Origin of the sequence: Streptomyces sp. NRRL B-1347 (assembly GCF_000720325.1) — a bacterium.
Taxonomy (GTDB): domain Bacteria; phylum Actinomycetota; class Actinomycetes; order Streptomycetales; family Streptomycetaceae; genus Streptomyces.
In genome coordinates this window covers 57,672-159,859 of the sequence record NZ_JOJM01000009.1, presented here as the reverse complement: position 1 = coordinate 159,859, position 102,188 = coordinate 57,672, and the positions used below count along the sequence as shown (strand labels likewise).

The following is a 102,188-nucleotide window of genomic DNA, read 5'->3' as shown; positions in this document are numbered from 1 at the left end:
CCCCGCCCCTCTCCTCCCCCTTCGCCCGATTCCCCGTCGGCACCGCCACTGCCGCGACGGGCTCTCTCCCGCCCACCCGCACTGCCCCAGCGACCCGGCCCGGCCCCGGCCCGGCGCCCCGCGTGAGGCCGGGCACATGGGGCGGGGGTTTGTTGACAATCGTTTCCATAATTGTTGAAAATGACTGTCATGAACGTACGACGCCGCCTCATACCCAGCACCGCCCTCGCCGCCACGGCGGTCCTCGGCCTCGCCACCCTCTCGGCCTGCGCCTCCGACGACGCCGCGGCCACGAACAACAAGGGCAAGCTCGACGTGGTGGCGTCGTTCTATCCGATGCAGTACCTCGCCGAGCAGATCGGCGGGAAGCACGTCGAGGTCACCGGCCTGACCGAGCCCGGCCAGGAGCCGCACGACCTGGAGATCAGCGCCAAGCAGCGCGCCCAGCTGGAGGAGTCCGACGCGGCCCTCTACCTGAAGGGCCTCCAGCCGAACGTGGACGAGGCGATCAGCCAGTCCGGCATCAAGACGAAGATCGACGCGGCGGGCCTCACGAGCCTGGAGGAGCACGGCACCGAGGTGGGCGGCCACGCCGAGGAGCACGACGAGCACGACGAGCACGGCAAGGACGAGCACGAGGGCCACGACCACGGCCACGACCACGGCGGCAAGGACCCCCACATCTGGCTGGATCCGGTCAGGTACGGCGAGGTCGCCGAGGGCGTCGGCAAGGCCTTCGCGAAGGCCGACCCGAAGCACAGGGCCACGTACGAGAAGAACACCGAGGCCCTGGTGAAGAAGCTCAAGGGCCTCGACACGGAGTTCAAGAACGGCCTGAAGGACACCAAGTCCAAGGTCTTCATCACCACGCACGCGGCCTTCGGCTACCTCGCGGAGCGCTACGGCCTCACCGAGGAGGCCATCACGGGCCTCGACCCGGAGGGCGAGCCGAGCGCGAACCGCGTCCGGGACCTCCAGAAGATGGCGAAGGCCGACGGCGTGACGACGGTGTTCTACGAGACGCTCGTCAGCGACAAGACCGCGAAGACCCTGGCGGACGACGCGAAGCTGAGGACGGACGTACTCGACCCGATCGAGGGCATCACGGAGAAGTCCCGGGGTGACGACTACGTCCAGGTGATGCGGTCGAACCTGAAGTCCCTGCGCACGGCGCTCGGCGCCAAGTGACCACCGGCCGAGGCCGGACGCCCTCAGGAAAGGGGCCCGACATGAGCGACGCCAGGAACGGCACGGGCAAGCCCGTCATATCCCTGCGCCGGGTGACCGCCGAGCTCGGCGCCCGCCCGGTCCTGCGCGGCATCGACCTGACGGTCGGCGCGGGCGAGGTCGTCGCGCTGCTCGGCGCGAACGGCTCGGGCAAGTCCACCGCGGTGCGCGCGGTCATCGGCCAGGTGCCGGTGACGGGCGGCGAGATCGAGATCTTCGGTACGCCGCGCCGCCGCTTCCGCGACTGGGCGCGGGTGGGCTACGTGCCGCAGCGCACCACGGCCGCGGGCGGCGTGCCCGCCACGATCACCGAGGTGGTGTCGTCGGGCCGGCTCTCGCGCGCCCGCTTCGGCGTGCTGCGGAAGGCCGACCGGGACGCCGTACGGGACGCCCTGGAGCAGGTCGGCATGGCGGACCGGGCGAAGGACTCCGTGAACGCCCTGTCGGGCGGCCAGCACCAGCGGGTGCTCATCGCCCGCGCCCTGGTCTCCGAGCCCGATCTGCTGATCATGGACGAGCCGATGGCGGGCGTGGACCTCGCCAGCCAGGAGGTCCTGGCCGCCACCCTGCGCCGCCAGGTGGAGCGCGGCACGTCCGTCCTGCTCGTCCTGCACGAGCTGGGCCCCCTGGAGCCGCTGATCGACCGCGCGGTGGTGCTGCGCGACGGCTGCGTGCTGCACGACGGGCCGCCGCCGAAGGCCGTGGGCCAGCACGCGCTGCCCGGCCACGACCACGTACATCCGCACGACGCCGACGCGGCCCCCGTCCGCACCGGCCTGCTCACCTGAGGACCCGGCGATGGAAATCCTGAACTACGCGTTCATGCAGCGGGCGCTGCTCGCGGCCGTCCTCGTCGGCATCACCGCCCCGGCCGTCGGCATCTATCTGGTGCAGCGCCGCCAGGCCCTGATGGGCGACGGAATCGGCCACGTGGCGATGACGGGCGTCGGCCTCGGCTTCCTGCTCTCCACGTCCCCGGTGTGGATGGCGACGGCCGTCGCCGTCGTCGGCGCCGTGGTCATGGAGCTGATCCGCTGGTACGGGCGCACGCGCGGCGACATCGCCCTCGCGATGCTGTTCTACGGCGGCATGGCGGGCGGCGTCATGTTCATCAACCTGGCGCCCGGCGGTTCGAACGCGAACCTCAGCTCGTATCTGTTCGGCTCGCTCTCCACCGTCTCGCAGGACGACGTGACGGCGATCTGCCTGCTGGCCGCGTTCGTGGTGCTCGTCACCGTCGGCCTGCGCCGCCAGCTGTTCGCGGTGAGCCAGGACGAGGAGTTCGCGCGGGTCACGGGCCTGCCGGTGCGGGTGCTCAACCTCCTCGTCGCGGTCACCGCCGCGGTCACCGTCACCGTCGCCATGCGCGTGGTGGGCCTGCTGCTCGTGTCGGCCCTGATGGTGGTTCCGGTGGCGGCGGCGCAGCAGCTCACCCGGAGCTTCGCGGCGACGTTCGCGATCGCGGTGGCGATCGGCGTCTCCGTGACGATCGGCGGCACCGTCACCTCGTACTACCAGGACGTGCCGCCCGGCGCGACGATCGTGCTCCTGACGATCGGGGTGTTCATCGTCCTGACGATTCTGGCCACGCCGCTCGCAAGGAGAAGGGCGCGGTCCCTGGCCAGGAGCGACGCGGCGTGCACGGCGGACGTGCCGGGCGCGCGAGGCACCGCGGACGGGATCAAGGTCTGAGGCGGCCGTCGTCGGGGCAGTGATCGAAGAGGCATGGTCCAGACCGCGTCGGATCACTGTCCGAGAGCACTCTGGTCACGGCCGAGTATCGACCTGGCACAATGGCGGGGCGAGAGACGACCTGTGACAGCTGTGCGGACGAGCGCTGAGGAGGCATCTGTGACGACGGCGGGACCCCCCGTGCGAGGCCGGGCCACACGGCAACGAGCCGCGGTGGCAGCGGCTCTCGACGAGGTGGACGAGTTCCGCAGCGCGCAGGAGCTCCACGACATGCTCAAGCACCGCGGCGACTCGGTCGGCCTGACCACGGTCTACCGCACGCTCCAGTCCCTCGCCGACGCCGGCGAGGTCGACGTCCTGCGGACGAACGACGGCGAGGCGGTCTACCGCCGCTGCTCGTCCGGCGAGCACCACCACCACCTGGTGTGCCGCGTCTGCGGCAAGGCCGTGGAGGTCGAGGGCCCTGCGGTGGAGAAGTGGGCGGAGGCCATCGCCGCGGAGCACGGATATGTGAACGTGGCGCACACGGTCGAGATCTTCGGCACCTGCGCGGAGTGCGCCAAGAAGTAGCCAAGACGTAGACGTACGCGAAGAGGGCCCGCACCGTCGAGCTGACGGCGCGGGCCCTCTCGCGTACCGCTACTTCTTGAGCTGGTCCTCGTTCGGGATCGCGCCGCCGAAGCGGCGGTCGCGGGAGGCGTACTCCAGGCAGGCCCGCCACAGGTCGCGCCGGTCGAAGTCCGGCCACAGGACGTCCTGGAAGACCATCTCGGCGTACGCGCTCTGCCAGATCAGGTAGTTGGAGGTGCGCTGCTCGCCGCTCGGGCGCAGGAACAGGTCCACGTCCGGCATGTCCGGGTAGTACAGGTACTTCGCGAGGGTCTTCTCGGAGACCTTCGACGGGTCGAGCCGCCCGGCCCGCACGTCCTCCGCGAGGGCCTTCGCGGCGTCGGCGATCTCGGCGCGGCCGCCGTAGTTCATGCAGAAGTACAGCGTCAGCCTGTCGTTGTCCTTGGTCTGCTCCTGGGCGACCAGGAGTTCGTTGGCCACGGACTTCCACAGCTTGGGCATGCGGCCCACCCAGCGCACGCGCACGCCGAGTTCGTCGAGCTGGTCGCGGGACTTGCGGATGAAGTCCCGGTTGAAGTTCATCAGGAAGCGGACCTCGTCGGGCGAGCGCTTCCAGTTCTCGGTGGAGAAGGCGTACAGGGAGATGCTCCCCACGCCCATCTCGATCGCGCCCTGGAGGACGTCCAGGACGCGCTCGGCGCCGACCTTGTGCCCCTCGGTGCGCGGCAGGCCCCGCTCCTTGGCCCACCGGCCGTTGCCGTCCATGACGACGGCGACGTGCCGCGGGACGAGCTCGCCGGGGATCTTCGGCGGCCGCGCGCCCGAGGGGTGGGGCTCGGGCGTCGTGTACTCACGGCGGGACCGTCCGAGGATTCCGCGTCGTGCCATGGGGGACTACTCCAGTTCTTAGCGATCTTCGCGGGCCGCGCGCCGCTTCACCACGCGCCTACTTCTCCACGTACCGAAGCGAGCGCAGCCCGCGCTCCAAGTGCCAGTGCAGATAAGCCGATACGAGTCCGCTGCCCTCGCGCGCGTGCCGGGCCTCGCAGGCGTCCGCCGTCTGCCAGTCCCCGGTCAGGAGCGCCGCGAGGTGCGCCAGGGTCTCCGCCGACGGTACGACGCTGCCCGGCACCCGGCAGTCCGCGCAAATCGAGCCGCCCGCGGCGACCGAGAAGAAGCGGTTGGGTCCCGGCATGCCGCATTTGGCGCAGTCGGTGAAGCTGGGCGCGTAGCCGTTCACGGCGAGCGAGCGCAGCAGGAAGGCGTCGAGGACGAGGTGCGGCTCGTGCTCGCCGCGCGCCAGCGTCCGCAGCCCGCCGACCAGCAGCAGGTACTGCTGCACCGCCGGCTCGCCCTCGTGGTCGGTGAACCGCTCCGCCGTCTCCAGCATGGCCGTGCCCGCGGTGTACCGGGCGTAGTCGGACACGATGCCGCCACCGTACGGAGCGATCAGCTCGCCCTGCGTGCACAGCGGCAGGCCGCGCCCGATCAGCTCGCTGCCCCGCGCGAAGAACTGCACGTCCACGTGGGAGAACGGCTCCAGGCGCGCCCCGAACTTCGACTTCGTCCTGCGCACGCCCCGGGCCACGGCCCGCACGCGCCCGTGCCCGCGCGTGAGCAGCGTGATGATGCGGTCCGCCTCACCCAGCTTCTGGGTGCGCAGCACGACACCGTCGTCACGGAACAGGCTCATGGGCCCATTGTCCCGTACGCCGCCGGGGCGGCGGCCCGGGCCCGTCGCCGCCCGGTTCGCCGCGTACGGCCGTCTGCGACCCGGTAGCGTACGAGAACCAGTTCCGCAGACCGGAGGCTCCATGAGCGCACAGCTCGACGGCCCCTACGGCCCGCTGATCCCGATGCCCGAGCTGACGCCCGACGCGCTGCGTGCCGCCGTGGCCAAGATCGCGCCCAGCCAGGTTCCCGAACTGACCCGGCGCCTCTTCGAGGCCACGACGAACGCACAGCAGACCCAGAGCCTCGCCCCGCTGCGCTCGTTCATCCACTACTGGGCCGTCTTCGTAGCCATCCAACGGCACCCGCAACGCGCCGCCCGGTTCCGAGAGCTGGAGCTCTTCATCGACACCGGCGAAGGCGACCCCATGGACGCCGTGACGGAGATCCGCCAGATCTGGGAGGCCGCGGAAGCCGAGGCCGGGCTTCGGTGAGCGACTGGACCTGGGACTGGAACCCCAGCGAGGAATACCTCACCAAGGGACTACCGCCGGGCGTGGTCGCCGAGATCGAGCGCCTGGCCACCGAGCTCGCCGCCCTCGACCCGGACAGCGTCCGGGCTGGCAGCCCAGCCAATCGCGAAGGTGGGCTGCGCGTATTCGACCTCCTAGGCGGGCGAGGCTTCATCAGCTTTCTCGCCATCCCCCGCCACGAGTGCGTCTACGTCTCCAACATCACCTGGACCGGCTGACGGCGAGCCCCTACGTCAAGGCACCTCCCCCCGGCTGCGTGCGTTCGCGTAGGCCGTTGCCGCGCGCAGGCGCTCCGCCGACGTGGCCGTTCGCAGTTTCTCCGGGGCGCAGTCCCACTCCCGCCCGCCTCCGTACGGGCGCAGCTGGACGTACGGCCCCTCGTGACCCATCACCCTGCCGACCCTGCCGGTCCGGGTGTCCACCGCGTACGTTCCGATGGGGAGCCTCATGGGTGCACCCCCTTGCCTGGCAGACCGGCCGCCAGACGCGCCGCCGCCTCCACCGAGCACCTGCCCAGGTCCACCAGCGGGCACGGCGCCTGCCGCGCGACGGTCACCGGGTCCACCCGCAACGACGGCAACGAAATTCCCGCCCTCTCCAGGGCAGCGCGCAATTCTTTCACCGTGTCCTCCGCCTCTTCCACACATGCCGTCGAGTGTGACTCGCCGGCGGCGCCATTCGCCGTCACGTGGCTCCCCTTAGTCCTCGAATTTCACGCTTCGTGTCTCCACGGTGACGCAGTGCGTCTACTGTTGGCAGGAGTCTGTGCTCTACAACGTCGGCGCAGCAGAGGGGAGTTATCCATGGCCAAAGGTGCCCATGGGTCACGCCAGGCGGCCTGGGAGTTCTTCGGGGCGGAGTTAAAGCGGCGGCGCGAGAACGCGGGCCTCACCCAAGTGGAGTTGGGGGCCCGCGTTTTTGTGTCCGGCGGCTACATCGGCCAATTCGAACAGGCGATTCGCAAGCCGCAGTTGGACGTGGCCCAACGGATCGACGAAGTCCTGCAAACCGAGGGCTTTTTCGAACGGCTGTGGCGCAAGCTCATTCAGGGGCAGCCCTACACGGAGTACTTCGCGCATGCGGCGGAGCTGGAACGCTTGGCGACGAAGATCTACGACTTCGCACCAGCAGTGGTTCCAGGTCTCATCCAAACCCCCGAGTACGCGCGAGCAGTCATCCTGGCGGGCAACCCGCTCGCCACCGATGAGTACGTCGAGGAACTGGTCCGGGCTCGAATGGATCGCGCGCTGCTCCTCAAAGACGCCACACGGCCCGTGTACTGGGCGACCCTGCACGAAACCGCGCTGCGGGTGCCAGTGGGCGGGCCCGCCGTGATGGCCGAGCAGCTGGACCACATCACCACACTGATGCAAGAGCGGAGGGTGCTGGTGCAGGTCGTGCCGTTCAAGGCCGGGGCGTACCCGACGATGGGCAAGATGATGAAGCTCATGGAGTTCGAGGACGCTCCGGCAACTGTCTATACAGAAGCGGTGTTTTCGGGGAATCTGCTGGACGATCCTGCGGTGGTGAGGCGGACACAGGCGTCCTACGATCTGCTCAGGGCCGCCGCGCTGTCGCTGACGGCGTCCCTGGCCCTGATCAAGGCGGCGGCGGAGGACTACAGACGATGCGCGAGTACGACCTGAGCAACGCCCTCTGGCGCAAGAGCAGTTATAGCGGTGGCGACGGTGGCGAGGACTGCGTCGAGGTCGCATACGACTTCGTGGGCGCCGCCCGGTGGCACAAGAGCAGCTACAGCAGCGGCGACGGCGGTGAGAACTGCGTCGAAGTCGCTACCAGCGGTGGCGGGGTCGTCCCCGTTCGGGACAGTAAGGTCCAGGGCGGGCCCGCCCTGGTGATAGGCGCCCGCGCCTGGAGGGCGTTCATCCGCGGCGTGGCTCGCTGAAGTACTGCCTCGGTGTCACGCCCACCACGCGGTGGAACGCCGCCACGAACGAGCTCGCCGACGCGTAGCCCACGCGGTGGGCGACGGCCTCCACCGTCAGGCCTTCGGCCAGGAGCGGCATCGACGCCTGCATGCGCAGCTGTTCGCGCCACTGCCCGAAGGGCAGGCCCGTCTCCGCCACGAAGAGGCGGGCCAGCGTGCGGGCGCTGACACCGGCCTCGGTCGCCCACGCGGCGAGGGGGCGGGTGTCGTGCGGCGCGGCGGCGAGCGCGCGGGCGACCCGGCGGGCCCGGGGGTCGCGGGGCCCGGTCACCGAGAGGCTGGTGGCGGGCACCGGGGACAGCGCGTCCAGGAGGACCGCTTCGGCGCGGGCGCGGGCGTCGGCGGCGAGGCCCCCGTGCGACAGGTGGTCGATGAGGGCGCGCAGGAGCGGCGTCGCGGCGACGACCGTCGGCCCGGCCCAGGCGGCGACCGGCTCGGGGCACTGGGCGGGGTCCACGTACGGGGCGCGCATCAGCGCGTCGCCCGCCGCCTCCGTCGCGTGCGGGACGCCCGCCGGGATCCACAGGGCGAGGGTGGGCGGCAGGAGCCAGGACCCGACCCGGGTGCGGATGCGCAGCAAACCACGCTGCGACCAGGCGAGTTGGTGGAAGGGATGGGTGTGGGTCTCGAACCGCACCCCCTTCGGCATGGCGAAGCTGCCGACGAACACGGCGGTGGACGGATGTCCGTTGCGCGACATGAGTAGGCACAGTAGCCCGTGGTGGTCACCGGGGCGGCGGGCCTAGCGTCCGGTGCATGCCGATGAACCTCGCACACCGAAAGCTGTGCAGCTCCGAGAAGTGGGCCCGTACGACGAGGGAGTTGATCCTGCCGTTCGCGCTCGACGGCGTGGACCTGGGCGACGACGTCCTGGAGATCGGCCCCGGCTACGGGGCGAACCTGCGCGTGCTCGTGGACCGCGTACCGCGGCTCACGGCCGTCGAGGTCGACGGGAAGACGGCGCGGCTCCTTGAGGGGCGGTGGGGCGACCGGGCGCGCGTGCTGCACGCGGACGCCTCCGACCTGCCGCTGCCGGAGGCGTCCTTCGACTCGGTCGTCTGCTTCACGATGCTCCACCACGTGCCGACCCGGGCCTTGCAGGACAGGGTGTTCGCGGAGGCGCACCGGGCGCTGCGGCCCGGCGGCGTGTTCGCGGGCAGCGACAGCCTGTCCAGCTTCGGATTCCGCCTGCTCCACCTCTTCGACACGATGAACGTCCTCGATCCGGAGGAGCTGCCGGGGCGGCTCGCGGCGGCGGGCTTCCAGGACACGAAGGTGGAGCGGCACACGTCGGGGAGCGGCTTCCGCTTCCGGTGCCGGAAGGCGAGGTGAGGGCGAGGACGAGGGCCCTGCCCGGCGCGCGGCCCTGCCCGGCGCGCGGCCGTGGCCGCGCGCCGGGCAGGGCAGTGCCTAGGCGGTCACGACACCCCGCTCTCGCTGAAGCGGCGCAGCTTCGGCGCGCTGTCCTTCGGCGCCGCGGCCACCGTCCGCGCGAGCCCGGCGACGCTGGCGGACTCGAACACGGCCCGGAGGGGCACCCGCACCCCCATCTCCTTGCTGATCCGGCTGGTGAGCTGGGTCGCGTACAAGGAGTCCCCGCCCAGCTCGAAGAAGTTGTCGGCCATGCCCACCCGCTCCACGGAGAGCACCTGCTCGATCAGCTCGCACAGCTTCCGCTCCTGCGCGGTGGACGGCGGGACGTAGGCCTTCACGCCCGCCTCGGGAGCGGGCAGCGCGTCCAGGTCGAACTTGCCGTTGGCGGTCAGCGGCAGCGCGTCGAGCAGCATGACGACGGCCGGGACCAGGTGCTCGGGCAGCCGCTCCGCGGCGAAGGCGCGCAGCTCCTGGGCCGACAGGTCGGTGCCGGAGCCGCCGTCCCGCGCCGGGACCGCGTACGCCACGAGGCGCTTGCCCTGTCCGGACGCGTCCTCCCGCGCCACGACCACCGCCTGGGACACGGCCGCGTGCCGCTCCAGGACGGCCCGCACCTCGCCCGGCTCGACACGGAAGCCGCGGATCTTGACCTGGGCGTCGGCGCGGGCCCGGAAGTCGAGGCGGCCCTCGGGCGTCCAGGCGACCACGTCGCCGGTGCGGTACATGCGCTCACCGGCCGCGCCGAACGGATCGGCCAGGAACCGCGTGGCGGTCAGGGCATGACGGCCCCGGTAGCCCCGGGCCAGGTGGTCACCGGCGACGTACAGCTCGCCGGGCGTCCCGGGCGGCACCGGCCGCAGCGCCCCGTCCAGGACGTACAGCCGGGTGTTGTCCATGGGGCGGCCGATGGGCACCACCGCGCCGATGTCCTCGGGGACCGCCATGCGGTGGGTCGTGACGCCCACGGTGGCCTCGGTGGGACCGTAGAAGTTGACGACCTTGGTGCCGGGGCAGGCGGCGAGGACCCGCGCCACCGTGGCCGGGGGCAGCACGTCCCCGCCCGACGCCACCTCGCGGAAGCCGGCGAAGACCTCGGGCCGCTCGTCGGCGATGACCCGGAACAGGCCCGTCGCGAGGAGCGCACCGGTCGGCCGGTGCTCCTCGACGATCCGGGCGAGGGCGGCGACGTCGAGACGCCCCGGCGGGGCGACGACGATGGCGCCGCCGTTGAGCAGCGGCACCCACAGCTCGTAGGTGGAGGCGTCGAAGGCCTGCGCCGACTGCATCAGGACCCGCTCGTGCGCGCCGCCCTCGAAGCAGCGGTCCGCGGCGAGCGCGGTCACCCCGCGGTGGGACACGCCGACGCCCTTGGGAGTGCCGGTCGAACCGGAGGTGTAGATGACGTAGGCGAGCCGGTCCGGATGCCCGTGCCAGGACGGCGGCAGGGCGCCGTCCCCGGCGGCCGCGAGGGCCGCGACCGTGCCGGGGTCGCCGAGCACCAGGCGGGGGCAGTCGGCCGCGGGCAGCGCCGCCGCCGTCCGCACATCGGTCACCAGGGCGGCGGGCGCGGCGTCGCGCAGCATGAACTCCAGGCGCGCCGCCGGATATCCGGGGTCGAGCGGCACATAGGCGCCGCCCGCCTTGAGCACCGCGAGGACGGAGACCACGTACTCGGCGGAGCGGGGCAGGGCCACGGCGACCACCGCGTCCTGCTCCACGCCGCGCTCGCGCAGCAGCCGGGCGAGGCGGTTGGCGCGCGCGTCGAGCTGCCGGTACGTCAGGGTGGTGCCGTCGGCGCCGGTCAGTGCCGGGGCGTCGGGCGTCGCGGCCACGTGCCGGGCGAAGACCTGCGTGACGGTCTCGTCGGGCCGCTCGCGGGCGGTGTCGTTGAACGTCTGGAGCACCCGCGCGCGTTCCGTGGCGCCGAGCGCCCCGACCTCGCTCACCCGCACGTGCGGGTCCCCGGCGAACCGGCCGAGTACGTACGCGAACCGGGCGGCCAGCTCGTCGGCCGCGGCCCTGTCGAGGACGTGGCGCTGGTAGTGGACGGTGACGCGCAACTGCGGCCCGTCGGGGTAGACGACCACCGTCACCGGGTAGTGGCTGGCGGTGAACGAGCGAAGGCCGGTCACGGTGAACCCGGCCGCCGCGCTCGCCCCGGCGACGGCCTCGCGGTCCAGCGGGAACGACTCGAAGGCCAGGGCCGTGTCGAACAGCACCGGGAGCCCGGTGCCGCGCTGGATGTCGGCGAGGCTGTGGTGATGGTGGTCGAGCAGCCCGGCCTGCCGCTGCTGGAGGTTCCTGAGCAGCTGGGCGATGGTGTCGCCGGGCGCGTACCGGACGCGTACCGGCGGGGAGTTGAGGAAGAGGCCGACGATCGACTCCACCCCGGCGAGGGCCGGCGGCCGCCCCGACGCGGGCGCCGCGAACAGCACGTCCTGGCGACCCGTCAGGCAGCCGACGAGGACGCCCCAGGCGCCCTGCACCAGGGTGTTGAGGGTGACGCCGAGCTCGGTGGCGCGGCGGGCGAGCTCCCGGGCCCGCGCGGCGGGCAGGGGGACGTCGGACAGGCCGATGCCGGTGCTGGCGGCATCGGCCCCGGCGTCGGGGAACAGCAGCGTGGGCTCCTCGACCCCGGCGAGCTCCGCCCGCCACACCCGGGCCGACGCCTCCGTGTCCTGCCGGGCCAGCCAGGCCAGGTAGTCGCGGTAGCCGCGGGTCCTGGGCAGCGCGGCCCCCTCGCCCCCGGCGGCGTACAGGCGCAGCAGGTCCTGCGTGAGCAGCGGCAGGGACCAGCCGTCGAGCAGTACGTGATGGGCCGTCAGGACCAGTTCGTGGCGGTCGGGGGCCAGCGTGAGCAGGGCCACGCGCAGCATGGGCGGGGCCGCCGGGTCGAAGAGCACGGTGAGGTCGTGCGCCAGGAACTCCTCCACGGCGTCCCGCTGCGCCGCCTCGTCGAGTCCGCCGAGGTCCCGCCGGGTCCAGGGCAGGTCGACGCCGCCCACGACGAGCTGGACGAGGTCGCCGCTCGGGCCGGGCACGAACGCGGTGTGCAGGGCGGGGTGGCGGTCCAGGAGGGCCTGCGCGGCGGCGCGCAGCCGCTCGGCGTCCACGGGGCCCGACAGGTGCAGCGCGTACTGGCAGATGTAGGCGTCGAAGTCGGCGCCGGACTCGCGCGCCATCGTCGAGTGGAACAGCAGGCCCTTCTGGAGGGGCGAAAGGGGCCAGACGTCGGTCAGGCCCGGATAGCGCTCCCGCCAGGCGTCGATGTCGGCCTGGCCGACCGTGACCAGGGGCACGTCGGAGGGGGTCGGGCCGCCCGCGTCCGGCTGCTCGGCGTGCCGGGCCAGGCCTTCGAGGGCCCGGCACCACAGGTCGGCGAGCTCCCGTACGTCGGCCGCGGGCAGGACGCCCCGCGGCGCGGTGAACAGGGCGGCGAGGACCGGCCCCGTGGGCGCGTCGGTGACGTGGGCGTTGATGTCCAGCTCGGCCGGGGCGGGCATCGCCGGGTCCTGCCCGGCGTCCAGCTCGGCGAGCTCGGCCACGCCGGGGGCCTGGGTGAAGCCGAGGCCGCGCAGCTCGGCCGGCATGTCGGCGTCCGGGGAGAACCTGCCCAGGTAGTTGAAGCCGATCTGCCCCACTGGGTGCGGCTCCAGGACGGCGGCCGTCTCGGGGTTGAGGTAGCGCAGGAGGCCGTAGCCGATGCCCTTGTCGGGCAGGGCGAGGAGCTGCTCCTTGACCGCCTTGACGAGGGCGCCCGCGGCAGGACCGCCCGCGAACGCCTCCTCCAGATCGGCGCCCGACACGTCCAGGCGGACCGGGAAGAAGCTGGTGAACCAGCCCACGGTCCGGGACAGGTCGGCGCCGGGAGCGGCCGCCTCCTCGCGGCCGTGGCCCTCAAGCCGGACGAGGGCGGACGGTTCGGAAACGCCGCGCGCCGACCGCCACTTGGCCACGGCCATGGCGAGCGCGGTCAGGAGGCCGTCGTTGACGCCGCCGCGGAAGGCGGCGGGCAGCGTCGTCAGGAGGGTCTCGGTGACGTGGACGGGGAGCCGGACGCGGACCTTGGACTGGGTGGCGACCGTGTCCACCGCCGGATCCAGGCGCCGCGCGCCCAGGACCGGGTCGGGCCCGGTCACGATCCCGCGCCACAGCTCCAGCTCGGCGGCCCGCTCCGGGCGCCGGGACTCGGTGACCAGGGCCTGGGCCCAGCGGCGCACCGAGGTGCCCACCGGGTCGAGCGCGGGGGCCTCGCCCCGGCTCAGCCGCTGCCAGGCCCTGGCCAGGTCCGGCAGCAGGATCCGCCACGAGACGCCGTCCACGACGACGTGGTGCAGCACGGCGAGAAGACGACCGGCCCGCCCCGAGCCTGCGTCGATCCACACGAACTGCGCCATCACTCCGCCCGCGGCGTCCAACCGCCCCGCCGCCGCGTCCAGTTCGGCCAGGAGCAGCTCCCGCCAGGCCTCGGCGGGCTCGCCCTCCGTCCCGTCGTCCCAGGGGCCGTCGTAGCCGACCCGGTGGATCAGCGCGTCCGCGTCCACCGTGCCCGCGGGCGCGACCAGCAGGCCGGGCTCGTCGGTGCCCGCCGCGTCGCCCGCCTCGACCAGGCGCGCGCGCAGCAGGTCGTGGTGGTCGAGGACCGCGCCGAGCGTCGCCGCGAGGCCCGCGCGGTCGATGCCCTGCGGCAGCTCCAGGACCATGGCCTGGGAGAAGCGGCCGAAGCCAGGACCCCAGTCCCGCACCCACCGGGTGACGGGCAGGTGCGGCAGGAAGCCGACGCCGCCGCCGTCGGGTTCGTCGAGCACCGGCCCGGTGTCAGCCGTGGTCACGGCCTCGGCGAGGGCCGCGACGGTGCGGTGCACGAACAGGTCGCGGGCGCTGACGGCGAGGCCCCTGGCCCGGGCGCGCGTCGCGACCTGGATGGACTGGATGCTGTCGCCGCCGATGACGAAGAAATCGTCGTGGACGCCCACCCGTTCGGTGCCGAGGACCTCGGCGAAGAGCGCGGCCAGGCACTCCTCGCGGGCGTCGCGCGGGGCCTGGTAGTCCGCGCCGTGGAACTCGGGGTCGGGCAGGCCCGCCCGGTCCACCTTGCCGCTGGACGTCAGCGGCAGCTCGTCGAGCACCACGAACGCGGCGGGGATCATGTGCGCGGGCAGCCGCTGCGCGAGGTACGCCCGCAGCTCCCCGGGCGCGGCCCCGGAGTCGAGGGTGAAGTGCCCCGTGCCGCCGCCCCGCTCGGCCTCGAACGTCTCGTCGGCGGCGCGCACGGTGTACGCCACCAGTTGCCTGCCGCGGCTGCCGGTCAGCTCGCGCGGGACGACCACCGCGTGGGCCACCTGGCGGTGGGACTCCAGGGCGGCCTCGATCTCGCCGGGCTCGATGCGGAAGCCGCGGATCTTCACCTGGTCGTCGGCGCGCTCCCGGAATTCGAGCTCGCCGGCCTCGTTGTAGGCCACGACGTCGCCCGTGCGGTACATGCGCGCGCCGGACCCGGCGAAGGGGCAGGCCACGAAGCGCCCGGAGGTCAGTCCGGGGCGGCCCAGATAGCCGCGGGTCAGGCCCGCCCCGGACACGTACAGCTCGCCGGGGACGCCCGGCGGCACCGGGCGCAGGTCGGCGTCCAGGACGTGGACGCTCATCCCGGCCAGCGGGGTGCCGATGGGCACGGTCCCGGCGAGGCCGTCGGCCGACGTCACCGGGTGACTGCTGATCATGCAGGTGGTCTCGGTGGGCCCGTAGGCGTTGTGGACCGTGAGGCCGGGGCAGACCCGCAGCACGCGGCGCACCGTCTCCGGGGACAGGACGTCGCCGCCGCTCCATATCTCGCGCACACCGGTGAAGGCGTCGGGGCGCTCGTCCGCCAGCACCCGGAACAGGCCCGCGGACAGGAACATGCCCGTGACGCCGTGCCGGGCCACGAGCGCGGCCATCCCCTCCCCGTCCAGGACGCCGGGCGGGGCCACCACGACGGTGCCGCCGTGCAGCAGCGGCAGCCACATCTCGAAGGTGGAGCCGTCGAAGGCCAGCGGGGCGTGCAGGAGGAAGGCGGCGTGCGCGGTGCCCGAGAGGCGCCGGTCGTCGCCGAGCGACAGGATGTCCTGGTGGGTGAGGGCCACGCCCTTGGGGGTGCCGGTGGAGCCGGAGGTGTAGATGACGTGGGCGAGTTGACCGGGCCGCGCACCGGCCCGCGGCAGGGGCCCGGACGGGGCGCCGGCGAGCGCGGCCGCCGTGTCCGGGGCGTCCAGGAGGAGGCGCGGGTGGTCGCTGTCCGGCAGCTTCGCGGCGGTGGCCGCGTCGGTCACCACGGCGACGGGCGCGGCGTCCGCCAGCATGAACGCGAGCCGCTGTACGGGGTATTCGGAGTCGAGCGGCATATAGGCGCCGCCCGCCTTGAGCACCGCGAGGACCGTCACCACGTACTCCACGGAGCGGTCGAGCGCCACGGCGACCACCGACTCCGGGGCCACGCCCCGGGCCCGCAGCACGTGGGCCAGGCGGTCGGCCCGCTCGTCGAGCCGGCCGTACGTCAAGGACGTGCCGTCGGCGCCGACCACGGCGCGCGCGTCCGGGGACGCGGCCGCCCGTGCCTCGAAGGCGGCGGCGACGGTGGTGCCGGAGGCCTTCGCTCCGCCGACGGTCGAACCATGTGTTTGGGTCACAGAAAAACTCCCTAGCTCAGAGTTCCGGAGCTCAAAATTCCGGAATCGTTGCCGAACATGAGGGCAGCCCGGACCCAGACCGGGCGTCAAGCAGGAGAAGAGCCGGCGCGAGGAAGGGGACCCCCGCGAAGGGGGCGCGCGACGGCTGGTCACCGGTAGTGAAAGCGGGGCGCCACCCGTGCGGCGCCACGACCGGGCGGAGAATGCGGCGGTACCTCCATCTCCTCGCGATGCCCGGATCTTTTGCCGGACCTTAACCCGCGATCTCGTACCAGCAAAAGATCAGAGAGCGTTCGTCACGGCGTTGATCGCCGCCCACCACTCCCCCCAACTCCCCTTACAGAAAAGGGGATTGAGAAAGTCCGGATATCCGGAACGTCCGGGCCGACCGGCGCGCCTCCGTGCCGCCGCACATGCTGTCTGGTCGACAAGACAGGAAACAGCGCCGGGAAATCAGGGGCGGCGGCGCACCACCGAAACCAATTCCCCGGCCGCTCAGCCGAGAACCTTCGCCACGTACGCGGCGAGCCGGTCCCGCACCTCCCGCGGCGTCCCGCCCTCCGTCGCGACCAAGTGCTCCACCAGGTCCGCCCGCACCGCCGCGAGCAGCGCGTGCGCCGCGTACCCCGCGTCCGGCACGCCGCCGACGGCCGCGAGGGCGTCCCGCAGGACGCCGTGCCACCAGCCGTAGTACTCGGACCGGTAGGGGCTGCCGCCGCCCGACTCCTCCAGGGCGAGGGCGAGATGGCGGTTGTCGAGCTTGAAGCCGAGGAGCGCGTCCAGGAGCGCGGGGACGCGCTCGCGCGCGGGCGCGCCGGGGCCCAGCGGCGCGGGGCCCGACTCCACCGCCTCCCGCAGTGCCCCACTGCGGGCCTCGAACACGGCGCGGATCAGCCCGTCCCGGTCCCCGAACCGCCGGAACAGCGTGCCCTTGCCGACCCCGGCCGCCGCCGCGACCTGGTCCATGGACACGCCGCGCGGGCTCTCGCTGCGGGCGAAGAGGGCGTCGGCGGCGGCGAGGACGGCCTCGCGGTTGCGGGTCGCGTCGGCACGGGCCTTGCGCGCGGGCGTCTCGGGCATGGGCTCACCTTTACAAAGCGGACTGGCGGTCCGTATCGTCGAAGCGGACCAGCAGTCCGAATCGTAAGGGACGGTACTCCCCCATGCCCACCTCCACGTCTTCTTCCACAAGTCCTTCCGCACATCCCTCCACCGGCCCCTCCGCCGACTCCTCCGCCGACCCCTCCGCCAGTCCTTCCGCCAGCCCCTCCGACCTGTTCCGGCACGGCCTGGGGCTCCTCGCGCGCGGTGACATGGAGGGCTGGATCGCCCTCTTCGCCGAGGACGCCGTCGCCGAGTTCCCCTTCGCGCCCGACGGCTACCCCCGGCGGCTCGAAGGGCTCGCCGCCCTCGCCCCGTACCTGCGCGGCCTCAGCGACCACATCGCGTACGACGCGTTCCCGTACGTGGAGATCCACGAGACCGGCGAGCCGGGCACGATCGTCGCGGAGATGCGCGCCGAGGGCCGCGTGGTCGCGACCGGCGGCCCCTTCGAGATGGCCTACGTCGCCGTCGTCACGGTCGGGGACGGCCTGATCGTCCGCTACCGCGACTACTGGAACCCGCTCGCCATCCCCGCGTCCCTGACGGCGGCCGTCCATGGCTGAGCCGCTGACGGTCCTGGTCACGGGCGCGACCGGCACCACAGGCAGCCGCGTCGCCGCCCGGCTCCGCGCCCTCGGCCACACCGTGCGCGCCGCGAGCCGCCGCGCCGGGGCGGGCGGCGACCTCGTCGGGTTCGACTGGTACGACCCGGACACGCACGCCGCTGCCCTGCGCGGCGCCGACCGCGTCTATCTGGTCCCGCCCGTCGCCGAGCCCGAACCGGCCGCCGTCATGGGGCCCTTCCTGGAGCGGGCCCGCGCGGCGGGCGTCACGCGCGCGGTGCTGCTCGGCTCGTCGGCCATCGAGGCGGGCGGCCCCGGCGTCGGCCAGGTGCACCGGCTCCTCGCCGACGGCGGCCCCTTCGAGGAGTGGGCCGTGCTCCGGCCCTCGTGGTTCATGCAGAACTTCACCGGGGACCATCTGCACGCCGCCGGGATCCGGGGCGACGGCGTGCTCACCACCGCGACCGGCACCGGACGCGTCGGCTTCGTCGACGCCGACGACATCGCCGCCGTGGCCGCCCGCGCCCTCACCGACCCGGTCGCACCGGGGCCCGACCTCGTCGTCACCGGCCCGGAGGCGCTGACGTACACGGAGGTGGCGGCGGTCGTCACCCGCGTCACGGGGCGCGCCGTGCGCCACCGGTCCGTGTCCCCGGGCGCGCTCGTGGCCCAGCTGACCGGACTCGGCATGCCCGCCGCGTTCGCGGAGCTGCTCGCCGCCCTGGACGACGGGATCAGCAGGGGCGCGGAGGACCGGGTCACGGACACCGTCGAGCGCGTCACGGGCACACCGCCGCGGACCTTCGCGGAGATGTACCGGCGGCACCACGCGTCGTCCCGCCCCACGCCCACCGCCCCGCCGCGGTAGCCGGACAGCCGGGGCAGCTCGCACGGCGCCTTCGGGCCGCCCGGGAGCACCGGAAGCACCGGAAGCACCGGAAGCACCGGAAGCACCGGAAGCACCGGCGTCATCGGAGCCATCGGAGCCATCGGAATCATCGGAATCATCGGATGAGAAGGCGTCGCGCGGTGGTGATGCCGCGCGACGCACCGCCGTACGCGTCGCCATGCGCGTCGCCGCCGCGCCCCGGAGCGGTCGGCTCGGGGTGCGGCCGGGCCCGCCGCGGCGGCGAGCCGGTCCAAGGGGTCGCCCAGCCAGGTGAAGTCCTGCCCGCCGGGCGCCGGTTCGGCCCGGGCCCGTGCGAAGATCCCCTGCGTGCCGAGCCCGACCCCCGTGTCCCGCACCAGCTCGACGTCCTCGGCGCGCACGCCCGGGCCCCGCCGCCCGGGGCCGTGGTCCCCGCCGAAGCCCACGGCCCCCAGCCGTCCGCGCCACCACCGGAGCCGCCCGCTCTCCTCGCTCACGTCCCGAAACACCCCCGTCCGACACCTTGACCAGGCCCTGGCCCGCTCCTATGGTCGCTGCGCCAGCACGACGTAGGACGTCGGACCTTTCTGCCGCAACGCACTCCCGCGGGGGCCCGCGCGAGCCCGCAGCCCCGCATCCCCCGACCCGATCCGCACCGGTACGTGGGGAGCCCTCTCTCCCCACTCCTTCAGGGAGGCACTCGTGAGCGACCCCATCCCCGTGACACGTGACGGCGACGGACCCGGTCGGCGGTCCTTCCTCAAGTACACCGGCGCCCTGGGCGCGGCCGCGGGCCTCGGCGGCGGGCTCGTGGCGTGCGGCGGGCCCGAGTCGACCAACGAGACCGGCGGCGGGGGCGGGACCCTGACCGCCGTCATCGGATACGGCAACGACGGCAGTTGGGACCCCACGCAGACGGCGTCCGCGTTCGCCATGGCGGGTATCGAACACATCTACGAGGCGCTGCTCGGCACCGACCCGATCAGCCGCGAGCCGTACCCGCAGCTCGCCACCGCCGTGCCGAGCGACCTGAAGGCGACGACCTGGAAGTTCGAGCTGCGGGCCGGCGCCAAGTGGCACGACGGGAAGCCGGTCACCGCCGACGACGTGGTGTTCGTCTTCGACCGCATCCTGGACCCCGAAACGCAGACCCTGGCCAAGGGCTTCTTCGCGGGCTGGCTCAAGGAGGTGCGGAAGGTCGACGCGCGGAACGTGGAGCTCGTGCTCAAGTTCCCCTTCCCCGACGGCGCATCCCGGCTCACCCTCGCCAAGATCATGCCGAAGCACGTGTACTCCGAGGCGGGCGCGTGGGAGGACGCCACCAAGGGCAAGGCGATCGGCTCGGGCCCGTACCGGCAGGCCTCGCACCACCCGAAGTCCAACACGACCTTCGAGGCGTACGACGACTACAACGGGCCCCGCAGGGCCGCCTTCAAGAAGATGAACTGGCTGACGATCGTGGAGGCCGCCCCGCGCGTCGCCAAGATCTCCGGCGGCAGCGCGGACGCGCAGATCTCCGACAACATCCCGTACGCCAACATCGAGCAGCTCAAGGGCGGCGGCATGACCGTCGAGGGCGGCGCCGGGATGAACAACCTCTTCTTGATGTTCAACACCGACCACAAGCCGTTCGACGACGTGCGCGTGCGCCAGGCGCTGCACTACGCCATCGACCGCGCGAAGATGATCGACGTAGCCCTGAAGGGGCACGGCAAGGCCGCCACGTCCTTCCTCAACGAGGGCAACCCCAGCTACCGCCCCGCCAAGACCGTGTACGGGTACGACCCCAAGAAGGCCGAGGCGCTCCTGAAGGAGGCCGGGGTCTCCGGACTGCGGATCAACCTCATGGCCGTCAACGTCAGCTGGATCACCGACTGCCTGCCCACCATCAAGGCCTCCTGGGACGCCATCGGCGTCAAGACCACCCTCGACCCGCAGGAGACCACGGCCGTCTTCACCAAGCTGGACCAGAAGAAGGACTACCAGGTCGTCGCGGCCGCGTCGAACCCCAACCAGTTCGGCATCGAGGCCGACCTGATCATGCACTACAACTACGGCCCCGAGAACATCTGGATGGGCTACGCCCGCTGGGCGGGCAACGCCCGCGCCAAGGAGCTGTTCCGGCTCATGGACAAGGCGACGCGCGAGTCCGACGCCACCCGCAAGAAGACGATGGTCCAGGACTACATCGACCTCGTCGCCGAGGAGGCCGTGCTCTACCCCGTCGTCCACAACGAGCTGATGACGGCGTGGAACCCCAAGCGGCTCAGCGGCATAAGGCCCCAGCCCTACCCCGGCATCAACCTCCTCCAGGCCCAGTGGGTCTGACGGACGCGAACCGCGAGCTGACCTGAGGAGCCGTACCACGTGACCGCGATCCTGCGCATCCTGCTCCGCCGCATCGCCCTGCTCGTCCCGCTGCTGCTCGGCATCGTCCTGTTCGTCTTCCTCGTCATGCGGTTCTCGGACGTCGACCCGGCGTCCGCGTTCTTCCAGGGCGCCAACCCCACCCCCGAGCAACTGCACCAGTTCCGCGAGGAGAACGGCCTGCTCGACCCGCTGCCGGTGCGCTACGTCGACTTCGTCGGCGACCTGCTCCACGGCGACATGGGCATCAGCGTCCTGACCCGCTCCGAGGTCGTCGACCAGGTCACCACGGCCCTGCCGCTGACGATGCAGCTCACCTTCCTCGGCCTCGGCATCGCCGTCGTCGTCTCGCTGCTGCTCGGCGTGACCGCCGCGATCTACCGCGACCGGCTGCCCGACCAGATCGTCCGCGTCGTCTCCCTGACCGGCGTGGCCGCGCCCGGCTTCTGGCTGGCGCTGCTCATGATCCAGTACCTGGCCGTGGACCTGGGCTGGTTCCCGACCGGCGGCTACATCAACCCCAACGACTCCTTCACCGGCTGGCTCAAGACGATGACGCTGCCCGCGCTCGCCCTGTCCCTGCCGGTGGCCGCGCAGATGACCCGCATCATCCGCACCGCCGTCGTCGAGGAGCTCGACAAGGACTACGTCCGCACCGCCGTCGGCAGCGGCCTGCCGCCCGTCGTGGTCGTCGGCCGCAACGTCCTGCGCAACGCCCTCATCAACCCGCTCACCGTGCTCGGCCTGCGCGTCGGCTACCTCCTCGGCGGCGCCGTCGTCATCGAGACGATCTTCTCCCTGCCCGGCATGGGCAAGCTGATGATCGACGCGGTGAAGAACGGCGACCCCGCCGTCGTGCAGGGCGTCGTCATCACCACCGCCGTCGGCTTCGTCGTGGTGAACCTCGTCATCGACATCCTCTACCTCCTGGTCAACCCGCGCCTGAGGGGAACCTCCTGATGCTGTTCGCCTCGCGCAAGGCGCTGACCGACAGGCTCGCCCGGCCGGGCCTGCGCCTGAAGTCGCTGCGCAAGCTGCCCGTCCTGTCGCGGATCGCGGTCGGCGTCCTCGCCGTCGTCGTCCTCGTCGCCCTGTTCGCGCCGCTGCTCGCCCCGCACGACCCGCTCGAACAGCAGTCCCTGGTGGGCGGCACCGGGGCCCCCTCGGCCGACCACTGGATGGGCCAGGACAGCCTCGGCCGGGACATCCTCAGCCGGCTGATGTACGGCGCCCGCTGGTCCCTTGCCATCGGGCTCGGCGCGACCCTGCTCGCCCTCACCGTCGGCGCCGTCATCGGGGCGGTCGCGGCGACCTCGCGCAAGGCCGTGGACGAAACGCTCATGCGGGTCCTGGACGTCGTCATGGCGTTCCCCGGCATCGCGCTCGCCGCCGTCCTCGTCGCCGTGTTCGGCGGCGGCCTCACCGTCCTCATCTGCGCGATCGCGTTCCTGTTCACCCCGCCCATCGCCCGTGTCGTACGCGCCAACGTCCTGGACCAGTACGGCGAGGACTACGTCACCGCCGAGCGCGTCGTCGGCGCCCGCACCCCGCACATCCTCATCAAGCACGTCGCCATCAACTGCGCCGCGCCCGTCCTCGTCTTCTGCACCGTGCAGGTCGCCGAGGCCATCGTCTTCGAGGCCTCGCTGTCCTTCATCGGCGCGGGCGTCCGGCCCCCCGACCCGTCCTGGGGCAGCGTCATCGCCGACGGCAAGAACATGGTGCTCATCGGCGGCTGGTGGGCGACCGTGTTCCCCGGCCTCCTGATGCTCCTGACCGTCCTGTCGCTGAACGTCCTGTCCGAAGGCGTGTCCGACGCCTGGGCCGCGCCCTCGGGCCGCGAGGTCGACCCCGCCCGCGCCAAGGACAAGGTCGAGGCCCCCGAGCCCGGCAGCGGCGAGGTCCTCGAACTGCCCGGCCTCGCCGACGCCGCCGCCCGCCTGCGCGCCCGCGCCCGGCCGCTGCCCGAGGGCACGCCCGTCCTGAACGTGCGGGACCTGGCCATCGGCTTCGAGGCCCGGCACGAAGGCGTCGACATCGTCGACGGCATCAGCTTCCAGGTGCGGCCCGGCGAAGTCCTCGGCCTCGTCGGCGAGTCCGGCTGCGGCAAGTCCCTCACCGCCCTGACCGTCATGGGGCTCCAGCCCAAGGGCGCCCGCGTCCGCGGCCACGTCACCTTCGACGGGCAGGAGCTGATCGGCCTGCCCATGCGGGCCAGGCGCCGGCTGCTCGGCCACGACATGGCGATGATCTACCAGGACGCCCTGTCCTCCCTGAACCCGGCGATGACCGTGCGCGCCCAGCTCAAACAGGTCGTCCGGCGCGGCGGCCACCGCAGCCCCGCCGAGCTGCTCGCCCTCGTGGGCCTCGACCCGGACCGCACCCTGCGCAGCTATCCGCACGAGCTGTCCGGCGGCCAGCGCCAGCGCGTGCTCATCGCGATGGCCCTGTCCCGCGACCCGAAGCTGATCGTCGCGGACGAGCCCACCACCGCCCTGGACGTCACCGTGCAGGCGCAGGTCATCCAGCTGCTCCTGCGGCTCCGCGCCGAGCTGGGCTTCGCCCTGATCCTGGTCTCCCACGACCTGGCGCTCGTCGCGGACGTGACCGACCGCGTCGCGGTGATGTACGGCGGCCAGATCGTCGAGACCGGGGTCACCGCGGAGCTCGTGGAGTACCCCACCCACCACTACACGCGCGGCCTGCTCGGCTCCGTCCTCTCCCTGGAGTCCGCCGCCGAACGGCTCACCCAGATCAAGGGCGTCGTCCCCTCCCCCGCCGACTTCCCCGCCGGGTGCCGCTTCGCCGACCGCTGCCCGCTCGCGGACGAGCGGTGCCGCACGACGGCCCCGGAACTCCTGGGCGTGCTCTCCCACCGGACGGCCTGCCACCACCCGGCCCTGGCCCCCCACGAGCCCGCGGCACGGGAGCGCCCCGCACGGGAGCGCCCCGAAGGGGCGCGGGGAACTGCGCGACCAGCCACAGACGGCCCGCAGCCACCGGAATCACGGGAAGGGATCGCACATGACGCCCGCTGAGGCGCCCACATCAGAACTCGTGACGCTCCGCGATGCCCACGTCGTTCACAAAGCTCGCACCGGCGGCGTCTTCTCCCGCGACAAGGTGTACGCCCTCACCGGCGCCGACCTGACCATCGCCCCCGGCGAAACCGTCGGCGTCGTCGGCGAGTCGGGCTGCGGCAAGTCGACCCTGGCCAAGGTCCTCGTGGGCATCCAGCGCCCCACGACGGGCACGGTCGCCTACCGCGGCCGCGACCTGTGGCGGATGAAGCCCCCGGAGCGGCGCACCACCATCGGCAGCGACACCGCCATGATCTTCCAGGACCCCTCGACGGCGCTGAACCGGCGGCTGCCCGTCCGTCAGATCCTGCGCGACCCGCTCGACGTCCACCGGCGCGGCAAACCGGCCCAGCGCGAGGAGCGCGTACGGGAGTTGATGAGCCTCGTCGGCCTGCCCACGGCGCTCGCGGACGGCCTGCCCGGCCAGCTCTCGGGCGGCCAGCGCCAACGCGTCGCGATCGCCAGGGCCCTGGCCCTCGAACCCGAGCTCGTCGTCGCCGACGAACCCACCAGCGCCCTGGACGTCTCCGTCCGCGCCCAGATCCTCAACCTCCTCCTCGACCTGAAGGAACGCCTCGGCCTCGCCCTGGTGTTCGTCTCCCACGACATCCAGACCGTCCGCAGGATGAGCGACCGGGTGATCACCATGTATCTGGGCCGGATCGTCGAGGAGGCGCCCGCCGCCGACATCCTCGACCAGGCCCGGCACCCCTACACCCGCGCCCTGTTCTCCGCCACGCCCGGCCTCCTGGACCCCATCGACCCCATCCCGCTCGTCGGCCCCGTCCCCTCCGCGACCCGGCCACCCAGCGGATGTCCCTTCCGGACACGCTGCTGGAAGGCGGACGACGCGTGCGCGGCCGCCATGCCGGACACTACGGATGAGGGGTCCGCGCACCGCTTCCGGTGCCACCACCCCGTACCGGCGGGCGAGACCACGCGCGACCTGGTCAGCCAGTCGGCGCAGGCTTCGCAGCCGGCGTCCACCGCGACGGCCGCCGCCACGGCCACGTCCAAGGAGGCTCCATGACCGCACTCCCCACCCTGTTGACCGGTGTCGTCCCGCCCGTCTGCACCCCACTGACACCGGACAACGAGGTGGACGTCGCCTCGCTCGAACGCCTCGTCGACCACCTGGTCGGCGCGGGCGTGGACGCGCTGTTCGTCCTCGGCTCGTCGTCGGAGGCGGCGTACCTGCCCGACGCCCACCGCAGGACCGTGGTGTCCACGGTCGTGCGCCACGTGGGCGGCCAGCTCCCCGTCCTCGCCGGGGCCATCGACATGACGACGCTGCGCGTCCTCGACCACGTGCGGGCCGCGGCCGCCGGCGGGGCCGACGGCGTCGTCGTGACCGCGCCCTTCTACACCCGCACCCACCCCGCCGAGATCGCCCGCCACTACCGGCTCGTCGCCGACCGCGGCGGCCTGCCCGTCTTCGCCTACGACCTGCCCGTATCGGTGCACACCAAGCTCGAAGCGGACCTCGTCCTCGACCTCGCGGCCGACGGCACCCTTGCCGGGCTCAAGGACTCCAGCGGCGACGACGGCGGCCTGCGCCGCGTGATCCTGGGCGCCCGCGCCCACACCGGCACCCCCTCCTTCAGCGTCCTCACCGGCTCGGAGCTGACGGTCGACTCCGCCCTCGCGATGGGCGCCGACGGCGTGGTCCCGGGGCTCGGCAACGTCGACCCCGACGGCTACGTCCGCCTCTACCGCGCGGCCCGCGCCGCCGACTGGGACCGCGCCCGCGCCGAACAGGACCGCCTCTGCGCCCTGTTCCGCATGACCGAGACCGGCTCTCCCGCCCGCATGGGCCGCAGCTCATCCGGTCTCGGCGCCTTCAAGGCCGCCCTCCACCTCCGCGGCATCATCGCCCACCCCACCACGGCGGCCCCCCAGATCCCCCTCTCCCCTGAGGACGTGGAGCGCGTGGGCAAGCACCTGGCGACGGCGGGGCTGCTGTAGGCGTCCTCAGCCGCCCGGTGTGACGAGGCCCGCCTCGTAGGCGGTGATGACCAGTTGGGCACGGTCGCGGGCGGTGAGCTTGCCCATGATGCGGCTGACGTGGGTCTTGGCCGTGAGCGGGCTGAGGCCCAGGGCCTCCGCCACCTCCGTGTTGTTCAGGCCGCGGGCGACCAGGGTGAGGACCTGGCGTTCGCGGTCGGAGAGGGTGGCCAGGGAGCGTGGGGCGTCGTCCGTGCCGCCGGGGGTCTCCGGCTGGCGCAGCACGCGGGCGATGAGGCGGGCCGTCGGGCCCGGGGACAGCAGGGACTCGCCCGCGGCGACCGTGCGGATCGCCTCCAGGAGCTCCGCCGGCTTCGTGTCCTTGACGAGGAAGCCGGACGCCCCGGCCCGCAGCGCCTCGACGACGTGCTCGTCGGTGTCGTACGTGGTGAGCATGAGGACCTTCACCCCGGCGAGGTCCTCGTCGGCGGCGATGAGGCGCGTCGCCTCGATCCCGTCGAGGTCGGGCATGCGGACGTCCATGACGACGAGGTCCGCGCGCCGGGTGCGGGCCAGCTCGACGGCCTCGCGGCCGGTGCCCGCCTGGGCCACGACGTCCATGTCGGGCGCGGACTCGACGAGCATCGCGAACGCGGCGCGCACGAGGGCCTGGTCGTCGGCGAGGAGCACGCGGATCGCCGGCGTCACCGCTCCGCCGCCCTCTCGGCCGGCGCCGACTCCCGTGCGCCGAGCGGCAGTTCAGCCACCACTTCGAACCCCCGTCCGTCGCGCGGGCCGGCCTCGAGCGTCCCGCCGACGCTGCGTGCCCGCTCCCGCATCCCGATGATGCCGAACCCCGGCGCGGCCCGCGCGGCGGGGGGTGCGGCGGGCCCGGTGCCGTCGTCGGTCACGGACAGGCGCAGGGCGCCGTCGCGCTCCCCTATCGCCACGCGCACGGCGAGTCCGGGGCCGCCGTGCCGGACGGCGTTGGTCAGGGCCTCCTGCACGATGCGGTAGGCCGCGGCCCCGACGACGGGCGGCACGGCGGCCACCTCCGCCATCGCGAGGTCGACCTCGGCGCCCGCGGTACGGGCCGCGCCCGCGAGGTCGCCGATGCCGTCGATGCCGGGCAGCGGGCCGCGGTTCTCGTCGGGCGCGTCCCCTGACTCGGTCCCGGAGCGCAGCACTTCGAGGGTCGCGCGCAGTTCGCCGCGCGCGGCCCGGCAGGTGTCGGCGATGTCGTCGAGGGCACCGGCGATGGCCGCCCGGTCGAGCCGCTCGGGGTCGGCGGCGAGCACGTGCGCGGCCACCGACGTCTGCACGCCGACGAGCGTGATGCTGTGCGCGAGCAGGTCGTGCAGATCGCGGGCGACCCGCAGGCGCTCCTCGGCGACGCGGCGACGCGCCTCCTCCTCGCGGGTGCGCTCGGCCCGCTCGGCGCGCTCGACGACGGAGCTGATGTACTGCCGGTGCACGCGCACGTACGTACCGAAGATCAGCACGGCGACGATCCAGCCGGTGATCCGCACGACCTCCACGGCCGGGTCCCGGTCGACGCACGCGTTGACGACGAACATGACGGCGATGAGGTGCAGGCCGGTGAGCAGCGTGCGGCGGGGGCGGCCGGAGACGGCGACGGAGTACAGGGCGACCATGCCGGCGTGGGTCGCCGCGGCGTGCGTGTAGCCCACCGCGTGGTACGGCCCGACGAAGGCCATGGTGGCGAGCAGCGCGGGCATCGGCCTGCTGCGGCGCCAGACCAGCGGGACGTGGCCGCAGAGCAGGAGCGTCCAGCCGAGCGCGTCCGGCGTACGGCCGTCCTTGACCAGGAGGGCGAGCACGACGGCGAGCCCGGCGAGGTGCGCCGCGAAGACCGCGTCCTGCCGGAGCGCGCGCCGCGAGCCCGGCACCGCTCCGGAGAACGGCCACCAGGGGCGTACGGCGGACGGCGGGTACAGCACGTCGTCGCCTCCCCCTTCCCGTACACGTGTCGCGGCTGCGTCCATGCGTCGGCTCTCATCTTCCTGTACGGCGGCGCCCCTCCGGCAGGGAGGGGCGCCGCGGGGTGCGTACGGGTCAGCGGACGGGGGCCAGTTCGGGCTCCTCCCGCGCGGGCGGGGTGGGGGTGAGGGGGCGCCGCGAGAGCGGCCCCGGCCACCACACCTTGTCGCCGAGGGCGAGGCTCGCGGACGTCACCAGGTAGGTGCGCACCAGGAAGGTGTCCAGGAGCACGCCGACCGCGATCACGAAGCCCAGCTCGACGAGTTGCACCATCGGCATGTTGGTCAGGACCGCGAAGGTCGCGGCGAGCACGAGGCCCGCGGACGCGATCACGCCTCCCGTGGTGCGCAGCGCGGTGAGCGCGGCGGCGCCGGTCTCCGCTCCTTCCAGGCACTCCTCGCGCATGCGGTGCATGAGGAAGATGCCGTAGTCGACGCCGAGGGCGACGAGGAAGACGAAGGAGAGCAGGCCGAGCCCGGGGTCGGTGCCGTCGAAGCCGAAGAGCGGCCCGAAGACGAGGCCTCCGATGCCGAGCGACGCGCCCCACACCGCGACGACCGCGAGGAGCAGCAGCAGCGGCGCGACGAGGCTGCGCAGGAGTGCGACGAGGACGAGGAGCACGGCGGCGAGGACGATCGGCACGACGACGAGGCGGTCGCGGGCGTTGGTGTCCTTGAGGTCGAGCTGCTCGGCGCTCGGCCCGCCGACGTACGCCCCGCTCGGGTCGAGCTCGTCGCGCAGGGCCTCGATCGTCGCGGTCTCGGCGGACGTCTGCGGCGGGGCCTTGGCGACCACCGAGAGCTCCGTCCACTTCTCGGCGGTGCGGCCGCGCTCCACGCTGTCGACGCCGGGTACGGACCGTGCCCGGCCGAGGAGTTCGTCGGTCTTGTCCGTCGGCACGATGACGTTGATGGGCTGCGTGCCGCGTTCCGGATAGGCCTCGGCGAGGGTCTCCATCGCGGCGATGGAGTCGGGCTTGCTGGTGAAGGAGTCCTCCTGCTTGAGGTTGCCGGGCAGGTTGAAGGCGCCGAGGGCGAGGGCGCCGAGCAGCACGGCCCCGGCGCCGAGGACGGCCAGCGGCCTGCGCCCGGCGGACGAGCCCATGGACGCGAACAGGGAGCGGCGCTTCTTGGGCGTGCTGCCGAAGGCGGGCACGATCGGCCAGAACACCCGGCGGCCGAGTACGACGAGCAGCGCGGGCAGCAGCGTCAGCATCGCCACGAGTGCGCTGAGCACGCCCACCGCGCCCAACGGACCCATGCCGCGGCTGGAGTTGAGGTCGGCGGCGAGCAGACAGAACAGGCCCGCGGCGACGGTGCCGGAGGAGGCGAGCACGGCGGGGCCGCAGCCGCGGAGCGCGACGACCATGGCGTCGTACGGCCGCTCGACGCGGCGGAGTTCCTCGCGGTAGCGGGAGACGATCAGGAGGGCGTAGTCGGTGCCCGCGCCGAAGACGAGGATCGTCATGATGCCGGAGCTCTGGCCGCTGACGGAGGTGCCGAAGGCCTGGTTGAGGCCGTAGGCGACGCCCATGGAGAGGAAGTTGGCGACGCCCGCGACGACGAGCGGTACGAGCCACAGGAACGGGCTGCGGTAGATGAGGACCAGCAGGACCGCCACCACGGCGACGGTGGTGTAGAGCAGGGGCCCGTCGAGCGACTCGTAGACCTCGCTCGCGTCGGTGGCGAGCGCGCCGGACCCGCCGACGTCGGCGCTCAGGCCGTTCCCGCCCTTCACGACGTCGCGCACGTCGTTGACGAAGGCGTCCCGCTTCTCCTCGTCCGTGCCCGGCGCGGTGCTCGCGACCGCGTACATCAGCGTCGTGCCGTCCTTCGACGCCACCCCCGTGGGCGTCGCGACCAGCTTCAGCTGCCGGTCCACGGCCGCCGCCTGGCCCGCGGCCGTCTTCCGGTCGGCGGCGGTGAGGCCGCCGTCGCGGTGGTAGACGAGCACCAGCTCGGTGGTCTCGCCGCCGGGCAGCTGCTCCTGGATCTTGGCGACCTGGGTCGAGTCGGCGCTCGCGGGCAGGTAGTCCACGGCCCGGTCCTTCTGGACGTCGCCGAGCTTCCCGGCGAGCGGCCAGGCGAGCGCGAGCACGGCGACCCAGATGCCCAGCAGGACCCAGGGCACGGCACGTGGTCGCCGGCGCTGCCTTGTTGTCGCGGCCCCCATCGGTGGGCCTCCCTCCCGTGACGGTGTCTGACGACTTCCAGAGTTCCGTCGGCGGAGGGCCGATGCGTCGGACGCGGGGGCGAGTTGCGCGTTACGCCCACGGGTGGCACGGGGCGGTGACTACTCCCCGGGGAGTAACCGCGGGGAGTACGGGAGGCCTCCCCGCCGCGAGGCCGGGGTGCTCAGGGAGGCCGGGGTGCTCAGGACGGGGTGCGCTGGGCGGCCGCCATGAGCCGGGCCACGTCGTCGGTGCCGATGGTCAGGGCGCAGCCCGCCGTGGCGAGCACGTCGCGCTCGGCGGGGGTGTACGGCCCGTCGGCGAGGGCGATGCGGGCGCCCTTGAGCAGCAGTGCCTCGCGGCCCGCGGGGGCCAGGTGCGGGGCGAGCGGGCCGAGCGCCTCGTGGAGTTCGATGGCGAGGCCGGGCGCGCAGTCGGGGGCGCCGGGGCGGCCGGTGTCGGCGGCGAGCGCGTTGACGAGGGCGACGACGCGTTCCTCGGTGCAGTCGTCGAACCCGGCGCCGCGCAGGGTGGCGACGGCCGCGTCGAGCGTGCTGCGGGAGGCGGCGCCGCCGGTGGTGAGCACGGCGATGACGACGGTGTGCACGGCCTCGCGGAGCATGGCGGCGAGCCGGATGGTGGTGGGGTGGTCGAGCGCGTCGAGCCCGAAGTGGTCCTGGCAGGCGGCGCATTCGACGACGGGCCCGGTCCGGCCGCGGGAGAGCAGCGGCACGCCGAGGAAGACGAACCTGCGGCGTCCGCTGCGCCGCTGGTAGTTGCGGTCGCCGCCGCAGCCGGGGCAGAAGAACTCGCCGTCGCAGACGGTGGTCCAGGCGGTGCGGGTGCCGATCAGACGGCGCATCCGGTACAGGCCCGCGAGCCGGCCCCGGTCCGGCGGGGTGCCCGGAGCGCGGGAGTCGTGGGAATTCCGGCCGTCTCGTTCCCGGTCTGGCAGCACCACGCACCTCCACGACTCCGCGGCCGCCCTGCCGCGTTGGCGTGATGTTAGCCACATCGATGATGCCGCGTCAGTACCCCGGACGGGAGATGGCCGGTAGCAGGCCCGCGACCAGCCGCCCGGCGCGCCGTGGCCCCGCCCGCCACAAGGGCGGACGGGGCCACGAAAGCACCGGTCGAACTGGGGGTCGAACAGCCTCAGCGGGCCGCGCGGTTGACGGCCGAGACGACGGCCTTCAGCGAGGCACGTGTCGTATTCGCGTCGATGCCGACGCCCCACAGGACCTTGTCGCCGACGACGCACTCGATGTACGAGGCCGCCTGCGCGGAGGCCTCGGCGCTCATCGTGTGCTCCTGGTAGTCCAGCAGGCGGGCGTCGATGCCGACGGACTGCAGGGCCGCGAAGAACGCGGAGATCGGGCCGTTGCCGGTGCCGGTGAGGACCGTGGACTCGCCGTCCACGATCGCCCCGACGGTCAGCGTGTCGGCGCCGTCGTCGCCCATGGTCGTCTGGCTGGCGCGCAGCTGGATGCGGCCCCAGGGGTTATCCGGGTTGGGCAGGTACTCGTCCTGGAAGACGCTCCAGATCGCGTCGGGCGAGACCTCGCCGCCCTCGGCGTCGGTCTTCGCCTGGATGATCTTCGAGAACTCGATCTGCATCCGGCGCGGCAGGTCCAGCTTGTGGTCGTTCTTCAGGACGTACGCGATGCCGCCCTTGCCGGACTGCGAGTTGACGCGGATCACGGCCTCGTACGAGCGGCCGACGTCCTTGGGGTCGATGGGCAGGTACGGCACGGCCCACTCGATGTCGTCGACCGTCTTGCCCGCGGCGGCCGCGCGGGACTCCATGGAGTCGAAGCCCTTCTTGATGGCGTCCTGGTGGGAGCCGGAGAAGGCGGTGTAGACGAGGTCGCCCGCGTACGGGTGGCGGGGGTGGACCTCCATCTGCGTGCAGTACTCGTACACCCGGCGGATCTCGTCGATGTCCGAGAAGTCGATCTGCGGGTCGATGCCCTGGCTGAACAGGTTCATGCCCAGGGCGACCAGGTCCACGTTGCCGGTGCGCTCGCCCTGGCCGAACAGGCAGCCCTCGACGCGGTCGCCGCCCGCCATCACGGCCAGCTCGGCGGCGGCGATGGCGGTGCCGCGGTCGTTGTGCGGATGGATGGACAGGCATACGTACTGTCGCCGGGACAGATGGCGGCTCATCCACTCGAAACGGTCCGCGTGCGTGGAGGGCGTCGAGCGCTCCACGGTCGCGGGCAGGTTCAGGATGATCTCGCGGTCGGCGTCGGGCTGCCAGGTGTCCATGACGCCCTCGCAGACCTCCAGGGCGAAGTCCAGCTCGGTGTCGGTGAAGATCTCCGGGCTGTACTGGTACCCGAAGACCGTCTCGGGGCCCAGCAGCTTCTCGGCGTACTCCATGACCAGGCGCGTGCCGTCGACGGCGATCTGCTTGACCTGGTCGCGCGAGCCGCGGAAGACGACCTCGCGCCACACCGGCGCGGTCGCGTTGTACAGGTGGACGGTGGCGCGGTTGGCGCCCTTCAGGGACGCGACGGTGCGCTCGATCAGCTCTTCGCGGGCCTGGGTGAGCACCGAGATCGTCACGTCGTCGGGGATGGCGCCCTCGTCCTCGATGATCGACCGGACGAAATCGAAGTCGGTCTGCCCGGAGGAGGGGAATCCGACCTCGATCTCCTTGTAGCCCATCTTGACCAGCAGGTCGAACATCGCCCGCTTGCGGGCCGGGGACATCGGGTCGATCAGCGCCTGGTTGCCGTCCCGCAGGTCCGTGGACAGCCACCGGGGCGCCACGGTGATGCGCTGGTCGGGCCAGGTGCGGTCGGGCAGATCCACCTGCTCGTACTGGCCGTACTTGTGGATCGGCATGGCGGAGGGACGTTGAAAATTCGGCATGGGGTGTGCGGGCTCCTCGGTGAGTCCTTCAGGACGGCCGACGGTCTTGCGCAGCACCGAACTCCGCGGGGAGGGGGTCGGCCTCGACTACAGGCCCTCGCCGCGGCGGCTAAGGAGAAGCAGCCCGTAACGCATGATGCTCAGCAGCCTAACCGAGCATCCGCCGATACGGCGTCCCGTATCACTATGCGGGACCTGCGCCGGTGCGCCGCGAACATTCCAACCGCTCCGGCAGCCGGGAGCGAGGGGGCAGGGCGTTAAAGCGCCCCGAAGGGGCGCGGGGAACTGCGCGCCCAGCCACAGACGGCCCGCAGCCAAGGCACGGCAGCTCCAGCCCAGCCTTAGCAGTCCAGGCCGCCTCGCAGGCCCCGTATCCCGGTATTTCACCAATCATGGTGGCAGCTAGTGACAGCGGCATGACCCGGTGCCACATTGCCACGCATGACCGCCAACCCAACGGGGAACCCGGAGAGGTTCGAGCCCGTCTTCTGCACCATCGTGCCGCCGTTCGTCCTGGACACCCTCGCCCAGAACCAGGACCCCGCCCTCGCCGGACCGGCCCGCCGCACCCTCCAGCGGGACGCCTTCGAGCGCACCCAGCGCCGACTGACCACGGTCATCGGCGCCCCGTCCGTCGCCGCGCCCAAGGGCGCCGAGGAGGGCAAGCCGCACCGCACCATCCACGACGCCAAGCACCGCACGGACCTGCCCGGCCGCAAGGTGCGCGGCGAGGGCGAGAAGGCCGGCAAGGACGCCACCGTCAACCGCGCGTACGACGGCCTCGGCGCGACCTTCGAGGTGTTCTTCAAGCACTTCGCGCGCGACTCGATCGACGGCGGCGGACTGCCGCTGAACGCCACCGTCCACTACGGCGAGGACTACGGGAACGCCTTCTGGAACGGCGAGCAGATGGTGTTCGGCGACGGGGACAGGGAGATCTTCCTCGACTTCACCATCCCCGTGGACGTGATCGGCCACGAGCTGACGCACGGCGTGGTCCAGTACACCGCCAACCTCACCTACTTCGGCCAGCCCGGCGCCCTGAACGAGTCCATGGCGGACGTCTTCGGCTCGCTGATCAAGCAGTACACGCTCGGCCAGACCGCCGCCGACGCCGACTGGCTGATCGGCGCGGGCCTGCTCGCCGAGCGCGTCACCGGCACCGCCCTGCGCTCCATGAAGGCCCCGGGCACCGCGTACGACGACGACGTCCTCGGCAAGGACCCGCAGCCCGCCACCATGGACGACTACGTCCGCACCGGCCGCGACAACGGCGGCGTGCACATCAACTCCGGCATCCCGAACCACGCCTTCTACCTGCTCGCCCAGACCCTCGGCGGCCACGCCTGGGAGCGGGCCGGGCAGATCTGGTACGCCGTCCTGACCGGCGGCGAGCTGGCCCAGGACGCGTCGTTCACGGACTTCGCCAAGCTGACGGTCGCGGCCGCCCGCGCCAAGTACGGGGACGGCGAGGAGCTCAAGGCGGTCCTGGACGCATGGGCGCAGGTCAAGGTGGCAGCGACCTGATCCGGCCGGAAGCCGTCGGGCCCTCGGGGGCCGCCTGGCGGGGCGCCGGAGCCTGGAGTAGACAGGACCCATGCGTATCCAGGTGAAGCGCACCGGAGGTTTCGGGGGCATCGAGCGGCACGCGGAGGTGGACACCACCGCGCGCGTCGATGCCCAGGAGTGGCACGCCCTGGCCGAGCGGGCCGTGGCCGACGGCCGGGGCGAGCCGCCGATCGGCGTGCCCGACGGCTTCAGCTACCAGATCACCGTCGACGGGCGCACCGTGTACTGCGCGGACCCGCGCCTGACCGACGACCAGCGACAGCTCATCACCCGGGTCCTGAAGGAGGGCTCGTAGCCGGCGGGAGACCGTCGCAACACCCTTTGTGCGCCCGGGCGTTGACTTCCGTTCCGCCCGGTGCGGATGATCCCGCGCATGGCGACCATCCCTCCGGGCCCCCGCGCCCCGCTGCCCCCGTTCCCGCGCGACTTCCTGTGGGGCGTGGCCACGTCGGCCCACCAGATCGAGGGCGCCGCCGACGAGCGCGGCCCGTCGGTCTGGGACGCCTTCACGGCCCTGCCGGGGAACGTGAAGGACGGCACCACGGCCGCCGTGGCCTGCGACCACGTGCGCCGCTACCGCGAGGACGTGGCCCTCGTCCGTGACCTGGGTGTGGGCGCGTACCGCTTCTCGGTGTCCTGGCCGCGCGTCCTGCCCGCCGGGACGGGCGCCGTCAGCGAGCGGGGCCTGGACTTCTACGACCGGCTCGTCGACGAGCTGTGCGCGGCGGGCGTGCGCCCCGTGCCGACGCTCTTCCACTGGGACACCCCGCTGGCCGTGGAGGAGGCGGGCGGCTGGCTCACGCGCGCGACGGCCGAGCGCTTCGCCGAGTACGTCGCCGTGGTCGCGGCCCGCATCGGCGACCGCGTACCGAAGTGGATCACCCTGAACGAGCCCGCCGAGCACACCCTGCTCGGCCACGCCCTGGGCCAGCACGCGCCCGGGAAGCGGCTGCTCTTCGACGCCCTTCCGGTGGCCCACCACCAGCTCCTCGGCCACGGCCTCGCGGTGCGGGCGCTGCGCGCCGCGGGCGCCCGGGACGTGGGCATCGCGAACTCGCACGGGCCGACCTGGCCCGCGTCCGACGCCCCCGAGGACCTGGCGGCCGCCGACTTCTACGACGTCCTCCTCAACCGGCTGTTCGCCGACCCGCTGCTCACCGGCCGCTACCCCGAGGCCGTCACGGAGCTGCTCGCCGCCGACGTGCCGGACCTGGCGGCGGACCTGAAGGTGATCGCCGAGCCGCTCGACTGGTACGGCGTGAACTTCTACCAGCCCACGCGGGTGGGTGCCCCCGCCGAGCACGCCACGGAGTTCTCCGGCGTGACGCTGCCGCCCCAGCTGCCCTTCGCGCCCCGCGAGATCACCGGGCACCCGCTGACCGGCTTCGGCTGGCCGGTGGTCCCCGAGGCCCTGACCGAGCTGCTCCTGACCCTCCGCGAGCGGTACGGCGACCGGCTTCCGCCCGTGGTCATCACGGAGAACGGCTGCTCCTACGACGGCCTGGACGACCAGGACCGCATCGCGTACCTGGACGGCCATCTGCGGGCCCTGCACCGGGCGGCGACGGCGGGCGTCGACGTCCGGGGCTACTTCGTGTGGTCGCTGCTCGACAACTTCGAGTGGGCGGAGGGCCACCGCCAGCGGTTCGGCCTGGTCCACGTCGACTACGCCACGCAGCAGCGCACCCCGAAGGCGTCCTACCACTGGCTCCGGTCGGCCCTGGCCGGACTAGAAGCCCAGGCGCCGTAGCTGCTTGGGGTCCCGCTGCCAGTCCTTCGCCACCTTCACGTGCAGGTCGAGGAAGACGGGCGTGCCGAGGAGCGCCTCGATCTGCTTGCGGGACTTGATGCCGACGTCCTTGAGCCGCTTGCCCTTGGGGCCGATGATGATGCCCTTCTGGCTGGACCGCTCGATGAACACGTTGGCGTGGATGTCGAGCAGGGGCTTGTCGGCGGGGCGGCCCTCGCGGGGCAGCATCTCCTCGACCACCACGGCGATGGAGTGCGGCAGCTCGTCCCGCACGCCCTCCAGGGCGGCCTCGCGGATCAGCTCGGCGACCATGACCTGCTCGGGCTCGTCCGTGAGGTCGCCCTCGGGGTAGAGCGCGGGGCCCTCCGGCAGCAGCGGCACCAGGAGGTCGGCGAGCAGGTCCACCTGCTTCTCGCCGACGGCGGAGACCGGCACGATCTCCTGCCACTGGAAGCCGAGCTCCTTGGCGAGCTGGTCGATCGCGATGAGCTGCTCGGCGAGCGCCTTGCTGTCGACCAGGTCGGTCTTGGTGACGATGGCGACCTTCGGCGCCTTCTTGATCGACGCCAGCTCCTTGGCGATGAACCGGTCGCCGGGCCCGATCTTCTGGTCCGCCGGCAGGCAGAAGCCGATCACGTCGACCTCGGCCCAGGTGGCGCGCACCACGTCGTTCAGCCGCTCGCCGAGCAGCGTGCGCGGCTTGTGCAGGCCGGGGGTGTCGACCAGGATCAGCTGCGCGTCGGGCCGGTGCACGATGCCGCGCACGGTGTGCCGGGTCGTCTGCGGCCGGTTCGAGGTGATGGCCACCTTCTTGCCGACCAGAGCGTTCGTCAGGGTGGACTTGCCGGCGTTGGGGCGGCCCACGAAGCAGGCGAAGCCCGCACGGTGGTCGCTCCGCTGGGTCGGCTGAGGGGTCTGGGTTCGAACGCTCATGGCGCCATTGTCCCTGATCTTTTCCCCCGGGGTCGCCTCGGGCGGTCCCCCGCACCCTGGTCTCTCCCCACCCGCCCGCCCCTCCGTCGCGCTGACGCGCTCGTCCTCAAACGCCGGACGGGCTGGATTCGTGCCGGTGCGGACCGGATCTCCCCTGCGGACCGCAGACACGATCCGGCCCGCACCGGAGACTTTCAGCCCGTCCGGCGTTTGAGGACGAGGCGCGGAGCGCCGAAAAGCAGGGGCGCGGGGGCGGCAGCCCCCGGATCGGGAAGGGGCGCCCGCGCGCGGAGCGCGCTGATGGACACGGCGGGGCGCCCCGCGAGGGTCAGGCCTCCGTGGTGAGCCGGACCGTGCCGTCGGGGCCCGCCAGGTGCACCGGGGTGCCGGCCCCGCCCAGGTCCCGCACGGCCGCCAGGTCCGCGTCCGCGAGGGACTCCGCGCCGGAGACCACGGCCGCCGCCTCAAGGGACTCCGCCCCCGACGCCACGGCCATCGCCACGGCCGTACGCAGCGCGGAAAGATCCAGGGACGCGAGGCCGACCGTCCCGGCGACGTACGTGCGCCCGGTCTCGTCCCGCACGGCCGCCCCCTCCGGCACCCCGTTGCGGGCCCGCGCCGAACGCGCGAGGGTGACGATCTTCTGGTCCTCTGGGCCGAGGTCGGTGCGCTCAGTCATGGCACGAGCATAAGGAGACGGGTGCGGGCGGCGGGCACGGGCCCGCGGCTCACCCGGCCACCCGGTACATCGACCCGCGCCGCGCCTGCGGCGTGGCCAGCCACTCCAGCTTCGCCGCCGTGTCCGCGAGCGGCAGCGGCGTGTGCATGACGATCGTCAGATCGGGCCGCGCGGGCACCTTCAGGGCGGTCGACTCCACGTGCAGGATGCCCGCGAGCGGATGGTCGATCTCCTTGTGGACCAGGCCCGCGGGCCGGATGTCCTGCCGCTCCCACAGCTCCGTGAACTCCTCGCCCGTGTCGTGCAGCCGGGCGAGCAGCTCCTGGAAGCCCTCGTCGCCCGGGTGCTCGGAGCAGGCCGCGCGGAACTGCGCGACGAGCGTCGCCGCGTTCTGCGCCCAGCTGACGCTGCGCGAGCGGTACATGGGGTCGGTGAAGAAGTCGAGGATGCAGTTCTGCGTGGTCTCGGGGCGCATGCCGAGGACCATGGCGGCCGCGTCGTTGTAGACGACGCAGTTGTAGTAGCGGTCCATGATGTGCGCCGGGTACGGCATCCAGGTGTCGATGAGCCGCCGCAGGCCCTCGCTCATGTGCTCCGCGCCCTGCTCGGCCTCCGGCGCGGGCGGGTTGAGCCCCGCGAGCACGTACAGGTGGCGGCGCTCGGTGCCGGACAGCTTCAGGACGCGCGCCACGGAGTCCAGGACCTGCGGCGACACGGAGATGTCGCGGCCCTGCTCCAGCCACTGGTACCAGGACGCGCCGACGCCCGCGAGCACGGCGACCTCCTCGCGTCTGAGGCCCGGCGTGCGCCGCCGACCGCCCTCCGGGAGCCCGGCATCGGCCGGGCTCACCCGGGCGCGCCTGCTCATCAGGAAGTCCCGCAGCTCCACTCGGCGACGGGCCTTCGCCCCGTCGGTCCGCTCCCCGGCCTGACTGGCCACCTGTCCCCCCGTCATCCGCCCGCCGGTCCGCCTGGTGGTCGTACCACCAGCATAAGTTCCCGCTCCCCACGGCTATTCCGGCCGCCGCAAGCTCGTGACCATGGCGATAGACACCTCCGCTCCCTCCCCCACCGCCCCCGCCGGGCCCGCGCCCGCCGCGGCGCCCCCGAAGCTCTCCCGCCGTGACAAGCTCATCCTGTTCGTGCTGTGCGCCGCGCAGTTCATGGTGGCGCTCGACTTCTCCGTCCTGAACGTGGCGCTGCCCGTGCTCGGCGGGGACCTCGGTATGAGCCACACCGCGCTCCAGTGGGCCGTCACCGCCTTCGCGCTGCCGTCCGGCGGCTTCCTGCTGCTTTTCGGCCGCGTCGGCGACCTGTTCGGGCGGCGCAGGCTGTTCCTCGGCGGGCTCGCGCTGTTCGGCGCGGCCTCGCTGCTCGCCACCTTCGCCTGGGACCCGGCGTCGTTCCTGGCCGGGCGCGCGCTGCAGGGCGTGGGCGCGGCCGCGATCGTGCCGACCGGCATGTCGCTGCTCACCACGACGTTCCCGGAGGGCCCGCAGCGCGACCGGGCGCTCGGCATCTCCGGCACGCTGCTGTCCCTCGGCTTCACCGTCGGCATGGTGCTCGGCGGCGTCCTCACCGACACCCTCGGCTGGCGCTCCACGATGGGGCTGCTCACCCTCTTCGCGCTGCTCGTGCTGCCGCTTGCGCCCGGCCTGCTGCCGGAGTCCCGCACCCCGGAGCGCCCGCGCCTGGACGTCCCCGGCGCGGTCACGGTCACCGGCGGTCTGCTCTCCCTGATCTACGCCCTGTCCACGGCCGCCGAGCGCGGCTTCGGCGGCGCCGACGTGCTCGTCACGCTGATCGCGGGCGTCGCCCTGCTCGCCGCCTTCGGCTACGTCGAGACGCGCGCGGCCGCGCCGCTGGTCTCGCTGCCGATGCTGCGCCGCCGCACGGTGGCGTGGGGCAACCTCGGCGGCCTCGTCACCTTCTCGATGATGTCGACGGTCGTCTTCGTCCTGACGCTCTACTTCCAGGACGTCCTGGACCTGTCCGCCTTCGAGACCGGCCTGGTCTTCGGCGTCCAGGGCGTCGTGTCGGTCTTCGCGGGCATGCGCGCGCCGAAGGTCATCGGCCGCTTCGGGCCGCGCCGCACGCTCGTCGGCTCGCTGCTCGGCCAGGGCCTGTTCGTGGCGGCGCTCCTCGCGATCGGCGAGGGCGCGTGGTCGGTGTGGCTCGCGACCGTGGCCGTGTCGGTGGCCAGCCTGTTCCACCTCGGCGCGATCGTCTCGTACGGCGTCACGGTCACGTCGGGCGTCCCCGACGAGGAGCAGGGTCTGGCGACCGGCCTGGTCACCTCCACCCAGCAGGTGGGCATCACCATCGGCATCCCGATCCTCGGCGTCCTCGCGACGACGGGCGGCGACACCCTGACGGGCACGCGCACGGTCCTGGCCATCGACGCCGCGATCGTCCTCGCCACGGCCGCGCTGGTCGGCAGGGCCCTGCTGCGGCGCCGCTGAACCGGAGCCGGACGGCGAACGCCCCCGCCCTCAGGGCGGGGGCGCTGTCCGCTGCCCGGGGTCAGGGGCGGTCGAGCCGGAGCCGCTCGGATCGCGGCAGGCCCGCCACCACCAGGTCGTACGAGTCCTCGATCAGCTCGCGCACCAGCTGGTCGGGGAGGTCCGCGTCGGCCGTCACCGTGTTCCAGTGCCGCTTGTTCATGTGCCAGCCGGGCACGATGTCCGGGTACTGGGCGCGCAGTTGCAGGGCGATCTCGGGGTCGCACTTCAGATTGACCGTCAGTGGCTCCCGGTCGAGGGCGCTCAGGGCGAACAGCTTGCCCGCCACCTTGAACACCGACGTCTCGGGGCCGAACGGAAAGTCCTCGGCCGCGTCGTTGAACGACAGGCAGAACGTCCGTAGCTCCTGCGGATTCATCGCCCGGTCTCCTCCCCGGAGCCGGACTCCGCGCCCCCCGGCGCGACCGGCTCCACAAGCACGGTCACGATCTTGTTGCGCCGTCCTGCCGCGGCCTCCGCGGTGAGCCGCAGCTTCCGCTCGTCCGGCAGCGTCACCACGGCCTTGGCACCGGCGATCGGCACCCGCCCGAGCTGCTTGGCGAGCAGCCCGCCGACGGTCTCCACGTCCTCGTCGTCGTACGCCTCCAGGCCGTACAGCTCGCCGAGGTCGCCGATGTCGAGGCGGGCGGTGACGCGGTGGGCACCGCCGCCCAGGTCCTCGACGGGCGGCAGCTCCCGGTCGTACTCGTCGGTGATCTCGCCGACGATCTCCTCCAGGATGTCCTCGATGGTGACGATCCCGGCGGTGCCGCCGTACTCGTCGATGACGACGGCGACGTGGTTGCGCTCCTGCTGCATCTCGCGCAGCAGGTCGCCCGCGTTCTTCGTGTCGGGCACGAACGTGGCGGGGCGCATGGCGGTCGACACCAGGTCGTTCTCGGCGTCGCGGTTGATGTGCGTCTTGCGGGCCAGGTCCTTGAGGTAGACGATGCCGACCACGTCGTCCTCGCTCTCGCCGGTGACCGGGATGCGCGAGAAGCCGGAGCGCAGCGCGAGCGTCAGGGCCTGCCGGATGGTCTTGTAGCGCTCGATGGAGATCAAGTCGGTGCGCGGGACCATCACTTCGCGCACGAGCGTGTCGCCCAGCTCGAAGACGGAGTGCACCATGCGGCGCTCCTCGTCCTCGATCAGGGACTCCTTCTCGGCCAGGTCGACCATGGCCCGCAGCTCGGCCTCGGAGGCGAACGGGCCGCGCCGGAAGCCCTTCCCCGGCGTGAGCGCGTTGCCGATGAGGATGAGCAGGGGCGGGATGGGCCCCATGACGCGGGCGAGCGGCAGGAGCACGTACGCGGCGGCCGTCGCCGTGTTCAGCGGGTGCTGGCGGCCGATGGTGCGCGGGGACACGCCGACGGCCACGTACGAGACGAGGACCATGACGCCGATGGCGACGGCGAGGGCCTCCCAGGTCGCGTCGAACTCGCGCAGACAGGCGTACGTCACCAGGGCCGCGGCCGCCATCTCGCAGGCGACGCGGACGAGCAGCGCCACGTTCAGATAGCGGGTCGGGTCGGCGGCGACCTGGGCCAGCTTCGCGCTGCCGCGCCGCCCGGAGCGGACGGCCTCCTCGGCGCGGAAGCTGGAGACGCGGGCGATGCCCGCCTCGGCGCAGGCGGCGAGCCAGGCCACCACGATCAGGGCGACGGCACCCGCGATGAGCTGGATGGACATGGGGCTACGAGACGGTCGGCGCCGGGGAGGGGCCGGTGAGGCCCTGCTCGGCCCGCCAGCCGTCGACGATGGCGGCCTGCAGGCCGAACATCTCGGCCTTCTCGTCGGGCTCCTCGTGGTCGTACCCGAGCAGGTGCAGCACGCCGTGGACGGTCAGGAGCTGGAGCTCCTCGTCCATGGAGTGCTTCGTCGGCGCCTCCTCGCCCTGCTTGGTGGCGACCTCGGGGCAGAGCACGATGTCGCCGAGGAGCCCCTGCGGGGGCTCCTCGTCGTCCTTCATCGGCGGGCGCAGCTCGTCCATCGGGAAGGACATCACGTCCGTGGGACCGGGCAGGTCCATCCACTGGATGTGCAGCTGCTCCATGGCGTCGGCGTCCACGACGATCACCGAGAGTTCGGAGAGCGGGTGGATCCGCATCCGCGCCAGCGCGTAGCGGGCGATGTCGAGGATCGCCTGCTCGTCGACCTCGGTGCCGGATTCGTTGTTGACGTCGATCGACATGGCGCTGTGTCTTCTACTTTCCTCTGGACCGGCCCTTGCGGGAGCCGTTCTCCGTGCCGTTCTCGCTGTCGTACTTCTCGTACGCGTCGACGATACGGCCGACCAGCTTGTGCCGGACGACATCGTGCGAGGTGAGCCGCGAGAAGTGCACGTCCTCGACGCCCTCCAGGATGTCCTGGACCTGGCGCAGGCCGGACTTCGTGCCGTTCGGCAGGTCGACCTGGGTGACGTCGCCCGTGATCACGATCTTCGAGTCGAAGCCGAGCCGGGTGAGGAACATCTTCATCTGCTCGGGGCTCGTGTTCTGCGCCTCGTCCAGGATGATGAACGCGTCGTTCAGCGTCCGGCCGCGCATGTACGCCAGCGGGGCGACCTCGATGGTCCCGGCCGCCATCAGGCGCGGGATCGAGTCCGGGTCCAGCATGTCGTGCAGCGCGTCGTACAGCGGGCGGAGATAGGGGTCGATCTTCTCGTACAGCGTGCCGGGGAGGAAGCCGAGGCGCTCGCCGGCCTCGACGGCGGGGCGGGTCAGGATGATGCGGTTGACCTGCTTGGACTGGAGGGCCTGGACGGCCTTGGCCATGGCCAGATAGGTCTTGCCGGTGCCCGCGGGGCCGATGCCGAAGACGATCGTGTGCTTGTCGATCGCGTCCACGTAACGCTTCTGGTTGAGCGTCTTGGGGCGGATGGTGCGGCCGCGCGACGAGAGGATGTTCTGGGTGAGCACCTCGGCCGGGGTCTCGTCCGGTCCTTCGCCGGTCTCGCCTGCTCTGAGCATGGCGATCGAGCGTTCCACTGCGTCCTCCGTCATCGGCTGTCCGGTGCGGAGCACCAGCATCATCTCGTCGAACAGGCGCTGCACGAGGGCGACTTCACGCGCGTCGCCCACGGCGCTGATCTCATTGCCCCGGACATGGATGTCGGCCGCCGGGAAGGCCTTCTCGATCACGCGCAGCAGCGCGTCTCCGGAGCCGAGGACGGTCACCATCGGGTGCTTGGCCGGGACCGTGAAGTGGGCTCGCGCCTGTGCCTGCGCAGGGGTCTGAGCTGTCGGTGTCTGAGTCATGGGCCGGCGCTTAAGGCCTGCACGTCCTCCTCGTCGCGGGGGCTCGCCCGCTGGGCGCCCTTCGTACTGCCAAGAGTACGACTCGGCACGGACAACCCCGTAGGGCTTTTCCGCCGCGGATGGGCGCCGGGCGGCTCACGCGGAGCGCCGGAACCCGATGGTGGGCACGGCGCGCCGCAGCGGCCAGGGGCGCGCGGCGTCCGGGAGCAGCGCCTCCAGGAAGCCGTAGCGCTCCAGGGCCACGGGGTCCTGCTGGTCGAGCTCCCGCACCCGCCGCCACCAGGCGCCGATCTCCTCCCAGCCGGGCGCCGAGAGGGAGCCGCCGAACTCCTGCACCGACAGGGCGGCCGTGAGACCGGCGAAGGCGAGCCGGTCGGCGAGCGGCCAGTCGGCGAGGGTGCCGGTCACGAAGCCCGCGACGAACACGTCGCCCGCCCCGGTGGGGTCGAGGGCCTCCACCTCGATGGCGGGCACGGACGCGGTCTCGCCGGTGCGCCCGTCCACCGCGTACGCGCCCTCGGCGCCGAGGGTGACCACGGCGACCGGCACGTGCTCGGTCAGGGCGTGGGCCGCGGCGCGCGGGCAGGAGGTGCCGGTGTACCGCATGGCCTCCGCCGCGTTCGGCAGGAAGGCCTCGCAGTGCCGCAGGTCGGGCAGCTGCCCCAGGTCCCACCGCCCGGTGTCGTCCCAGCCCACGTCGGCGAAGATCGTCGTCCCGCGGCGGGCCGCCGACTCGATCCAGGGCGCGCGCGTGCCGGGGGTCAGGGAGGCGACGGCGGCTCGCGCGCGGGGCGGGCACGCGGGCGCGCCGCCGTCGGGCGCGTGGGCGTCGGGCGGCGGCTCGTGGCCGTGGCTGACCATGGTCCGCTCGCCCTCGTACGCCATGGAGACGGTGACCGGCGAGTGCCAGTCCGGCACGGTCCGCGAGGAGGACAGGTCGATGCCCTCGCCCTGCTCCAGGGCGTCCCAGCAGTACTCCCCGTAGTGGTCGTCGCCGAAGGCGGCGGCGAGCGAGGTGCGCAGGCCGAGCCGGGCGAGCGCGGTCGCCATGTTGGCGACGCCGCCGGGGCTGGACCCCATCCCCCGGGCCCAGGACTCCGTGCCGCGCACGGGCGCGGTGTCGAGGCCGGTGAAGATGATGTCCAGGAACACGGTGCCGGTGAGATACACGTCGCAGGGCGGATCGCCCGCGCGCCGGGTCGACTTGAGCGGATCGACGACGGTGCTTTCGGGCTCGGCGCCGGTACTTCCCGGCGCCGCGGGCGTCCCGCGTGGGACGGCGGGTGGTACGGCAGGTGGTACGGCCATGGAGGCAACGTAACCGACGGGTCCGACAGGCCGCGGCCGCTACCAGCGCGGCACGGCCGGAGTCACCCAGTCCGGTTCTGCGCGGCGCATGGCCGCCACGTCGTCCCGCTCCCGCAGCGCGGCGAAGTCCTCGTCCAGCCACCGCCGGTGCAGCGCGTCGAGCCGGTCGCGGTCGAGCTCGACGCCGAGCCCCGGGGCGTCGCTCACCGTGACGCACCCGCGCTCGAACCGCAGCCGTTCGGTGAGCACGTCCTCCGCCTGCCACGGGTAGTGCGAGTCGCACGCGTGCCGCAGGCCCGGCACGGTGGCCGCGACGTGCGTCATGGCGGCGAGGCTGATCCCCAGGTGGGTGTTGGAGTGCATGGAGACGTCCACGCCGAACGTCCGGCACACGGCGGCCAGTTCCCGCGTCCGCCGCAGGCCGCCCCAGTAGTGGTGGTCGGAGAGCACCACGCGCACGGCCCGCCTCGCGAAGGCCTCGGGTATCTCCTCGAAGGTGGTCACGCACATGTTGGTGGCGAGCGGCACCGGGGTCCGCGCGGCGACCTCGGCCATGGCGGCGGTGCCGAGGGCCGGGTCCTCCAGATACTCCAGGACGTCCGCGAGCTCGTCGGCGACCTTGACGGAAGTCTCCACGGACCAGGCCCCGTTGGGGTCGAGGCGCAGCGGCGCCCCCGGGAAGGCGGCGGCGAGCGCCCGGACGGCGGCGGCCTCCTCCGCCGGCGGGAACACCCCGCCCTTGAGCTTGAACGACCGGAATCCGTACCGCTCGGCGAACGTCCGCGCCTGCGCGACGACGCCCTCCGGGTCGAGCGCGGCCCCCCAGTCGTCCCGCCCGTCACCCACGCCGTCCGGGTGCCCCGCGTACTTGTAGAACAAGTAGCCGCTGTACTCCACGGCGTCCCGCACCTTGCCGCCGAGCAGCGCGTGCACGGGCAGGCCGAGCGCCTTGCCGAGGGCGTCCAGGCACGCCACCTCGAACCCCGACACCACGGAGAGCCGCAGCTTGTCCGCGGTCTGCACGCCGCGCAGGCCGCCGCCGTCGACGGCGGTGTCCACCCGGCGCGCGTCCACCTCGACTTCGTCCACAAGCGTGAACAGCCCGTTGAGGTCCCCCACCCCCCGCCCCACCAGGCGCGCGGCGAACGGCCGGGCCAGCTCCAGATACTTCCCGTCCCCGTACGTCTCCCCCACGCCGACCGTGCCGTCCTCCGTCTCCACCTCGATGATCAGGCGCGGTGTGTACGGCTGGTGGAGCCCCTGGGTGTTCAGGAGAGGGGGGTCGGCGACCAGTACGGGGGTGAGCCGCACATCGGTGACGGTGAGCATGGCGCCTCCGGCAAGGTGAACGCTGTCCACATATGAGAACGCACTCTAGAGAGACGTCTACACGGCGTCAATGCCGCGACCACCGTCACTGCCAGTGCAGGGTCCCCGCCACGGTGTCGAACAGCTCGACCATCTTCGGCGCGAGGGCCTCCATCGGCGTGGAGAAGGTGAGCGTCAGCCAGGCGCGGCTCGCGGGCACCGGCACGTTGTAGACCACGGTGGTCGTGGGGAGGGTGCTGCCCATCAGCCGCTCCGGGTCCGGCGCCTCGGCGCGCTGCTCGCGCACGGCCTCGCCCGCGCCCTCCAGCTCCACGACCTCGGCGCCCGCGAGCCGCCGGGCCAGGTCGTGGGCCGTCCTGCACCCGGGCCAGCCCCCCTCGTGCGCGAGGCTCACCAACAGCGAGGACGCCAACGGCACGCCACCCACCGTGAGCAACGACAAGTACAGCTCAACCCCACCCACCCGACCCGCCGCCCGAGCCTGCCTCTGCAACTCCCGCATCAGCCGCTCCCTGAGCACAGGCGCGTGATCGACTCCGCCGAACTGCCGCCGAGCGAGCGCGACGATCCCCCGATCGCGCTCTTCAGGAGGGTCTAGCTGCAGCTGGAACCATCCTTCCGGGACGAGGATGGTGTACTCGGCGGGCGAAGCGGACCAGTCGGTTTGAAGGGGCATCAGAGCTCGCCCCGCGCCGCCGCGTTCCGCTCGTCGAAGTCCGAGGGGACGGGGACGAGGCGGATGGTCGACATGAGCTTGTCGGCGAGGTGTGTTACTTCGTCGGACCGTTCGAGGTGGAGCCAGTCGACGTCGAGCACGTAGATCTCCTCCTGGCTGGTCGGCCAGACCGCGTACCTCAGTGTCTCGGACAGACGGCGGCCGAAGCCGAGGCGACGCTTCTCCTCCAGCACCGCCTGAATACGTAGGGCAGGGCCAACGGGCAGCTCAAGTTCGGACACCACAGGCGTGCTCTTCGGCTTAGCATCACCCCAGTCGAGGAGCCGGGAGCGCCATTCCTCGGGGGACGGCCTCGGGACACCGTCCTCCCCGTAGGTGTTGCCAACCATTTCTGCCAGTAGTTCGCCCCCGACCGAGTACATGGCGCAGGCGAGCACAGGGCTCTCCTCGTTCAAGTTGAGGGCCCTCTGTGTCAGTTCGCGCTGCAAAGCAGCCTTCCCGACCTTCAGCTCCAGCGGGTTGAACTGCTCTACCAACGACAGTGCGACACGCTCGGCCTCCTCACGGGAGCCCTCATAGAGCGTCAGGCCCAACCAGTCACCGTCGAAATCGAAGTCGACGATGTAGTCGTCCTCCATCCCGGACGTCCCGTCGAGTGGCGTCAGCATCGGTCTTCCTCCTCAGTGGACCTCGTCAATGAACAGGCCGCCAGCCGTGATACCTGATCCAGCAACGGTCATTCCCGTTGCCCTTCGCGACAGCTTGTTCACGGCTTCGTATTGCCCCAGAGCCCTGCCCAAGTGCTTCACTTCCTTCAGATCGGACGCCACCGAGGCGTCAGCGAGCGAAACAGACTGCAAGGCGCCCTTGAGTCCGTTGCCGTCTCCGCGATCCTTCAGCTCGCGCCAAGCCTGACGGTATCCACCCTGAAGGCCCCCCTTCCAAGTGGAAGACCTGAACACCTCGGTGACGGGCTCACGGAGCGACGCCGAGATATCCCCCTTCTCGATGCGGCGCCCCCTCGTGAGCTGCCGATTGAGCCCCTTTCGGTTCCGCCTCGACCGACGTGGGGTCTCCCGGCCTCCCTTGGCCAACCGCATCCGCCGCAACGTCCCCGCCACATACCGCCCGGCCACCTTCGAAAAGGCCTTGCCCGCCCCCATAGCCAACAACCCCACCGCCGACCAAGCCAGCTCTGTCCAGGACGTGTCGCCCATGGCGACCTGGGTGGCTGTGCAGGCGATGTTGGCCAGGGTGGCGACCATGGAGATCGCGCCCAGGAGGCCGGCCAGGCCCTGGCCTATGACGGGGATCCAGCCGACCATGAGCGCGGCAATGCCGGCCCATTTGGAGATGAGTTCGGTGACGCCCGCGACCTGCTCGACGAAGTCGGCGAAGCGGTCCCAGAAGCCGTCCTTGAGGGAGTCGTCGGAGACGGCGTCCTCGATGGCCTCGCGGGCCCGTTTCGCCGCGGCGTCGCGGATCCGCCGTGCCTCACCGAGCTTCGCGCGCGCCGCGTCGAGCGCGTCCCCGGCGGCCGCCGCCTGCTTCTCGAGGTCCGCCTTCCGGCGTCCGCCGACCTCGCCGTCGAGGCCCTTCTTCGCGGCGCCGCCCCGCTCCTCCGCGTCCCGCGCCTCGCGCCGGGCGATGTCGGCGAGCTTCTGGGCGCGGTGGAGCTCGGTGACGTACGTACCGGCGGGCGCGGTGGCGTTCGACTCGTAGTCGCCGCCGTGGTCGACGATCCGGTCACCGATGGCGTCGGCGGCAGCCTGGTAGCGCCGGTGCGCGGCCTCCAGACGGCCCCGGCACTTCTTGGCCCCGCCGCGGAACTCGCGGCCCGCGTCGCTGTCCCAGGAGGTCACGTCGGCGGCCGCCTTGAGGTGGCGGACCTGCCGTTCGAGTTCGTCGGCCGTGCGCCGGAGCTTGCGGCCGAGCTCCTGAAGGCGGTCCGGGTCGCCGGGGACGGGGTCGCTGTCCGCGAGGGGCTGCCAGTCCCGGGGGCGCGCGGCGCCCATCAGGGGCGCGACGCGCGCAGCGCGCGGGCCAGTTCGCCGTCCACGCCGTCGTACGTCTCCGCGGCGGCCCTGGCGATCCCGGCCAGGCGCTGGACCTCCTCGCCGAGTTCCTCGCGGTGGCGCTCCCAGTTGCCCGCGAACTCGCCGAACTGACCGGCGAGCCCGCTGTCGCCGAAGTCGTCCTCGTACTGGCCTCTCAGCTTGTCGAGTCCGTCGAAGGCGTCCTTGATGCGGCCGAGGCCCACGCCCATCCCACGGATCACACTCAGATCGTCGATCCTCGTGTACTCGCCCACGCCCGACGTCCTCTCCAGCCCGCTAGGTCACAAGGGTGGCCCAGCGTATCGGGACCGGCGTCAACTTCGTTGCAGGTGCGACGAGTTGGCCGGTATTGAGGAGTGGGGAGGACGGGGCGGGACGGCGGGCGCGCGCCGTCTCAGTCGAACCGGTACGCCGCCACCTCCGCCAAGTACGCCGCGCGCAGCGCCTCCTCCTCCGGGGAGCCGTCGAGGAACGCCGCCTCGAAGGAGTTGCGGGCCAGTTCCCTGAGCTGGTCCTCACTGAGGCCGAGGGCCTCGCGGACCGCGTGGAAGTTGTCGTCGGCGTAGCCGCCGAAGTACGCGGGGTCGTCGGAGTTGACGGTGCACAGCAGGCCGGCGGCCATCATCTGCGGCAGGGGGTGGTCCGCCAGGACGTCGACGGCGCGCAGCCGGACGTTGGACAGGGGGCAGAGGGTCAGCGGGACGCGGTCCCGGACCAGGCGGCGGACCAGGTCCGGGTCCTCGACGCAGCGCAGGCCGTGGTCGACGCGCTCGACGCCGAGGACGTCCAGGGCCTCGGTCACGTACGCGGCGGGGCCCTCCTCGCCCGCGTGGGCGACGCGGCGCAGGCCGAGCGCGGCCGCCGCCTCGTACACGGCGGCGAACTTGCGCGGCGGGTGGCCGACCTCGGCCGAGTCGAGGCCGACGCCGGTGATGCGGTGGAGGTGCGGCTTGGCAGCCTCCAGGGTCTCCATGGCCGACTCGGCGGACTGGTCGCGCAGGAAGCACATGATGAGGCGGGTGGTGATGCCGTGGCGCTCGCGGCTGCGGTCGAGCGCGCGGCCCAGGCCCTCGACGACCGTGCCGATCTCCACGCCGCGCGCGGTGTGGGCCTGGGGGTCGAAGAAGATCTCGGCGTGGCGCACGCCCTGGGCGGCGGCCCGGGCGAGGTACGCGTCGGCGAGCTCCTCGAAGTCGGCCTCCGTGCGCAGCACGGCCATGAGCCCGTAGTAGAGGTCGAGGAAGGACTGGAGGTCCTGGAAGAGGTAGGCCTTGCGGAGGGCCTCGGTGTCGGCGTACGGCAGGGTGACGCCGTTGCGCTCGGCGAGGGCGAAGGCGAGCTCGGGCTCCAGGGTGCCTTCGATGTGCAGGTGGAGTTCGGCCTTGGGGAGGGGCATGAGGTGCTTCTTCGTTCTTGGGGGGAGCTTGGGGGGAGTTCGGGAGGAGTTCGGGGAGTGGGGAGGTTTCGGAAGGGCTCGGGCGGATCAGGGGCTGCGCTTCGGCAGCGGCACCCGCATCAGGTCCCGCGCCACCGTCAGCTCCCCCTCGAAACCGGCGGCCCGTGCCTGCTGCTCGAAGGCGGACGGGTCCGGGTACCGCTGGCTGAAGTGGGTGAGGACGAGGTGCCTGACGCCCGCGTCCCGGGCCACGGCGGCGGCCTGGCCCGCCGTCAGGTGGCCGTGGTCGGAGGCCAGTTGACGGTCCTGGTCGAGGAACGTGGACTCGATGACGAGCATGTCGCAGCCGTCGGCGAGCGCGTGCACGCCGTCGCACAGGCGGGTGTCCATCACGAAGGCGAAGCGCTGCCCGCGCCGCACCTCGCTCACCTCGTCGATGCTGATGCCGCGCAGGCTGCCCTCGCGCTGGAGGACGCCCACGTCCGGTCCGGTGACGCCGCGCTCGGCGAGGAGCTTCGGCAGCATCCGCCGCCCGTCGGGCTCGACGACGCGGTAGCCGTACGACTCGACGGGGTGGGAGAGCTTCGCCGCCTCCAGGCGGTACGACGGCGCGGTGGCGAGGACGCCGTCCGCGGCGACCGGGACCTGGGCGATCCGCACCGTCTCGCGGTACGCGGTCGCGTACCGCAGCCGGTCGAAGAAGTGCTCCCCGGAGGCCGGGTAGTGGGCGGTGACGGGGTGCGGCACGCGGTCCAGGTTGATGCGCTGGATGACCCCCGCGAGCCCCAGGGAGTGGTCCCCGTGGAAGTGCGTGACGCAGATGCGGTTGAGGTCGTGCGCCGCGACGGAGGCACGCAGCATCTGCCGCTGCGTGCCCTCGCCGGGGTCGAACAGGATGCCCTCGCCGTCCCACAGCAGGACGTACCCGTTGTGGTTGCGGTGCCGGGTCGGGACCTGGCTCGCGGTGCCGAGCACCACCAGTTCACGTACGGACACGAGGTGCTATCCGGGGGGCCACTGGAGACCGCGGCCGCCCAGGACGTGGGCGTGCGCGTGGAAGACGGTCTGTCCGGCGCCGGAGCCGGTGTTGAAGACGATGCGGTAGCTGTCCGCACCCTCCTGGGCGGCCACCTCGCCGGCCTCGCGCAGCACGTCAGCGGCGGCCGCGGGCTCGGCGGCGGCCAGCGAGGCGGCGTCCGGGTGGTGCACCTTGGGGATCACCAGGACGTGCGTCGGCGCCTGGGGGTTGATGTCGCGGAAGGCGAGGGTGGTCTCCGTCTCGCGCACGACCGTCGCGGGCACCTCCTTCGCCACGATCTTGCAGAACAAGCAGTCGTCCTGTGGTTCGCCCGCCATGGTCCAGCCTCCTGATCATGTTTGCGTACGTCGGCATGCTATCCGCCCGTGTGTGCGGGCCCCTCGGGGACCGGTCAGGGCAGCGGCGGGGCCGTCCTCGCCGGGTTCTCGGCGAGCGCGGCGAGGGCGATGCGGACGGCCTCGTCGAGCTGCGGGTCGCGTCCGGCCGCGTGGTCGTCGGGGGTCATCACGACCTCGACGTCGGGGTCGACGCCGTAGTTCTCCACGCTCCATTCGTAGCCCTCGAGCCAGAAGGCGTACTTGGGCTGTGTGACGAGCGTGCCGTCGACCAGGTGGTAGCGGCTGTCGATGCCGACGACGCCGCCCCAGGTGCGGGTGCCCACGACGGGGCCGATGCCGAGGGCCTTGATCGCGGCGTTGACGATGTCCCCGTCGGATCCGGAGAACTCGTTGGCGACGGCGACGACGGGCCCGCGCGGCGCGTCCCCGGGGTAGCTGAGCGGCCCGGAGCCGCGCGGCAGGTCCCAGCCGACGATGCGCCGGGCCAGCTTCTCCACGACGAGCTGCGAGGTGTGCCCGCCGCGGTTCTCGCGGACGTCCACGACCAGGCCCTCGCGGGCCACCTCGACGCGCAGGTCGCGGTGGATCTGCGCCCAGCCGGGGGCCTGCATGTCGGGCACGTGGAGGTAGCCGAGGCGGCCGCCGGAGAGCTCGTGGACGTAGGCCCGGCGGTCGGCGACCCAGGCGTGGTAGCGCAGCGGCTCCTCGTCGTCCACGGGGATCACGACGGCGTGCCGCGGGTCGCCGCCGCCGGCCGGGGACACGGTCAGCTCGACGGGCTTGCCCGCGGTGCCGACGAGCAGCGGTCCGGGACCGGTGACGGAGTCGACGGGACGCCCGCCGACGGCGAGGATCGCGTCGCCCGCGCGCACGGCGACGCCGGGCGCGGCGAGCGGGGAGAGTGCGGCCGGGTCGGAGGTCTCCGACGGCAGGACGCGGTCGACGCGCCACAGGCCGTCGGCGCCGCGCGAGAGGTCCGCGCCGAGGAGGCCCTGCCGGCTGCCGTAGCCGCCGCGCGGCACCACGTAGGCGTGGGAGGTGCCCAGTTCGCCCTGGACCTCCCACAGCAGGTCGACGAGGTCGTCGTGGGTCGCGACGCGGTCGAGGACGGGCCGGTAGCGCTCCAGGACGCCGTCCCAGTCGACGCCGCCCATGTCGGCCCGCCAGAAGTTGTCCCGCATGAGGCGGCCCGCCTCGGCGTACATCTGCCGCCACTCCGCGGCCGGGTCGACGTCCTGGCGGACCCGGCCGAGGTCGACGGTGATGTTGGTGTCGCTGTCCTCGTCGGCGGAGGCGCGCCGGTCGCTCGGCACCACCTTGAGCTTGCCGTCGGCCCACAGCAGGATCCGCTTGCCGTCGCCGGTCACGGCGAAGTGGTCGGCGTCGCCCGCCAGTTCCTCGACCCGGCGCTGGCCGATGTCGTAGCGCTCCAGGGCGGAGCAGGGCTCGGGGTCGGACGGGGTGGCGCGGGAGGCGCCGAGCACGCCGCGCACCGGGTGGCGCAGCCACAGCAGGCCGTCCTTGGCGGCGCGCAGCGTGCTGTAGCGGGCGGCCTCGACGGGGAAGGGCACGACGCGGTCCGCGAGCCCTTCGAGGTCTATCCGGGTCACCGGCGAGCCCTCGCTGTCGGGGGTCTCGGCGTGCGGCCCGTCGGCGGCGTCGAAGGCGCGGCCGTGCCGCTGCGGCCCGAACGGCGAGGGCGTCGTGGCCGCGAGCGTGAGCAGGTGCGGCCGGGAGCCGCCGACGAAGGCGAGGTCGAAGACGTGCTCGTCGTAGACCGGGTCGAAGGCGCGCGCGGACAGGAACGCCAGGTGCTTGCCGTCGAGCGTGAACGCCGGGCTGTAGTCGCGGAAGCGCAGCTGGGTGGCCTCCGACACCGACAGGTCGGCGGTGTTGGCGAGCTTGAGCTGGCGCAGCGGGCGCGGCCCGGGGTGCGACCAGGCGAGCCACGCGCAGTCGGGCGAGAACACCAGCCCGGTGGCTTCGCCGTGCTCGGCGCGGTCGACCTCGCGCACCTCGCCGCTGTCGCGCTCCACGAGCAGGATCCGGCCGTCGTGCGCGGCGACGGCGGCGCGGCTGCCGTCGGGCGCCACGGCGAGTGCGAGCACCCGGCCGAGCTGGCCCGCGGCGAGGCGGCGCGGGGTCGCGCCGGGGGCGAGGCCGGTGGCGGGCGCGAACTCCAGGGCGTCGTCGCCCTCCGCGTCCGTCACCCACACCACGTGCTCCTCGCCGTCCACGCGGAAGGTGCGGGGAAGCCGGGCCCGGACGCCGGGGGCGGCGGCCAGCGCGCGGGCGGGCCCCTCGCGGTGCGTGACCCAGTGCACGGCGCCGCGCACCGACACCGCGCTGCCGCGGCCGCTGTGGTCGGGCGCGGCGGCCCCGAACCAGCGGGCCGCGCTGACCGGATGCGGCTGGAGGTCGACGCGCTGCCCGCCGAGCCGGACGTCCAGACGGCGCGGTTCGGCGTCCGACAGGTCGTCCAGGAGCCAGAGTTCACCGGCGCTCGCGTAGGCGACGCGGGTGCCGTCGGTGGCGGCGTGCCGGGCGTAGAAGCCGTCGACCGGGGTGTGGCGGCGCAGGTCGGTGCCGTCGGGCAGGGAGGAGTAGAGCGCGCCGACGCCTTCGTGGTCGGAGAGGAAGGCGATGCGGCCGCCCACCCACAGCGGGTGCTCGATGTTGCCGTCGAGGTCCTCGTGGACGCGGACGAAGCCGCTGTCGGCTCCGGAGGCGTCGGCGGCGGGCCGCCGCGAGCGGATCCACAGCTTCCCCGCCGTGCCGCCGCGGTACCGCTTCCACCAGGCGGCCTCGCGGCCCATCGGCGCGGACAGGAGCAGGACTTCGCCGTCGGGGCCGTGCGCCGCGTCGCCGACGATTCCGTACGGCAGCTTCTCCGCGGGCCCGCCGTCGAGCGGCACGGCGTGCGCCCAGGTGCGGCGGAAGGAGGCCTGGCCGTGCGCGCCGACCGCGAGGACCCGACCGTCGGGCGTCCAGCCGCGCACGGCCGTCTTCGTGTTCCCCCAGTACGTGAGGCGCTTGGCGGGGCCGCCGTCGACGGGCGCGACGTGCACCTCGGGCGCTCCGTCCCGGGTCGACGTCCACGCGACGGTGGTGCCGTCCGGGGAGATCCGCGGGTGGCTGACGGGCGTGTTGTCGGCGCTGACCCGCCAGGCGCGGCCGCCGTCGAGGGGCGCGATCCAGACGTCGTCCTCGGCGGTGAAGGCGGTCAACTCGCCGTGCGGATGCGGAAACCGGAGGTAGGCAGGCTGTGTCACACCGTCAGCCTAAGCAGGTGACGGCGTACGGGGCACCGTTTTGGATCACTTGCCCGGATAGCAGTCGCAGGTGGGGTCCGGCCGCTCGGTCACGGTGACGGTGGCGGTGGGACCGGGCCCGTCCCGGTCGGGGTCGTGGTTGACGGGCGGGGTGTGGCGGCCCCCGCCGTTGTCGCCGTCGCCCTTGTCACCGGAGTCGTTGTCACCGTCGTCATTGCCGTCGTCGTTGCCGTCATTGCCGTTGCCGCCTTCGCAGTTGCCGAGCACGTCGACGCGGAACCACTCCTTGCCCTCGACCCGCGCGGTCAGGTTCCCGCGGACGCACTTGCCGTTGCGCACGTCGGTGACGCGGCCCTTGAGGGTGATGTCCTTGTCATCTTCGGACTTGCCCTGGCAGTCGACCTCGGCCTCGCGCGGCTCGTCGGTGGCCGTGCGCTTGTCGCCGTCGCCCTTCTTCACGAACGAGGCCGTGCAGTTGAACCAGGCCACGTCCAGGTGCTGGCGCTCCAGCTCGGCCGTGCCCATCTTGTCCGTGGTGAGCGCGATGGCGGAGGTGCTCATGTCGCCCTCGACGGGGTCGCAGGCGGCCAGGGCGAGGCCGGTGGCCCCCGCGGCCGCGAGGGCCACGAGGATCCGCCGCCCTCTCGCCGGGCCCGGGATCCGCCAACGCCGGTCAGGTCGCGGTAGTCGCCTCACAGCCCCCATGGATGGCAGGGTGCCACCGCGAGCGCCCGGACGGTAGACCGGTTGCGGCCATCTGTCCAGTCAGGACCGGCGGCCCGTCAGGACCGGCGGCCCGTCAGGACCAGCAGGCCCGTCAGGACCAGCGGCCCGTGCGGCCGAGGAGCAGCGCCGTCGCCGCGGTGCCCGCGGTCGACGTGCGCAGCACGCTGCGCCCCAGGCGGTACGGCTTGGCGCCCGCCTCGGCGAACACCGCGAGCTCCTCCGGGGACACGCCGCCCTCGGGCCCGACGACGAGCACGATGCTGCCGGACGCCGGGAGCGGGGCGGTGGCCAGCGGCTCGCTGCCCTCCTCGTGCAGGACGCCCGCGAAGTCGGCGTCCGCGAGCAGCCGGGCGACCTGCTTGGTGGTGGCCTGCTCCGCGACCTCGGGGAAGCGGACCCGGCGGGACTGCTTGCCCGCCTCGCGCGCCGTCGCCCGCCACTTGCCGAGCGCCTTCAGGCCGCGCTCGCCCTTCCACTGCGTGATGCAGCGGGCGGCGGCCCAGGGCACGACCGCGTCCACGCCGGTCTCCGTCATGGTCTCCACGGCCAGTTCACCGCGGTCGCCCTTGGGCAGCGCCTGGACGACGGTGATCCGGGGGCTCTCCACGTCCTGTTCGCGCACGCCGTCGTCGTCGAGCGCGACGAGGAGCCGGTCCTTGCCCTCGGCGGCGGCGACGGTGCCGTGCGCCCAGTGCCCGGCACCGTCGGTGAGCACCACGTCCTCACCGGCGCGCAGCCGCTTCACCGACACGGCGTGCCGCCCCTCGGGGCCTTCGAGTACGTACGTACGTCCTGCCGCGGCACCCGCGAAGCCGTCGACGACGAACACCGGCGCGGTCATGCCGCACCGCCCGCGCCACCGGCGGCGAACACGGCCTTCGCCTCGTCGAGTTCGGCCACGAGCACCTCCACGAGCTCCCCCGCGGGCAGCTGCCGCGCGAGGCGGTGGCCCTGGCCCGCCCACAGGGCCATGGCCTGCGGGTCGCCGGTCTTGGCCGCGGCCTTGCGCAGGTCCGACGTCAGATAGTGGATCTGCGGATAGGCGGCGGGCGCGTACGGGCCGTGCTCGCGCATGAAGCGGTTGACGAGCCCGCGCGCGGGGCGCCCCGAGAACGCCCGGGTCAGCTCGGTCCGCACGAACCGCGGGTCGGTCATGGCCTGCTTGTGCAGCGGCTGCGCGCCGGACTCCGGGGTGACGAGGAACGCGGTGCCGAGCTGCGCGAGGTCGGCGCCCGCCGCGAGCACCGCGGCGATCTGCGCGCCGCGCATCAGGCCGCCCGCGGCGATGACGGGCAACTGTACGGCCTCCCTGACCTGGGTGATGAGGCTCAGCAGGCCGATCCCGGCGCCGTCCGTCTCCGGGTTGTCCCGGTGCGTGCCCTGGTGGCCGCCCGCCTCGATGCCCTGCACGCACACCGCGTCGGCGCCCGCGGCCTGCGCGGCCAGGGCCTCCTCGGCCGTGGTGACGGTGACGACGGTGGTGGTGCCGACCCGCTCCAGGGCCTGGAGCTCCTGCCGGGTGGGGCAGCCGAACGTGAACGACACCAGCGGCACCGGGTCGTCGCGCAGGATGGCCAGCTTCGCCTCGTACCCGTCGTCGGTCTTGGCGTCGGTGTCGCCGAGCTCCGTCTCGTACCAGGTGGCCTCGCCGGCGAGCTGGTTGCGGTAGACCTCGACGGCCGCCGGGTCCGCGCAGGCGGGCTGCGGCATGAAGAGGTTCACCCCGAAGGGGCGCGATGTCAGGCCTCTGACCTGCTTTATCTCCTGGTACATGCCGTCAGCGGTCTTGTACCCGGCCGCCAGCGAACCGAGCCCCCCGGCCTCGGCCACGGCCGCCACGAGCTGCGGGGTCGAGGCCCCGCCCGCCATCGGGGCCTGCACGATCGGATGACGACAGAGAGCGTGGAGAGGGGAGACCATAACCGCATCGTGCCACGTCTGAGAGGACACCTCGCGCAGGGCCCCTGGTCCCGCGCTGTGGGCAACTGGTCCGCCCAGAGGGCGAGTGGGGCATCCCCTGCTCGAGCGAAGCCGAGAGCTTGGGGAGGGGTGGGCACAGCCCCCAGGTGCCGAGCACCCGGGAACTGGGGCCCACCGTCCAAGCGCTAACGCCCGTTGAACGCGTCCTTCAGGCGTGAGAACAGCCCCTGCTGCCCCGGCTGGAACTGACCCGTGGGCCGCTCCTCACCGCGCAGCTTGGCCAGCTCCCGCAGCAGCCGCTCCTGCTCGGCGTCCAGCTTCGTGGGCGTGAGCACCTCCACGTGCACGATCAGGTCGCCGCGGCCGCCGCCCCGCAGATGCGTGACGCCGCGCCCGTGCAGCGGGATCGACTGCCCGGACTGCGTGCCGGGCCGGATGTCGACCTCCTCGACCCCGTCAAGGGTCTCCAGCGGCACCTTCGTACCGAGCGACGCCGCCGTCATCGGAATGGTGACGGTGCAGTGCAGATCGTCGCCGCGCCGCTGGAAGACGGCGTGGGGCAGCTCGTGGATCTCCACGTAGAGGTCGCCCGCCGGGCCACCACCCGGGCCGACCTCGCCCTCCCCCGCGAGCTGGATCCGGGTGCCGTTGTCGACACCGGCGGGGATCTTCACCGTGAGGGTGCGCCGCGAGCGGACCCGGCCGTCGCCCGCGCACTCGGGGCACGGCGTGGGCACCACGGTGCCGAAGCCCTGGCACTGGGGGCAGGGCCGCGAGGTCATGACCTGGCCGAGGAAGGACCGGGTGACCTGGGACACCTCACCGCGGCCGCGGCACATGTCACAGGTCTGCGCGGAGGTGCCGGGAGCGGCGCCCTCGCCGGAGCACGTCGTACAGACGACGGCCGTGTCGACCTGGATGTCCTTGGTCGTGCCGAAGGCCGCCTCGTCGAGGTCGATCTCCAGGCGGATCATGGCGTCCTGGCCGCGGCGGGTGCGCGAGCGCGGCCCGCGCTGCGACGCCGTACCGAAGAACGCGTCCATGATGTCCGAGAAGTTGCCGAAGCCACCGGCTCCGAAACCGCCCGCGCCACCGCCGCCCGACTGGGAAAGCGGGTCGCCGCCGAGGTCGTAGACCTGCTTCTTCTGCGGGTCCGAGAGCACCTCGTAAGCGGCGTTGATCTCTTTGAAGCGCTCTTGCGTCTTCGGATCGGGATTGACGTCCGGGTGCAGCTCGCGTGCGAGCCGCCGGAAAGCCTTCTTGATCTCGTCCTGGGACGCGTCGCGGCGCACGCCGAGTACGGCGTAGTAGTCCGTGGCCACTTACGACTCCGCCAGGATCTGTCCGACGTAACGTGCCACTGCGCGTACTGCTCCCATCGTTCCCGGATAGTCCATGCGGGTCGGTCCGACCACGCCTAGCTTGGCCACTGCCTCGCCTCCCGAACCGTAGCCGACGGAGACCACGGACGTGGAGCTGAGTCCCTCGTGGGCGTTCTCGTGACCGATCTTCACGGTCATGCCCGAATCCGTAGCCTCACCAAGCAACTTGAGGAGGACGACCTGTTCCTCCAGGGCCTCGAGGACCGGCCTGATCGTGAGAGGGAAGTCATGTCCGAAACGGGTGAGATTGGCGGTTCCGCCGATCATCATCCGCTCCTCGTTCTCCTCGACCAGGGTTTCGAGGAGGGTGGACAGGACCGTCGCCACCGTGGCCTGGTCCTCCTTGTCGAAGGACTCGGTCAGGTCCTGGACGAGCTGCGGCACGTCCGTGAACCGGCGGCCCGCGATCCGGCTGTTGAGCCGCGCCCGCAGGTCCGCGAGTGACGTTTCACCGAACGGCGCCGGGCAGTCGATCAGGCGCTGCTCGACCCGGCCGGTGTCCGTGATCAGGACGAGCATGACCCGGGCCGGAGCGAGCGAGAGCAGCTCCACGTGGCGCACCGTCGACCGCGTCAGGGACGGGTACTGCACCACGGCGACCTGCCGGGTCAGCTGCGCGAGCAGCCGCACCGTACGGCCCACGACGTCGTCCAGGTCGACGGCGCCGTCGAGGAAGTGCTGGATCGCGCGGCGCTCGGGGGAGCTCAGCGGCTTGACGCCCGCCAGCTTGTCCACGAACAGCCGGTAGCCCTTGTCGGTGGGGATGCGCCCGGCGCTGGTGTGCGGCTGGGCGATGAACCCTTCCTCCTCAAGCGCGGCCATGTCGTTACGGACCGTGGCCGGGGAGACGCCCAAGTGATGACGCTCCGTAAGCGCTTTGGAGCCGACGGGCTCCTGGGTGCCTACGTAGTCGTGGACGATGGCGCGGAGCACCTCAAGCCTGCGTTCACTGAGCATCGCGCACACCTCCAGCTGTCGTCCCTCGAACTGAGCCCCCTCGGCGGCCCCACCCTGGCACTCACCACGCGCGAGTGCCAACCTTCATCGAGTCAGTGTACGGCCGGTGGGTACAGCCCCGGCAAGGGCCGACTCCTTTAGTCATGCCCACGTGTGGCCCGCGCCACCGGCCCGGTCGCGCCCCGCACGGGGGCACCGGGGGCACGGGGGCACCGGCTGCCGACGGACGGCGGTGGCGCTAGCGTCACCGTATGGACGTACGCGTGACACCGGCCCCGGACTGGCAGGAGGCGGGCTGGGAGCGGCTCACCGCGCGGGTGGGGCGGCGCCGGCTCCCCGTGTGGGACTGCACGGTCGGCCTCGTCGTCGGCGACGAGGCCGCCCTGATGATCGAGGCCGGCTCCAGCCTGCGGGAGGGCGCGCTGCTGCGCACCGAGGCCCAGCGGCTGCTCGGCGGCGGCCGCCGTGTGACCCATCTCGCGCTGACGCACCCGCACTTCGACCACGTGCTCGGCGCGGCGGCCTTCGCGGGCGTCGAGGTGTTCGGCGCGGTCGGCGTCGACGCGGTGCTCGACCGGGACCGCGAGGGCCTGCGCACGGACGCCGTCAGCCACGGCCTGGACGCCCGCGCCGCCGCCGACGCCACCGACCTCCTGGTGCTCCCGCACCACCTGGTGTGCGGCGAGTGGACCCTCGACCTGGGCGGCGTCCAGGTCCTCCTCGCGAACGTCGGCCCCGGCCACACCGGCCACGACCTGGCCGTCCTGGTGCCCGGCGGCGCCCCCGGAGAGCCCGAGGTCGTCTTCTGCGGCGACCTCGTCGAGGAGTCAGGCGAACCCCAGGCGGGCCCCGACGCGGTCCCCGGGCGGTGGCCCGCCGCGCTCGACCGCCTGCTCGACCTGGGCGGCGAGGACGCGCGGTACGTGCCCGGGCACGGGGCGGTCGTCGACGCGGCGTTCGTACGGGCGCAACGGGAGGACCTTGCGGGCCGGTTCGGGGTGCGGTGAGCGTCGCGGGCACGTCCCCGTGACGGGATGTCACGCGATGTCATAACGTCTGTCGAATGCGCAGCTACAACCCGGACCTCACCCCGCCGTGGAAGAAGTCGGCCCCCGTTCCCGAAGTCCCCGCCGACGTCGACCTGGTGGTGGAGGAGGTCGGGACCGGCTTCTGCGGCGCGGTGATCCGCTGCGAGAAGACCGCCGAGGGCCCGACGGTGACCCTGGAGGACCGCTTCGGCAAGCACCGGGTGTTCCCGATGGTGCCGCGCGGCTTCCTCCTGGAGGGCAAGGCCGTCACGCTCGTCCGCCCGAAGGCCGCGGCGGCGCCCGCGCGGCCCGCGCGCACCGCGTCCGGCTCGATCGCCGTGCCCGGGGCGCGGGCACGGGTGGCGCGCGCCGGGCGCATCTATGTGGAAGGGCGCCACGACGCGGAGCTCGTCGAGAAGGTGTGGGGCGACGACCTGCGCATCGAGGGCGTCGTCGTCGAGTACCTGGAGGGCGTCGACGACCTCCCCGCGATCGTCGCGGAGTTCGCCCCCGGCCCCGACGCACGCCTCGGCGTCCTGGTGGACCACCTGGTCCCCGGCTCGAAGGAGTCCCGGATCGCGGCCGCGGTCTCCAGCCCGCACGCGCTGGTGGTCGGCCACCCGTACATCGACGTCTGGGAGGCGGTGAAGCCCTCGTCCCTGGGCATCGCGGCCTGGCCCCGGGTGCCGCGCGGCCAGGACTGGAAGACCGGGGTGTGCCGGGCCCTCGGCTGGCCGGAGAACACCGGGGCCGCGTGGCAGCGGATCCTGGGCTCGGTGCGCAGCTACAAGGACCTGGAGCCGCAGCTCCTGGGCCGGGTGGAGGAACTGATCGATTTCGTGACGGCCCCGTAGTCCGGGGCGGCCGGACGGCGCCCCGGGCCGGGCGGCCGCCTCAGTCGACCAGGTCCCGCACCACCGCGTCGGCGAGCAGGCGGCCGCGCAGCGTCAGGACCGCCCGGCCCCGCTCGTAGGGCTCGGGTGCCAGCAGGCCGTCCGCCAGGGCGCGGCGCGAGGCGGCGAGGCCGTCCGGGCGCAGCAGGTCCAGCGGGCAGCCCTCCCGGAGCCGCAGTTCGAGGAGGATCCGCTCCACCCGCCGGTCCTCGTCCGCGAGGAGCTCGCGGCCCGCTCCGGGCGACCGCCCCTCCGCGAGCGCGGCGGCGTACGCGCCCGGGTGCTTCACGTTCCACCAGCGCACGCCCCCCACGTGGCTGTGCGCGCCGGGTCCCGCGCCCCACCAGTCGGCGCCCCGCCAGTACAGCTCGTTGTGCAGGCAGCGGCCCGCTTCCGACGTGGCCCAGTTGGACACCTCGTACCACTGGAACCCGGCGGCCGACAGCGTCTCCTCGGCGATCAGATAGCGGTCGGCGTGCACGTCGTCGTCCGTCATGGGGACCTCGCCGCGCCGGATGCGGCGGGCCAGCTGCGTGCCCTCCTCGACGATCAGCGCGTACGCGGACACGTGGTCGGGTCCTGCGCCGACGGCGGCGTCGAGGGAGGCCCGCCAGTCGTCGTCGCTCTCGCCGGGGGTGCCGTAGATCAGGTCGAGGTTCACGTGCTCGAAGCCCGCCGCGCGCGCCTCGGCGACGCAGGCCTCGGGACGCCCGGGGGTGTGCGTGCGGTCGAGGATCCTCAGGACGTGCTGCTTGGCGCTCTGCATGCCGAAGGAGACGCGGTTGAAGCCGCCCTCGCGCAGGGTGCTCAGATACGCCGGGTCGACCGACTCCGGGTTCGCCTCGGTGGTGATCTCCGCGTCGTCGGCGATGCCGAACTCGTCGCGGATGGCGCTCAGCATCCGTACGAGGTCGTCGGCGGCGAGGAGCGTGGGCGTGCCGCCGCCGACGAAGACCGTCCGGACCGGGCGCGGGTCGTCGCCGAGGACCTTGCGGGCCAGGCGGACCTCTTCGACGAGGGTCTCGGCGTAGTTGTCGCGGGAGGCGAGGACGCCGCCGGTGCCGCGCAGCTCGGGGGCGGTGTAGGTGTTGAAGTCGCAGTAGCCGCAGCGGGTGGCGCAGTACGGAACGTGCAGGTAGAAGCCGAGTGGGGCCGTTCCGCCCAGGGCGGACGGGGGGAGCGCCCCGTCCTGGGGCACGGGTTCTCCATCGGGCAGGGCGGAAGGCATACCTCCCATTATGGGCCCGGCCGGCCCGGCCCCTCGGCCGCCTCCGCCCTCCGGCGTCCGGGCCTCAGCGGGCCTGGAGCACCAGGAGGGCCAGGTCGTCGTCGGGCGGGCGGCTGGAGAACTCGTGGACGAGGCGGCGGATCCGCTCCGCGACGAGCCCCGCGTCGAGGCCCGCGCAGTCGGCGAGGGCCTTGGCGAGCCCGTCGCCGTCGTCGAAGAGGCGCCCGCCGGTGCGGCGCTCGGTGACCCCGTCCGTGACGCACAGCAGCGTGTCGCCGGGGAGCAGGTCGAAGGTCTGACTCGTGTACGTCTCGTCGTCGACCACGCCGAGGAGCATCTGCGGCGCCGCGGCGGGCCGCACCTGGCCGTCGGGGCCGAGCAGCAGCGGCAGCGGGTGCCCGGCGCTGGCCACGGTGCAGCGCACCCCGCCGTCGTACGGCACGAGCTCCCCGTACAGGAGGGACAGGAAGCGCGCGGTGGCGCCCTCGGGCGGCACGCCCTGGCCGCCCGCGACGGCCATGACGGCGGCCGCCGCGTCCGCGGCCTCCGTGGCGTCGTCGAGGAGGAGCTGGTTCAGCCGGTCGAGGACCTCGGCGACCTGGTAGCCCTCGCGGGCGAGCAGCCGCAGCCAGGGGCGGGCGAGGCCGATGACGACGGCGGCCTCGGGGCCCTTGCCCTGGACGTCGCCGAGGGCGAAGCACCAGCGGCCGTCGCCCGCGGGGAACACGTCGTAGAAGTCGCCGCCGGGACCGCCCTGCTCGCGCGGCTCGTACACGACGCCGCTCTGCACGCCGGGGATCTCCGCGACGGCGCTCGGCAGCAGTCCGCGCTGGAGGACCTGGCTGATGGTGGCCTGGCGCTGGTAGCGGCGGGCGGCGCTGATGGCGAGGGCGACGCGGCGGCTGAAGTCCTCGACGAGACCGGTGACCTCGTCGGGGAAGCGCGGCAGCCCGGCCCGGCCGATGACGAGGGAGCCGAGGCGGCGGCCGCCCGCCACCAGGCGGTAGGCGACGGCGGATCCCGTGGAGTCGCCGCCGAAGGCGTCGCCCGGCCAGGACACCGGTACCGCGCCGGGGCCCACCGTGCCGCCGAGGCTCGGTGGCTCCTTCTCCAGGACGCGGCGCAGCTCTTCTATCCGCTGTTCGCTGGTGTGCCAGACGCGCGCGAGGTGCGTGCCGGGGGTGCCCGCGCCTGCGGCGCGCCCGGCGCTGTCGGCCTCGTCGTCCAGCCACACCGCGCACCAGTCCGCGAGCCGCGGCACGAGGAGCTGCCCGGCGAGGGCGGCGACCAGGCTCTCGTCGAACTGCCCGGCGAGCATGTCGGACGCCTCGGCGAGGAAGGTGAGCGCGCCCCTGTTGATCCACTCCGTGTCGTACGCGACCCGCTTGGGCGCCGGGGCGAGGATCTCGGCGGAGCGGAGCCCGCGCTGGAGCCCCAGCTCCCCGGCGTACGCGTCGAAGTCGGGGAGGTCGGGGAAGTCGGGGAGAATCCGCTCCTCGTCCACGGGGAGCCGCGCCCAGACCGTCTTGGTTCCCGAGCGGTAGGTGATGCCCCAGGACTCGGCGAGGGTGGCGACGAGTTGCAGACCGCGGCCGTACTCGGGCGTGCTGGGCTGGGAGGTGCGCGGTTCGCTGCGCACGGCGCGCGCCGGGTGGTGGTCGGAGACCTCCACGACCAGGGCGTCGAGGCCGTCCGCGCCGTCGAAGGAGGCCTCGCCCGGCACCGCGTCGTCCAGGCGGCACAGGACCTCGACGGACGTGCCCGCGTGCACCACGGCGTTCGTCACCAACTCGCTGACCAGGAGCACCGCGTCGTCCGCGAGGCAGTCGCTGATCCGCGTGGCGGCGGGCACCGCGAGCTCCACCCAGTCGGCGATCGCCGCGCGGACGAACCGGCGCGCGGCGGCGGGCGCAAGCGGGTTTCCAGGCAGCGACGTGCGCACTACCGTCGATGGCCCGGGGCGTGAAGCGGGCTCGACGGAGGCGCGGACAGCGGTCTCCCGTTGCATCGGAATGGCCCCCACAGTGCGGCTCCTGAGCAGTTCGGACGTTACGCCTCAGGCGACACGGACAGAGTGACAGACTGACTGGGCCCATAAGCACCGAGTTACCGAAGTGGGCCATCATGAGTGAGAACAGTGCTACGCCCGCGCCCGGACACGGTCAGATTTCGGCATCGGCAAACACGCCGATATCCGCCCGGACCCCGACCCGTGCCTCCTCGGAGGCCGCTGGCCCCCTTCCGCTCCCCTTCCTCACCGTCACGTCGAACGCTCCGGACCACCCGGAGACCTCGGACAGCCCTGACACCTCGGACACCTCGGACACCTCGGACGCTCCCATGGCATCGCCTGGCCAGACGCCGCCCCACCCCGCAGCCGGTGCTCCGCAGCCGGCTCCGCCCACACGACCACCAACTGCCCCCGAGGGCAAGGAACCAGGGCAGGTGTCGCGCGCCGCGCGCGCCCGTCGTAGCGCTCCCGCTCCCGCGGTGTCACCCACCGCCGCGGAGGCGCCCACCGCCGCGGAGGCGCCCACCGCCGCGGAGGCGCCCACCGCCGCGGAGGCGCCCACCGCCGCGGTGTCGCCCGCCGCCGCGGTGTCGCCCGCAGCCGCCACCCGCCGCTCCCCCACCGCGCGTGCCAAGCTTCCCGCCCCCGCCGAGGCCCCGGCCGCGGAGGCGCGGTCCGCCGTCGCCGCCCCGGCCGCCGGTCTCGCCAAAGCCGAAGCCGAAGCCGATGCCGCCAGCCTGCGGGCCCTGCTCGCCGCCATGCGGGCCGCCCGCGACGGGAACTTCACCAAGGCACCGCTGACCGGCACCGGCCTGACGGCCGAGCTGATCACTGTGTTCAACGAACTCGTGGACCGCTCCACGCACTTCGACGGCGAGCTCATCCGGGTCCGCAGGGAGATGGTGCGCCACGGACGGCTCGACGAGCGGTTCACGGCGAGCCCGGGCCAGGGCAGCTGGTCCACCCGGATCATCGAGGTGAACTCCCTCCTGGAGTCCCTGGTCGCGCCCGCCACGAACGCCACCCGGGTCCTGAACGCCGTCGCGGGCGGCGACCTCACCCAGCGCGTCGACCTGCACGACGGGTCGCGGGAGCTGCGCGGCGATCTGCGCCGCCTCGGGCGCGCCGTCAACACGATGGTCGACCAGCTGTCCCTCTTCACGGGGGAAGTCACGCGCGTGGCCCGGGAAGTGGGCACCGAGGGCAGGCTCGGCGGCCGCGCCAAGGTCAGGGGCCTGTCCGGCAGCTGGCGTGACGTGACGGAGGCCGTGAACACCATGGCCTCGCGCCTGACCGCGCAGGTGCGCGACATCGCGCTCGTCACCACGGCCGTGGCGCAGGGCGACCTGACCCGCACGGTCACGGTCGAGGCCACCGGTGAACTCCTCGAACTGAAGCTCACCGTGAACACCATGGTGGAGCAGCTCTCCGCGTTCGCCGCCGAGGTCACCCGGGTGGCCCGCGAGGTCGGCACCGAGGGCAGGCTCGGCGGCCGCGCCCAGGCCCGCGGCGTGTCCGGGGTGTGGAAGGACCTCACCGACAACGTCAACTTCATGGCGTCGAACCTGACCTCACAGGTGCGCAACATCGCCCAGGTCACCACCGCCGTCGCCAACGGCGACCTGAGCCAGAAGATCACCGTGGACGCGCGCGGGGAGATCCTGGAGCTCAAGGACACCGTCAACACGATGGTCGACCAGCTCTCCGCCTTCGCCGACGAGGTCACCCGCGTCGCCCGCGAGGTCGGCACCGAGGGCAACCTCGGCGGCCGCGCCCACGTGCGCGGCGTGTCCGGCGTCTGGAAGGACCTCACCGACAACGTCAACTTCATGGCGGACAACCTCACTTCGCAGGTCCGCAACATCGCCCTGGTGTCGACCGCCGTCGCCCAGGGCGACCTGTCGAAGAAGATCACCGTCGAGGCCAAGGGCGAGATCCTGGAGCTGAAGTCGACGATCAACACGATGGTCGACCAGCTCTCCGCCTTCGCCGACGAGGTCACCCGCGTGGCCCGCGAGGTCGGCACCGAGGGCAACCTCGGCGGTCAGGCCCAGGTGCGCGGCGTCAGCGGCGTCTGGGAGGAGCTGACCGACAACGTCAACTTCATGGCGTCGAACCTGACCTCACAGGTGCGCAACATCGCCCAGGTCACCACCGCCGTCGCCAACGGCGACCTGTCCAAGATGATCACGGTGACGGCGCGCGGCGAGATCCTGGAGCTGAAGGACACCGTCAACACGATGGTGGAGCAGCTGCGGGCGTTCGCCGCCGAGGTCACCCGCGTGGCCCGCGAGGTCGGCACCGACGGCCGCCTCGGCGGCCGCGCCCAGGTCCTCGGCGTCTCGGGCGTCTGGAAGGACCTCACCGACAACGTCAACTACATGGCGGACAACCTGACCGGCCAGGTCCGCAACATCGCCCAGGTCGCGACCGCCGTCGCCCAGGGCGACCTGTCGAAGAAGATCGACGTGGACGCGCGCGGCGAGATCCTGGAGCTGAAGACCACCATCAACACGATGGTGGACACCCTGTCGTCCTTCTCGTCCGAGGTGACACGCGTCGCCCGCGAGGTCGGCTCCGAGGGCCAGCTCGGCGGCCAGGCCCGCGTCGAGGGCGTGTACGGCACCTGGAAGCGTCTGACCACGAACGTGAACGAGCTGGCACTGAACCTGACCACGCAGGTCCGCGCCATCGCCGAGGTCGCGTCCGCCGTGGCGCAGGGCGACATGTCCCGCTCCATCACCGTCGAGCCCAGGGGCGAGGTCGCCGAGCTCAAGGACAACATCAACCTGATGGTGTCCAACCTCCGCGAGACCACCCGCGCCAAGGACTGGCTGGAGTCCAACCTCGCCCGGCTCGCGGGCCTGATGCAGGGCCACCGCGACCTGATGGAGGTCGCCGACCTGATCCTGCGCGAGCTGACCCCGCTGGTGAACGCCCAGTACGGGGCGTTCTTCCTGGCCAACCCGGACGCCGACGGCTCCGCCCCGCTGCAGACGTCGCCCGCCAAGGGCCTCGCCTTCATCGCCGGGTACGGCTCCGCCCAGGACACCGGTACGGAGGAGGAGCAGGGCTTCCTCGTCGACACCACCGGGATGCCCGCGCACGGCCTGGTGCGCCAGGCGGCCCTGGAGAAGAAGCGCATCCTCCTCGACGAGGTGCCGCCCGACTACATCAAGATCCATTCGGGTCTCGGTGACGCCTCGCCCGCGAGTGTCGTGATCATCCCGATCCTCTTCGAGGACAAGCTGCTCGGTGTGATCGAGCTGGCCACGTTCTCCCGCTTCTCCGACGTCCACCTGGCGTTCTTCGACCAGTTCGTGAACACCATCGGCGTCGCGATCAACACGATCATCGCCAACTCCCGTACGGAGTCCCTGCTCAGCGAGTCGCAGCGGCTCGCGACCCAGCTCCAGGAGCGCTCGGACGAACTCCAGCGCCAGCAGGCGGAGCTGCGCCGGTCCAACGCCGAGCTGGAGGAGAAGGCGGCGCTGCTCGCCACCTCGTCGCAGTACAAGTCGGAGTTCCTCGCGAACATGTCGCACGAGCTGCGCACCCCGCTGAACTCGCTGCTGATCCTCGCCCGGCTGCTCTCCGACAACCCCGACGGCCACCTCTCCGACCAGGAGGTGCAGTTCGCCACCACGATCCACCGCTCGGGCTCGGACCTGCTCCAGCTGATCAACGACATCCTCGACCTGTCGAAGATCGAGGCGGGCCGCATGGACGTACGCCCGAAGAAGCTGCCGCTGATCAAGGTCCTGGACTACGTGCACGCCACGTTCCGGCCGCTCACGCTCGACCGCGGGCTCGCCTTCGACGTGACCGTCGGCCACGATGTGCCGCGCGAGATGTTCTCCGACGAGCAGCGCCTCCAGCAGATCCTGCGCAACCTGCTGTCGAACGCGGTCAAGTTCACCGCGAACGGCCGCGTCGAGCTGAGCGTGCAGCACGTCAAGCAGTCCCCCGACCCGCTGCTCAGCGACCGCGGCGACCTCATCAGCTTCACCGTCAAGGACACCGGCATCGGCATCCCGCCCGAGCAACTCCCGGTGATCTTCGAGGCGTTCCAGCAGGTCGACGGCACCACCAACCGCAAGTACGGCGGCACCGGGCTCGGCCTGTCCATCAGCCGCGAGATCGCGGGCCTGCTCGGCGGCCGCATCACCGCCGAGTCCCGCCCCGGCGAGGGCTCCGTCTTCACCCTGTACGTGCCCGTGGTGCACCCCGGCCACGGCGCGGCGGCGGTGGCGTACGCGTCCTCGCGCACGATCCCGACGCCCGAGCCCCGGGAGCAGATGGTCCTGTCGGCGCACACCGTGCCCGAGCCGGACGACAACTGGCCCGCGCCGACCAAGCTGGAGGCGTGGAAGGAGGGCCACGCGGGCCAGGTCCTGCCGGGCCGCCGGGTGCTCATCGTCGACGACGACATCCGCAACGTCTTCGCGCTCACGCACGTCCTCAGCCGCGTCGGCCTGGTGGTGCTCTACGCGGAGAACGGCCGCGAGGGCATCGAGACCCTGGAGCGCAACCCCGACACCGACCTGATCCTGATGGACATCATGATGCCGGAGATGGACGGCTACGAGACCATCGCCGCCATCCGCCGCTCACCGCGCTGGACGGGCCTTCCCATCGTGGCCCTGACCGCCAAGGCCATGCCCGGCGACCGCGAGAAGGCCATCTCGCAGGGCGCCACCGACTACGTCCCGAAGCCGGTGGACGTGGACCAGTTGCTCACCGTCGTCTGCGCCCTCCTTGACCCCGAGGGCGAGCCGACCGAGCCGAAGGCGCCCACGTCCCCGGAGACCGTCAAGCCGGTGGAGACCGTCGAGCCCCCGGAGGCGATCGAGCCCCTGGAAGCCGTCGAGACGGCCCCCGCAGAACCCGCCGATACGAAACCGCGCTCCAGTCAAGCGGAGACCGCGATTCCGCCGACGACCGAGTGAGGCACCGTCACCATGAGCACTGAGGCCACCACCGGAGACCACGCGAGCATCCTCCTCGTCGACGACATGGAGGACAACCTCGTGGCGCTGGAGGCCGTCCTGGGGTCCTTGAACGAACCGCTGGTACGCGCCCGTTCCGGAGAGGAGGCGATGAAGGCGCTGCTGCGGCAGCGGTTCGCCGTGGTCCTCCTCGATGTGCGGATGCCGGGCATGGACGGCTTCGAGACCGCGTCCAACATCAAGCGCCTCGACCAGACGAAGGACGTGCCGATCATCTTCCTGACCGGCACCGACAACGACGCGGGCTACGCCTTCCGCGGCTACGCGACGGGCGCGGCCGACTACCTCACCAAGCCCTTCGACCCGTGGGTGCTGCGCGCGAAGGTCACCGTGTTCCTGGAACTGCACCGCAAGAACCAGCAGTTGGAGCACATGCTGGCGCGCGAGCAGGAGCACTTCGACGAGCTGTCCCTTCGCCTCGCGGCGATCGAGCGGCAGCTTGCGGACCGGGGCTTCGACGACATGACGGACGTGCGCCGCCAGATCACGCGCATGGAGGAGATCCTGCGGGAGATGCGGCGCAGACGCGGCGCGTGACCGCCCCGTTCCCCGGCCCCGTGTGGGGCCGGGGGCCCGGACCCCGTCCGTGCCCGGGGGCTCGGATCGTCCGTGCCGGGGGCTCAGGCCTCGCGGGCGCCCGCGTACATCTCCTCGATCAGGTCCTTGTACTCGCGCTCCACCACCGGGCGCTTGAGCTTCAGGCTCGGCGTCAGCTCGCCGTGCTCGACGTCGAGGTCGCGCGGGAGCAGCTTGAACTTCTTGAGGGTCTGCCAGCGCTGGAGGCCCTCGTTGAGCCGGCGCACGTACCCCTCGATGAGGGCGACGGTGGCCGGGGCCGCGACGACCTCGGCGTAGCTCTTGCCGTCCAGGCCGTTCTCCTTGGCCCAGCCCATGATGGCGGCCTCGTCCAGGGCGATGAGGGCGGAGCAGAAGTTCCGGTCGGCGCCGAGCACCAGGATGTTGGAGACGTACGGACACACGCCCTTGAACTGGCCCTCGACCTCCGTGGGCGCGACGTACTTGCCGCCGGAGGTCTTGAACAGGTCCTTCTTGCGGTCGGTGATCCGCAGATAGCCGTCGGCGGACAGCTCCCCGATGTCGCCGGTGTGGAACCAGCCGTCGGACTCCAGGACCTCGGCGGTCTTCTCGGGCAGCCCGTGGTAGCCCTCCATGATGCCGGGGCCGCGCAGCAGGATCTCGCCGTCGTCCGCGATGCGCACCTCGGTGCCGGGCAGCGGCTTGCCGACGGTGCCGGTGCGGTAGGCCTCGCCGGGGTTGACGAAGGAGGCCGCGGAGGACTCGGTGAGTCCGTACCCCTCCAGGATGTGGATCCCGGCGCCCGCGAAGAAGTAGCCGATCTCCGGGGCGAGCGCCACCGAGCCGGACACCGCGGCCCGCAGCCGGCCGCCGAAGGCCTCGCGCAGCTTCGCGTACACGAGCTTGTCGGCGACCTTGTGCTTGGCCCCGAGGCCGAACGGCACCGAGGCCACACCGGTCCTGCGGAAGTTGTCCTGGCTGGTCTTCGCGTACTCGCGGGCGATCTCCGCCGACCACTGGAAGATCTTGTACTTGGCGTTGCCGCCAGCCCGCGCCTTGGCCACGACGCCGTTGTAGACCTTCTCGAAAATGCGCGGCACGGCCGCCATGTACGTCGGCTGGACCACCGGCAGATTCTCGATGATCTTGTCGACGCGGCCGTCGACGGCGGTGACGTGCCCGAGCTCGATCTGCCCGCTGGTCAGCACCTTGCCGAAGACGTGCGCGAGCGGCAGCCAGAGGTACTGCACGTCGTCGGACGTGAGCAGGCCGGTGGCGGCGATGGCCTTCGCCATGTACGACCAGTTGTCGTGCGGCAGGCGCACGCCCTTGGGGCGGCCCGTGGTGCCCGAGGTGTAGATGATCGTCGCGAGGTGGTCGGACCGGATCGCTTCGACGCGCTGCTTGACCGCGTCGGGGTTCTTCTCCAGGTGGGCCGCGCCCCGCGCCTCCAGGTCCGCGAAGCTGAGCACCCACCCCTCGGGGTCGTCGGCGGCGGGCTCGACGCCCTCGGTGTCGAAGACGACGACGTGCTTCAGGTCGGGCAGGTTCGCCCGCTGCTCACGCGCCTTGACCAGCTGCTCGGCGTTGTCGGCGATCAGGACCCGGCTGCCGGAGTCGGCGAGGATGAACGCGGACTCCTCGGCGTTGGTCTGCGGGTAGATCGTCGTCGTGGCGGCGCCCGCGCACATGATGCCGAGGTCGGCGAGGATCCACTCGATCCGGGTGGCCGAGGCGAGCGCCACCCGGTCCTCGGGCCGCAGCCCCAGATCGATCAGACCGGCCGCCACGGCGTCGACGCGCTCGGCGGCCTGGGCCCAGCTCAGCGCCTTCCACTCGTCCGGGCCCTCGCCCGCGGCCGCGGGGACGGGGTAGCGGTAGGCCTCGGCCTCCGGCGACTTCGCGACGCGCTCCAGCAGGAGGTGCGCCACCGAGGGCGGTCGGTTCTCGATCAAGGTCTGTGTGTCGCTCACGACATCCTCCGGGCCCGCGACGGTGCGTCCTACTGGCTGCGTGTGGCTGCTGCTGGCTGCGTGTGGCTGCTGCGCTCCGATGCCACTCCAGGCACGTTGTTTAACTTGCGAGTAACCTCCGAGCAGTGATCAGGGTAGAGGCCGGACGCCCGCCACGTAAGGGGCTGCTGCCTGTCACTTTCTACAGAACGGGGCGGTAGCTTCACAGTCGGCCCGGAGACGGTACGGCCGCGGCCCCCTGCTCACCCACAGACGAAAAGCGCCCGTCCGAGCATCGGACGAGCGCTTTTCGCACAGCGGGGAACCCGGCCGCGGCCGGGTGGGCGACTACTTCTTCTTGGCGCTCTCGTCGCTGGAGAGCACCGCGATGAAGGCCTCCTGCGGGACCTCCACGGAGCCGACCATCTTCATCCGCTTCTTGCCTTCCTTCTGCTTCTCCAGCAGCTTCCGCTTACGCGAGATGTCACCGCCGTAGCACTTGGCGAGGACGTCCTTGCGGATGGCGCGGATGGTCTCGCGGGCGATGACCCGCGAGCCGATGGCCGCCTGGATGGGCACCTCGAAGGCCTGCCGCGGGATGAGCTCGCGCAGCTTGGCGACGAGCCGCACGCCGTAGGCGTACGCCGCGTCCTTGTGCGTGATCGCCGAGAACGCGTCGACCTTGTCGCCGTGCAGCAGGATGTCGACCTTGACCAGGCTGGAGGACTGCTCGCCGGTGGGCTCGTAGTCGAGCGAGGCGTAGCCGCGCGTCTTGGACTTCAGCTGGTCGAAGAAGTCGAAGACGATCTCCGCGAGCGGCAGCGTGTAGCGGATCTCCACGCGGTCCTCGGAGAGGTAGTCCATGCCGAGCAGCGTGCCGCGCCGGTTCTGGCACAGCTCCATAATCGAGCCGATGAACTCCGACGGCGCGAGGATGGTCGCGCGGACGACCGGCTCGAAGACCTGGTCGATCTTGCCCTCGGGGAACTCACTCGGATTGGTGACCGTGTGCTCGGCCCCGTCCTCCATGATCACGCGGTAGACCACGTTCGGCGCGGTGGCGATCAGGTCGAGCCCGAACTCCCGCTCCAGGCGCTCGCGGATCACGTCCAGGTGCAGCAGGCCGAGGAAGCCCACGCGGAAGCCGAAGCCGAGCGCGGCGGAGGTCTCCGGCTCGTACACCAGGGCGGCGTCGTTGAGCTGGAGCTTGTCGAGCGCGTCGCGCAGCTCCGGGTAGTCGGAGCCGTCCAGCGGATACAGGCCGGAGAAGACCATCGGCTTGGGGTCCTTGTACCCGCCGAGGGCGTCCGTGGCGCCCTTGTGCAGGGAGGTGATCGTGTCACCCACCTTGGACTGCCGCACGTCCTTCACGCCGGTGATGAGGTAGCCCACCTCACCCACGCCGAGGCCGTCGGCGGCGAGCATCTCGGGCGAGTTCGTCCCGATCTCCAGGAGCTCGTGGGTGGCGCCGGTCGACATCATCCGGATCCGCTCACGCTTGTTGAGCTGGCCGTCGACGACACGGACGTACGTCACGACGCCCCGGTACGAGTCGTACACCGAGTCGAAGATCATCGCGCGGGCGGGCGCGTCCGCGACGCCGACGGGCGCCGGGACCTCGGCCACGACCCGGTCGAGCAGCGCCTCGACGCCGAGCCCGGTCTTCGCGGAGACCTTGAGGACGTCCTCCGGGTCGCAGCCGATGAGGTTCGCGAGCTCCTCGGAGAACTTCTCGGGCTGGGCGGCCGGCAGGTCGATCTTGTTGAGCACCGGGACGATCTTGAGGTCGTTCTCCATCGCCAGGTACAGGTTGGCGAGGGTCTGCGCCTCGATGCCCTGGGCGGCGTCGACGAGCAGGACCGTCCCCTCGCACGCGGCGAGCGACCGCGAGACCTCGTACGTGAAGTCCACGTGGCCCGGGGTGTCGATCATGTTGAGGATGTGGGTCCTGCCCTGGTCCGGGCCCTCGGTGGGGGCCCAGGGCAGACGCACCGCCTGGGACTTGATCGTGATGCCGCGCTCACGCTCGATGTCCATGCGGTCGAGGTACTGGGCGCGCATCTGGCGCTGCTCGACCACACCGGTCAGCTGGAGCATGCGGTCGGCGAGCGTGGACTTGCCGTGGTCGATGTGCGCGATGATGCAGAAATTGCGGATCAGAGCCGGGTCGGTACGGCTCGGCTCGGGCACATTCTTAGGGGTCGCGGGCACGCAGGGTCCTGTCTCTTGAGGCGCCTTATGCCTCGGGTCGGATCGATACGTAGCCTCCATGGTCCCACGGGTGGGCCGTGCCCATCGGTTTGGGCCGCCCCGAGGACGGCTGGTACCGTGGGCAGCTGTGTCTCGTAGCCCTCTCAGCGCGAGGCGCATGTCAGAGAAACCAGCGGTACCTGAACCTGAAAAGGCTCTTTCGTGGCGAACATCAAGTCCCAGATCAAGCGCAACAAGACCAACGAGAAGGCGCGCCTGCGCAACAAGTCGGTCAAGTCCGCGCTCAAGACGTCGATCCGCAAGACCCGTGAGGCCATCGTGGCGGGCGACGTCGAGAAGGCCACCGTCGCGCTGCGCGACGCCAACCGCAACCTGGACAAGGCCGTCTCCAAGGGCGTCATCCACAAGAACCAGGCCGCCAACAAGAAGTCGGCGCTTGCTTCGAAGGTCGCGTCCCTCCAGGGCTGAGTCCGGCCTTCCGGACCTGTCCGGGCTTCCGGGCTGATCCGCTCTCCGGAGTGATCCGGAGTGGACTGTTCCTGATGTACCTGATGTAACCGTCGGCAGGACCCAGAGCGGGCCCTCTCTCATCCGCTCCCGGTCGGCACTCCGAGCTCGTACGCGGCCTGCGTTCGCCACGCGGGTGCGAGCTCATCACACAGCGTAACCAGAAGGCCCCGCGCCTCGCCCCTTCCCCGGGGCGGGGGCGGGGCCTTCTGGCGCGCCTGGGGACTGGGTGCCTGGGGGCTGAGCCCCCAGTTTCGGGAAGGGGCGGGATCGACGGGATCGGGGAAGAAAAACCCCCGCCGCGACGGCGAGCAACCAGGCCGCGCGATATCAGCGCTGCCGTGCCCACCCCGCCCGTCCGGGGAGGTCCACGAGAAGGGCGTACGCCCGGGGCGAGGGGCAGACGCAGCGGGCGGGCGCGGCCGGGGCGACGGTCAGACCCGGCATGCGGGCGCGGCCCCGGCGGTGGTCAGGCCCGGCGGGCCCGCGCGGCCCGGGCGACGGCGACAACCGCCTTCTCCAGGGCGTACTCGGGGTCGTCCCCCCCGCCCTTCACCCCCGCGTCGGCCTCCGCGACAGCGGCGAGCGCCACCGCCACCCCGTCGGGAGACCACCCCCGCATCTGCTGCCGCACCCGATCGATCTTCCAGGGCGGCATCCCCAGCTCCCGCGCCAGGTCGGCGGGGCGCCCGCCACGGGCGGACGACAGCTTCCCGATGGCCCGCACCCCCTGCGCGAGCGCGCTCGTGATCATCACGGGCGCGACCCCGGTGGCGAGCGACCAGCGCAGCGCCTCCAGCGCCTCGGCGGCCCGGCCCTCCACGGCCCGGTCGGCCACGGTGAAGCTGGAGGCCTCGGCCCGCCCGGTGTAGTACCGCCCGACGACCGCCTCGTCGATGGTCCCCTCGACGTCCGCGACCAGCTGCGCCGCCGCGGAAGCGAGCTCCCGCAGATCACTGCCGATGGCGTCCACGAGGGTCTGGCAGGCCTCCGGCGTCGCCGCGCGGCCGAGCGTGCGGAACTCGCCGCGCACGAACGCGAGCCGGTCCGCGGGCTTGGTCATCTTGGGGCAGGCGACCTCCCGCGCCCCGGCCTTGCGGGCCGCGTCGAGCAGCCCCTTGCCCTTGGCGCCGCCCGCGTGCAGCAGCACGAGGGTGATCTCCTCCACGGGCGCGCCGAAGTACGCCTTCACGTCCTTGACCGTGTCCGCCGACAGGTCCTGCGCACTGCGCACGACCACGACCTTGCGCTCGGCGAACAGCGACGGGCTGGTCAGCTCCGCGAGCGTGCCCGGCGCCAGCTGATCGGGGGCGAGGTCCCGCACGTCGGTGTCGGCGTCCGCGGCGCGGGCCGCGGCGACGACCTCCTGCACGGCACGGTCGAGCAGCAGGTCCTCCTGCCCGACGGCCACCGTGACGGGGGCGAGCGGATTGTCTTGTGCGTTCTTCCTGGCCATCGCGGTCAAGCATCCCACGCGCCACCGACAGCCGGGGGCGCCGCGGGGACCACGCCCCGACCTCACCCGCCCGTGGGCGAGAATGTCCAGGTGACCGACGTACGACATGTCCTGGTGCTGCCCGACCGCGACGCGGCGGAAGAAGTCGCCGAAGAGCTCCCCGATCGCTTCGAGGTCGCCGAGGAGCCCCAGCTCGTACGCGACGCGCTGGCCGGCGAGGACGACGCCGAGGACGCCCAGTGGCTGGTCGTCGTCGAGGACCCCCAGCGGCGCCTGGACCCGACGGCGCTCGACGAGCTCGCCGCGGAGTACGAGGGCTGGCTGGAAGCCCCCTGAGACCTACGCCGCGGTAGCCGCGGCGACGCTCTTCGGCACGACCTGAATGTCCAGCTCGATGGTGATGCTCGCGCCGACCGCGGCGATGCCCCGGGCGAGCATGGTCTGCCAAGTGATCGTGAAGTCGTCGCGGTGCAGCTCGGTCGTCGCGCGGCAGGCCGCGCGGGTCTCGCCCTGGATGCCCTGCCCGACCCCCAGGTACTCGGTGTCGAGCGTCACCGTCCGCGTCACACCGTGCAGCGAGAGCGCGCCGGTGATCGCCCAGCGGTTACCGCCCTTGTGCACGAACCGGTCGCCGTAGAACTCCATCGTCGGGAACCGCTCCACGTCCAGGAAGTCACCGGACCGCAGGTGGTCGTCGCGCAGCTTGACGGCCGTGTCGATGGACGCGGCGTCGATCACCACGTGCATCGCCGAGTCCTCCATCCGCTCGGCGAGCCGGATGGCCCCCGCGAACGTGTTGAACCGGCCGTGGATGCGCGCCAGCCCGATGTGCCGCGCCGTGAACCCGATCGTGGAGTGCATCGGGTCGACGTCCCAGTCCCCCGCGTCCGGCAGCGTCGGCAGCTGCGCCACCTGGAGCGTCACATCGCCCATCGAGGCGTGCGCGCCCTCGCCGACCGTCACGTTCGCCCGGTACGGCGTGAACCCCTCCGCCGACACCGCGAGCCGGTACTCCCCCGCCGGGACCGTCGTCACGAACGACCCGTACGGGTCCGTCCCACCGCTGACGACCTTGCGCCCCATGGTGTCGGTGACGGACAGCTCCGCGTGCCGCACCGGCTCGTTCACGGGGTCGAGCACCCGGCAGCTGAGCACCCCCGCGCTGGGTGGGACCGTCACCGCCGACAGCGGCCCGGACCGCCCTCCTCGACTCGAACGGTTTCCCAGCCAACGGCCGAACACTGCGACACACCCCCGCGGGCCTTGACAACAAGTAGAAGAGGCATTCGATCACCGTTGCGGCATTCGATGCAAACGCGCCCACTTCAGCAAGAACATTGCAGAAACAGGAGAACTGCTCGGACTGTCCGGCTGACCCGAATTGATCTCTTCCGCATCCACCACCCCAGGACCGGCCCGAGACAGGCCCGCGGCAGGCCCAGGGCCGACTCGTGCGCACCGCCTCATGCACCACCCCCATGTACAGCCCTGCGCACCGACTCAATACCGGCGCGTGACCACGCCCAGTTCCGCCTCCCCTCCCCCGTCCGCGGCCCCGGCGCCCCCGCCTGCCTCCTCGCCGGACCGCCCGCCGACCACCGCGATCGCCCCTTCCTCGTCCGTCCGCAGCACCATCGCCCCCGCCCCGCGCAGCGCGACGACCGTACGAGGTGAGGGGTGTCCGTACGAGTTGTCCGCCCCGCAGGAGATCAGCGCCAAGCGCGGCCCGGCCCGCCGCAGGAGCACCGGGTCCTGGTACGCCGAACCGTGGTGAGCCACCTTCAGGACGTCCACACGGGGCAGCGCCGCCCCCACCCGAGTGCGCAACAGGGCCCGCTGCGCAGGCGGTTCGAGGTCGCCCAGCAGGAGCAGGGTGAGGCCCCGGGTGCGCACCAGGAGCGTGACGCTGGCGTCGTTCGGCCCCTCCGGCTCCGGCGCCGGGTGCGCCACGGGCCAGAGAACCCGCCAGTCGAGCTCCCCCGCGCGCCGCCGCTCCCCGGCCACGGCCCGCGTCACCGGCACCCCTCGCGCGGCCGCCTGCGCCCGCACGAACGCCACCTGCCCTGGCGGCTCCCCGAGCCCCGTCGTCTGGATCGCCCCCACCGAACGCCCCCTCAACACCCCCGGAAGCCCCTCCACATGGTCCGCGTGAAAGTGCGTCAGCAGCACCAAGGGCACCCGCGTGACGCCCAGCGACCGCAGACAGCGGTCCACGAGCATCGGGTCGGGGCCCGCGTCGACGACCACCCCTGCGCCTGGCCCCGCCGCCAGGACGGTCGCGTCCCCCTGCCCCACATCGCACATCACCAGCCGCCACCGCGGCGGCGGCCAGCCCGCGATGACCCGGGTGAGCGGCGGCGGCTGGACCACCACGACGAGCAGCAACAGCGCGCACGCCGCGCACAGCCACGGATGCCGCCCGAGCCGTCTGCCGACCAGCACGAGCACCACCGTGACGGCGGCGAGCAACAGCGCGCCGCGCCAACTGCCCGGCCAGTCCACCCCGTTCCCCGGCAGCGCCGCCCCCGCCCGTGCGATCCCCGCGATCCACCCGGTCGGCCAACTCGCGCCCCACGCCAGGACCTTGGCCACCGGCATCACCACCGGCGCCACCGCCAGCGCGGCGAACCCGAGCACCGTGGCGGGAGCCACCGCGAACTCCGCGAGCAGATTGCACGGCACCGCCACCAGGCTCACCCTCGCCGCGAGGACGGCCACCACCGGCGCGCACACCGCCTGCGCCGCCGCGGCCGCCGCCAGCGCCTCGGCGAGCCGCCCCGGCACCCCGTGCCGCCGAAGCGCGGCGCTCCACCTCGGCGCGAGCGTCAGCAACGCTCCCGTGGCGAGCACGGACAGCAGGAAGCCATAGCTCCGCGACAGCCACGGGTCGTACAGGACGAGCACGAGGACCACGGCGGCGAGCGCCGGGATCAGCGATCTGCGCCTGCCCGTGGCGATGGCAAGCAGCACCACCAGGCCGCACGCCGCCGCCCGCACCACACTCGGCTCCGGCCTGCACACCAGCACGAAGCCGAGCGTCAACGCGCCCCCGAGCAGCGCAGTCGCCCGCAACGGGATGCCCAACCGCGGGGCGAGACCGCGCCGTTCGGCCCGTTGCGCCGTCCCTGGCGGTCCGATGAGCAGCGCGAGGACGATCGTGAGATTGGCCCCGCTCACGGCCAGCAGATGCGTCAGGTCAGTCGCCCGGAACGCCTGCTCCAGCTCCGGAGGCACCCGGGAGGTGTCCCCGATCACCAGTCCCGGCAGCAGCGCCCGGGCGTCGGCGGGCAGCCCGTCCGTCGCCTCGCGCAGCCCTGCGCGCAGTTCGCCCGCGAACCGCTGCGCCCGCGAAGGCTCCCCGATGACACGCGGCACCCGGTCCCCCGTCACCCGCAGCACCGCCGCGATCCCTCCGCTGTCCGGCAGCGGCGGCGCGAGGTCGGCCCGCACCCGCAGCCGCGTGGACGGCAGCAGCCCGAGCCACGGGGAGTCCCGACGGCGCCCGGCCTCCCCGGGCGCCCTCGCTCGCTCGTCCTGCGCGCCTTGCGGACCTCCCGCACCGACGCCGGTGTCGCGGCCCTTCTCCTTCTCCTCGTGCCGCACGACGACCAGCACGGGTGTCCGCGTCGCGGTCGTCGTGCCGTCCGTCTCCGTGACCCGCACGACGTCCGCGTCCAGTACGACGGCCGGTGGCATCGGGCGGTCGCCCGTGGCCCGCGGTCGGGTGCGGCGCGGGTCCGACGTCACCTCCAGCTCCGCCGTCACCGCGGCGTACTCCCGGGCGAGCCCCGGGACCGGGCCGCGGTGCAGATCCGCCCCGTGCAGCCCCGCGGAGGCCGCCGCCGCACCGGCGCACAGCAGGACGGCCGCCACGCTGACCCGCCCCCAGGCTCCGCCGCGCCACCGGCCCCTGCGGCCGCGCGTCCCGCTCGGCCTGCGCCCGGACGTCGTCCACGTCACCAACAGGGCACCGGCGACCACCACGCAGACCACCACCGCACCCGTCACCAGGTGGGGCGGGGCGTCGAGCGCCAGGGCCGCAGCCGCCCAAGCCGCCAGGGCGGGCGGCACGAGACGCAGGTCCACCGGGCCTTCCTGACGGGGGTTCGCGGAGCCGAGGCGGTGGGCCCCGAGAGCGCCCACCTCCGCGCGCCCAGCCCCCGAAGGCCTCGCCCCCGAGTGCCCCGCATCCACCGGCCTCGCGCCTGGGCTCCTCATGGCCGTACGAGATTCCGCAGGTCGGCGAAGCGTCGATCGCCGATGCCATTGACCTCCCGGAGCTCGTCCACCGAGCGGAAGCCGCCGTGCTCCGTGCGGTAGTCGATGATGTGCTGCGCGAGGACCGGGCCGACTCCCGGCAGGGTGTCCAATTGCTCAGCCGTGGCGGAGTTCAGCGCGACGGGGCCCGCGGTCGCGCCGGGGACACCGGGCGGCCCGGCCGCCGTGCCACCCGCGGGCACCCCGGGTGCCGCAGGTGCCGCGGGCGCGGGCCCGCCCACCACCAGTTGCTCGCCGTCCACAAGCAGCCGGGCGCGGTTGAGGTCATCGGTCTTCGTGCCGGGGCGCACCCCGCCCGCGGCCCGCAGCGCGTCGGCGACCCGGGAGCCGGCCGGCAGGTGCAGCACACCGGGACTGCGGACCTTGCCGCTGACGTCCACGACGAGCCCGCCGCCCGCCGCGCCCGCCTCACCCGTGGTCCCGGCACCGCTCCCCTGTCCAGCGCTGACGCCCTCCGTCCCCTCGGCTCCCGGAGGCAGCCCCGCGTCCGGCGGCGCCCCTGGTGACGGGGACGGCCCCGTCTCGCGGCCCGGGGCGGCCGCCCCACCCACCACGTCCGGCGCCCGGACCGGCTGGGCCCGGCCGCTCCAAAAGTGCTGGGCCGCGAACCCCGCCGCGACGACGAGGACCACCCCGAGCGCGAGCACGCCCCGCCGCTCCAGACCGCATCTGGCCTGCATCCAGAGCGGCAACCGCTCCCGCACGGCGAGCCCGACGCGCGCCCGCCACGAGGCCTCTGCCCGCGCACGGCGACCGCGCCCGTCCTCCCGATCCCGCTCGCCCTCCCGACCTTGCGTATCCTCCTGGCCCTGCGCGCCCTCCCGGCCTTGCGCATACTCCCGACCCTGCGCGCCCTCCCAATCGCGCACCTCTTCGCGGTCGTACGCGTCCTCCCAGCCGCGCCCGCCCTCCCGATCGCGCCCGTCCGCCCCCATGGAGCCCGCACCCATGGAGCCCGCGTGGTCCGGCTCGGCCAAGGGCGGCGACAGCGAGCCCCGCCGCTCCGCCACCCCCGCCCCCGCTCGGCGAGGACCCGCCGGGCCGGGCTCCGCTCCCTCGGACCCAGCCCCAGCCCCAGCCCCAGCGAAGAGCGTCTCCGCCCGCAGCCTCATCGCCTCCGCCGCGGCCCGCCTGCGCCGGGCCCGCCGTCGGGCGTGACGATGCGTCACTCGTACTGGCGATGCGGGGGTCAGCTCGCCGCTCGCCGTGTCTACCGCTGTCCGTGAAGGTGATCGAAGTGCCATGTCGACGACGCTAGGCACCGCACCGAAAGCGCGTTGATCTTGGTCAATTTCCGCGGACTACCGGGAAGTTGTGGATAACTCCGTCACCCACACGAGCCCCAAACAACCTGCCGGTCTCGCCCGCCTCACCGAGGCGAAATCACAGCCCCCAACAGCCCCGGCCCCGTGTGCGCCCCGATCACCGCGCCCACCTCGCTGACGTGCAGCTGCGCCAGCGACGGCACCCGCTCCCTGAGCCGCTCCGCGAGCGCCTCGGCGCGCTCGGGCGCCGCCAGGTGGTGGACCGCGATGTCGACCTCGTGCGCACCGGCCCGCTCGACCGCGATCTCCTCGAGGCGGGCGATGGCCTTCGACGCGGTGCGCACCTTCTCCAGGAGCTCGATGCGTCCGCCGTCGAGTTCGAGCAGCGGCTTCACGGCGAGCGCGGAGCCGAGGAGCGCCTGGGCCGCGCCGATCCGCCCGCCGCGGCGGAGGTAGTCGAGGGTGTCGACGTAGAAGTACGCGGACGTGCTCGCGGCCCGCTTCTCGGCGGCGGACACCGCCTCGTCCACGGAGCCGCCCGACTCGGCGGTCTCGGCGGCCGCGAGGGCGCAGAAGCCGAGGGCCATCGCGACCATGCCGGTGTCGACGACGCGCACCGGCACCGGTGCCTCGCGCGCCGCGAGGAGGGCCGCGTCGTACGTCCCGGAGAACTCCGCCGACAGGTGCAGCGAGACGATGCCCGTGGCGCCCGCCTCGGCGACCTCGCGGTAGGTGCGCGCGAAGACTTCGGGGCTGGGCCGCGAGGTGGTCACGGGTCGGCGCTTCTGCAGCGCGAGCGCGACGGAGCGGGCCGAGATCTCGGTGCCCTCTTCGAGCGCCTGGTTGCCGAGCACCACGGTCAGCGGCACCGCGGTGATGCCGTGCCGCTCCATCGTCCGCTGCGGCAGGTAGGCCGTTGAATCGGTGACGATCGCGACATGGCGGGACATGAGCTGGAGATTACCCGCAGGAACCCTGCCGCGGCAGTCCGACCCCGTCACTCGGGCGACGGCCCCCATGACGGAGCGCGCGCGGCCGGGCAGGCCGAGGCCTCACGACGGCGTCGGCATCGGATCACACGGGATCAGGTGGTGCTCTCCGGCTTGGTCTGCTTCTCCCAGGAGTACGTCGGCCGCGGGCTCGCCGGGGCGATCGCGGGTCTCGTCGGCTCCTGGGCGGTGCGGTCGGGGCTCTCCGCGGGGGCCGTCGCGCCCGGCCGGGGCGACGCCTCGGCCGGTGCCGGGTCGGGCCACGACGAAGCGGGGGCGGCGGACGGCGAGGTCGAGGAAGAGGAGGGCGAAGAAGACGGCGAGGGCGGGGCGTCGGACGGCTCCGTCGTCCAGTGCCGCAGCGCGCCCGCCTCCATGTCGATCTGCGTCCTGAGCAGGTCCAGATCGTCGTCCGCGAACTTGTCGGCGCGGTCGCGCGCCGCCCAGCGCAGCGAGTCCGCAGCCTTCGTGATCTGCTCCGTGCGCTCCTTCAGGGCGGGCAGGCGCTGGCTCAGGGTGATCCGGTCCGGCTCGCTCTCCAGGCGCTTCAGATCGTCGTCCAGCTCGTGGCCGTGGGTGCTCAGGCGCTCGAAGAGCGCGAGGGACTCGTGCAGCGAGGGGTCCTCGGCGACGCCGGCCCGCAGCGCGTCCTGGGTGGCGCGCATCGACGTGCGCAGCTTGAGCCGGAGCTGGGCCAGCTCGCCGACGGCGCCGGGCTGCGCGAACGTCTTCGCGCGCAGCGTCGTGTCCTCGACCGTGCGGCGGGCCTGCGAGAGCGTGCGGTCCACGCCGCGCTTGGCGGCGCCCACGGCTTTGACCACCGCATACGCCCCCACCGCCAGGAACAGCACGAAGAGCAGCGCGACCACTGCGATCACGGCTTCCACGATGCTTCTCCTTCGGCCGGGCGGGGACGGTCGGTGAGCGGCGGAGGCGGACGGGCCCACCCGCCTCTCCACGGTAAACGCAGCAGGCCGGTCGAGGGTTCCAGCGGAACCCCGAACCTGCCCGTAGGGGACTACCCGGATGCGCGGAGCCGATGCCGCGGCGCGCTCCGGGCAACGCGCCCCGCCCCGCACACAGTTGACCGGCCGGACCCGCACGGGGTCCGGCCGGTCAGCCATCGTCAGAGGCCAGAGGCCAGGAGGCAGAGCCCTGGGGCCAGAGGCCAGAAGGCCAAGGGTCAGGCGGGAACGATGTTCACCAGCTTCGGCGCCCGCACGATGACCTTGCGGATGCCCGCGCCGCCCAGCGCGGCCACGACCCGCTCGTCGGCCAGGGCGACCTTCTCCAGCTCCTCGTCGGAGATGGTCGGCGGAACCTCCAGGCGCGCCTTGACCTTGCCCTTGATCTGCACGACGCAGGTCACGGCCTCGTCCACGACGTACGCGGGGTCGGCGACCGGGAAGTCCTGGTGGACGACCGAGTCGGTGTGGCCCAGACGGCGCCACAGCTCCTCGGCGACGTGCGGGGCCAGCGGCGCCACCAGCAGCACCAGCCGCTCGGCCACGGAGCGCGGCACCGCGCCCCCGGCCTTGGTCAGGTGGTTGTTCAGCTCGGTGATCTTGGCGATGGCGGTGTTGAACCGCATGCCCTCCAGGTCCTGGCGGACGCCGTCGATCGCCTTGTGCAGCGCGCGCAGCGCGTCCTCGCCGGGCTCCGCGTCCACGACGGTCGCCTCGCCGGTGGCCTCGTCGACGATCAGGCGCCACAGGCGCTGCAGCAGCCGGTACTGGCCGACGACCGCGCGCGTGTCCCACGGGCGGGACACGTCCAGCGGGCCCATCGCCATCTCGTGCAGGCGCAGGGTGTCCGCGCCGTACTCCTCGCAGATCTCGTCCGGGGTGACCGCGTTCTTCAGGGACTTGCCCATCTTGCCCAGCTCGCGCTTGACCGGCTCGCCCTCGAAGAAGAACTGCCCGTCGCGCTCCTCGACCTCGGCGGCCGCGACCGGGAAGCCGCGGCTGTCGCGGTAGACGTACGCCTGGATCATGCCCTGGTTGAACAGCTTGTGGAACGGCTCGGCCGACGAGGTGTGGCCCAGGTCGAACAGGACCTTCGACCAGAAGCGCGCGTACAGCAGGTGCAGCACGGCGTGCTCGGCACCGCCGACGTACAGGTCGGCGCCGCCGGTGGGCTGACCCGCGCGCGGGCCCATCCAGTAGCGCTCGATGTCGGGGGCGACCAGCTGCTGGTCGTTGTGCGGGTCCAGGTAGCGCAGCTCGTACCAGCAGGAGCCCGCCCAGTTGGGCATGGTGTTGGTCTCGCGGCGGTAGTTCCGCGGACCGGACCCGTCGCCCAGGTCCAGGGTGACGTTGACCCAGTCCTCGTTGCGGGACAGCGGGGTCTCGGGCCGGGTGTCGGCGTCGTCCGGGTCGAAGGTGCGCGGCGAGTAGTCGTCGACCTCCGGCAGCGGCAGCGGCAGCATCGACTCGGGCAGCGGGTGCGCGATCCCGTCCTCGTCGTAGACGATCGGGAAGGGCTCGCCCCAGTAGCGCTGGCGGCTGAACAGCCAGTCGCGCAGACGGAAGTTGACGGTGCCGCGGCCGATGCCCTCGCGCTCCAGCCACTCGGTGACGCGGGCCTTGGCCTCGACGACCGGCAGGCCGTCCAGGGAGACCTTCTCGCCGGACGAGTTGACGATCTTCGCTTCGTACGAGGCGAACGCGTCGTCCCACGTGGACGCGTCCGTGCCGCGGTCGTCGGAGGGCTCGACGACGCAGCGCATCGGCAGCTCGAAGGCGCGCGCGAAGGCGAAGTCGCGGGTGTCGTGCGCCGGGACGGCCATGATGGCGCCGGTGCCGTAGCCCATCAGGACGTAGTCGGCGATGAAGACCGGGACGCGCTCGCCGCTGACCGGGTTCGTGGCGTACGCGCCCGTGAAGACGCCGGTCTTCTCCTTGGCGTCGGCCTGGCGCTCGACGTCGGACTTGGCGCCGGCGAAGGCGCGGTACTTGGCGACGGCCTCGGCGGGCGTCGCGTGACCGCCGGTCCACACCTCGTGGGTGCCCTCCGGCCAGGCGGCCGGGACCAGCGAGTCGACCAGCTCGTGCTCGGGCGCCAGGACCATGTACGTGGCGCCGAACAGGGTGTCCTGGCGGGTGGTGAAGACGGTGATCGCCGCGTCGCCGGAACCGACGGGGAAGTCGACGCGGGCGCCTTCGGAGCGGCCGATCCAGTTGCGCTGCTGCAGCTTGATGGCCTCGGGCCAGTCCAGCGCGTCCAGGTCCTCCAGCAGGCGGTCGGCGTAGGCCGTGATGCGCATGTTCCACTGGCGCAGCTTGGACTTGAAGACCGGGAAGTTGCCGCGCTCGGAGCGGCCGTCGGCGGTGACCTCCTCGTTCGCCAGGACGGTGCCCAGGCCCGGGCACCAGTTGACGGGGGCCTCGGAGGCGTAGGCCAGCCGGAAGCCGCTCAGGACGTCGGCGCGCTCGGTGGCGGACAGCTCGCTCCACGCGCGCGTGGAGTCCGGTACGGCACGCTCACCGGTCTCGAACTGGGCGACCAGGTCGGCGATCGGGCGGGCCTTGCGCAGCTCGTCGTCGTACCAGGAGTTGAAGATCTGCAGGAAGATCCACTGGGTCCACTTGTAGTACTCCGGCTCGATCGTCGCGAACGAGCGGCGCTTGTCGTGGCCCAGGCCCAGGCGGCGCAGCTGCGCCTTCATGTTGACGATGTTGGCCTCGGTGGACACGCGCGGGTGCGTGCCCGTCTGCACCGCGTACTGCTCGGCGGGCAGGCCGAAGGCGTCGAAGCCCAGGGAGTGCAGGACGTTGTGGCCCGTCATGCGCTGGAAGCGCGCGAAGACGTCCGTGGCGATGTACCCCAGGGGGTGGCCCACGTGCAGACCCGCACCCGAGGGGTACGGGAACATGTCCATGATGAACTTCTTGGGGCGGGCCGCCAGCTCCGGGTCGCCGGCCAGGTCACCGCTCGGGTTGGGCGCTTCGTACGTGCCGTCGGCGTCCCAGACGTCCTGCCAGCGCGCCTCGATCTCGGCCGCCAGGGCGGCCGTGTAGCGGTGCGGTGCGGCCGCCTCGGCCGTCGAGGGGGCGCCCCCGGCGCCTTCGGCGGTGGCGGAGGAATTCGTCTCGCTCATGGTCCTCAAAGCTCCATCGATCGTCTCTGCTTGCGGAAACGGCCGTGCGGCCAAATAAAAATGCCCCTCGCACAGGAGGGGACGCCGCGCCGATTCCGACCGCGCTCACTGGGCGGTCGGGACTGATCAGCGCGGCCCGCTAAGCAGAAGGCGTACGGCACGCATGGCGTCAGAGTACCGCAGCGCCCCGAGGCCGGGCCACGCACTTCGGCCCACACCGGCCCGATCCGGACCACGGTGCCGCACGGGAAGCGGCGACCCACCCTTGGCCAAGGATTACTCCGCGTACCGCCCACTATCGGGGCAACACCAAGATCGAGTCGCGCTTTGATAACAACGCAATAACTCAAACCACGTACCCGCTGGTATGGAGCGACTTAGCATGCGGCGACCGGACCATTTCGGAGTCGCCCCCATGAACCCTCTGAACTCTCTGCACCCCCACCGCAAGCGCCCCCGGAGCCCCGTGTCGGCCGGCTCCCCCTCGTTCCGCTCGTCGGCTGAGCCGTTCACCAGGTCGTTCGCCGACTCGTTCGCCGGGCCGGGCAGAGCGGCCCGCGGCCTGCTGACCGCGGCCGCGCTGCTCCTGATACCCCTGCCGGTGTTAGTGGGGGGCGACGACTTCCGCGCCGCCCTCGACCACACCACCGGCGTCCTGTCCCTGGTCGCCCTCACCGCGTCCGTCGCCTGGGGCCTGGTGGCGTCGGACCGGCTCTTCCTCCGCTCCCGGCAGCGCCTGCTCGCCCAGGCCGTGCACCGGGCCACCGCGGTCGCCTCCGTCGGCTTCCTGCTGCTGCACGGCACCGTCAAGCTCGCGCTCGACCACGTGTCCCTGGTGGGCGCGCTCATCCCCTTCGGTCTCGGTGTCACCGGCGGCGACGGCCTCATCGGCCTGGGGTCGCTCGCCGGCCTCCTGATGGTCGCCACCAGCGTCACCGGCGCGCTGCGCAGCGCCTTCGCCTCACCGGTCCAGGTCGCCTCGCGGTGGCGGGCGCTGCACATGCTCGCCTACCCCGCCTGGTGCGCCGCCCTGATCCACGGCCTGTACGCGGGCCGCCCGCCGAAGCCGTGGGTAGTCGCCCTGTACTGCCTGTGCCTCGTCGCGGTCGCCGGGGCCATGGCGCTGCGCACGGCGCCGCGCCCGGTCAAGCGGAAGGTGGCCGCCCGGATCCTCGCCGTCCTCGAACCCGACGGCCGGGGGGCGCCCGGTCGCCCGCGCCGCCGCGCGCGGGCGACCGCCCGGGACACCGGGGCCGCCCCGCTTCCGGGTACGGCCCCCGACAGCCCCGGCATCCCGCCGGACGCCGCCCCCGTCACCGGCATCGCCGCCGCCTACCGCGCCCTCGCCACCCCCTCCGGCCAGGACGGGGCAGGCCTCCCGCCGGACCTCCCCCCAGACCTCACGACGGACCTCACGCCGGACCTCACGACGACCGAGGTCCTGCCCACCGTCGCGCCCCGCTGGCCCACCCCTTCACCGCCACCGCCCGCACAGGCCCCCGGCCCCCCATTGTCGTACGACTCCGTAGACCCCCGATACGACTCCGTAGACCCCCAGGACACGCAACACGACTACGGAGACACCCGGTTCGGCACCACCGGCCCGCCGGGTCCGTACACCGGTGGCTTCTCCGACACCGGCCCCCAGCCCGCCTACCACCCGCCCGCGTACGACCCGCCGTACGAGCCCGTACGCGAAGGCGACGGGCCCGCCGAGCAACCCCTACTAGGCCCGTTCCAGGCACCCAGCACCGGTGAGCCCTGGAACGCGCCCGCCGGAGGCAGCAAGTGAACGCGTCACTGCCCGACGTCCCCGAGGTCCGCGTCGTCGGGCTTCCGCTGCTGACCTCGGGCTTCGATCTGGTCGAGCGGCTCGACCTCGCCATGCACCTGAAGGTGCACGGCCCGCTGGGGCCCATCGCGGGCGAGCAGCTGGCCGGGCTCGCGGAGGCGATCGGGCTGCGCGGCCGCGGCGGCGCGGGCTTCCCGTTCGCCAAGAAGCTGCGGGCCGTCGCCGAGTCCGCGATCCGCCGCGGCGTACGTCCCGTGGTCGTCGTCAACGGCAGCGAGGACGAGCCCGCCTGCCGCAAGGACACCGTCCTGATCAACCGCGCGCCGCACCTCATCCTGGACGGCGCCCTGCTCGCGGCCGAGGCCCTCGGCGCGCGCACCCTCGTCGTCGGTGTGACCCGCGACTCCACGGAGGCGTCGATGCGCGCCGCGCTGGGCGAGCGGGGCCTGGCCGACCGGCGCGGATCGCACCTCCGCGCGCGCGTGCAGCGCAACCCTGTGCGCATGGTGACCGGTGAGTCCTCCGCGCTCGTACGCTCCGCCGACGGCGGTCCGCCGCTGCCCCCGGGGCGCAAGGTCCGCACCGCCGACTCCGGAGTGGGCGGCGCGCCCACACTGCTGTCGAACGCGGAGACGTTCGCGCAGCTCGCCGTCGCCGCCAGGACCGGGGCGGACCGCTACTGCCGCACCGGACTGCGCGACGAGCCCGGCACCGTCCTGCTGACCCTCTCCGGGGCCGTCGCGCACCCCATGGTGGTGGAGGTCCCAACAGGTGTCCCCCTGCGGTACGTTCTGCAGCTCGCGGGCGCTCCCCCGCTGCCGCAAGGCGTCCTCACAGGCGGCTACCACGGCAAGTGGCTGGACGCGGTCACCGCGCACGACGCCGTCGTCTCCCGGGCCGCCCTGGAGGCCTGCGGGGGCGCCCTGGGCGCGGGCGCGGTGCTGCCGATCGGCCCCGGCACCTGCCCGCTCGGCGAGTCCCTGCGCGTGGCGCACTGGCTGGCGGCCGAGAGCTCGGGCCAGTGCGGCCCCTGCTATTTGGGCCTGCCCGCCGCCGCGCGCGGTCTCGCGGACGTCCTGGACGGCGGCGGACCGACCGCCCTGGAGGCGCTGCGCGAGGTGACGCGGGCGGTGAAGCGGCGCGGCGCCTGCAAGCACCCCGACGGCTCCGCGGCGTTCCTGGAGTCCACGATCGCGGCCTTCACGGACGACCTGGCGGCGCACGTACTCGGGGACGGCTGCGGGCGCCCCGTCGAGGGCGTGCTGCCCCTCCAGGACGACGCGCCGGAGGGCGAGGCGCCGAGCGGCCGCAGGCTCGCCGTCGACTGGACGCTGTGCCAGGGCCACGGCCTGTGCGCCGACATCGTCCCCGAGCTGATCCAGCTGGGCCCCGACGGCTTCCCGTCGGTCGCGGAGGCTCCGGTGCCGCGCTACGCGGAAGCACGCGCCCAGCGCGCCGTGCGGCGCTGCCCCGCGCTCGCCCTGCGCGTCGAGGAGGACCCGGTGGCGCCCACCGCCTCCCGGACGCCGCCGATGCTGCCGCGCGGGCGCGGACGCCGCGCCCTGGGCAGCGGACGGCAGTAGAGCACCGGGAACAGCACGAGAGCGGGCCACCCGATCCGGGTGGCCCGCTCTCCATTCACTGTGGAGCTAAGGAGAATTGAACTCCTGACCTCTTGCATGCCATGCAAGCGCTCTACCAACTGAGCTATAGCCCCTTGCTGTGTTCCGCCCGGTTTCCCCGGCGGCTCCGCCAACATTACACGGTGGACCCCCCGCACCACCAAATCGTTTCCGTTCCGGCCAGACGAGGGGGTTACCGTCCCGCGTCGTGACCGTGCTCGTGCCCGTCTCCGCCCGCCGCCGCGCACCGCTCGCCGCCGGGGTCTGCCTGTTCTCCTTCGCGGCCTTCTGGGCGGCTCAGCGCGCTGCCGACGTCTCGATGATCGACTTGATGGTCTACCGCGCGGAGGGCGCGACGGCGCGTGCGGGCGGTGACCTGTACGCGCTGCGCGCGACCGAGGCACACCTGCCCATGACGTACCCGCCCTTCGCCGCGCTGCTCTTCACACCGCTGACCGTGCCGGACGCCGCAGACCTACGGGGGCTCGCGACGGCCGGGAACCTGCTCCTGCTGGTGGCCTTCGTCCGCCTGTGTCTGCGGCTGATCGACGAGCGGGGGCACACGCGCGTGGAGAGACAGTGGGAGCACGCGCGCGTGGAGGGCCGACGAGGGCACGCGCGCGTAGAGACCGCTTTGTGGGTGTCGGCGATCGCCGTCTGGTCGGAGCCGGTGTGGACGACGCTGCGCTACGGGCAGATCAATCTGCTCCTCGCGGTCCTGGTGCTGTGGGACCTGACCCGGCGCCCGGGCCACCGGTGGGCGGGGGCGGGCATCGGGGTGGCGGCGGCGATCAAGCTCACGCCCGCGCTGTTCGTGGTGTTCCTGCTGCTCGTCGGCGTCGTGGAGGCGGTACGGCGGGGGGGGCGGCCGCCCGCCGTACGGCACGCGTGCGTGGCCACCGCGGCGTTCCTGGCGGCGACGCTGGCCGCCGCCGTGGCGCTGCCGGACGAATCCCGGCGCTTCTGGACCCGCGTGGTCTTCGAGGCGGGCCGGGCCGGGCACCCGGAGCAGACGGCGAACCAGTCGCTGCGCGGGGTGCTCGCCCGGCTGCTGCACACCGGGGATCCCGGCCCGTGGTGGACGGCGGGTGCCGTGCTGGTGTGCGCGGGTGGCCTCGGGGTCGCGGTGGCCGCGGCGGTGCGCGGCGAGCGGGCCTGGGGCGTGGCCGCTTGCGCGGCGACGGCGCTGCTCGTCAGCCCCGTGTCGTGGTCGCACCACTGGGTGTGGTGCGTGCCGATGGCGCTGCTCCTGTGGACGCGGGCCGCGCGCCGTGGCGGGCCGGTGCGCCGGGCGGCCGCGGGCGGGCTCGTCGTGGTGTTCTGTTCGTACGCCCTGTGGTGGGTGCCGCACCGTCCGGGGCGGCCCGAACTCGACCAGAGCGCCGGTCAGATGGCCCTTTCGGCGGTGTACCCGCTGGCGGCCTTCGGCTTCCTCGCGGTGGCGGCGGCAGTCGCGCGGCGCGGGTCCCGCGGGCGCACGGAGTGCCCAGGGAGGCCCTTGCCGGGCCGCGCTCGGGCAGTAGCGCAGGATCAGGCGGTGGCGAAGGAGTAGAAGCGTTTGAGCGTGCAGTGCTCGTCGAGCAGGCGGCCGTAGATCGGCTCCCCTTCGAGTTCGCGGTACGTCTCGATGGGGTCGCCTTTTATGATCAGCGCCCGCGCGCACTCCTCGCACCAGTACTGGTAGTCCGGGTTCACCGGCTCCATGTCGCGGACGATCGGCGTACCGCTGCCGCACCAGTCGCACTTACGCCTGTGTGCACCCATCGATCAGCTCCAGCTGTGGCCGCAGGCCGTGCACACGTAACTGACTCCGCCGTTGTCACCGAGGACTTGGGCGACGTGGGACGAACCGCAGGAAGGGCAGTTGAGGAGCGTGGCGTCGCCGGACCGTATCTTCGCCACTTCGGGGAGGCCGCCGGCCTCCTCGAGGATGCTCGCAGGCATCGCGCTCTCCCTCACGTCGGGTCACCGTCGGCGCAACTGGTGCAGTCCCCTTCCGGCCCCCCGAATTCTGCCACGACCACGGGGAGCCGGTCAGCGACGCATACGTACCAGTCCGGACACGGCCCCGAGTGCGGCCGCCGCGGCGAGCGCGTAGGTGCACACCAGGAGCGCGTCCGCCGATGAGTACGCCCCTGGAACCCCCTGTGACTCAAGCCTGCCGAGGAAGAGTGCGCCGAAGACCGAGACGCCCGTCACCTGGCCGAGCTGGGTGACGGTCGCGAGGAGGCCGCTGGCGTCCGCGGCGTCCTCGGGCTTGACCGTCGCCAACGCGCGCGTGAGGACCGGACTGAAGCCGAGCGACATCCCGATGCCCGCGGCGACGAACGCCACGTACAGCCAGACGCCGACGTCGCGGCCGTCGCGCAGCAGCAGGCCCACGGCGAGGCACGCCACCGCCGTGAGCGCGAACCCGCCGGGCACCAGCGCCGGTTGGACGGCCCGGGGCCACCTCCGCCAGGTCAGGCCGACCACGCCGAAGAGCATGGCGGTCGGCGCGAACGTCAGCCCCGCGCGCAGCGCGCTGTAGTCGAGCCCGCCCTGAAGGTGCAGCGTGAGCACGAACAGGAAGCCCGCGTTGACCCCCATGATCGCGGCGAGCCGGAAGACGGCGACGCCCATGCCCGGGGCGCGCAGCAGGCGCGGCGAGATCAGCGGCGCCCCGCCGCGCCCGGCCAGACGGGACTCGTAGCGGCAGAACAGGGCGAACAGCACCGCGCAGGCGGCCAGGGACAGCCAGGTCCACAGCGGCCAGCCCTTCTGCTCGCCGAGGACCAGGGGCACGGTGAAGAGCGAGACGCTGGCGCCGAGCAGCACGAGGCCCGGCAGGTCGAGGCCGCGGGCGCGCCCGCCCGGGGGCGCGCTGTCGGCGGGCAGGACACGGGCCGCGAGGACCAGCAGGACCACCCCCACGGGCACGTTCACGAGGAACACCGGGCGCCAGCCGGCGCCGAACAGGTCGGCGCTGACCAGGACGCCGCCGAGCACCTGCCCGGCCGCGGCCCCCGTGGCGAGCACCGCCGAGTACGCGCCGAGGGCCCGCACCCGGGCCTCGCCGGTGAAGGTGCGCTGGATGAGGCTCAGGACCTGCGGGATGAGCAGTGCGGAGCCCGCGCCCTGGACGAGCCGGAACGCGATCAGCTGACCGGTGCTCTGGCTCAGCCCGCAGGCCAGCGAAGCGGCGGTGAACAGGGCGAGCCCGGCGATGTAGACGCGCCGGTGCCCGAGCCGCTCGCCCAGCCGGGCGCCGGTGATCAGCAGGACGGCGTACGTGATGGTGTAGCCCGCGATCACCAGTTGCAGCCCGGCGCCGGACGCGTGCAGGTCGGTACGGATCGTGGGCGCCGCGACGTTGACGATGAACACGTCGAGCAGCGCCATGAACTGGGCCGCGAGCACGGTCGCGAGGACGCGTCCCGGGCGATTGTCAGTGCCGGGGGCTTTACTGGACGCGGGAGTTGAGACCGGGCTCGGTGCCGATGGGCTGGTGGTCGTCATGCGAATGAGCGTGGCGACGGTTCGGTACAGGTAGTGAGAGCCCGCGGATGCTGGTACTGACAGCACCTGGCACGGGGCGGGCCGGGCGTCGACGATGGGGGACGTGACGACGATGGACACGACGAGCAGGGCACGACCGCGCACGGCACCGGGCAGTGCGGCCTCGGGGCCTGCGCCGGGCAGCGCGGCCTCGCGGCCCGCGCCGGGCAGTCCGGCCCCAGGACCCGCGCCGACCCGGATGGCTCCGATCCCCATGCCCGGCCACGCGGCCCCGGCCACCGCGCCGACCACCACACCGACCGCCACCCGGGAGGCCGCCCCGGAGACCGATGTGCCAGGGGCCCGCGGCGTCCGCGGTGCAGGGCGTCCGACCGGTGCCGCACGGGGGTCGGCCACCGGTCGGGCGCCCCGCACGGCGGACGCCGCCCCTGCCTCTCCGACCGCCTCCCCGACCGCGCCTCCGACCGCGCCCCCAGCCGCACCCGCGGGCGGTGCCGCGGCCGCACGGCGGCGGCCCGAGCTCGCCGCCTTCCTGCGCGGCCGCAGGGCCCGCGTGACCCCGGCCGACGTGGGCATGCCGCCGGGCCCGCGCCGCCGCACGCCGGGGCTCCGCCGCGAGGAGGTCGCCCAGCTCTCCGGCGTCGGCGTGACGTGGTACACGTGGCTGGAGCAGGGCCGCCCCATCAACGCCTCCGCGCAGGTCCTGGACGCCGTCGCCCGCACCCTGCGCCTGGACAGGGCGGAGCGCGAGCACCTGTACCACCTGGCCGAGGTGCCGTACGCGGTGCGGCACGAGGCGGCGGCGGAGGCGGTAGGCGCCGAGATCCAGGGCATCATCGACGCCCTGGACCCGCACCCGGCCGTGGTCTACAACACGCGGTACGACATCCTCGCCACCAACCCGGCCTACCGGGACCTGTTCCTGGTCCCACAGACGGAGGCCATAGGCGTGCCGAACGTCCTGTGGACCCTGTTCGTGGTCCCCAGGAGCGACTGCCCGCTGGTCTTCCGGGACTCCGAGCTGCCGGTGATGGTAGCGACGCTGCGCGGCGCGTACGGACGGCACGTGGGCGAGCCCGCCTGGGAGGAGTTCGTCCGCGGACTGTCCCTGGCCAGCCCGGAGTTCGCGGACCTGTGGGCGAGCGGGAACGTGATACCCCCGGGCCCGCGCGTGAAGACGTTCCGCCACACGGCGGTCGGTGAGCTGCGGATGACGTCGGTCTCGCTGTCGATCAACGGCATGCCGGAGTGCCGGATCGTGGCGTACACCCCGGACGACGAGGAGACCCGCCGGGGAGTGGCCCGGCTCCGGGAACTGCGGCGCGCGGAGCCCGAGGACCTGACGGACTGAGGCCTCAAGGCCCTGAGGAGCTGAGGGCCTGAACGACCGAAGGCCCGAAGAGCTGGAGGGCAACAAAAAAGTCCCGCCCCCTGAAGGGGGCGGGACCGGGACTGTGGAGCTAAGGAGAATCGAACTCCTGACCTCTTGCATGCCATGCAAGCGCTCTACCAACTGAGCTATAGCCCCTTGCGTTCTTCCCGCTCTGCGGTGCGAACAAGAAGAACTTTAGCCTGCCACCTGCCCAAACGCGAAATCCGTGGTCGACCCGGCCGCAAGGGCGTGACCTGCGGGCTAGTCGTCGTCGCCGAGCACGGGCTCGGGCAGCGTGCCCGCGTTGTGCTCCAGGAGGCGCCAGCCGCGGGCGCCGCGGCCGAGGACGGACCAGCAGCAGTTGGAGAGCCCGCCCAGGCTTTCCCAGTGCTGCGACTCCAGGCCGAGGAGGCGGCCGATGGTGGTGCGGATCGTGCCGCCGTGGCTGACCACGACGAGCGTGCCGTCCTCCGGCAGCTTCTCGGCGTGCCGAAGGACGACGGGGGCGGCCCGGTCGGCGACCTCGGTCTCCAGCTCACCGCCGCCGCGCCGGACCGGCTCGCCGCGCTTCCACGCGGCGTACTGCTCGCCGAAGCGGTCGATGATCTCCTCGTGGGTGAGGCCCTGCCACTGCCCCGCGTACGTCTCGCGCAGGCCCTCGTCGTGCGTGACGTCGAGGCCCGTGACGGCGGCGAGCTCGGCGGCCGTCGCGGCGGCCCGCTTGAGGTCGGAGGCGATGATCGCGTCCGGCTTCAGCGAGGCGAGGAGGCGGGCGGCGCGCCGGGCCTGGGCGACGCCGGCCTCGGTCAGCTCGATGTCCGTGGAGCCCTGGAAGCGGCGCTCCAGGTTCCAGGACGTCTGGCCGTGCCGCCACAGGATGATGCGGCAGCCCGGGGCGGTCACCGCACCTCACCACCGAGGTGGCGCATCTCCTCGGCCTCCTCCGCGGCCTGCTCGAGCTTGGCGTGCTCCGCGGCCTTGCCGCGGGTGGCCTTGGCGTCGGCGGGCAGCTCGATCTCGGGGCAGTCCTTCCACAGCCGCTCGAGGGCGTAGAAGACGCGCTCCTCGCTGTGCTGGACGTGCACCACGATGTCGACGTAGTCCAGGAGGATCCAGCGGGCGTCGCGGTCGCCCTCGCGGCGCACCGGCTTGGCGCCGAGCTCCTTGTTCAGCCGCTCCTCGATCTCGTCGACGATCGACTTGACCTGGCGGTCGTTGGGCGCGGAGGCGAGCAGGAAGGCGTCCGTGATCGACAGCACGTCGCTGACGTCGTACGCGATGATGTCGTGCGCGAGCTTGTCGGCGGCCGCCTGGGCGGCGACGGTGATGAGCTCGGTGGAGCGGTCCGTGGCGGTCACTAGAGAGCTTTCCTTCAGATGGGCAATACCCGTCAAGGGTCTCACGGACTGCGGACGGCTCCCCAGACGATTATTCGATCACCCGGGGAGCCGGGCGGAACGGACGCCGCCGCTCAGCGGGCCCGACCAGCGCCGCCCGCACCTCCGACAGGCTCTTCCCGCACCTCCGGCAGGGCCTGCCACGGCTCAGGCGGGCCCTGCCAGCGGCCCCAGCGCCTCAGCGGCCTCAGCGGCCTCAGCGGCCCTTGTAGTCCTGGCCGAGCACCACGGACACCTCCGCGTTCGAGGCCGATTCGCCCTTGCGGACGGCGCTCGCGGGCAGGCCCAGGGTCTTGGCGACCTCCGCCGCCTCCTGCTTGTTCTTCGCGTCACCGTAGGTGACCTGCGAGGACGTGGCGGGAGCCGAGCCGGTGCCGCCGTCGACGAAGGTGTAGCCGCCGTTGACGAGGGCGATGCGGGCGTTCTCCGTCGCGGTCTTGGTGCCGGTGGCGTTCTTCACGCCGACGCGGACCGCCGCGCCCTGCTCCGGGCTCTTCACGACGCCGCCGAGCACGTCCTTGACCACGGCGGTGCCGGCCTTCTCGGTCAGCGTGCCGTCCTGCCGCACCGGAAGCAGCGCGGTCGCGTAGTCGCCGCCCTTGGCGCGGTCGGCGAGCTTGGCGAGGAAGCTGCCGAGGTCCTTCTCCTTCAGGGACGGGTCGAGGATCTGCGCGAGCGACTGCACGGTGACCGTGGCGGCCTGCGGGTCGGACGACAGCTTGCGCAGCACGCCCTGCATGACCTGGCCGAACCGCGTCAGCTGCGCGTTCTCGCCCTCCCCCGGCGCACGGTAGGTGGCGTAGGCAACGGCCATCGGCCCGCTCAGGGTCTGCTGCTCGCCCTTCTTGACCAGCGGCGCCTCGCCCTTGCGCTTGGCCTTGGGGTCCGGCACGTCGGCGTTGGTGTCGATGTCGATGTTGCCGACGAGTTCGACGAGGTTGTTGAGGTAGGGGGTGTCGAGGCGCCAGGTGCCCTCGACCTTCGTGCCGAGCAGCGTGTCCAGCTCCTCGCGCGTGCCGGTCGAGCCGTCGTCGTCGACGGACTTGCCGAGCGTGGTCGTGGTGCCGTCGTCGCTGGTCAGGGCGAGGGAGTTGGGCAGCAGGACGGAGGAGCCGCGCTTGGTGGTGGTGTTGTTCACCAGGAGCACGGTGGAGGTGCCGCCGCGCTTGGTGTTGTGCAGGTGGACGACGACGACGTCGCGCTGCTGCGGTCCCGCCGCGGCCGCGCCGCCGGACTTCTCGTCCGACTGGCCGGGCAGCTTGCCCGCGGTCCACAGGTAGCCGACGCCGCCGACGAGGGCGAGCGCGAGGACGACGACCAGCGCGACGACCCGTGAGCGGCCGCGCCGCTTGGCCTCCTCGCGCCGCTCGGTGCGACTCTCGGTGAACTTCAGCCAGTCGATGACGTCTTCGGAGTCCTCGTCGGGCTCCTCGATGAAGGAGAACTGCTCGGTGCGGTACTCGCGGGGCTCGTCGGTGTCGTCGGCCCCGGCACCTGCGTGCCCGCCGCGCTCGTCCGGTGCCGCCTCCGGTACGGGACGGGCCTGTTGCCCCTGAGCCTGCTGCTGCGGCACCTGCGGCTGGGCCTGCGGCGGCTGCTGTTGCTGCTGTTGCTGTTGTTGCTGCTGCTGTGGAATCCAGCCGGTCTGTTCCGCCGTGCCGTACGAGGCACCGCCGTCATAGGAGGCACCGCCGTCGTGGGAGGTGCCGGTGTCGTACGAAGTTCCGGTGGCGTACGCGTCGTACGCCTGCGGGTACGCGGAAGCGGCGGGCTGCTGCCCCGCTCCCTGGGCGTACGGGTCGTACCCGTACGCCTGCTGCGGCTGGGCCTGGGCCTGAGAAGGCTGCGCGGCGTACGTGTCGTACGAAGGGGCCGCCGCCTGCCGGGGCACCAGTTGGTAGACCGGCCGCCCGTACTCGTCGTACCCGACGACCTCGTACTGAGCCGCCGCGTCACCCTCGTACTCGCCGCCGTACGGGTCGTACTGTCGGTCGTTCACCGGTGCCCCTCTCGGCTCACTCGCCGCGGTACAGCTCGCGCTTGTCGATATAACGCACCACGCCGTCGGGCACCAGGTACCAGACGGGCTCCCCCTTGGCGACCCGTGAGCGGCAGTCCGTGGAGGAGATCGCGAGGGCGGGCACCTCGACCAGCGAGACGCCGCCTTCGGGCAGGCCCGGGTCGGTCAGGGTGTGGCCGGGGCGGGTGACGCCGACGAAGTGGGCCAGCGAGAACAGCTCTTCGGCGTCCCGCCAGGTGAGGATCTGACCGAGCGCGTCGGCGCCCGTGATGAAGAACAGGTCCGTGTCTGGGTTGAGGCGGCGCAGATCGCGCAGGGTGTCCGTGGTGTACGTGGGACCGCCGCGGTCGATGTCGATGCGGCTGACCGAGAACTGCGGGTTCTCGGCGGTCGCGATGACCGTCATCAGATAGCGGTCCTCGGCGGGCGAGACCTGCTTGTGGCTCTTCTGCCACGGCTGCCCGGTCGGTACGAACACGACCTCGTCGAGGTGGAACTGGGCGGCGACCTCACTGGCCGCCACCAGGTGTCCGTGGTGGATCGGGTCGAACGTTCCACCCATGACGCCCAGGCGGCGCTTGGCTGCGCTCGCCGGGCCTGTGCCAGGTCCGCCCTGCGGGCCGGTCGGCATGTCCTGCTCTCCCATGCGTGCAGACACTACCGGCCCCGCCGGGCGACCCGGGTTCCAGCCGTACGGCCCCGGGGCGCGGGGCTCAGCGGTCGCGGTTGAAGCGCGTGGTGATCCAGAGCAGCAGGAGCAGCACGACGAAGGCGCCGCCGCCGGTCACGTAAGGGCTGATGCTCGCGTGCTCGTCGACGTGCTCGCCGCCCTCGGAGGCGAGGGTGACCAGCTGGGCGGTGGTGCTGTGGAGGCTCATCGTCAGCAGGACCTATCCGGTGTGGGATCGGGGTAAAGACTTGGGCACATCGTATGCGGGGCGCGGCGGCGCGGCGACGGCGCCCTGCCGGGGGCTTCCCCGAGCCCGCCCCTTCCCGAGACCCGGGGGTTGCGCCCCCCCCGGGCCCCCGATCGGCGCTCCGCGCCTCGTCCTCAAACGCCGGACGGGCTGGAAGCTGCCGCAGCGGGCTCAGTCCTTCCGGTACCCGCGCAGCAACAGCCACCCCACCAGCACGCACCCGACCACCATCACGATGAGTACGACGCGCAGGAGATTGCCCGGGCCCTGTCTGTCCGCGGCCGTGGCCGCGAGGGTGAGGGCGTCGGCGGTGGAGAGGTGCTCCATGGCAGTGGCTCCTTCTGTGTGCTGCCCTGTCACGGTATCTCCGCCTAGTCTTGAGCCCATCTCGGGGGCCCGAACGAGACTCGACATGGGGGAAGCGGCATGACCAACGGCAACAACGGCGGCACGGGCGACGGCCAGGAACAGGTGCCGAGCCGGCAGCGCAGGCGGTTCCCGGGGATCTCGTCCCGGGCCTACGAGCACCCGGCGGACCGCTCGGCCCTGGTGGCCCTGCGCAAGCTCACCGGGTTCGACACGGTCTTCAAGGCGCTCAGCGGGCTGCTCCCCGAGCGCAGCCTGCGGCTGCTGTTCCTGTCGGACTCGGTGCGCGTGTCCGACGCCCAGTTCGCGCACCTCAACGACATGCTGCGGGACGCCTGTTACATCCTGGACCTGGAGAAGGTCCCGCCGATGTACGTCACCCAGGACCCGAAGCCGAACGCGATGTGCATCGGCCTCGACGAGCCGATCATCGTGGTCACCACCGGCCTGGTCGAGCTGCTCGACGAGGAGGAGATGCGCGCGGTCGTCGGCCACGAGGTGGGCCACGCCCTGTCCGGCCACTCCGTGTACCGCACGATCCTGCTGTTCCTGACGAACCTCGCCCTGAAGGTCGCGTGGATCCCGCTCGGCAATGTGGCGATCATGGCGATCGTGACCGCGCTGCGCGAGTGGTTCCGCAAGTCGGAGCTGTCCGCGGACCGCGCGGGCCTGCTCGTCGGCCAGGACCTGCAGGCCTCCATGCGCGGCCTGATGAAGATCGCGGGCGGCAACCACCTGCACGAGATGAACGTGGACGCGTTCCTGGAGCAGGCCGAGGAGTACGAGGCGGGCGGTGACCTGCGCGACTCCGTCCTGAAGATCCTGAACGTGCTGCCGCGCTCCCACCCCTTCACCACCGTGCGCGCCGCCGAGCTGAAGAAGTGGGCCGCGACCCGCGACTACCAGCGCATCATGGACGGCCACTACCCGCGCCGCCAGGACGACAACGACACCTCCGTCACCGACTCCTTCCGGCAGTCGGCGTCGTCGTACGCGGACAACGTGCGCAACAGCAAAGACCCGCTGATGAAGCTGGTCTCGGACATCGCGGGCGGCGCGGGCGACCTCGGCGGCAAGCTGCGCGGCCGCTTCACGGGACAGGGCGGCGGCTCCTCCGACCGCTCCGGCGAAGGCGGAAGCGGAAGCGACGGCGGAGGCGGAGCCGAATCCGGGCCCTCCGACGGCCCCGGCGGAAAGTAACCCGGCCGACGGACGGCCACACCAGACAGACGGCCACACCCGACGGACGGCTACACCCTGGGCTGGGCCGCCCCCGCGAGGGACCCGCAGAGGGCCGTCGCCCGGCCCGTCGCGTACGGGTCGGTGCCCGCGGGGCCGCCCGGCCCCGCCTGCTGGCCCGCGAGCAGCGGCCGCAGCTGACGCGTGGTGTCGACGGCGCAGGTGAGCGGCCCGGCCTGGACGTACGACACGAGCAGCTCGGCCTGGTGCATGCGCAGGTCGTCGCGGTCGAAGCGGAAGTGCAGCTCGCGGCGGACGGTGAACAGCGAGGCGCGCGCGTGGCTCCCGGCGCCCGCGGGCCGCAGCGCGTAGACGAAGGTGTGGTCGGAGGCCACTTCGAGGGTCTCCTTGTCTACCTCGCCGGCGCGCAGCGAGCCGTGCACGCGCACGCCGGGGTCGGCGAGCGCGGTCTTCGCCGGGTCGAACCGCACCAGCCAGCCGGTGGGCGCGTGCCGCCCGTCGGCGGCGGGGTGCTTGAAACTGCGGTCGAACTGGTCGAGTTGGGCGGGGTCGAGCAGCACCCGGGCGGAGCGCACGGCACGGCCGCTGAGCACGTCCGGGTCGAGCGAGGACTCGACGAGGTAGTCCTTGGCGGTGGCGAGCGCGGCGACGACCTGGTCCTCGGAGAAGTGCGCGGTGCGGCGGGCGGCGGGCAGGGCGATGCCGCTCGCGCCGACGCCGAACTGCGCGGCCGGGCTCTTCGCGAACAGATCGGCGATCTTCGCGGTGCCGGGCACCCGGCCCTGCGGGGCGAGCGGG

86 protein-coding genes and 2 tRNA genes (1 of these 88 only partly in view) are annotated in these 102,188 nt (G+C 72.7%); 31 read left to right on the top strand and 57 right to left on the bottom strand.

The window, feature by feature from the left end; genetic code table 11:
• Window positions 1-189 precede the first annotated feature (189 nt).
• From IG74_RS0112000 to IG74_RS0111985, 4 genes are all read left to right on the top strand, one after another.
• Window positions 190-1,188 (top strand): metal ABC transporter substrate-binding protein, encoded by a 999-nt coding sequence (locus IG74_RS0112000; RefSeq protein WP_030674197.1) that lies wholly within the window; start codon window positions 190-192, stop codon window positions 1,186-1,188.
• A 41-nt stretch (window positions 1,189-1,229) separates the two neighbouring features.
• Entirely contained in the window at window positions 1,230-2,015 is a 786-nt protein-coding gene (locus tag IG74_RS0111995; RefSeq protein ID WP_030674196.1) for a metal ABC transporter ATP-binding protein, read from the top strand.
• A gap of 10 nt (window positions 2,016-2,025) precedes the next feature.
• Window positions 2,026-2,919 carry a metal ABC transporter permease gene (locus IG74_RS0111990; RefSeq protein ID WP_030674193.1) on the top strand — a complete coding sequence of 298 codons (894 nt, stop codon included), beginning with the start codon at window positions 2,026-2,028 and terminating at the stop codon, window positions 2,917-2,919.
• Window positions 2,920-3,078: 159 nt separating this feature from the next.
• A complete protein-coding gene (locus IG74_RS0111985; protein WP_030674192.1) occupies window positions 3,079-3,489 on the top strand; it encodes a Fur family transcriptional regulator in 411 nt (136 codons plus the stop codon).
• Window positions 3,490-3,558: 69 nt separating this feature from the next.
• Here IG74_RS0111985 and IG74_RS0111980 read toward each other — a convergent pair whose 3' ends face one another.
• Both IG74_RS0111980 and recO read right to left on the bottom strand, forming a co-directional pair.
• Window positions 3,559-4,377: an isoprenyl transferase gene (locus IG74_RS0111980; protein WP_030674190.1), complete on the bottom strand. Its 819-nt coding sequence runs from the start codon at window positions 4,375-4,377 to the stop codon at window positions 3,559-3,561.
• 58 nt (window positions 4,378-4,435) lie between these two features.
• Window positions 4,436-5,182: a DNA repair protein RecO gene (recO, locus tag IG74_RS0111975; RefSeq protein ID WP_030674188.1), complete on the bottom strand. Its 747-nt coding sequence runs from the start codon at window positions 5,180-5,182 to the stop codon at window positions 4,436-4,438.
• A 121-nt stretch (window positions 5,183-5,303) separates the two neighbouring features.
• Between recO and IG74_RS0111970 the strand changes: the two genes are divergently transcribed.
• A complete protein-coding gene (locus IG74_RS0111970; protein WP_030674187.1) occupies window positions 5,304-5,654 on the top strand; it encodes a hypothetical protein in 351 nt (116 codons plus the stop codon).
• Window positions 5,651-5,911, top strand: coding sequence for a hypothetical protein (locus tag IG74_RS0111965; protein WP_030674184.1), 261 nt, complete (start codon window positions 5,651-5,653; stop codon window positions 5,909-5,911). Before IG74_RS0111970 ends, IG74_RS0111965 begins: the two co-directional genes overlap by 4 nt.
• Before the next feature lie 15 nt (window positions 5,912-5,926).
• On the opposite strand, the gene IG74_RS53395 is transcribed toward IG74_RS0111965, so the two are convergent.
• Entirely contained in the window at window positions 5,927-6,142 is a 216-nt protein-coding gene (locus IG74_RS53395) for a hypothetical protein (RefSeq protein WP_030674182.1), read from the bottom strand.
• Window positions 6,143-6,496: 354 nt separating this feature from the next.
• On the opposite strand from IG74_RS53395, the gene IG74_RS0111950 reads away from it, so the two are divergent.
• Together IG74_RS0111950 and IG74_RS0111945 are read left to right on the top strand one after the other, a co-directional pair.
• Window positions 6,497-7,339: a helix-turn-helix domain-containing protein gene (locus IG74_RS0111950; RefSeq protein ID WP_030674169.1), complete on the top strand. Its 843-nt coding sequence runs from the start codon at window positions 6,497-6,499 to the stop codon at window positions 7,337-7,339.
• Window positions 7,321-7,599: a DUF397 domain-containing protein gene (locus IG74_RS0111945; RefSeq protein WP_030674166.1), complete on the top strand. Its 279-nt coding sequence runs from the start codon at window positions 7,321-7,323 to the stop codon at window positions 7,597-7,599. Before IG74_RS0111950 ends, IG74_RS0111945 begins: the two co-directional genes overlap by 19 nt.
• On the opposite strand, the gene IG74_RS0111940 is transcribed toward IG74_RS0111945, so the two are convergent.
• A complete protein-coding gene (locus tag IG74_RS0111940) occupies window positions 7,577-8,341 on the bottom strand; it encodes an AraC family transcriptional regulator (protein WP_030674163.1) in 765 nt (254 codons plus the stop codon). The genes IG74_RS0111945 and IG74_RS0111940 overlap by 23 nt on opposite strands.
• 56 nt (window positions 8,342-8,397) lie before the next feature.
• Here IG74_RS0111940 and IG74_RS0111935 point away from each other — a divergent pair, with 56 nt between their 5' ends.
• Window positions 8,398-8,973, top strand: a complete 576-nt coding sequence (locus IG74_RS0111935; protein WP_030674160.1) for a class I SAM-dependent methyltransferase — start codon at window positions 8,398-8,400, stop codon at window positions 8,971-8,973.
• A gap of 86 nt (window positions 8,974-9,059) precedes the next feature.
• On the opposite strand, the gene IG74_RS0111930 is transcribed toward IG74_RS0111935, so the two are convergent.
• Window positions 9,060-15,680: a non-ribosomal peptide synthetase gene (locus IG74_RS0111930; protein ID WP_051854800.1), complete on the bottom strand. Its 6,621-nt coding sequence runs from the start codon at window positions 15,678-15,680 to the stop codon at window positions 9,060-9,062.
• 495 nt (window positions 15,681-16,175) lie between these two features.
• Window positions 16,176-16,760: a TetR/AcrR family transcriptional regulator gene (locus IG74_RS0111925; RefSeq protein WP_030674152.1), complete on the bottom strand. Its 585-nt coding sequence runs from the start codon at window positions 16,758-16,760 to the stop codon at window positions 16,176-16,178.
• 83 nt (window positions 16,761-16,843) lie between these two features.
• Here IG74_RS0111925 and IG74_RS0111915 point away from each other — a divergent pair, with 83 nt between their 5' ends.
• From IG74_RS0111915 to IG74_RS0111885, 7 genes are all read left to right on the top strand, one after another.
• Window positions 16,844-17,347, top strand: a complete 504-nt coding sequence (locus IG74_RS0111915; protein WP_078868723.1) for a nuclear transport factor 2 family protein — start codon at window positions 16,844-16,846, stop codon at window positions 17,345-17,347.
• Entirely contained in the window at window positions 17,340-18,215 is an 876-nt protein-coding gene (locus IG74_RS0111910) for an NAD-dependent epimerase/dehydratase family protein (RefSeq protein ID WP_030674148.1), read from the top strand. Before IG74_RS0111915 ends, IG74_RS0111910 begins: the two co-directional genes overlap by 8 nt.
• A gap of 702 nt (window positions 18,216-18,917) precedes the next feature.
• Window positions 18,918-20,543 (top strand): ABC transporter substrate-binding protein, encoded by a 1,626-nt coding sequence (locus IG74_RS0111905; protein WP_199818816.1) that lies wholly within the window; start codon window positions 18,918-18,920, stop codon window positions 20,541-20,543.
• 39 nt (window positions 20,544-20,582) lie between these two features.
• Window positions 20,583-21,542, top strand: a complete 960-nt coding sequence (locus IG74_RS0111900; protein WP_030674143.1) for an ABC transporter permease — start codon at window positions 20,583-20,585, stop codon at window positions 21,540-21,542.
• Window positions 21,542-23,620 carry a dipeptide/oligopeptide/nickel ABC transporter permease/ATP-binding protein gene (locus IG74_RS0111895; protein WP_078868722.1) on the top strand — a complete coding sequence of 693 codons (2,079 nt, stop codon included), beginning with the start codon at window positions 21,542-21,544 and terminating at the stop codon, window positions 23,618-23,620. Before IG74_RS0111900 ends, IG74_RS0111895 begins: the two co-directional genes overlap by 1 nt.
• A complete protein-coding gene (locus tag IG74_RS0111890) occupies window positions 23,607-24,692 on the top strand; it encodes an oligopeptide/dipeptide ABC transporter ATP-binding protein (protein WP_030674137.1) in 1,086 nt (361 codons plus the stop codon). Before IG74_RS0111895 ends, IG74_RS0111890 begins: the two co-directional genes overlap by 14 nt.
• Window positions 24,689-25,627 carry a dihydrodipicolinate synthase family protein gene (locus IG74_RS0111885; RefSeq protein ID WP_030674134.1) on the top strand — a complete coding sequence of 313 codons (939 nt, stop codon included), beginning with the start codon at window positions 24,689-24,691 and terminating at the stop codon, window positions 25,625-25,627. The genes IG74_RS0111890 and IG74_RS0111885 overlap by 4 nt, the downstream gene beginning before the upstream one ends.
• A gap of 6 nt (window positions 25,628-25,633) precedes the next feature.
• Here the strand turns inward: IG74_RS0111885 and IG74_RS0111880 are convergent, their stop codons facing one another.
• The 5 genes from IG74_RS0111880 to leuA form a co-directional block, all read right to left on the bottom strand.
• Complete coding sequence (locus tag IG74_RS0111880) at window positions 25,634-26,314, bottom strand: response regulator (RefSeq protein ID WP_030674131.1); 681 nt, start codon at window positions 26,312-26,314, stop codon at window positions 25,634-25,636.
• Complete coding sequence (locus IG74_RS0111875; RefSeq protein WP_078868721.1) at window positions 26,311-27,612, bottom strand: sensor histidine kinase; 1,302 nt, start codon at window positions 27,610-27,612, stop codon at window positions 26,311-26,313. The genes IG74_RS0111880 and IG74_RS0111875 overlap by 4 nt, the downstream gene beginning before the upstream one ends.
• Window positions 27,613-27,682: 70 nt before the next feature.
• Complete coding sequence (locus tag IG74_RS0111870; RefSeq protein WP_030674125.1) at window positions 27,683-29,779, bottom strand: MMPL family transporter; 2,097 nt, start codon at window positions 29,777-29,779, stop codon at window positions 27,683-27,685.
• 200 nt (window positions 29,780-29,979) lie between these two features.
• A complete protein-coding gene (locus IG74_RS0111865; RefSeq protein ID WP_051854804.1) occupies window positions 29,980-30,639 on the bottom strand; it encodes a TerB family tellurite resistance protein in 660 nt (219 codons plus the stop codon).
• A 293-nt stretch (window positions 30,640-30,932) separates the two neighbouring features.
• Window positions 30,933-32,654, bottom strand: a complete 1,722-nt coding sequence (gene leuA / locus IG74_RS0111860) for a 2-isopropylmalate synthase (RefSeq protein WP_030674121.1) — start codon at window positions 32,652-32,654, stop codon at window positions 30,933-30,935.
• A 441-nt stretch (window positions 32,655-33,095) separates the two neighbouring features.
• On the opposite strand from leuA, the gene IG74_RS0111855 reads away from it, so the two are divergent.
• The 3 genes from IG74_RS0111855 (at window position 33,096) to IG74_RS0111845 (ending at window position 35,973) form a co-directional block, all read left to right on the top strand.
• Window positions 33,096-34,181 carry a M4 family metallopeptidase gene (locus IG74_RS0111855; protein ID WP_030674119.1) on the top strand — a complete coding sequence of 362 codons (1,086 nt, stop codon included), beginning with the start codon at window positions 33,096-33,098 and terminating at the stop codon, window positions 34,179-34,181.
• Window positions 34,182-34,251: 70 nt separating this feature from the next.
• Window positions 34,252-34,518, top strand: a complete 267-nt coding sequence (locus IG74_RS0111850) for a protealysin inhibitor emfourin (RefSeq protein WP_030674117.1) — start codon at window positions 34,252-34,254, stop codon at window positions 34,516-34,518.
• Between the two features lie 78 nt (window positions 34,519-34,596).
• Window positions 34,597-35,973 carry a GH1 family beta-glucosidase gene (locus IG74_RS0111845; protein ID WP_030674115.1) on the top strand — a complete coding sequence of 459 codons (1,377 nt, stop codon included), beginning with the start codon at window positions 34,597-34,599 and terminating at the stop codon, window positions 35,971-35,973.
• On the opposite strand, the gene era is transcribed toward IG74_RS0111845, so the two are convergent.
• The 3 genes from era to IG74_RS0111830 form a co-directional block, all read right to left on the bottom strand.
• Window positions 35,953-36,906, bottom strand: a complete 954-nt coding sequence (gene era, locus IG74_RS0111840; protein WP_030674113.1) for a GTPase Era — start codon at window positions 36,904-36,906, stop codon at window positions 35,953-35,955. The two genes, IG74_RS0111845 and era, sit on opposite strands and share 21 nt — an antisense overlap.
• A 328-nt stretch (window positions 36,907-37,234) precedes the next feature.
• Complete coding sequence (locus IG74_RS0111835; protein ID WP_030674110.1) at window positions 37,235-37,585, bottom strand: cytidine deaminase; 351 nt, start codon at window positions 37,583-37,585, stop codon at window positions 37,235-37,237.
• A gap of 49 nt (window positions 37,586-37,634) precedes the next feature.
• Entirely contained in the window at window positions 37,635-38,540 is a 906-nt protein-coding gene (locus IG74_RS0111830; RefSeq protein WP_037825090.1) for a helix-turn-helix transcriptional regulator, read from the bottom strand.
• An 85-nt stretch (window positions 38,541-38,625) separates the two neighbouring features.
• Between IG74_RS0111830 and IG74_RS0111825 the strand changes: the two genes are divergently transcribed.
• Window positions 38,626-40,047 (top strand): MFS transporter, encoded by a 1,422-nt coding sequence (locus IG74_RS0111825; protein ID WP_030674106.1) that lies wholly within the window; start codon window positions 38,626-38,628, stop codon window positions 40,045-40,047.
• A gap of 61 nt (window positions 40,048-40,108) precedes the next feature.
• Here the strand turns inward: IG74_RS0111825 and IG74_RS0111820 are convergent, their stop codons facing one another.
• The 19 genes from IG74_RS0111820 to hrcA form a co-directional block, all read right to left on the bottom strand.
• Window positions 40,109-40,465, bottom strand: coding sequence for an MmcQ/YjbR family DNA-binding protein (locus IG74_RS0111820; RefSeq protein WP_030674103.1), 357 nt, complete (start codon window positions 40,463-40,465; stop codon window positions 40,109-40,111).
• Window positions 40,462-41,775 carry a hemolysin family protein gene (locus IG74_RS0111815; RefSeq protein ID WP_030674100.1) on the bottom strand — a complete coding sequence of 438 codons (1,314 nt, stop codon included), beginning with the start codon at window positions 41,773-41,775 and terminating at the stop codon, window positions 40,462-40,464. Before IG74_RS0111815 ends, IG74_RS0111820 begins: the two co-directional genes overlap by 4 nt.
• Window positions 41,776-41,779: 4 nt before the next feature.
• Window positions 41,780-42,277 carry an rRNA maturation RNase YbeY gene (ybeY, locus tag IG74_RS0111810; RefSeq protein WP_030674097.1) on the bottom strand — a complete coding sequence of 166 codons (498 nt, stop codon included), beginning with the start codon at window positions 42,275-42,277 and terminating at the stop codon, window positions 41,780-41,782.
• A 13-nt stretch (window positions 42,278-42,290) separates the two neighbouring features.
• A complete protein-coding gene (locus IG74_RS0111805; protein WP_078868719.1) occupies window positions 42,291-43,343 on the bottom strand; it encodes a PhoH family protein in 1,053 nt (350 codons plus the stop codon).
• Window positions 43,344-43,478: 135 nt separating this feature from the next.
• Entirely contained in the window at window positions 43,479-44,651 is a 1,173-nt protein-coding gene (locus tag IG74_RS0111800; RefSeq protein ID WP_030674092.1) for a carbohydrate kinase family protein, read from the bottom strand.
• Window positions 44,652-44,690: 39 nt separating this feature from the next.
• Window positions 44,691-45,980 (bottom strand): glucarate dehydratase family protein, encoded by a 1,290-nt coding sequence (locus IG74_RS0111795; RefSeq protein WP_030674090.1) that lies wholly within the window; start codon window positions 45,978-45,980, stop codon window positions 44,691-44,693.
• Window positions 45,981-46,065: 85 nt separating this feature from the next.
• Window positions 46,066-46,398, bottom strand: coding sequence for a hypothetical protein (locus IG74_RS52035; RefSeq protein WP_158857569.1), 333 nt, complete (start codon window positions 46,396-46,398; stop codon window positions 46,066-46,068).
• 257 nt (window positions 46,399-46,655) lie between these two features.
• Complete coding sequence (locus IG74_RS0111785) at window positions 46,656-47,324, bottom strand: hypothetical protein (protein WP_030674082.1); 669 nt, start codon at window positions 47,322-47,324, stop codon at window positions 46,656-46,658.
• A 12-nt stretch (window positions 47,325-47,336) separates the two neighbouring features.
• On the bottom strand, window positions 47,337-48,671 hold the full coding sequence (locus IG74_RS45805) for a hypothetical protein (RefSeq protein WP_037825085.1): 1,335 nt from the start codon (window positions 48,669-48,671) through the stop codon (window positions 47,337-47,339).
• Window positions 48,671-48,967 carry a hypothetical protein gene (locus tag IG74_RS0111775; RefSeq protein WP_051854799.1) on the bottom strand — a complete coding sequence of 99 codons (297 nt, stop codon included), beginning with the start codon at window positions 48,965-48,967 and terminating at the stop codon, window positions 48,671-48,673. Before IG74_RS0111775 ends, IG74_RS45805 begins: the two co-directional genes overlap by 1 nt.
• Before the next feature lie 140 nt (window positions 48,968-49,107).
• Window positions 49,108-50,109: an adenosine deaminase gene (locus IG74_RS0111770; protein WP_030674077.1), complete on the bottom strand. Its 1,002-nt coding sequence runs from the start codon at window positions 50,107-50,109 to the stop codon at window positions 49,108-49,110.
• Between the two features lie 87 nt (window positions 50,110-50,196).
• Window positions 50,197-51,105 carry a ribonuclease Z gene (locus tag IG74_RS0111765; protein WP_030674075.1) on the bottom strand — a complete coding sequence of 303 codons (909 nt, stop codon included), beginning with the start codon at window positions 51,103-51,105 and terminating at the stop codon, window positions 50,197-50,199.
• A gap of 6 nt (window positions 51,106-51,111) precedes the next feature.
• The gene (locus tag IG74_RS0111760; RefSeq protein WP_030674073.1) at window positions 51,112-51,465 is read right to left on the bottom strand and encodes a histidine triad nucleotide-binding protein; all 354 of its coding nucleotides are present in this window, start codon (window positions 51,463-51,465) and stop codon (window positions 51,112-51,114) included.
• 74 nt (window positions 51,466-51,539) lie between these two features.
• The gene (locus tag IG74_RS0111755; protein ID WP_030674071.1) at window positions 51,540-54,758 is read right to left on the bottom strand and encodes a S41 family peptidase; all 3,219 of its coding nucleotides are present in this window, start codon (window positions 54,756-54,758) and stop codon (window positions 51,540-51,542) included.
• Between the two features lie 45 nt (window positions 54,759-54,803).
• Window positions 54,804-55,385: a hypothetical protein gene (locus IG74_RS0111750; RefSeq protein WP_030674068.1), complete on the bottom strand. Its 582-nt coding sequence runs from the start codon at window positions 55,383-55,385 to the stop codon at window positions 54,804-54,806.
• Between the two features lie 190 nt (window positions 55,386-55,575).
• Window positions 55,576-56,325, bottom strand: a complete 750-nt coding sequence (locus tag IG74_RS0111745; protein WP_030674064.1) for a 16S rRNA (uracil(1498)-N(3))-methyltransferase — start codon at window positions 56,323-56,325, stop codon at window positions 55,576-55,578.
• The gene (locus tag IG74_RS0111740; RefSeq protein ID WP_030674061.1) at window positions 56,322-57,404 is read right to left on the bottom strand and encodes a nitronate monooxygenase; all 1,083 of its coding nucleotides are present in this window, start codon (window positions 57,402-57,404) and stop codon (window positions 56,322-56,324) included. Before IG74_RS0111740 ends, IG74_RS0111745 begins: the two co-directional genes overlap by 4 nt.
• Before the next feature lie 185 nt (window positions 57,405-57,589).
• Window positions 57,590-58,726 carry a molecular chaperone DnaJ gene (dnaJ, locus tag IG74_RS0111735; protein ID WP_030674058.1) on the bottom strand — a complete coding sequence of 379 codons (1,137 nt, stop codon included), beginning with the start codon at window positions 58,724-58,726 and terminating at the stop codon, window positions 57,590-57,592.
• Complete coding sequence (hrcA, locus tag IG74_RS0111730; protein WP_030674056.1) at window positions 58,727-59,743, bottom strand: heat-inducible transcriptional repressor HrcA; 1,017 nt, start codon at window positions 59,741-59,743, stop codon at window positions 58,727-58,729.
• Between the two features lie 251 nt (window positions 59,744-59,994).
• Here hrcA and IG74_RS0111725 point away from each other — a divergent pair, with 251 nt between their 5' ends.
• Window positions 59,995-60,750 carry an MBL fold metallo-hydrolase gene (locus IG74_RS0111725; protein ID WP_030674054.1) on the top strand — a complete coding sequence of 252 codons (756 nt, stop codon included), beginning with the start codon at window positions 59,995-59,997 and terminating at the stop codon, window positions 60,748-60,750.
• A 56-nt stretch (window positions 60,751-60,806) separates the two neighbouring features.
• Window positions 60,807-61,625 (top strand): DUF3097 domain-containing protein, encoded by an 819-nt coding sequence (locus IG74_RS0111720; protein WP_030674050.1) that lies wholly within the window; start codon window positions 60,807-60,809, stop codon window positions 61,623-61,625.
• A gap of 40 nt (window positions 61,626-61,665) precedes the next feature.
• Here IG74_RS0111720 and hemW read toward each other — a convergent pair whose 3' ends face one another.
• From hemW to IG74_RS0111705, 3 genes are all read right to left on the bottom strand, one after another.
• Window positions 61,666-62,901, bottom strand: coding sequence for a radical SAM family heme chaperone HemW (gene hemW, locus IG74_RS0111715; protein WP_030674047.1), 1,236 nt, complete (start codon window positions 62,899-62,901; stop codon window positions 61,666-61,668).
• A 55-nt stretch (window positions 62,902-62,956) separates the two neighbouring features.
• Window positions 62,957-64,900 carry an ATP-binding SpoIIE family protein phosphatase gene (locus IG74_RS0111710; protein ID WP_051854798.1) on the bottom strand — a complete coding sequence of 648 codons (1,944 nt, stop codon included), beginning with the start codon at window positions 64,898-64,900 and terminating at the stop codon, window positions 62,957-62,959.
• A 154-nt stretch (window positions 64,901-65,054) separates the two neighbouring features.
• Window positions 65,055-65,234 (bottom strand): hypothetical protein, encoded by a 180-nt coding sequence (locus IG74_RS0111705; RefSeq protein ID WP_030674029.1) that lies wholly within the window; start codon window positions 65,232-65,234, stop codon window positions 65,055-65,057.
• 427 nt (window positions 65,235-65,661) lie between these two features.
• Here IG74_RS0111705 and IG74_RS0111700 point away from each other — a divergent pair, with 427 nt between their 5' ends.
• Window positions 65,662-69,852 (top strand): HAMP domain-containing protein, encoded by a 4,191-nt coding sequence (locus IG74_RS0111700; protein ID WP_078868727.1) that lies wholly within the window; start codon window positions 65,662-65,664, stop codon window positions 69,850-69,852.
• A 12-nt stretch (window positions 69,853-69,864) separates the two neighbouring features.
• The gene (locus tag IG74_RS0111695) at window positions 69,865-70,449 is read left to right on the top strand and encodes a response regulator (RefSeq protein WP_030674023.1); all 585 of its coding nucleotides are present in this window, start codon (window positions 69,865-69,867) and stop codon (window positions 70,447-70,449) included.
• A gap of 83 nt (window positions 70,450-70,532) precedes the next feature.
• Here IG74_RS0111695 and IG74_RS0111690 read toward each other — a convergent pair whose 3' ends face one another.
• Complete coding sequence (locus IG74_RS0111690) at window positions 70,533-72,422, bottom strand: AMP-dependent synthetase/ligase (RefSeq protein WP_030674020.1); 1,890 nt, start codon at window positions 72,420-72,422, stop codon at window positions 70,533-70,535.
• A 327-nt stretch (window positions 72,423-72,749) separates the two neighbouring features.
• On the bottom strand, window positions 72,750-74,612 hold the full coding sequence (gene lepA / locus IG74_RS0111685; RefSeq protein ID WP_030674016.1) for a translation elongation factor 4: 1,863 nt from the start codon (window positions 74,610-74,612) through the stop codon (window positions 72,750-72,752).
• Window positions 74,613-74,813: 201 nt separating this feature from the next.
• Between lepA and rpsT the strand changes: the two genes are divergently transcribed.
• Window positions 74,814-75,080 (top strand): 30S ribosomal protein S20, encoded by a 267-nt coding sequence (gene rpsT / locus IG74_RS0111680; RefSeq protein ID WP_030674013.1) that lies wholly within the window; start codon window positions 74,814-74,816, stop codon window positions 75,078-75,080.
• A 508-nt stretch (window positions 75,081-75,588) separates the two neighbouring features.
• On the opposite strand, the gene holA is transcribed toward rpsT, so the two are convergent.
• Window positions 75,589-76,575, bottom strand: coding sequence for a DNA polymerase III subunit delta (gene holA / locus IG74_RS0111675; RefSeq protein ID WP_030674010.1), 987 nt, complete (start codon window positions 76,573-76,575; stop codon window positions 75,589-75,591).
• Window positions 76,576-76,665: 90 nt separating this feature from the next.
• Here holA and IG74_RS0111670 point away from each other — a divergent pair, with 90 nt between their 5' ends.
• Entirely contained in the window at window positions 76,666-76,911 is a 246-nt protein-coding gene (locus IG74_RS0111670) for a hypothetical protein (RefSeq protein WP_030674004.1), read from the top strand.
• 3 nt (window positions 76,912-76,914) lie between these two features.
• Here IG74_RS0111670 and IG74_RS0111665 read toward each other — a convergent pair whose 3' ends face one another.
• From IG74_RS0111665 to leuS, 6 genes are all read right to left on the bottom strand, one after another.
• On the bottom strand, window positions 76,915-77,817 hold the full coding sequence (locus tag IG74_RS0111665) for a YceI family protein (RefSeq protein WP_030674002.1): 903 nt from the start codon (window positions 77,815-77,817) through the stop codon (window positions 76,915-76,917).
• Between the two features lie 258 nt (window positions 77,818-78,075).
• On the bottom strand, window positions 78,076-80,793 hold the full coding sequence (locus tag IG74_RS0111660) for a ComEC/Rec2 family competence protein (RefSeq protein ID WP_078868718.1): 2,718 nt from the start codon (window positions 80,791-80,793) through the stop codon (window positions 78,076-78,078).
• Window positions 80,790-81,863, bottom strand: coding sequence for a ComEA family DNA-binding protein (locus IG74_RS53385; RefSeq protein WP_324607499.1), 1,074 nt, complete (start codon window positions 81,861-81,863; stop codon window positions 80,790-80,792). Before IG74_RS53385 ends, IG74_RS0111660 begins: the two co-directional genes overlap by 4 nt.
• Window positions 81,864-82,222: 359 nt before the next feature.
• Window positions 82,223-83,068 (bottom strand): DegV family protein, encoded by an 846-nt coding sequence (locus IG74_RS0111650; protein ID WP_030673980.1) that lies wholly within the window; start codon window positions 83,066-83,068, stop codon window positions 82,223-82,225.
• Window positions 83,069-83,202: 134 nt separating this feature from the next.
• Window positions 83,203-83,994, bottom strand: coding sequence for a hypothetical protein (locus IG74_RS0111645; RefSeq protein WP_030673978.1), 792 nt, complete (start codon window positions 83,992-83,994; stop codon window positions 83,203-83,205).
• Window positions 83,995-84,290: 296 nt separating this feature from the next.
• Window positions 84,291-87,206 carry a leucine--tRNA ligase gene (gene leuS, locus IG74_RS0111640; RefSeq protein WP_030673977.1) on the bottom strand — a complete coding sequence of 972 codons (2,916 nt, stop codon included), beginning with the start codon at window positions 87,204-87,206 and terminating at the stop codon, window positions 84,291-84,293.
• Window positions 87,207-87,621: 415 nt separating this feature from the next.
• On the opposite strand from leuS, the gene IG74_RS0111635 reads away from it, so the two are divergent.
• Together IG74_RS0111635 and IG74_RS0111630 are read left to right on the top strand one after the other, a co-directional pair.
• Window positions 87,622-88,998 carry a cytochrome b/b6 domain-containing protein gene (locus IG74_RS0111635; protein ID WP_234334313.1) on the top strand — a complete coding sequence of 459 codons (1,377 nt, stop codon included), beginning with the start codon at window positions 87,622-87,624 and terminating at the stop codon, window positions 88,996-88,998.
• Complete coding sequence (locus tag IG74_RS0111630; protein WP_030673972.1) at window positions 88,995-90,581, top strand: NADH-quinone oxidoreductase subunit NuoF family protein; 1,587 nt, start codon at window positions 88,995-88,997, stop codon at window positions 90,579-90,581. The genes IG74_RS0111635 and IG74_RS0111630 overlap by 4 nt, the downstream gene beginning before the upstream one ends.
• Window positions 90,582-90,642: 61 nt before the next feature.
• Here the strand turns inward: IG74_RS0111630 and IG74_RS0111625 are convergent.
• Window positions 90,643-90,715 (bottom strand) — tRNA-Ala (locus IG74_RS0111625).
• A 113-nt stretch (window positions 90,716-90,828) separates the two neighbouring features.
• Here IG74_RS0111625 and IG74_RS0111620 point away from each other — a divergent pair.
• The gene (locus tag IG74_RS0111620; RefSeq protein WP_063761234.1) at window positions 90,829-92,172 is read left to right on the top strand and encodes a glycosyltransferase 87 family protein; all 1,344 of its coding nucleotides are present in this window, start codon (window positions 90,829-90,831) and stop codon (window positions 92,170-92,172) included.
• On the opposite strand, the gene IG74_RS0111615 is transcribed toward IG74_RS0111620, so the two are convergent.
• From IG74_RS0111615 to IG74_RS0111605, 3 genes are all read right to left on the bottom strand, one after another.
• Window positions 92,151-92,384: a hypothetical protein gene (locus tag IG74_RS0111615; RefSeq protein ID WP_016643127.1), complete on the bottom strand. Its 234-nt coding sequence runs from the start codon at window positions 92,382-92,384 to the stop codon at window positions 92,151-92,153. The genes IG74_RS0111620 and IG74_RS0111615 overlap by 22 nt on opposite strands.
• A gap of 3 nt (window positions 92,385-92,387) precedes the next feature.
• On the bottom strand, window positions 92,388-92,564 hold the full coding sequence (locus IG74_RS52735) for a hypothetical protein (protein WP_171075738.1): 177 nt from the start codon (window positions 92,562-92,564) through the stop codon (window positions 92,388-92,390).
• 90 nt (window positions 92,565-92,654) lie between these two features.
• A complete protein-coding gene (locus IG74_RS0111605) occupies window positions 92,655-94,019 on the bottom strand; it encodes an MFS transporter (protein ID WP_030673964.1) in 1,365 nt (454 codons plus the stop codon).
• 337 nt (window positions 94,020-94,356) lie between these two features.
• Here IG74_RS0111605 and IG74_RS0111600 point away from each other — a divergent pair, with 337 nt between their 5' ends.
• Complete coding sequence (locus IG74_RS0111600) at window positions 94,357-95,469, top strand: helix-turn-helix transcriptional regulator (protein ID WP_267885560.1); 1,113 nt, start codon at window positions 94,357-94,359, stop codon at window positions 95,467-95,469.
• Window positions 95,470-95,573: 104 nt separating this feature from the next.
• On the opposite strand, the gene IG74_RS0111595 is transcribed toward IG74_RS0111600, so the two are convergent.
• The 7 genes from IG74_RS0111595 to IG74_RS52730 form a co-directional block, all read right to left on the bottom strand.
• Window positions 95,574-95,646 (bottom strand) — tRNA-Ala (locus IG74_RS0111595).
• A 105-nt stretch (window positions 95,647-95,751) separates the two neighbouring features.
• A complete protein-coding gene (locus IG74_RS0111590) occupies window positions 95,752-96,393 on the bottom strand; it encodes a histidine phosphatase family protein (RefSeq protein WP_030673959.1) in 642 nt (213 codons plus the stop codon).
• A complete protein-coding gene (rsfS, locus tag IG74_RS0111585; protein WP_030673956.1) occupies window positions 96,390-96,848 on the bottom strand; it encodes a ribosome silencing factor in 459 nt (152 codons plus the stop codon). Before rsfS ends, IG74_RS0111590 begins: the two co-directional genes overlap by 4 nt.
• A 235-nt stretch (window positions 96,849-97,083) precedes the next feature.
• The gene (locus IG74_RS0111580; protein ID WP_030673954.1) at window positions 97,084-98,886 is read right to left on the bottom strand and encodes an LCP family protein; all 1,803 of its coding nucleotides are present in this window, start codon (window positions 98,884-98,886) and stop codon (window positions 97,084-97,086) included.
• Between the two features lie 16 nt (window positions 98,887-98,902).
• Window positions 98,903-99,553, bottom strand: coding sequence for a nicotinate-nucleotide adenylyltransferase (gene nadD, locus IG74_RS0111575; RefSeq protein WP_030673951.1), 651 nt, complete (start codon window positions 99,551-99,553; stop codon window positions 98,903-98,905).
• 67 nt (window positions 99,554-99,620) lie between these two features.
• Window positions 99,621-99,785 (bottom strand): hypothetical protein, encoded by a 165-nt coding sequence (locus IG74_RS50940; RefSeq protein ID WP_030673948.1) that lies wholly within the window; start codon window positions 99,783-99,785, stop codon window positions 99,621-99,623.
• Window positions 99,786-99,995: 210 nt separating this feature from the next.
• On the bottom strand, window positions 99,996-100,151 hold the full coding sequence (locus IG74_RS52730; RefSeq protein WP_199818815.1) for a hypothetical protein: 156 nt from the start codon (window positions 100,149-100,151) through the stop codon (window positions 99,996-99,998).
• Between the two features lie 99 nt (window positions 100,152-100,250).
• On the opposite strand from IG74_RS52730, the gene IG74_RS0111560 reads away from it, so the two are divergent.
• Entirely contained in the window at window positions 100,251-101,390 is a 1,140-nt protein-coding gene (locus IG74_RS0111560; protein WP_037825079.1) for a M48 family metallopeptidase, read from the top strand.
• 50 nt (window positions 101,391-101,440) lie between these two features.
• Here IG74_RS0111560 and IG74_RS0111555 read toward each other — a convergent pair whose 3' ends face one another.
• Window positions 101,441-102,188, bottom strand: the 3' portion of a protein-coding gene (locus tag IG74_RS0111555) for a hypothetical protein (RefSeq protein ID WP_030673943.1). 317 nt of this gene lie beyond the right edge of the window; the window shows 748 of its 1,065 coding nt (coding positions 318-1,065); the start codon falls outside the window, past its right edge; it ends in the stop codon at window positions 101,441-101,443.

Coding starts and splice junctions, on each gene's coding strand:
- IG74_RS52730 (WP_199818815.1), bottom strand. CDS start 100,151: ATGGAGCACCTCTCCACCGCCGACGCCCTCACCCTCGCGGCCACGGCC.
- holA (WP_030674010.1), bottom strand. CDS start 76,575: ATGGCCAGGAAGAACGCACAAGACAATCCGCTCGCCCCCGTCACGGTG.
- IG74_RS0111815 (WP_030674100.1), bottom strand. CDS start 41,775: ATGTCCATCCAGCTCATCGCGGGTGCCGTCGCCCTGATCGTGGTGGCC.
- hrcA (WP_030674056.1), bottom strand. CDS start 59,743: ATGCTCAGTGAACGCAGGCTTGAGGTGCTCCGCGCCATCGTCCACGAC.
- IG74_RS0111660 (WP_078868718.1), bottom strand. CDS start 80,793: ATGAGGAGCCCAGGCGCGAGGCCGGTGGATGCGGGGCACTCGGGGGCG.
- IG74_RS0111910 (WP_030674148.1), top strand. CDS start 17,340: ATGGCTGAGCCGCTGACGGTCCTGGTCACGGGCGCGACCGGCACCACA.
- ybeY (WP_030674097.1), bottom strand. CDS start 42,277: ATGTCGATCGACGTCAACAACGAATCCGGCACCGAGGTCGACGAGCAG.
- IG74_RS0112000 (WP_030674197.1), top strand. CDS start 190: ATGAACGTACGACGCCGCCTCATACCCAGCACCGCCCTCGCCGCCACG.
- IG74_RS52735 (WP_171075738.1), bottom strand. CDS start 92,564: ATGCCTGCGAGCATCCTCGAGGAGGCCGGCGGCCTCCCCGAAGTGGCG.
- IG74_RS0111970 (WP_030674187.1), top strand. CDS start 5,304: ATGAGCGCACAGCTCGACGGCCCCTACGGCCCGCTGATCCCGATGCCC.
- IG74_RS0111915 (WP_078868723.1), top strand. CDS start 16,844: ATGCCCACCTCCACGTCTTCTTCCACAAGTCCTTCCGCACATCCCTCC.
- IG74_RS0111700 (WP_078868727.1), top strand. CDS start 65,662: ATGCGGGCCGCCCGCGACGGGAACTTCACCAAGGCACCGCTGACCGGC.
- IG74_RS0111650 (WP_030673980.1), bottom strand. CDS start 83,068: ATGTCCCGCCATGTCGCGATCGTCACCGATTCAACGGCCTACCTGCCG.
- era (WP_030674113.1), bottom strand. CDS start 36,906: ATGAGCGTTCGAACCCAGACCCCTCAGCCGACCCAGCGGAGCGACCAC.
- IG74_RS0111770 (WP_030674077.1), bottom strand. CDS start 50,109: ATGCCCCTCCCCAAGGCCGAACTCCACCTGCACATCGAAGGCACCCTG.
- IG74_RS0111885 (WP_030674134.1), top strand. CDS start 24,689: ATGACCGCACTCCCCACCCTGTTGACCGGTGTCGTCCCGCCCGTCTGC.
- IG74_RS0111800 (WP_030674092.1), bottom strand. CDS start 44,651: ATGGCCGTACCACCTGCCGTACCACCCGCCGTCCCACGCGGGACGCCC.
- IG74_RS0111895 (WP_078868722.1), top strand. CDS start 21,542: ATGCTGTTCGCCTCGCGCAAGGCGCTGACCGACAGGCTCGCCCGGCCG.
- IG74_RS0111890 (WP_030674137.1), top strand. CDS start 23,607: ATGACGCCCGCTGAGGCGCCCACATCAGAACTCGTGACGCTCCGCGAT.
- IG74_RS45805 (WP_037825085.1), bottom strand. CDS start 48,671: ATGGGCGCCGCGCGCCCCCGGGACTGGCAGCCCCTCGCGGACAGCGAC.
- IG74_RS0111935 (WP_030674160.1), top strand. CDS start 8,398: ATGCCGATGAACCTCGCACACCGAAAGCTGTGCAGCTCCGAGAAGTGG.
- IG74_RS0111990 (WP_030674193.1), top strand. CDS start 2,026: ATGGAAATCCTGAACTACGCGTTCATGCAGCGGGCGCTGCTCGCGGCC.
- IG74_RS0111980 (WP_030674190.1), bottom strand. CDS start 4,377: ATGGCACGACGCGGAATCCTCGGACGGTCCCGCCGTGAGTACACGACG.
- IG74_RS0111925 (WP_030674152.1), bottom strand. CDS start 16,760: ATGCCCGAGACGCCCGCGCGCAAGGCCCGTGCCGACGCGACCCGCAAC.
- IG74_RS0111950 (WP_030674169.1), top strand. CDS start 6,497: ATGGCCAAAGGTGCCCATGGGTCACGCCAGGCGGCCTGGGAGTTCTTC.
- IG74_RS0111865 (WP_051854804.1), bottom strand. CDS start 30,639: ATGCGCCGTCTGATCGGCACCCGCACCGCCTGGACCACCGTCTGCGAC.
- IG74_RS0111745 (WP_030674064.1), bottom strand. CDS start 56,325: ATGACCGCGCCGGTGTTCGTCGTCGACGGCTTCGCGGGTGCCGCGGCA.
- IG74_RS0111855 (WP_030674119.1), top strand. CDS start 33,096: ATGACCGCCAACCCAACGGGGAACCCGGAGAGGTTCGAGCCCGTCTTC.
- leuS (WP_030673977.1), bottom strand. CDS start 87,206: ATGAGCGAGACGAATTCCTCCGCCACCGCCGAAGGCGCCGGGGGCGCC.
- IG74_RS50940 (WP_030673948.1), bottom strand. CDS start 99,785: ATGAGCCTCCACAGCACCACCGCCCAGCTGGTCACCCTCGCCTCCGAG.
- IG74_RS0111560 (WP_037825079.1), top strand. CDS start 100,251: ATGACCAACGGCAACAACGGCGGCACGGGCGACGGCCAGGAACAGGTG.
- leuA (WP_030674121.1), bottom strand. CDS start 32,654: ATGCCGAATTTTCAACGTCCCTCCGCCATGCCGATCCACAAGTACGGC.
- IG74_RS0111870 (WP_030674125.1), bottom strand. CDS start 29,779: ATGGGGGCCGCGACAACAAGGCAGCGCCGGCGACCACGTGCCGTGCCC.
- IG74_RS0111945 (WP_030674166.1), top strand. CDS start 7,321: ATGCGCGAGTACGACCTGAGCAACGCCCTCTGGCGCAAGAGCAGTTAT.
- IG74_RS0111830 (WP_037825090.1), bottom strand. CDS start 38,540: ATGACGGGGGGACAGGTGGCCAGTCAGGCCGGGGAGCGGACCGACGGG.
- IG74_RS0111940 (WP_030674163.1), bottom strand. CDS start 8,341: ATGTCGCGCAACGGACATCCGTCCACCGCCGTGTTCGTCGGCAGCTTC.
- IG74_RS0111615 (WP_016643127.1), bottom strand. CDS start 92,384: ATGGGTGCACACAGGCGTAAGTGCGACTGGTGCGGCAGCGGTACGCCG.
- IG74_RS0111600 (WP_267885560.1), top strand. CDS start 94,357: ATGGCTCCGATCCCCATGCCCGGCCACGCGGCCCCGGCCACCGCGCCG.
- IG74_RS0111845 (WP_030674115.1), top strand. CDS start 34,597: ATGGCGACCATCCCTCCGGGCCCCCGCGCCCCGCTGCCCCCGTTCCCG.
- IG74_RS53395 (WP_030674182.1), bottom strand. CDS start 6,142: ATGAGGCTCCCCATCGGAACGTACGCGGTGGACACCCGGACCGGCAGG.
- IG74_RS0111740 (WP_030674061.1), bottom strand. CDS start 57,404: ATGGTCTCCCCTCTCCACGCTCTCTGTCGTCATCCGATCGTGCAGGCC.
- IG74_RS0111875 (WP_078868721.1), bottom strand. CDS start 27,612: ATGGACGCAGCCGCGACACGTGTACGGGAAGGGGGAGGCGACGACGTG.
- IG74_RS0111720 (WP_030674050.1), top strand. CDS start 60,807: ATGCGCAGCTACAACCCGGACCTCACCCCGCCGTGGAAGAAGTCGGCC.
- IG74_RS0111635 (WP_234334313.1), top strand. CDS start 87,622: ATGAACCCTCTGAACTCTCTGCACCCCCACCGCAAGCGCCCCCGGAGC.
- IG74_RS0111785 (WP_030674082.1), bottom strand. CDS start 47,324: ATGCTGACGCCACTCGACGGGACGTCCGGGATGGAGGACGACTACATC.
- IG74_RS0111850 (WP_030674117.1), top strand. CDS start 34,252: ATGCGTATCCAGGTGAAGCGCACCGGAGGTTTCGGGGGCATCGAGCGG.
- IG74_RS0111835 (WP_030674110.1), bottom strand. CDS start 37,585: ATGACTGAGCGCACCGACCTCGGCCCAGAGGACCAGAAGATCGTCACC.
- IG74_RS0111795 (WP_030674090.1), bottom strand. CDS start 45,980: ATGCTCACCGTCACCGATGTGCGGCTCACCCCCGTACTGGTCGCCGAC.
- IG74_RS0111760 (WP_030674073.1), bottom strand. CDS start 51,465: ATGGCGGGCGAACCACAGGACGACTGCTTGTTCTGCAAGATCGTGGCG.
- IG74_RS0111825 (WP_030674106.1), top strand. CDS start 38,626: ATGGCGATAGACACCTCCGCTCCCTCCCCCACCGCCCCCGCCGGGCCC.
- IG74_RS0111705 (WP_030674029.1), bottom strand. CDS start 65,234: ATGGGAGCGTCCGAGGTGTCCGAGGTGTCCGAGGTGTCAGGGCTGTCC.
- IG74_RS0111995 (WP_030674196.1), top strand. CDS start 1,230: ATGAGCGACGCCAGGAACGGCACGGGCAAGCCCGTCATATCCCTGCGC.
- IG74_RS0111695 (WP_030674023.1), top strand. CDS start 69,865: ATGAGCACTGAGGCCACCACCGGAGACCACGCGAGCATCCTCCTCGTC.
- recO (WP_030674188.1), bottom strand. CDS start 5,182: ATGAGCCTGTTCCGTGACGACGGTGTCGTGCTGCGCACCCAGAAGCTG.
- nadD (WP_030673951.1), bottom strand. CDS start 99,553: ATGGGAGAGCAGGACATGCCGACCGGCCCGCAGGGCGGACCTGGCACA.
- hemW (WP_030674047.1), bottom strand. CDS start 62,901: ATGGGAGGTATGCCTTCCGCCCTGCCCGATGGAGAACCCGTGCCCCAG.
- IG74_RS0111805 (WP_078868719.1), bottom strand. CDS start 43,343: ATGACTCAGACACCGACAGCTCAGACCCCTGCGCAGGCACAGGCGCGA.
- IG74_RS0111820 (WP_030674103.1), bottom strand. CDS start 40,465: ATGAATCCGCAGGAGCTACGGACGTTCTGCCTGTCGTTCAACGACGCG.
- IG74_RS0111725 (WP_030674054.1), top strand. CDS start 59,995: ATGGACGTACGCGTGACACCGGCCCCGGACTGGCAGGAGGCGGGCTGG.
- IG74_RS0111710 (WP_051854798.1), bottom strand. CDS start 64,900: ATGCAACGGGAGACCGCTGTCCGCGCCTCCGTCGAGCCCGCTTCACGC.